Raw genomic sequence first — 111356 nt, 5'->3', positions numbered from 1 at the left:
GCCGGCTCCGCAGCCGACACCGACTCGGCTGCGATCGTGAGCCCGGGTAACACCGGAAACCGCGCCGACACCGTCGCCACCACGAACCCGCCGTCGCGGCGCAACCGCAGCACCGCCCCCGGGGGTGCGATCTGCTGCGCCGCCCGCCCCGCCGCCACTTCGTCCCCGCGGGCGGAGAGCCGCGCCGCCTCACGCGCGGCATCGACGCACCGGAGTTGCATCGATGCGGCGGTCAGGCCCGCCAGGCACAGCGTGAGCATCATGGCCAGCGCCGCGGCGGCGAAGGCGGCCTCCACCGTGACGGTGCCGCCATCTGCTACTGCGCTCGACACCCATCGGCGGACCGCAGCTAGAAGTTGGTGTTGAGCGCGCGGCTGATGATGTTGGTCAGCGCGCTGACGATCGAATCGCCGGTGACGACCGTGTACAGGACGGCGCCGAACGCCGCTGCCGCGACCGTCCCTATTGCGTACTCGACCGTCGACATCCCGGCATCGTCGGCCACCAGCTTCGACATCCGCGCCCGCATCCGCCGAATTGCCTTGCCCACCATCTGCTTTCCTCCTCTGGGATGATCGCGGACCATCCGCGACGGATCTCACAGCACACCCGAGCGCAGGACATCTCCTGCGAGTCCTGCGACGACCGGCACGATGCCGAGGCACAGGAACGCGGGCAGATAGCACAGCCCGAGCGGTCCGGCGATGAGCACCGACGCACGTTCGGCCGCCGCTGTGGCCGCATCACGCGCGTCATGGCGTGCCTGCGCCGCCAGGTCGGTGACGCCCTGGGCGAGCGCCGCACCCGAGGTCGCCGACCGGCGCGCCAGCCGCATCAGACCCTCGGCCTGGCCACCGGCCGGGGGGCCCGAATCGGACCAGGCCGTTGCCGGGTCAGCGCCCAGGGCAAGTAGATGCGCCGCGCGGCGCAGCACCCGCGCCAGCCCGGGCGGCGCATACGGCGCCGTTGCCGCCGCGGCCGCGGGTACCGCCATCCCCGCAGCCAGGCACGCCGCCAGCACGTCGAAGGTCGATGCCATTGCCAGCGGATCATGCTGCACGACGACGGTTTTGGGCTCTCCTGCACGCGTGTCGCCACGTGCTTCCAGCCGCGTACGCGCCGGCTGCCCGGCCGCCAGCAACGCCGCAGCGAGCAGTAGCGGCACCCAACTCATGTCATCACCCCCGCCGTGAGTCGGTCCGACCAGAGCAGCCCGGCGCACGCGAGCAGCACACCGACGACGAGCAGCCCTCCCCCGAGGCCGCCAGACAGCAGGAACCGCAGCGGATGGGCTCCGATGAGCTCCCCCATCCCGATCCCCAACAGCGGCAGCCCGGCCAGCACCGCGGCCGTCGCACGCGCTCCGGACAGTCCCGCACCGACCTGGGCGGTGAACCGCTCACGTTCGACGATGTCGCGGTGCGCCATGCCGATGAGCGTCGCGATTGCCAGGCCGTGGCCCTGGGCGAGCTCCCAGCACGCGGCGACGCGCGCCCAGTGTGCCGAAAGCGGTGATCCCGCCGCGACGCTGCGCAGACCCGACACGACGTCGGCGCCGAGGCGGGCCCTGGCAGCGACCGCGCGCAGGCCCGCCGATACCGGGCCGTCGGTCTCGCCCGCCGCCACGTCGAATGCGGCGACCGGGTGCGCACCGACCCGCAGCTCACCCACCAGGACCTCGAGAGCCGCCTGCAACTGCGCACCCTCGCGCACCCGGCGCATCCGGCGCTGGCGGGCGCAGCGCCGCCGGACGGTGGTTGCCGCCGCGGCAGCCAGCGCGATGACGGCCGTCGGCGGGGCGACGGCGACGATCGCGACGGCCCCCGCACACACACCGAATGCGAGGACGGCCCGCCCGCGCAGGCGAGGATCGGGCCGGGCCGTCGCCAGCCTGCTGCGGGGCGGCGACGGCGCCACCAGCAGCGCGAGGGCCAGCGCCACGGCCGCGCCGCTCATCGTCGACCCCGCAGGGCGATCAGGTCACGCAGGCGCGCCGCCCCGCAACCGGGACCGGTATCGGCATGCCATGCCGTGACGACGCCGACACCCCCGCCGATACCCCCGTCGGCGCCTCCGTCGGCGTTGCGCCGCAGCAGCGCAATCTCGTCGAGTCGGCGGTTGCCCGCACGATCGCGCGCGACGTGAAGCAAGACCTGCACCGCCGCGCCCAGCTGACTGTGCAGGGCGGCGCGGTCCAGGCCGCCCGGCGCCGCGAGAGCTTCCATCCGAGCGGGCACCTCCGCGGGGTTGTTGGCGTGCACGGTGCCCGCACCGCCGTCGTGACCGGTGTTCAGCGCGGCCAGCAGATCGACCACCTCGGCGCCGCGTACCTCGCCGACGACGATCCGGTCGGGCCGCATGCGCAGGGCCTGACGGACCAGGTCTCGCACGGTCACCTCGCCGGCGCCCTCGACGTTGGCGCCCCGTGCGACCAGCCGGATCAGGTGCGGATGGGCAGGCGCGAGTTCGGCGGCATCCTCCACGCAGACGATGCGTTCGGTGGCCGGCACGGCGGCGAGCAACGCGGCAAGCAGCGTGGTCTTCCCGGCGCCGGTGCCACCAGAGATCAGGAAGGCCAGCCGGGCGTCGATGATCGACTGGAGCACGGCTGCCGCCTCGGCGTCCACGGCGCCCGCCGCGACCAGCGCGGTCAGATCCTGTGTCGCGGGCCGCAGCACCCGCAACGACAGGCACGTGCCCGCGGCGGCAATCGGCGGCAACACGGCATGCAGCCGGACGGTGAACTCGCCGCCGCCGACGCCGGTCAGCTGCCCGTCGACCCACGGCTGGGCCTCGTCGAGCCGGCGTCCTGCGCTCAGAGCCAGCCGCTGCGCGAGGCGCCGCACGGCCGCCTCGTCGGCGAAGCGCACGGAACTCCTGCGCAGCCCATTGCCGTCGTCGACCCACACCGCATCGGGTGCGGTAACGAGCACATCGGTGGTCGCCGACCCGCAGAGCAGCGGTTCTAGGATGCCCGCCCCCGTCAGCTCCGTCTGCAACACCCGAAGGTTGCGCAGCACTTCGGTGTCGCCGAGGACCCCGCCGGACTCGGCACGAATCGCGGCCGCGACGACGTTGGGTAGCAGTGGCGACGATTCGGCCGCCAGGCGTTCGCGCACGCGGTCGATCAGCGACGCGCTCACGCCGCCTCCGCCACCGGATGCTGGGCCAGTACCGTCAGGACCCGCCGCGCGGCGACCGCCAGCGGCGACCGCCGCCGCAACCGCAGGCCCTGGTGTTCGAGGACGTCGGCCACGCCGGGTTGCGGGCGCATCCCCGCGAGCAACGGCACCCCGACGATCCGTTCGACATCCGCCGAGCGAAGGCCGCCCGGGGCCGGTCCACGCACCACGAGGCCGACGTTGGGGTTCATCGCCGCCAGCCAAGGCGCCACCGCCGCGGCCGCCGCGCAGGAACGCAGATCCGCCGGCGTCATCAGGACCACGAGATCGGCGGCGTCGAGCGCGGTTTCGACCGCCGCGGCGGCACGCCGGGGTAGGTCGCACACCACCGTCGCGCCGCCGCGCGATCCCGCGTCGACCACCGCGGCCAGCGCTTGCGGGTCGATGTCCGCAGCGGTCCTGCCGGCGGACAACACGCTGATCCCGCGGCACCGCGGCAACGCATCCTGCAGCGCCGGATAGCTCAACCGTCCGCCGCGCAGCGCGAGGTCCGGCCACCGAAGGCCCGGTTCGGCCTCACCGCCGAGCAGCAGATCGATACCTCCGCTCCACGGATCGGAGTCGACCAGCAATGCATTGGGCGCCGTGATCGCCAGCGCGGCCGAGAACAGGGACGCACCGCCACCGCCTCTGCCCGCGATGACCGCCACCACCGCGCCTCTGCGCCGAGCCTCTCGCCGGGATTCCGCCGCGTCGGCCAGTTGACCTACCAGGTCGGCTTCCTGCCCTGGCAGGGCCAGGACTTGTTGGGCCCCAACCGAAATCGCGACCTGCCAGTCGGCTGCGTCGGGCGCGGCGTTGCCCACCAGAATGACCCGCCCGCGGCGGGGTAGCTCCAGGTCCGCGCACCGGCGCGCCGCCGCCGCGTCGAGTAACACCGCGGTGGCCGCCATCCACACCGAGCGACTCGACGGTGTGGGTGCGTACACGACGGGCACGCCCGCGGCCGCGGCCACCCTGTCGACGTCATTGCGAAGCGACTGATCTTCCAGCAGCGCCAGCACCCCGTTGGTTGCGGTCATTGGCCCAGCCTTGCGGCCACGACCGCCACCGCGCCATCACCGAGTGACAGATTGTGGATGAACCGGAGATTGTGGATAACGTCCGGGCAAACGTGCCCGGACTTCGCGCGGCGAGACGGGATCCCCAGATTGCGAAAGCCCCCACAAAAGGGACGACCCCCGCCAGGGGGGGAGGAGGCGGAGGTCGTCGTGTATCAGCCCCGGGGGGTCGGACTGATACACCTCGGCATAAGCCGAGTAATGCTCACTATACACACGTGATGCCCCTGGGGCGCAACACTACTTGCGGGAGGAAAGACACAAAATAATCAAACATTGCAGGCGACGACGGGTGTCGCGAACTGCCAGTTTGTCGGGCGTGGCGGCCGGGGCGCCACGCCGGCACCTATGCTGGCGCTGTGACAGCATCCGACCGTGACTCCGGTACGCCGGTCGTTTCCCCGTCCGGCACACCAAGCGACCAACCGGTGCGGACCGCCGCGTTCTTCGACCTCGACAAAACGGTTATCGCGAAGTCGAGTACGCTCGCTTTCAGCAAACCTTTTTTCAATCAGGGCCTGATCAACAGACGTGCGGTTCTCAAGTCGACGTACGCACAGTTCCTGTTCCTGATGAGCGGCGCCGACCACGACCAGATGGACCGGATGCGCTCCTACGTGACCACGATGTGCACTGGGTGGGACGTCGAACAAGTCAAGTCGATCGTCGGTGAGGCGCTGCACGACATCGTCGATCCGCTGGTGTTCGCCGAGGCGGCGGACCTCATCACCGACCATCGACTGTGCGGTCGCGACATTGTTGTGGTGTCGGCGTCGGGCGAGGAGATCGTCGCGCCGATCGCCCGGGCGCTCGGCGCCACCCATGCGATGGCCACCCGGATGGTCGTCGAGGACGGCAAGTACACCGGCGACATCGCGTTTTATTGCTACGGCGAGGGTAAGGCGGAAGCTATCCGGGCGCTCGCGGCCCGCGAAGGCTATGCGCTGGAGCACTGCTACGCCTATTCGGACTCGTTCACGGATCTGCCGATGCTGGGGGCCGTCGGACATCCCACCGTCGTCAATCCCGACCGTGCGTTGCGCAAGGAGGCCTCCACCCGCGGCTGGCCGGTGCAGACCTTCTCCAGGCCGGTGTCCCTGCGCGACCGCATCCCCGCACCGTCCGGGGCCGCGGTCGCGACCACCGCGGCGGTCGGGGTCAGTGCACTGGCGGCGGGCGCATTGACGTATTCGCTGCTGCGCAGGTTCGCCTTCTGACTTGCTACCGGACAGTAGCCAGCGAACCGCCGTAACGATCGAGACTCGCGCTCAATTTGACACTTGCTGTGACCGTTGTCACGTAGTACAAAGGAACCACGGAAGCCTGGCAGGCCAAGGTATAGCCGGAAGAGAAGGCTAAATCTCCCGATCCAGGCAACCCAGCACGGAACCCGGCACCCACGCGGAGCACATACCGCGGAATAGGTAAAAGTGTTGCGGGCCTGCGTAATTGCGAGAAGCGATCGGAACTGTCAGCCCTTTGGGTGGGGATGCAGCCGAACCGCATCGCAAGGACGCCGAGGCCACCCACGCAACCCACACAGCACGCTTGGTAACCGAGTCCGTGCTAGCGGGCGGCGAGCCGAACACGATTCGGAACGTCGCCCGCTTCGCGTTGGATGCGGTGTTAGCTGGAGGCCGCCGACGCGATCTGCAGCGCTTCCCGCGCACCGGCTTGCAGCGCACGGCAGTTCAATGCCAGCCACGCTGTCAGCCCATCCGGTGTCCCGGCGGCGAAGCCGCGCGCCGCGGCCCGGTACTCCGCGGAGTTCCGCATCCAATGCACCTCGGGAACACCAAGTCCATGGGGATCCAATCCACTGACGATGGTGACCAACCGCGAGGCCGCGCGGGCCACCACGCCGTCGGCTACACCGAACGGCGCCAGCGTCATCAGCTCACCGTGGACGACGCCGGCCAGCACCGGTGCGGGTACCCGAGTTCCACCCGTGACGAGGCCGGCCAAGAGTTCGAGGCGGTGGCCGACGCCGGCGTCACCGCTGGGCCGTCCGAGGCGGTCGTCCTCGACGAGGTCCACGGCGGCCAGGGCATGCAGTCGCGCCAGCGCCTGCAGCGGCGCGCGCCGCCAGGTGCCGACGATGGCCGTCGCACCGCCCGCACCGCCATCACCGCCTTGCATGGCCTGCGCGACCCGCAGCGACCCCGCCAGAATCGGGTCGGGCGCGGCGCCGTCGCGGCCGGTCACTTCGAGATGTTGGCCCGCACCGTCCAGGACGGCCGACGCACGGGCCGCGCGCAGCGACGCCTCCCCCGCATTCCGCGGCCAGCCACGTCGATTGGCCTTGTGCCGGTGGGCGCGCGCGAGCGCCTCAGCCGCCTCGCCGGAAGCCTCTGCGACACCAGGCAGATCGAGCAACGGTGCGAGCGGATCGTTGTGGACAGGCATCGCGGCCACGCTAGCCGACCGTTTGACCACCGGGAAAACACGTCCGGCGCAACTCATACACCGCCCAACGCCGTTCTGTGACTTGCCAACCTTGATGCAACGTTCGGTGACTACGCTCACACACCATGACCGAGACCCATGCCGACGTTCTCCCCTCATTCCCACCGCCGGCCGAGTTCGCGGCCACTGCGAACGCCACCGCGGACCTGTACGAAGAAGCCGAGGCCGACCGCCTCGCCTTCTGGGCCAAGCAGGCCGAACGGCTGCACTGGCAGACTCCGTTCACCGAGGTGCTCGACTGGTCGGACGCCCCGTTCGCGAAGTGGTTCGTGGGCGGCAAGCTCAACGTCGCCTACAACTGCGTCGACCGCCACGTCGAGGCGGGCAACGGCGATCGCGTCGCGATCCACTGGGAGGGCGAGCCGGTCGGCGACGCCCGCAGCATCACTTACGCCGAGCTGAAGGCCGAGGTCTCCAAGGCGGCCAACGCGATCACCGACCTCGGATTGGTGGCCGGCGATCGCGTCGCGATCTACATGCCGATGGTTCCCGAGGCCATCGTCTCCATGCTGGCTTGCGCCCGCCTCGGCCTCATGCACAGCGTCGTTTTCGGCGGGTTCTCCGCGGCCGCCCTGCGTGCCCGCGTCGAGGATGCCGAGGCCAAACTCGTCATCACCACCGACGGCCAGTACCGCCGCGGCGAGGCGGTACCGCTCAAGACCGCCGTCGACGACGCCCTCACCCCCGGCGAGGACGGCACCCCCAGCCCCGTCAAACACGTCCTGGTGGTGCGGCGGACCGGCATCGACATCCCGTGGACCGAGGGTCGCGACAAGTGGTGGGACGACATCGTCGACAGCGCCTCCCCTGAGCACACCCCCGAGGCGTTCGATTCCGAGCAACCGTTGTTCCTGCTCTACACGTCAGGCACAACCGGCAAGCCCAAGGGCATCATCCACACCAGCGGCGGCTTCCTGACGCAGGCGTCCTACACGCATTACGCGGTGTTCGACATCAAACCCGACACCGATGTGTACTGGTGCACCGCCGACATCGGCTGGGTCACCGGGCACACCTACATCGTGTACGGACCGCTGTCCAACGGCGCCACCCAGGTGGTCTACGAGGGCACCCCGGCCTCGCCCACCATGCACCGGCATTTCGAGGTCATCGAGAAGTACGGCGTGACGATCTACTACACCGCGCCGACGCTGATCCGCACGTTCATGAAGTGGGGACGGACGCTGCCCGCTGGACACGATCTGTCCAGCCTGCGTCTGTTGGGCTCGGTGGGCGAGCCGATCAACCACGAAGCCTGGATCTGGTACCGCGACTTCATCGGCGGCGGCAAGGCGCCGATCGTGGACACCTGGTGGCAGACCGAGACCGGCGCGGCGATGATCGCACCGCTGCCCGGCGTCACCGTCGCCAAACCCGGATCGGCGATGAACGCGCTGCCCGGCATCTCCGCCAAGATCGTCGACGACAACGCCAACGTCCTGGAGCAGACCGCCGACTTCGGTGAGCACACGCAGGGCTACCTGGTGCTGGACAAGCCGTGGCCGTCGATGCTGCGCGGCATCTGGGGCGACCCGGAGCGGTTCAAGGAAACCTACTGGTCGCGCTTCGCCGAGCAGGGCTGGTACTTCGCCGGTGACGGCGCCCGCTACGGCAGCGACGGTGAGATCTGGGTGCTGGGCCGCATCGACGACGTGATGAACGTGTCGGGTCACCGCATCTCCACGGCGGAGGTCGAGTCCGCGCTCGTCGGTCACGCGGGCGTCGCCGAAGCGGCGGTCGTCGGCGCCACCGACGCCACCACGGGTCAGGCGATCTGCGCGTTCGTGATCCTCAAGGAACACCACGCCGACATCTCCACCGACGAGATGATCAAGGAGCTGCGGGCCGCGGTGTCCGAGGAGATCTCCCCGATCGCCCGTCCCCGCGAGATCCACGTGGTGCCGGAGCTGCCGAAGACCCGCAGCGGCAAGATCATGCGCCGGCTGCTGCGCGACGTCGCCGAGGGCCGTGAACTCGGTGACACCTCGACCCTGCTGGATCCCAGCGTGTTCGAGGCGATCCGCGCCAACAAATGATTGCTTTCTGACGAACGGGTGTCACTGCGCTGACAACCCGGATGCCGCCCCGGTCCTGCGCCGGGGCGGCTTTCGTCATGCGGTCGAGCCGACGGGGACGAAGCCCGAGCCGGGGCGGTTCTTGGCGGTGATGTCGTCGAGCACCGCGTTGATCGACATCGTGACCGCCGGCGTGTGCAGGGGAATGTACTTCACGACGCAGTTCGGCAGGTCCTGGGTGAATGCGCCGTGGATCATGCCCACCAGGTGGTTGTTGACGGTCACCGGAGCGCCGGAGTCCCCCGGACCGCCGCACACCTGGTTGACAATCGTGCCGGGGTCCTCACCCGGCCCCCATGTCACGCCGCACGAATAACCGGTGGACCGACCCAACTTGCATGCGATCTCGCCAAACGCCGGATCCGGCCCGATGCCGTCGATGAGGAAGCCGTCGACGGTGTTGACCGGCACCACCTTCTGCGGGTCGAATTCGATGACCGCATAATCCAGCGCTTCGTTGCCCGCGACCATGGTGCCGACCACCCCGCTGTCTGGGTCCTCTTCGGCGGCCACCCGCGCTCCCGGTCCGCCGCAGTGCGCCGAGGTGAAGCCGATCAAGCTGCCCCGGTTGTCATTGCCGATCGCCGTCAGGGTGCAGTACGTGTCACCCTCGACCACGATCCCCGAGCCGCCGCCGAGCGTGACCGGGTCGGCGGCGTGGGCGACGGCCCCCGATGCATTCGCGAACGTCAGCGCGAGCGTCGCCGCACCGAGGGCAAGCACGCGCATGCAGTGCCTGTGGTCGGCGCGGGGGTCGTCGCGGTTGAACCCGCCGGTCCTCAAATCCTGGTCCCCTATCGCTGCGCCCCGACCCGACTGCACATGAACTCTAGCCAGTCTAGAGTCGGCCGGAATCGTCCACCGGGTCACAGCATGGCACCATGAACCGACGACTGACGGACGGACCGGGGAGGCAGCACCCGTGAGCACTGGCGACCGCAAGAACGGTGTGCCCACCACCGTGACCTCGATTCCGCTGGTGGATCCCCACGCCCCGAAGCCCGACCCGTCCATCGGCGACCTGGTCAAGGACGCGACCACCCAGGTCTCCACGCTTGTGCGCGCCGAAGTCGAATTGGCCAAGGCCGAGATCACCCGAGATCTCAAGAAGGGACTCACCGGCAGCGTCTTTTTCGTCCTGGCGCTGGTGGTGCTGTTCTACTCCACCTTCTTTTTCTTCTTCTTCCTCGCCGAACTGCTCGACACCTGGCTGTGGCGCTGGGCGGCGTTCCTCATCGTCTTCGGCATCATGGTGGTGGTCACGGCGCTGCTGGCGCTGCTGGGCTTCCTCAAGGTGCGGCGCATCCGCGGGCCGCGGCAGACCATCGAATCGGTCAAGGAGACCCGCGAGGCACTCACCCCCGGTCACGACAAGGCCGCCGGCAAGGCACTGGAGCCCAACGGCCGGCCGGCCACCGATCCGTCGGGCTGGTAGATGCGCCGCCGCCGCGGCGGCGGCGCGACCGCGGGCGGCCGCGGCCGTGACAAGCAGCCACCGCCCGACCCGTCGTTCGCCCGTATCGACGGTCCGTGGCGTCACCTGGACATACACGCCAACGGCATCCGGTTCCACGTCGTGGAAGCCGAGCCCAAGTCGAGCGAGCCTGCGGCCGAGACGGGGGTCGACCGGCCCCTGGTGATCCTGTTGCACGGGTTCGGCAGCTTCTGGTGGTCCTGGCGCCATCAACTTAAAGGTCTGAGCGGGGCCAGGGTGGTCGCCGTCGACCTGCGCGGATACGGGGGCAGCGACAAACCGCCACGCGGGTATGACGGCTGGACGCTGGCCGGCGACACCGCCGGGCTGGTGCGCGCGCTCGGCCACAAGGACGCCACGCTCGTCGGGCACGCCGACGGCGGTCTGGTGTGCTGGGCCACGTCGGTGCTGCACCCGCGGGCGGTCCGCGCGATCGCGGTGGTCAGCTCACCGCACCCGGTCGCACTGCGCGCATCCGCGCTCAGATGCCGCGATCAGGGCCGGGCGTTGTTGCCGTCGATGCTGCGCTACCAGGTGCCGATGTGGCCGGAGCGTGCGCTCACCCGCAACGACGGCGACGAGCTGGAGCGGCTGGTGCGCGGCCGGGCCAGTGAGAAATGGCTTGCCTCAGAGGATTTCTCGGAGACGATCGGCTACATGCGGCGGGCCATTCAGATCCCGTCCGCGGCCCACTCGGCGCTGGAGTACCAACGCTGGGCGGTGCGCAGCCAGCTGCGCGGGGAGGGCCGACGGTTCATGCGGTCGATGAAGAACCCGTTGCACGTCCCCGTTCTGCACCTGCGCGGCGACGCCGATCCCTACGTGCTCGCCGATCCGGTCTATCGCACGCAGCGCTTTGCACCTCACGGCCGGTACGTATCGATCGCCGGTGCCGGCCATTTCGGCCATGAGGAGGCACCGGGCGTGGTCAACGAGCAGATCGCACGCTTCCTGGCGCAGGTCTACATCCGCTGATCGGTCCGGGTGAACGCCTCGGGCGCCGGTCAGGCGACGCAGGCGCCGGTGGGTACCCGGGCGGTGTTGCCGATCTTGGCGAGTTGGCGTGCGACCTCGTCGGCGGTGAGCACGAATCCGGTGTCGGCGTTGTCGACGGCCGCGCCGAACACCACACCGAGCACCTTGCCGCTGCGGTTGATCATCGGGCCACCCGAATTCCCTTGCCGCACCGTCCCTCTGATGGTGTACACCTCGCGGGTCACGGTGGTGCTGCGGTAGATGTCGGGGCCTTGAAGCTCGATGATCTCGCGCACCCGGGCCGGGGTGGCCAGGAAGTCCCCGCCGCCGGGGTAACCCATGACCACGCCGTCGGTGCCGGTGGGCGCGGGAGTGTCGGCGAAGGCCAGCGGCGGCGCGGGGAGGTTGGGGACGTCGAGGATCGAGATGTCCGCGTCGGGGTCGTAGGAGACGACGTAGGCGTCGTAGGTCTGACCGTCGGATTCGACGGTGACGCTGTCCGCCCCGGCGACGACGTGCGCGTTGGACATCACCCGGCTGGGCGCGACGACGAATCCACTTCCCTCGAGCACCTTCTGGCAGCTCGGCGCCACGCCGCGGATCTTGACCACGCTGGGCCGGGCGATCTCGACGGCGGGGTCGGTGGCCAGCGCGGGGTCCGGCGTATCGACGGCGACGATGGGCGTGCGGCCGAAAGGCTGCAGCACTTCGGGCAGCCCCGAGGTGTCCAAAAGTCCGGACAGCCGGGCTGGCACGGACTTGAGCCACGGCGGTGCGACCTGGTCGACCTGCGCGAGCACCCGCGAACCCCGCACCGCCGCGGCCAGGTTCGGCTGATCGGTCGACGTCAGCGGGGACGCCAGCAGCCACGCCACCACCAGCACGGCGACCACCTGAAGGCCCACCCCGATGATCGAGTCCACGGTGCGCATGGCCCGGCTGCGGATGGCCCCACGGACCGCGCGTCCCAGCACCACGCCGGCGATCTCGCCGACCACCACCAGCGCGAGGATGAGGAACATCGTGGCGAACAGCTTGGTCCGCGGTCCGTCGATGTGGCTGACGACGTGCGGGGCCAGCAGGACGCCGGCGGCGGCGCCGAGGATCACCCCGACGAAGGACAGCAGCGAACCCAGCGCGCCGGAGCGCCATCCGGAGATGGCAGCGACGAACGCGATTACGAGGACGGCCAGATCAAGCCACTGCGACCATGTCATTGTTGGCTCTCACCGTAGCCGCTGTCGGCCCCCGGCATGGTCTTCCGCTCGCCGGACGACAGGCGCGCCGGGGGCCTGCCACCGCCAACCAGTGCCATCGCCTCGTCGAGTTCCCACACGTCGTTGGCGTTCCACGGCGTTGCCCAGCCCGCCACGTCCAGCATCGCCGAGATGACCTGCCCGGTGAATCCCCAGACGAGCATTTGGTTGAGGAGGAATGCAGGCCCGGCGTAATGGCGGATACCGCGATGAGCACTTGCGCGAGGCGCAGAAGGCGCAAAAGGCACGGCTGCGCGGTACACCATCATCCGGTTCTCCGGGTTGACGAAGGCGCGCACCGGCACCCGGGCCACGATCGCCGTCTCGGATTCGTCGATGACGGCCACCGGCCCGGGATCCGGGGAGTAGGCCAGCACGGGCACGACGTGAAAGCCGGATGGAGGGATGAACATCCGCTCCATAGTCGCCAGGGGGTGCAGCCGGCCGGTTTCCAGGCCGGTTTCCTCGCGCGCCTCCCGGAACGCGGTCGAGATCGGGCCTGCATCGCCGGGGTCGGTGGCGCCGCCGGGGAACGCCGCTTGACCGGCGTGGTGGCGCAGCGTCGAGGCGCGCACGGTGACCAGCAGGTCGGCGTCGTCGGGCAATCGGCCGGGCGGGGCTTCGGGCGCCCCGGAAAACAGCACGAGCACCGCGGCGTCGCGTCCGCTTCCCGTCTGCGCTGCCCTGGTGTTGGCCGCGGTGAACATCGCGAGCACCTCGGGAGGGACCCGGCGGCGGTAGGCACGCGGCACCGAATCGACGTTCTCGACCAACGGCCTGAGCCAGCCCGGCGCGGCGCCGGGGGCCAGCAGACCCCGTTCGCGCTTGGCGCTCACCCCGGCGCTCCCCTCTGTCGGCGGTGTCCCCTCCTCATGCCGGGTGACTCACCGCTGCGAGGGATCGATCGCCGCCGCGATCTCATCGGCGTTGGCGAACGAGCGCGGAAGGATCTGCGCAACCGTACCGTCTGGACGCAGCACCACCGTGGCTGGCATGACGTTGGGGACCTTCAGCGCCGCGGCGATCAATCGCCGCCCGTCCTGCAGGGTCGGCAACCGCACCCCTAGCTCGGCGAGGCGCAGCAACGCCGCGGTCTCGTTCTCGTCCTGATGGACGGTCACCACGGTCATGCTCGTGCCGACCCGCCGCTGGAACTCTGCCATCGCGGGCAGCTCGTCGGCGCACGGCCCACACCAGTACGCCCACAGGTTCAGCAGCACCGCCCGTCCGGCCAGCGCGGGTGCGACGTCGACCATCGAGCCGTCGCCCGCGCATTCGAGCACGATGCCACGCAGCTCCTGCGGGCCGGGCTCCGTTGCCGGCGCCGGGCACGGCATCAGGTCGGCCTTGGCCCGCGGCCCCGCCAAGGCCTCGGGGGTGTCGGCGTCACGGTGGTCGCGGGCCCGCCCCGGACCCCCTCCGGATGGTGTGTCCCCGTCCGATCCGAGCTGCATCGCCAATGCGACGACGAGGGCCACCACCACGGCCAGCACCGCCACCGTCCAGCGGATCGACGTGCTCATCAGATCGGTCAGAGGCCGGCCAGGGCCAGCAGATGCTCAGTTTCTGGCCCCTTGACCAGCGCGGCGGCCGTCGGCGGGTCGGTGGGGCCGATGCCGAACGACGGGCAGTCCTTGGCCAGCACGCATACGCCGCACGCGGGCTTGCGGGCGTGGCAGACCCGGCGGCCGTGGAAGATCACCCGGTGGCTGAGCAGCGTCCATTCGCTTCGTTCGATGAGGGCGCCGACGGCGTACTCGACCTTGACCGGGTCCTCCTCGGCGGTCCAGCGCCAGCGGCGCACCAGCCGCCCGAAATGGGTGTCGACGGTGATGCCCGGGATGTCGAAGGCGTTGCCGAGGATGACGTTGGCCGTCTTACGGCCCACGCCGGGCAGCGTGACCAGCTCCTCCATGGTGGCGGGTACCTGGCCGCCGAAACGTTCCACGAGTTCCTGGCCCAGCCGGATCAGGGAGTTGGCCTTGGTGCGGTAGAAGCCGGTGGGCCGGACCATCTCCTCGAGTTCAGCCCGGTCGGCGGTGGCGTAGTCCAGGGCGGTGCGGTACTTCCTGAACAGCGTGGGTGTCGTCAGATTGACGCCCTTGTCGGTGCTCTGCGCCGACAGGATGGTCGCCACCGTGAGCTCCAGCGGATTGGTGAAATCGAGTTCGCAGTAGACGTGTGGAAATGCCTGCGATAGGGCGCGATTCATGCGCCGGGCGCGCCGGACCAGACCCAGGTGGGTTTCGGTGTCCCACTTGCGGGCGGCGGCACCGCGCCGGGCCGGTTTCGGATTCGCCGGTTTGCCGGCCGAGGACGCGTCGACGCTCACGCCCGCAAGCCTACTGAGCGGGTACGACAGTGCCGGCCCGAAGGGACGGCGGACCGGGAACAATTCGTGATCGCGATGAGATCTTGGAAGTGTTTACTTCACCCTTGTGTCCTGGTTGCTCGTTGCCTGCATCCCCGGGCTGCTGATGCTGGCAACGTTCGGGCTCGCGCGGATCGAGGCCAGTCTCACCCGCGACACCATCTCACCCGCCGACGTCGCGGAGTTCCTTCACCAGGCAGGTGTCGACGACGTGGGGGCGTTGTCCGAGGAGGGCGCACCCCGGCGGCATCCGGACCGCGACGACGAACCCACCACCGACGCCCTGCCCATCACCGCTGAGGAGACGCTGCTGCCCACGCGGGCATATGTGCAGCACCGGCGAAATCCACAGTTTCAGCCGACTCAACATGCCAATCGTGTGTAGCGTTGGCTAGTCCGCAGCGGGCCTACCTCTACACTTGTCACGCAAATCTGGTAGAGGCTGGTCAGCGCATTTCACACCAGCCGAGAGCTTAAGAGGGGCAACGTGGACGAGATCCTGGCCAGGGCCGGAATCTTCCAGGGGGTCGAACCCAGCGCCGTATCCGCGCTGACCAAACAGCTGCAGCCCGTCGACTTCCCGCGGGGGCATACGGTGTTCGCCGAAGGCGAGCCCGGCGATCGGCTGTACATCATCATCTCGGGCAAGGTGAAGATCGGCCGGCGATCACCGGACGGCCGGGAGAACCTGCTCACGATCATGGGGCCGTCGGACATGTTCGGTGAGCTGTCGATATTCGACCCCGGACCGCGGACGTCGAGCGCCACCACCATCACCGAGGTGCGTGCGGTATCGATGGACCGCGACGCGCTGCGCGCCTGGATCGCGGACCGCCCGGAGATCGCCGAACAGCTCCTTCGGGTGCTGGCCCGCCGGCTGCGCCGCACCAACAACAACCTTGCCGACCTCATCTTCACCGACGTTCCCGGCCGGGTCGCCAAGCAGCTGCTCCAGCTCGCCCAGCGGTTCGGTACGCAGGAGGGCGGCGCGCTTCGCGTCACGCACGACCTGACGCAGGAGGAGATCGCGCAGCTCGTCGGCGCCTCCAGGGAGACCGTCAACAAGGCGCTCGCCGATTTCGCCCACCGCGGCTGGATCCGGTTGGAGGGCAAGAGCGTGCTGATCTCGGACTCCGAGCGATTGGCGCGCCGAGCGAGGTAACGAGCGAGCATCCAGCCGCGAGCGAGGTAACGAGCGAGCATCCAGCCGCGAGCGAGGTAACGAGCACGTCGATCTCGGCGCCAACGCATCGGCCGAGGCTAACGCGTCGGCCGAGAGGGTCAGGTGGACAGCCGAAGGTACTCCAGCTGGGCCTGGACGGACCACTCGGCAGCGCTCCACAGCTTCTCGTCCACGTCGGTGTATACGTGCGAGACGATCTCGCGGGCCGTGGCGTCCTCCCCGAGCGCGGCCAGCGCGTCGCGCACCTGATCGAGCCGTTCCTGGCGGTGGGCGAGGTACATGGACGTCACGTCGTTCAGGTCCGTCAGGTCGGGCCCGTGGCCGGGCAGGACCGCACGCCTGCCCAGGCCCTGCAGCCGCCGCAGGGATTCCAGGTACTGCCCGAGGTTGCCGTCCTCGGTGGCGATGACGGTGGTACCCCGGCCCAGTACCGTGTCCGCGGTCAGGACGGCGTCGTCGAGCACGAACGACACCGAGTCCGCGGTGTGCCCTGGCGTGGCCATGACCGTGATCCGCACGCCCGCAGCGTCGATGACCTCGCCGTCGGTGAGCGGGACGCCCCCGCGGCCGCGAAGGAATCCGCTGCCGACCGACCGCACCGGCGCACCCGTCAACTCGACGATCTTGTCGATGCCGCCGGTGTGATCCTCGTGCCGGTGGCTGATCAGCACCAGCGCAACAGTGCCCAGTTCAGAGATTCTGGCAATATGGCCGTCGTCCGCGGGCCCCGGGTCGACGACGACGATCTCGTCGCTGCGCGGCCCGCGCAACACCCAGGTGTTGGTGCCCTCCAGCGTCATCAGGCCGGGGTTGTCGCACAGCAGCACCGACGCGGTATCGGTGACCGGCCGCAGCACGCCGTACGCGGGGTGCTGCGGGCCGCCCGGCCGGCTACCCGACTTCTGCCCGATCATCGCTCACGCGACCTCCGCTGAATCGTCGCTCACGCGACCTCCGCTGAATCGTCGCTCACGCGACCTCCGCTGAATCGTCGCTCACGCGACCTCGACAATGATTTCGACCTCCACCGGAGCGTCCAGCGGCAACTCGGCGACACCTACGGCAGACCGCGCGTGTCTACCCGCGTCACCGAAGACCTCACCGAACAGCTCCGACGCGCCGTTGACGACCCCTGGCTGACCATGAAACCCGGGCGCCGACGCCACGAATCCGACCACCTTCACAACACGCGTGATGGAATCGATTCCGGCCAGCGCGTGCACGGCGGCCAGCGCGTTGAGCGCAGACACCCGTGCCAGTGACTTACCCTGCTCAGGGGAAATCTCGCCGCCGACCTTTCCTGTCGCGGGCAGGCTGCCTGCCACCATCGGCAGCTGCCCCGAGGTGTAGACGAGGTTGCCCGTGCGCACCGCCGGGATGTAGGCCGCCAGGGGTGCGACGACGTCGGGCAGTTCGATTCCCAGCTCCGCCAACCGCTCCGAGGCGGTCACTTCACGCGCTTCAGGTAGGCGACGTGCTGTTCACCGGTCGGACCCGGCAGCACCGACACCAGCTCCCAGCCGTCCTCCCCCCACTGATCGAGAATCTGTTTGGTCACATGGGTCAGCAACGGAACTGTGGCGTACTCCCACCGGGTCGGTTCGCTCATAGGCTGAGCTTATCTGGCGGCGGTGAGCACTTGGCTAGCATGCAGGTGTGCCCCCCACACAGAACGGCCCCCAGCGAGTCGGCTGGCCCTCACGCCTGACCAAGGCGCGACTGCACTTCGTGACGGGTAAGGGGGGAACCGGCAAATCCACCATCGCGGCGTCGCTGGCCCTTGCACTTGCCGCGGGCGGACGGAAGGTGCTGCTGGTCGAGGTCGAAGGGCGGCAGGGCATCGCTCAGCTGTTCGACGTGCCCCCGCTGCCCTATCAAGAGGTCAAGATCGCAACGGCGGACGGCGGTGGCCAGGTCAACGCACTGGCGATCGACATCGAGGCGGCGTTCCTCGAGTACCTTGACATGTTCTACAACCTCGGTCTGGCAGGGCGCGCCATGCGCCGCATCGGCGCGGTTGAGTTCGCGACGACGATCGCCCCCGGCCTGCGTGACGTGCTACTCACCGGCAAGATCAAAGAGATCGTCACGCGCAACGACAAGCCCGATAAGGCGGGCAAGCGATCGGTGTACGACGCGGTCGTGGTGGACTCGCCGCCCACGGGACGCATCTCGCGATTCCTCGACGTCACCAAGGCGGTATCGGACCTCGCCAAGGGCGGCCCCGTGCATTCCCAGGCCGAGGGCGTGGTGAAGCTGCTGCATTCCGACCTGACCGCCGTTCATCTGGTGACGCTGCTGGAGGCGCTGCCGATGCAGGAGACGCTGGAAGCGATCGACGAACTGAGCGAATTAGGCCTTCCCATCGGCAGTGTGATCGTGAACCGCAACATCCCGGCGTATCTGTCGCCCAACGACCTGACCAAGGCCGCCGAGGGCGACATCGACGCCGACGCCGTGCGCGCCGAGCTGGCCACCGCGGGAATCACCTTGTCCGACAGTAACTTTGCCGGTCTACTCACCGAAGCCATCCAACACTCCACCCGCATCACGGCGCGCGCGCAGAGCGCCGAGCAACTCGACTCCATCGAAGTGCCCCGCCTCGAGCTACCCGCTCTGCCCGACGGTGTGGACCTGGGCAGCCTGTACGAACTGGCGGAATCGCTGGCCCAGCAGGGCGTGCGATGAGAAAGGGAATCCGATGAGCGCCACCGCACCGGGCCTGGACATGGGTTCGATCCTGGCCGACACCGCCAACCGCGTCATCGTGTGCTGCGGCGCGGGCGGCGTCGGCAAGACCACCACCGCCGCCGCGATGGCCTTGCGTGCCGCCGAGTACGGCCGCACCGTCGTGGTGCTGACCATCGACCCGGCCAAACGGCTCGCGCAGGCGCTGGGCATCAAGGATCTCGGCAACTCACCGCAGCGGGTGCCGCTGGCGCCCGAGGTGTCCGGGGAACTGCACGCGATGATGCTCGATATGCGCCGCACGTTCGACGAGATGGTGGTCCAGTATTCGGGACCCGATCGCGCAGAAGCGATTCTGGACAACCAGTTCTATCAAACCGTGGCAACCTCCCTGGCGGGCACGCAGGAGTACATGGCGATGGAGAAGCTCGGCCAGCTGCTGGCCGAGGACAGGTGGGACCTGGTGGTCGTCGACACTCCTCCGTCGCGCAACGCACTGGACTTTCTCGACGCACCCAAGCGGCTCGGCAGCTTCATGGACAGCAGGCTATGGCGGCTGTTGTTGGCGCCGGGCCGGGGCATCGGCAGGCTGGTGACCGGCGCGGTCGGGCTGGCGATGAAGGCGTTGTCGACGGTCCTCGGTTCGCAGATGCTGGCCGACGCGGCGAGTTTCGTGCAGTCACTGGATGCGACCTTCGGCGGTTTCCGGGAGAAAGCCGACCGCACCTACGAGTTGCTCAAGCGCCGGGGTACCCAGTTCGTGGTGATCTCGGCCGCGGAGCCCGACGCCCTGCGTGAGGCGTCGTTCTTCGTCGACCGGCTCTCCCAGGAGCGGATGCCGATGGCCGGCCTGATCTTCAACCGCACCCACCCCACCCTGTCGAGCCTGAACGCCGACAAGGCCGCCGACGCCGCTGATCAGTTAGCCGCGTCGGATGCGGAGTCCTTGACCGCGGCGGTATTGCGCATTCATGCCGACCGGGCACAGACGGCCAAAAGGGAGGTCCGGCTACTGTCACGATTCACCGGCGCCAACCCGCACGTACCGATTGTCGGGGTGCCGTCGCTTCCGTTCGACGTTTCCGACCTCGAGGCGCTGCGGGCAATCGCCGACCAGATCACCGGCGTCGCCGAACCGGCCTAGCGGGAGCCCCGAAAGGGTTTGCTCAGACTGCGCTGCGATGTTTGCGCTGAGCGCTGAAGAACTCCGCCCAGGAAACGACTTCGGGATGCTGTTTGAGGAGGGCCCGGCGCTGCCGTTCGGTCATCCCGCCCCAGACACCGAACTCCACCCGATTGTCGAGCGCGTCGGCCCCACATTCGAGGATCACCGGGCAGTGGCGGCAGATCACGGCGGCTTTGCGCTGGGCGGCACCGCGGACGAACAACTCGTCGGGATCGGCCTGCCTGCACCGTGCCTGGGACACCCACGCGATCCGGGCTTCGGCTTCGCCGTGTACGACGCTTTGGGTGGCGGGATTCGCGGCAGTCTTCCGGGTGGCGGGCCGAGTAACTGACATCAGCGATCCCTTCGTTCCAACCGTCGCGACGACGGCGAGCCCTCCGGTGTAGAACGCCGATGCGATCTACGCCACATTGCGCCAGAAGTGTTACCTGGATCGCACTGCATGTCCAAGCTAGGTGGTCAGGGGCCATTTACGCAACAGTTTGCGACGCACTATTTTGGGACGACCGTGCCGTCTGATCATCTTGGCGGATAATGGGCGGTTCCGCGCACCGCGGCGGGGGCTGGCGGAGATGTCCTCAGACGCCTGTCCCGGGATTCGCACCCACGGCGTCAGTACTCTATACCCATGCCGGAACGCCCGCCCACAGCCGTCACCGTCATCAAGCTTGCCTGGTGCTGCTTGCTGGCGAGCGTGCTCATGGCAGCGCTGATGTTCCCTGTCGTGGGGGGATTCGGCCTGATGTCCAATCGCGCTTCCGACGTCGTTGCCAATGGTTCGGCCGCGCTCGTCGAGGGCGACATCCCACAGGTGTCGACGATGGTCGACTCGAAGGGCAATACGATCGCGTGGCTGTACTCTCAGCGCCGCTTCGAGGTGTCCAGTGAACAGATCGCGAACACGATGAAGCTCGCGATCGTCTCGATCGAGGACAAGCGGTTTGCCGAACACAACGGCGTCGACTGGCAGGGCACGCTGACCGGGCTCGCTGGCTACCTTCGCGGCGACCTGGACACCCGCGGCGGGTCGACACTCGAACAGCAGTATGTGAAGAACTATCAGCTCCTGGTGATCGCCCAGACCGACTCCGAGAAGCGCGCGGCGATCGAGACCACCCCGGCCCGCAAGCTGCGCGAGATCCGGATGGCGCTCACCCTCGACAAGACGTTCGCCAAGCCGGAGATACTCACCCGCTACCTGAACCTGGTGTCGTTCGGCAACGGCGCGTACGGCATTCAGGACGCCGCGCAAACCTACTTCGGCGTGAATGCCTCGCAGCTGAACTGGCACCAGGCCGCCCTGCTGGCCGGCCTGGTGCAGTCGACGAGCACGCTGAACCCCTACACCAACCCCGACGGCGCACTGGCGCGGCGCAACCTCGTGCTCGACACCATGATGGAGAACCTGCCCGACGAGGTCGACGCGCTGCGTGCGGCCAAGGAACAGCCGCTGGGGATCCTGCCGCAGCCCAACGAATTGCCACGCGGTTGCATCGCGGCCGGCGACCGGGCGTTCTTCTGTGACTACGTGCTGGACTATCTGGCCCGCGCGGGTATCAGTAAGGAACAGGTCGCCAAGGGCGGCTATCTGATCAAGACGACGCTGGACCCGGATGTGCAGGCGACGGTGAAGCAGGCGATCAACGCCTTCGCCAGCCCCGACGCCAACGGCATCGCCAGCGTGATGAACGTGATCAAGCCGGGTAAGGAGTCCCACCCCGTCCTGGCCATGGCGTCCAACCGCACCTATGGTCTCAACGGCGACGCCGAAGAAACCATGCAGCCGCAGCCGTTCTCGCTGGTCGGCGATGGAGCGGGATCGATCTTCAAGATCTTCACCACCGCGGCAGCCCTGGAGATGGGGCTGGGGATCAATGCACAGCTGGATGTTCCCGCGCAGTTCCAGGCGAAGGGGCTCGGCAGCAGCGATACCCCCGGCTGCCCCAAGGAGACCTGGTGCGTCAAGAACGCCGGTGGCGGGTACCGCGGGTCGATGAGCGTCACCGACGCCCTGGCGACGTCGCCGAACACGGCGTTCGCCAAGCTGATTTCGCAGGTCGGCGTGCCGCGCGCGGTCGACATGGCGGTACGGCTGGGTCTGCGGTCCTACGCCCTGCCGGGCACGGCGCGCGACTACGACCCGGAGAGCAACGAAAGCCTGGCCGACTTCGTCAAACGGCAGAACATCGGGTCGTTCACCCTCGGCCCGATCGAGGTCAACGCGCTGGAGTTGTCGAATGTGGCGGCGACGCTGGCCTCCGGCGGCACCTGGTGCCCACCCGATCCCATCGACACGGTCTTCGACCGCGCCGGCAACGAGGTGGCCGTCACCACCGAAACCTGTGATCAGGCGGTACCGGAGGGTTTGGCGAACACCCTGGCCAACGCCATGAGCAAGGATGACGCCGGCGGAGGTACCGCGGCTGGTGCCGCAGGTTCGGTGGGCTGGGATCTGCCGATGTCGGGCAAGACGGGCACCACCGAGGCGCATCGCTCGTCGGGTTTCCTCGGCTTCACCAACCAGTACGCGGCCGCGAACTACATCTATGACGACTCGCCCAACCCCGGTGAGTTGTGTTCATTTCCGCTGCGTCAGTGCGGGGACGGAAACCTGTTCGGAGGCAACGAACCGGCCCGCACCTGGTTCCGCGCGATGAAACCGATCGCGTCGAGCTTCGGCGAGGTGAAGCTGCCACCCACCGACCCGCGTTTCGTCGACGGCGGACCCGGCTCGCAGGTGCCCAGCGTGGCCGGGCTAAGCCAGGACACCGCCAGGCAGCGCCTGAAGGACGCCGGATTCCAGGTCGCCGACCAGGCGACCCCGGTGAGCAGCGGGTCACGGTACGGCACGGTGCTGGGTACCTCGCCCAGCGGGCAGACGATCCCCGGATCGATCATCACGATTCAGATCAGCAACGGAATCCCGCCCGCACCTCCGCCACCGCCGCCTGCGGCCCCGCCGCCGCCGGGCGGGCCGCCGCCACCGCCGGGCCAAACGATCGTCGAGATCCCGGGGCTTCCGCCGATCACCGTGCCGATACTCGGGCCGCCCCCGCCACCTCCGCCACCGCCTCCGCCACCCCCGTGATCGGCGGGTGGGCGATGGCCAGTGGCAGTAGGCTGCGTGGCATGTCCGACACGCCACGATCGTCGACCTCGGTCACGATGCTCAAGAACGCCGCGGCCGTTTCCGTCGGGTCGCTGGTCGCGGGGATCGGCTACGCCTCGCTGATCGAGCGGAACGCATTCGTGGTGCGCGAGGTGACGATGCCGGTGCTCACCCCAGGGTCGTCTCCGCTGCGGGTGCTGCACATCAGCGACATCCACATGCGGCCCGGTCAGCGGCGCAAGCAAAGCTGGCTGCGGGAGCTGGCGCGGTGGGAGCCGGACCTGGTGGTCAACACCGGTGACAATCTGGCGCATCCGCGGGCGGTGCCGGCCGTGGTGCAGACGCTCGGCAATCTGCTATCCGTTCCCGGCGTCTTCGTGTTCGGCAGCAACGACTATTTCGCCCCTCGGCTCAAGAACCCCGCGGCGTATCTGACCAATCCGGAGCAGCGCCGGCACGGGTTGCCGCTGCCGTGGCAGGACCTGCGAGCGGCGTTCACCGAGCGCGGCTGGCTGGATCTGACGCACACCCGCCGCGAAATCGAGGTGGCGGGGCTGCGGATCGCCGCCGCCGGGGTGGACGATCCGCATCTGTCCCGCGACCGCTACGAGACGATCGCCGGGCCGGCCGACGCGACCGCGAACCTGGCTCTGGGCCTGACGCACTCCCCCGAGCCGCGGGTCCTCGACCGGTTCGCGGCCGACGGCTACCAGCTGGTGATGGCGGGCCACACCCACGGCGGGCAGCTGTGCCTGCCGTTCTACGGCGCCATCGTCACGAACTGCGACCTGGACCGGTCACGCGTCAAGGGGGCGTCGCGATGGGGTGCCACCATGGCGTTGCACGTGTCGGCGGGGATCGGCACATCGCCGTTCGCGCCGCTGCGGTTCTGCTGCCGCCCGGAAGCCACGTTGCTGACGCTGGTGGCCGCTCCGATCGGTGGTCACGACGCGGGCGAGCGAGAGGGCCGATCGCATCCGAGCGTCTCGGCGAGATGACGTCGCGCGAGCATCCCCTGAGGGGGTCTCCAGCGCCGCTTCGCCGATGAGCGCGCGGTCTGACGCCGCGCGATACCGCCCGCGTGACTGGGCGGACAACGCCGTCAGGTTGATCGAAGCCGACGCCCGGCGCAGCGCCGACACCCATCTGCTGCGCTATCCGCTGCCGAAGGCGTGGTGCGGCCGGGTGGACCTGCAGCTCTATCTCAAGGACGAATCCACGCACATCACGGGCAGCCTCAAACACCGGCTTGCCCGGTCACTGTTCCTGTACGGGCTGTGCAATGGATGGATCGGCGAGAACACCACGGTGGTCGAGGCGTCGTCGGGGTCCACGGCGGTTTCGGAGGCCTATTTCGCCGCGCTGCTCGGCCTGCCGTTCATCGCGGTGATGCCGTCGTCGACGAGCACCGCGAAGATCGCGCTGATCGAGTCTCAAGGCGGCCGTTGCCATTTCGTCGCCGAATCGTCACAGGTCTACGCCGAGGCGCAGCGCCTGGCCGACGAGACCGGCGGGCATTATCTCGACCAGTTCACCAACGCCGAGCGGGCGACGGACTGGCGCGGCAACAACAACATCGCCGAGTCGATCTTCTACCAGATGCGCGACGAACCCCACCCCGTCCCGCAATGGGTCGTCGTCGGCGCGGGCACCGGCGGCACCAGCGCCACCATCGGACGCTACATCCGCTACCGCAGACACCGCAGCAGGCTGTGTGTCGTCGATCCCGACAATTCGGCGTTCTTCCCCGCCTACGCGCAGGGACGCGGGGACGTTGTCACCGGGAAGTCGTCACGCATCGAGGGGATCGGGCGTCCGCGGGTGGAGCCGTCGTTCCTGCCGAATGTGGTGGACCGGATGATCGCGGTGCCCGACGCCGCGTCGGTGGCGGCTGCCTGGCATGCCAGCGCAGTGCTTGGCCGCCGGGTCGGGCCGTCGACCGGCACCAACCTATGGGGCGCGTTCAGCCTGCTGGCCGAGATGCTCGCTCAGGGTGTCAGCGGCTCCGTGGTCACCTTGCTCGCCGACAGCGGCGATCGCTACGCCGAAACCTACTTCGACGGCGAGTGGCTGGCCAGCCAGGGGCTGGACGCGTCGGCGTCGGCCGAGGTACTCGCGGAGTTCGAGCGCTCCGGACGCTGGCCGTCATGATCGTGGCCTGGGTGCTCCTCGCCCGCGACCGGTCCGTCGGCGGTGACGAACAGCCAGAGTGCCGCGAGGGCAAAGAACCCGCCGTAGAGTGCGGCGCCCAACCCCGTCATCGCGTCCTCGCTTCCTCGTTCACGTGCGTTCAGTGTGTACAACGCCACCGACAAGCCACTTCCATCCCGATGGCCGCCGCGAGATCTGCGTCGGGGTCGTGGCCCGTCTTGCCAGCAGCCCTGGCGCAGACGTCGGCGACAAAGCCATTTGGCTTCACCCCGGCCCCGTGCGATACGCTGTCGTGGCTTCACGCGGGGTGTGGCGCAGCTTGGTAGCGCGCTTCGTTCGGGACGAAGAGGTCGTGGGTTCGAATCCCGCCACCCCGACTCGTGTTTATGCAGGTAAAGGGCTTCGACTGGTCGATCCGGTCGGGGCCCTGTTTCCGTGTAGGTTCGCACTCGTGCCACTGGCACCGTCTACGTCACGGTCGGTATGAGCCCGGTGTAAGCCGGTTCAGCGGATGTAGACCTCGCCGCCGGTGGGGTATCCGCCGCCGGTGGTGGCGATGTGGACGTGGTCGTAGTGCCCGGACGCCGAACCTCGACGCCCCTCGCGGGTGTACAGCGCGCCACGCCAGATCAGGTTCTCCAGCCCGAAGCGGTCCGCGTTCTTCAACGTATACGCGACGATCTGGTTGCCCAGCGCGATGCCGGCGGCGCTGTTGTAGTCGGGGATCATCACGTCGATCGCCAGGCCGTTGGGATGCCACCTCAGCGCATCCGGCCGGACACCGCCGATGTTACGGATCTCGGGGAACACCGCACTGATGCTGCGGGCGGCCTGGATGGTCCTGATCTGCAGGCCCCGCTCCGGCGCCACGCCTGCGGGTACCACGCGCGGAAGGGCCTCACGCTGCGCGACCCGCCATCGCGACGCCACCTGTTGGACAGGGACGGCGCCCGCGACCGAAATGGACGGCATCGATGTCGCGGCGACGATCTCGACGCAGCACGGCCGTGGAGCGTCGGGGGCAAACGTCTTCACGGAGGCCTGCACCGAAGTCTCAAGCGAGGTCTCCACCGAAGTCTCAAGCGAGGCCTCCGCCGGTTTCGCCTGCGGGGCAGGGAGCGGTTTCACGTCGGCTGCTGCAGCCAGAAGGGCAGCGACGGGGGCGGTGATCGCAGCCAGAACAGCCGGCGAGACTCGCCGGTTTCTGGGCATCTCATGCCTACCCACAGAGAGCACCCTAAAAGCAAAACGCGAAATCTACAGAACTGTTCCATGGATTGATCGCAGGCAAGGCGACAACGGCGGCCACAATCACCGGCCTATCCGCCCCAGCGGCAGCGGCAGCATGCACCCACACAGCGGTTGCCTTCACAAACTTCCGCGATGCCAGGGCCTATCGCGCCGGGCGACGTCCGACCAGCTCAAACGACTCTGTCCAACACACAACCCGGCCCACCGGGCGGACGCCGGTGAGTTTGCCCCGACCACCCGGACCGGCGGTCCGAAGACGACGGATCGGCGGGCGGAAGTCGATCTCGTCACATCGGGCCCCGACGACACAGCATTTACCCATTGAACATATGGCCAATTTGCTGGTCATAGGTATAAAATCTTGACCATGCGGCCAGTCGAGGACATCACCTCACGCGCCCGCATCAGGGATGCGGCGATGCGCCTGTTCGCCGAGCGGGGCGCCCAGCCCACCACCATTCGGGCGGTCGCCCAGGAGGCCGGCGTGACGCCGGGCCTGGTGTCCCACCACTTCGGCTCCAAGCAGGGATTGCGGGAGGCGTGTGATGCCTACGTGCTCGACTATCTGCGCGAGCTGCTGCACCAGGCGGTCGACGAGGGCCGGGTCGGTGATCCCGCGTTCATCGGCGCGACGTACCGCAGCGTCGCGCCGGTCTTCGCCTATCTCGCGCACGCCTTCGTCGACGGCTCCGCGACCGCCGAGACCCTGTTCGACCTTATGGTCACGATGACCGAGGACTATCTCGCCGAGCATCCCCCGCAGCCGCCGGCCACCCGGTCGGACACCCGCACCCAGGCCGCCGTCCTGGTCGCCATGCGCCTGGGCATCTGGGTGCTGCACGGCCACCTCGCCCGCGCACTGGGCACCGAAGGCGCGACGCCGCAGTTCTTCTCCCGGGTGGCCATGGCCGAATTGGACATCATCTCAGCCGATTTCGCCGGCGCCGACCTGATGAATCTTGCGCAGGCCGGCATCGACGGCTTTGAAGGGAAGTGAGACAGTGCATCTCGAACAGGTCGACCTGACGGGAGCGCAGCAGACCGCGCTCGCCACGCTGTACGGCAAGGCGATGGACTTCGAGAAGAAGGACTCGGTCTTGCAGGACCGGAAGGCGCATGAGGCGTTTGAGCGCCTCGACTACGACTTCACCAGACTGCGTACCCGCGGCACCGACTACACCGCACTCGGCGTGCGCGCCAAGGCGTATGACACCTGGGCGCAGCAGTATCTCGACGACCATCCGGACTGCACGGTGCTACACCTGGGCTGCGGTCTGGACACCCGCGTCTACCGGATCGACCCGCCGACGTCTGTGCGCTGGTACGACGTCGATATGCCTGACGTCATCGAGCTGCGCAGGCGGCTGTTTCCGCAGCGCAGCGGCACGCACCTGGTCGCGTCCTCCGTCACCGATCCGCACCTGCTCGACGACATCGCAGGCGACACAGCGGTTCTCGTCATCGCCGAGGGACTGACCCCATATCTGCGGGCGGTTGACGGGCTGGCGATGCTGCGCCGGATCACCGAGCACTTTCCCGCCGGCGAGATGCTGCTCGACGGCTACGGCCGCTGGGGTGTGTGGCTTCTGCAACGCTATGGGTGTGTCAAAGCCTCAGGCGCACAGATACATTGGCATATCGATGACCCGGGTGAAGTCGAGCGCGCAGTCCCCGGCCTTCACCTCGACCGCGAACTGTGGTATCCATGCGCCCCCGGGATGGAGCGACACTACTCGCGGCTGTCCCGATGGATGCTGCGCGCGGTCTACCACATCACCCCGCTACGCCGGCTTGGCCGCCCCCTGCGCTTCCGCTTCGGAACGGCCCCTTTGGCATGCTCAGAGCATGACACGCTGGTACCCCCTGGAACCCGCTGACGCAGACTTCCTGCAGTCCGCGCCCCACATCATCCGAATCGAGAAGCATTTCGCGGCCCCACCTCAGCGGGTGTGGGAATCACTCGCGTCCGACGAATCCATCAAAGCGTGGGGATCGTCGGTAACCCACCTGACCTGGCGCACCGCGCGCCCGTTCGGCGTCGGCACCACCCGCGAAGTGGCGCTGGCGCCCGGTGTGCTGCGGGTACGGGAACGCTTCTTCCGCTGGGAGGAGGGCCGTCGCTACTCGTTCAGCGTCTACGAGGCGAACCTGCCCGTCCTGCGCCGGTTCGCCGAGGACTACGCGGTGGACGCCGACGGCGACGGCACCCGATTCACCTGGACCGTCGCGATCGAGCCCAAGGGACCGCTGACACTGCCCTTCCGGCCGCTGGTGCCCGTGCTCAGGAGGGTGTTCGGGCGCACGGCCGCCGACGGTCAGCGCTATTTCGCCAGGCAGGCCTGACACCCGATTAAGGTGAGCGCCCATGACCCCGGCCAACTGTGACAACGCCAGCTGGATGGCGGACCTGCTGGCATTCGAGCGCCACGGTGACACGTTCGTCGCCGCCCAGGCCGCTGGCAGCGGAGACCGCGACCGGCTGTTCGGCGGCCAGATCGCGGCGCAGGCGCTCGGCGCGGCGGGCGCCACCGTCGACCCCGACAAGCGCCCCCAATCGCTGCACGCCTACTTCATCCGCGCCGGACGATTCGCCACCGAAGTCGAATTCCAGGTCGAACGCACCCGGGACGGCCGGTCCTTCGACACCCGCCGGGTGACCGCCGTGCAGGGCGACGCCGCCATCCTGGAAATGATCGCGTCCTTCCACCGGCCCGAACCGGCCGCGGACTGGCAGCCGTCGGATCCGCCGTCGCTCGAATTCTCCGACACCGCCCCGAAAGTCACCGCGTTCAAGGTCGCCGAACGGTTCGAGATCCGCACGGCGGCAGGCGACGACACGGGCGATTTCGCGGTGCCGCCGTACTGGGTGAGGACGCGTGATCCGATCGAGGACGACCCGCTGATCCGGGCGTGCACACTGGCGTTCGTGTCCGATCTCGGGCCGGTGCCGGCGGCGCGGCCACCGGGCACCCGACTGGACATACCGTTCGGTTTTGCCGCCAGCCTCGACCACTCCGTGTGGTTCCACCGCCCGTATCTGCCCGCCCAGTGGCATCGGTACGAAGTGCGCCGGGTGAACAACGGCGACGCCCGCGGGCTCGTCGTCGGATCGCTCTACGACGAGGCCGGTTCGCTGGTGGCCAGCATGGCACAAGAGGCGCTCTGGCGGCCCTAGCGCTCAGGACGCACCACTGCTGGCGCTACGCAGCGTCGTGAGCAGAGGTTCGGCCGCCTCCTTGAGGAACGCGTCCTGGCTGTCGCCGCCGACCTGAACCAGCGCGACATCGGTGAAGCCGGCGGCCCAGTACCTGCTGACCGCCTCGACGATCGCGTCGAGATCCGGACCGCACGGGATCGCGGCCGCGGTGTCCTCCGGCCGTACGAACTGCGTCGCACCGGCGAAACCCGCCGTCGTCGGCAGATCCGAGTTGACCGCCCAGCCACCGGCGAACCACCGGAACTGCTCATGGGCCCGCTCGACGGCGGCGTCCCGGTCGGGATCCCAGCAGATGGGGATCTGCCCGATCACCCGCACCCCGCCCGGCAGTCCGGTCGCACGACGGGCGTCGTGCCAGGCCGCCACCAGCTCCTTGTCGGGTTCGACGGCGATCAGGTGATCGGCCAGCGGTGCGAACGTCCGCACCGAGCGTTCACCGGATACCGCGGCGGCGATGCCCACCGGCACCTCCGGCACATCCCACAGCCGGGCCGAATCGACGGTGAAGTACTCACCCCGCCAGTCGACGATCTCCCCGGTGAACAGTTCCCGGATGATCTGGATCGCCTCGCGCAGCATGTCGTGGCGGCGCCCGACGGTCGGCCAGCCCCCGCCGACCACGTGTTCGTTGAGGTTCTCGCCGCTGCCCAGCCCAAGGGTGAAGCGTCCGTCGGCGAGGAGCTGCAGGGTGGCGGCCTGCTGCGCGACGATCGCCGGGTGGTAACGCATGGTCGGGCACGTCACGTAGCTGAACAGCTCGACCTTGTCCGTCACGTGCGCGACGGCGCCCAGGGTGGTCCACGCGTGGGGCGCGTGGCCCTGCGCCGCCAGCCACGGCGAATAGTGGTCGCTACAGACCTCGAAGTCGAAGCCGGCGCGTTCGGCCCACGCGGCGTGGCGCACCAGGTCCTTGGGGCCGCTCTGTTCGGTCATCAGGGTGTAGCCGAAGCGGGTCATACGCTTCGGGTACCCGGCGCCCCGGCAGCAAAACAGCGGCTACAACCTTTCCCGCACCGCCGCTGAGAGTCGCGCGCCGTCGGCCTTGCCCGCGGCGATCGCGGTCGCGGCCTTCATCACCTGGCCCATCTGCCGCGGGGTGGGCCGCTCCCCGATCTCCTCAGCCACCTGCGCGATCGCGGTGTCCACGACGTCGGCCACCTCCGCATCGGTCAGCGGGGTCGGCAGGTACTCGTCGATGACACGTGCCTCGGCATGCTCGTTGGCGGCGAGCTCACCGCGTCCGTTCTGTGTGTAGATCTCGGCCGACTCGGAACGTTTCCGGCACTCCCGGGTCAGCACCTTGATCACGTCCGCGTCGGACAGCTCACGCGCCTCTTTGCCGGAGACCTCCTCGGTCTGGATCGCGGCGAGCAGCATCCGCAGCGTGGCCGTGCGCAGCTTGTCCTGGGATTTCATCGCGGCCGTCAGGTCGGTGCGCAGCCGGTCTTTGAGTTCCGCCATGTTCCAAAGCTACGCCGGATGGAACCGAGTTCAGGCCTCCCCACAGTTCAGGCCTCCCCAACGACGAAGCGGGCGTCGATCGCGGCCGACACCTCGATGTCCTGCGGGACGAGTTCGACGTCGGCACCGCCGCCGGGTGCCGCCGCGGCGCGCATGAAGGCCGTCCCGTGGCCGCCCCCATCGGGATGCAGACCGTTGCCGAGCATGCCCGCGTCGGCGACTGCCACCGGACGAATCTGGCCGAGGCCCAGCGCATCCGCGTATTGCTGCGCGCGGGTAGCGGCGTCGAGGACGGCCTCGGTGCGCACCTGCCTGCGAAGTTCGTCGCGGTTCTTGACCGTCAGCGCCCACTCCACCCGGGATACGCGGAAACCCTCGGTGCCGCTGATGTGGTCGGCGACCCAGCGGGACAGCGCGGTGAAGTCGAGGAACTTCACCTCGACCCCGACGCTGGCGTGGTGGACCATCGGCAGCAGTTTGCCGTCCTTGTTCCACGGCCGATTCGACCAGGTGTGCAGCTGCTGCGCAGACCACCAGGTGACGGGCCCGCGGGCGCCGTCGTGCAACGGCTCGATGGACGCCTTCACCGCCTCCAGGTCGCGTGCGACCCGGGCATACACCGGCGGCATCGCAGGCCCCTCGTAGGAGATGGTGGCGTGCACGGTCCCGCGTTCGGGTGGCCGGAACGCGGCGAAGGACCCCCGCACCGTGATTTCAGTCGGCATGCCGCAACGGTAGGCGTTCGGTCACCGCCACCGGTAGGCGCGCCAAGCTCGCCAAGGTAGCCAACGCGGCCACCGGGCTCAGCAACCGGGGCATGCCACGTTGTCAATTCTGTCGGCGATCGACAGGATGGTGGCCATGAGCAACGACGCCGACGGGTTCGGTTCGGCCAACCCGCCGCCGCCGGGGCCGCCGCCACCCGGCTATCCAGCCCCGGGCTACCAGAACTACGGACCGCCACCGGGTTACGGGGCCTATCCCCCGCCCGGGTACGCGCCGCCGGGCTACGGCGGATATCCCCCGCCGGGCTATCCCCTTCCCGGTCAGCCCTACGCCTATCCGCCGCCCGGCTATCCGGGCACGGGGGCGTACCCCGGCTACCCGCCCTTCACACCGCCCGCGCTCAAACCCGGGGTCATCCCGCTGCGTCCGCTGACGTTGTCCGACATCTTCAACGGCGCGTTCGCCTACATCAGGGCCAACCCGAAGGCGACGCTCGGCCTGACCACCGTCGTGGTGGTGGCGACGCAGATCATCGCGCTGCTGCTGCAGGTGGGTCCGCTGGCCTTCACCGGCCGGCTCAACCCCCTCGGGGTCGACGAGGACGCCTCGGTCGAGGCGATTCTGGCGTCATCGGCCTCCGGTATCGCCGGTGCGCTGGCCACCGCGCTGTCGGGGATCCTGCTCAGCGGCATGCTCACCGTCGTGATCGGCCGCGCCGTGTTCGGGGCGGGGATCACGATCGGGGAAGCCTGGCAGCGGCTCAAAGGCCGCCTGCTGACGCTGATTCTGTTCGCCATCCTCGAAGGCGTCGGCGTCATCCTGCTGATCGTGGTCGGCGTCCTCGTCATCGCCGTGGTCGCCGCGGCCGCCAACGGTGTGGCGGCGGTCATCGTCGGCATTCCGGTGGTGCTCGGCCTGATCGCCGGGCTGGCGTACCTGCTCACCATGCTGAGTTTCACCCCGCCACTGATCGTGCTCGAGCGCCTCGGCGTCTTCCCTTCCATCGCAAGGTCTTTCGCGCTGGTGAAGAACGACTTCTGGCGGGTGCTCGGCATCCGTCTGCTCGGGGCGCTGGTCGCGGCGGTGATCGCCTCCGCCGTCGCCGTACCGTTCAGCATCGGCGGTCAGCTGATGCTGATCGATGCCGCCTCGACCGCCCTGGTGCTGACCGGGTTGATCGTCGTGGCAATCGGCAGCGCGATCGGCCAAATCATCACCGCGCCGTTCACCGCGGGGGTCGTCGTACTGCTGTACACCGACAGGCGGATCCGGGCTGAAGCGTTCGACCTGGTGTTGCGGACCGGCGCGGCCGGCGGCGCTTACGCGCCACCGAATTCCACCGATCACCTGTGGCTGACCCGACATCCCTGACGTGGCAATAGATATCGACAGCGACGCGGCCCACGACGCCGCCCAGCGCGAACTCGCGAAACCCATCTACCCGGGACCGTCTCTGTTCGAACGGATTTCGGAGTGGTTCGATGACCTGCTGTACCGGATTATCGCGGAGGGCTCGCGGATTCCCGGCGGCTGGTTCACCCTGACCGTGCTGCTGATCCTCGTCCTGGTGGCCGCCGTGGTGGCGGTGCGTATCGCCCGGCGCACGATGCGCACCGACCGTGGCGCCGAAGTCTCGCTGTTCGGCGGTGCGGAGCTCAGCGCGGCCGAACACCGTGCCACCGCCGAACAGTTTGCCGCAGTGGGTAATTGGGCCGCGGCGATTCGCCACCGGCTCAGAGCGGTGGCCCGCCAGCTGGAGGAGTCGGGCGTGCTGGCGCCCGTACCCGGGCGGACTGCGACCGAACTGGCCAGGGACGCGGGAGAGGCCATGCCCCACCTGCGCCCCGAGATGCTGCGGGGCGCCGAGGCGTTCAACGACGTCACCTACGGCGAGCGCCCGGGCACCGAGGCCGGCTACCGGATGGTCGCCGACCTCGACGATCATCTGCGGTTCCGCACCGCGGCGACACCCACCGGCGCCGCCCCGACCGCACGCCACGGCGGTTGGGCGGAAGTCCGATGACACAGGCCCGGCCGGCGGCGCGTCAGCGCTGGCGCACCGGACGCTCGGTGGTGCTCGCGCTGATCGCCATCACCCTGGTGGCCGCGGCGACCACCTACCTGACGGCACCGCGTCCCGGCGGCAGGATGGATCCCGCATCGACCTCACCGGAGGGTGCCCATGCGCTGGTCGCCCTGCTGCACGAGCACGGCGTGGAGGTGACCGTGGCCGACGGTGTCGCCGACGTCGAACGCGCCGCACGCCCCGACACCCTGGTCGTGGTCGCGCAGACGTTCTACCTGGCCGACGACGATCAGCTGCGTCGCCTCAACGAGGTGCCCGGCGACCTGCTGCTCGTCGACCCGGTGCCGCGGATCCGGGAGGCGCTGGCGCCGAAGATCCGCCTCGCCGGCGTGAGTTCGTATGGTGGGCGACTGGATTGTGAACTGCCCGAAGCGATCCGCGCCGGCGAGGTGCAGCTCGGCATCAGCGACACCTACGAGGCGGCAACCGACATCGACCTCACGCGCTGCTACGACGGTGCCGTCGTGCGCTACATCGACGCCGGCCGCACGACGACCGTGGTCGGCAGCGCCGAGTTCATGATGAACGGCGGCCTGCTCAAGCGGGGCAACGCCGCCCTCGCCATGAACCTGGCAGGCGGTCGGCCCCGTGTGATCTGGTATGCGCCCCAGCGCATGGAGGGCCAATCGCCGGGCGGCGCAACGGTATCCGATCTGATACCCGGTCACGTCCGGTGGATTCTTTGGCAGCTGTGCCTGGTCGTCGCACTGCTGGCGATCTGGAAGGCACGCCGGATCGGCCCGCTGGTCGCCGAGCGGTTGCCGGTGGTGGTGCGCGCTTCGGAAACGGTCGAGGGGCGGGGCAGGCTGTATCGGTCGCGGCGGTCCCGCGACCGCGCAGCCGATGCGTTGCGCACCGCGGCGCTGCACCGGCTGGCGCCCCGCCTGGGTCTCGGTGCGGGCGCCTCGCCCGCCGCGGTGGCCGAGGCCGTCGCCGCACGCACCGGCCAGGACCCCACCGCGCTGTCCGCCACGCTGTTCGGCCCGCCCCCCGAGTCCGACGCCGACCTGGTACACCTCGCCCACCGACTCGACGACATCGAAAGGCAGGTCGCGCAGTCGTGACTCAGCCGGCATCACAGACAACCGCAGCGCACCCGGCGACAGCGGATTCCGCGCGAAATGCCTTGCTGGCGCTGCGCGCTGAGATCGCCAAGGTGGTCGTCGGACAGGACGCCGTGGTCAGCGGGCTCGTGATAGCACTGCTGTGCCGCGGCCATGTGCTGCTCGAAGGCGTGCCCGGCGTCGCCAAGACGCTACTCGTGCGCACCATGGCCGCGGCGCTGCAACTGGACTTCAAGCGGGTGCAGTTCACGCCCGACCTGATGCCGGGCGATGTCACCGGTTCACTCGTATACGACGCGCGCACAGCGGAATTCGAGTTCCGAGCCGGGCCGGTGTTCACCAATCTGCTGCTCGCCGACGAGATCAACCGGACCCCGCCGAAGACCCAGGCCGCGCTGCTGGAGGCCATGGAGGAGCGCCAGGTCAGCGTCGACGGCACACCCCGCCCCCTGCCCGACCCGTTCATCGTGGCCGCTACCCAGAACCCGATCGAGTACGAGGGCACCTACCAGCTACCCGAGGCGCAGCTCGACCGATTCCTACTCAAGCTCAACGTCCCTCTGCCACAACGTGATCAGGAGATCGCGATCCTGGACCGGCACGCCCGCGGGTTCGACCCGCGCGACCTGTCCGCCGTCGCGCCCGTGGCGGGCCCCGCCGAGCTGGCCGCCGGACGCGACGCCGTTCGACGGGTACTGGTTGCCGACGAGGTGCTCGGCTACATCGTCGACATCGTCGGGGCCACCCGGCGCTCACCGTCGTTGCAGCTCGGTGCCTCCCCGCGGGGGGCGACGGCGCTGCTGGCCACCGCGCGGTCGTGGGCGTGGCTGTCGGGCCGCAGCTATGTGACGCCCGACGACGTGAAGGCGATGGCGCGGCCGACCCTGCGCCACCGGGTGGCGCTTCGCCCCGAGGCCGAGCTGGAAGGAGCGAACGCTGACGGCGTGCTGGAGGGAATCTTGGCCACCGTTCCGGTGCCGCGCTAGTGGTCCTGACCGGCCGCGCCGGCCTGATCGCACTGCTCGGCGTCCTTCCCATCGCGTTCTCCCCCTGGCCGGCACGGGCTTTCGTGATCCTGCTGGTGGCGATGGCGGCGTCGGTGGCGCTCGACGCCGCGTTGGCGGGCAGCGCGCGTGCGGTGCGATTGGACCGCTCCGGCGACACCGCCGCCAGGCTCGGGCAGTCGGTCGATGCGGTGCTGGCGGTCACCAACACCGGCGGGCGGCGGTTGCGGGGTCAGATCCGCGACGCCTGGCCACCCAGCGCCCGCGCACAGCCCCGCACCCAGCCGCTGAATGTGGCTGCGGGGCAATCCGTTCGGATCGTCACCCACCTGCGGCCGCAGCGGCGCGGCGACCAGGACTCCGCGTTGGTCACGGTGCGTTCGCTGGGCCCGTTGGGGCTTGCCGGGCGCCAGCGGTCGCATCGCGCGCCGTGGCGGATCCGGGTCCTTCCTCCGTTTCTGTCCCGCAAGCATCTGCCCGCACGGCTGGCGCGGCTGCGTGAACTCGACGGCATGATCCCCGTGCTCATTCGCGGTCAGGGCACCGAATTCGACTCTCTACGTGAGTATGTGGGTGGTGACGACGTGCGCTCCATCGACTGGCGTGCCACCGCGCGGCGCGCCGACGTGGTGGTCCGGACCTGGCGGCCCGAACGCGACCGGCGCGTCGTCATCGTGCTGGACACCGGACGCACCTCGGCCGGGCGGGTGGGTGTCGACCCGACCGCGAGCGACCCCGTCGGCTGGCCCCGGCTGGACTGGTCGATGGATGCCGCGCTGCTGCTGGCCGCGCTGGCCTCCCGCGCGGGAGACCACGTCGACTTCCTCGCCCACGATCGGGTCAGCCGGGCCGGGGTGTTCGGGGCATCCCGCACCGAGCTGCTGGCCCGGCTGGTCGACGCGATGGCGCCGCTTCAACCCGCACTGGTCGAATCCGACGCGGCGGCCATGGTGGCCGCGATCCAGCGCCGCGTCCGGCGGCGCGCGCTGGTGGTGCTGTTGACCGATCTGAACGCCACCGCGCTGGACGAGGGGCTGATGGCCGTGCTGCCGCAGCTGACGAGCAAACATCAAGTGGTGCTGGCCGCGGCCACCGATCCGCGGGTGGAGCGCCTCGCCGTCGGCCGAGCCGACGCCGCGCAGGTCTACGACGCGGCGGCCGCCGAACGCGCCCGCAATGACCGCAGCGCGATCGCGACGCGGCTGCGCCGCAGCGGCGTGGAGGTGGTGGACAGCCCACCCGACAACCTTGCGCCCGCGCTGGCCGACCGCTACCTGGCGATGAAGGCCACCGGCCGGCTGTAGCCCGGGTCAGCCGGTCGGCACCACGTCGGGGGCGTCCTCGAGATCGCCGGTTTCCCCGGCCCGCTCGGCCTTTCGGCCGAAGTGAAACACGTACGCCAGGAACGCGACTTCGGCGGCGACGCCGATACCGATCCGCGCCGCCGTCGGCAGCGTCGACGGCGTCACCACCGCCTCGATCAATCCGCAGACGAGCAGCACCGCGACCAGCCCGCCCGCGACCGAGACCACGGCCCTACCCTGCTCGGCGAGCACCTGCCCGCGCGGACGGTCGCCCGGGGACACCACCATCCAGCCCAGCCGCATCCCCGCGGCGGCGGCCAGGAACACCGCCGTCAGCTCGAGCAGTCCGTGCGGGGTGATCAGCCCGAGGAAGATGTCGCCCTTGCCCGCGTCGAACATCAGCCCCGCGGTCAGGCCGAGATTGGCTGCGTTCTGGAACAGCACATACGGGATGGGCAAACCCAGCAGGACGGCGAATGCGATGCACTGCGCGGCAACCCAGGCGTTGTTCACCCACACCTGGAGTCCGAACGACGCAGCCGGATGCTCGCTGTAGTAGGACGCGAAGTCGTGATTGACCAGTTCGTCGATCTCGCTCGGGGTTCCGATCGCGGCCTGCACTTCGGGGTTGCCTGCCACCCACACCGCGATGAGCGCGGTCACGGCGAAGAACGCGATCGCCGAGCCCAGCCACCACCGCCTCGACCGCCACGCGACCACCGGGAAGGAGACCGTCCAGAATCGGATGAGCTCACTCCACAGCGGTGCGTGCGCACCCGTCACCACCGAGCGGGCCCGCGCGACCAGGCCCGACAGCCGGCCTATCAGCACGGCATCGGTGCAGGACGTACGCACGATCGACAGATGGGTGGAGACCCGCTGATAGAGGTCGACGAGTTCGTCCACCTCCGCGCCGGTCAGCCGCCTGCGCCGTTTGACGAGCGCATCGAGCCTGTCCCAGGTCGCCCGGTGCGCCAGCACGAAGGCGTCGACATCCACCCCGTAGATCCTAGCCAGCACCGGCCCCGGCACTCCCGGCGCCAGCTACCGGCGGAGGATTTCAGTAGCGTGTCGGGCATGGTCGCGCAGCCCGAGCCCGTGGTCACCGGGGACGCCGTGATCCTCGATGTCCAGATCGCCCAGTTGCCGGTGCGCGCGCTGTCTGCGTTGATCGACGTCGTCGTCGTGCTCATCCTCTACCTGATCGGTGTGATCCTGTGGGCGACCACCCTGACGCAGTTCGACTCTGCGCTGTCCGGGGCGGTGCTGATCATCTTCACCGTGCTGGCGCTGGTCGGTTATCCGATTGCCCTGGAGACGGCGACACGCGGCAGGTCGCTGGGGAAGATGGCGGTGGGGCTGCGGGTGGTGTCCGACGACGGTGGCCCGGAACGCCTGCGCCAGGCGGTGTTTCGCGCACTGGCCGGATTCGTGGAGCTCTGGATGTTCTTCGGCGGGCCCGCGGTGATCTGCAGCATGGTCTCGCCGAAGGGTAAGCGGATCGGCGACGTGTTCGCGGGAACGTTGGTGATCAGCGAACGCACGCCGAAGCTGTCGGCGCCGCCGACGATGCCACCGGGGCTGGCGTGGTGGGCGTCGTCGCTGCAGCTGTCCGGGCTGTCTCCCGAGCAGGCCGAGGTTGCTCGCCAGTTCCTCTCCCGCGCACCGCAGTTGGATCCGCGTGTGCGCGACGAGATGGCCTACCGGATCGCCGCGGACGTGGCGTCGCGCGTCTCCCCTCCACCCCCGCCCGGTGCGCCACCGCAGTACGTGCTGGCGGCGGTGCTCGCCGAACGCCACCGCAGGGAACTGGCACGGCTTCAGGCCCCCGCCGGGTTCGGCGGACCGCAACCGTACCCGTCGGGTCCGCACTATCCCCCCATGCCCTATCCGCCACCGCCACCGCCCGCGCCACCGCCACCGCTTGCGCCGCCGCCCGGTGGCTTCACACCGCCGGGCTAGGCACATCCGGTCGGTCCGACAGCGTTCGCCAGCGTGCGCCCCGAAATCAACCTTCTGCAGGCAATCGCCGAGTAGAGCCCTGCAAAACGTTGATCTCGCTGTCACCGCCCGGCTGACTCACGACGAAGCGGCCAGGCCCGACAACATGAGCGCGGCGGCTGCCACCCCGGTAACCGTGCGGACGTGGTTCCACGCGGTCCACGCCGAGAGGTAGGTCCGCCATTCGTGCGCCGCTTCGGCCGCCGACAGCGTGGCCGGGTCCACGCCGTCGAGACGATTGTTGAGCGGCACGTTGAACGCGATCGTCACGACGAATGCGAGCAGCCCGACTACGGCCCCGGCGAACAACAGCCAGCCGCCGGGCTGACCGAGCCGGCCGACCGCCACCACACCTACGGCCAGCGCCAGCAGCGTCGAGCCGAGGAAGAACGCAAGGAACGGCGCGTTCGCCTGCGCCTCGGCGTTGATGCCGCGCATCGCGGTGATGGCCTCGGCGGGCTCGGTGCGGTCCAGGCCGCGCATGACGAAAGTGGAGAACGCGTAGAACAGGCCACCGGCGGCGGCGCTGCCGACGGCCGCCGACGCGGTCAGGACGACGGTTGGACTGATGCTCATGACGGCCAGTCAACCGCGGCGACGTGAGACGATCCATCGCTGAGAGTCCTCTCTGCATACTCAAACGTCTACGCTGGGGTCATGGACGCCGTCGCCGGGCTGCTCGAAGGGGTGCGCGCCCGGGGCGCGTTCGTCCTTCGCATGGTGCTGGACCCGCCCTGGTCGATAAGCATCCGCGACGAGGCGCCGCTGACCCTGATCTGCCAGACCAGGGGTGAGGCGGTGATCGTGGGCGACACTGCGGGGACCTTTCGGCTCGGCCCCGGCGACGTCGCGCTGACCCGGGGCACCGAGCACTACGTGTTCGCCGACAATCCCGACACCGCGCCGACGGTGGTGATCCATCCGGGCCAGCGCTGCACCACGTTGTCCGGAGATGACCTGCGCTTCGAGATGTCGCTCGGCGTGCGGACGTGGGGCACCAGCCCCGACGGCTCGACGATGTCGGTGGTGTGCGCCTACGAGGGCCGCAGCGAAGTCAGCGGCCGGCTACTCGACGCACTGCCCGCGGTGCTGGTGTTACGGGCAGGCGCGTGGGACGGCACACTGGTCGATCTGCTGGCCGCCGAGGCGGGCTTCGACGGACCCGGCCAGGAGGCCTACCTGGACCGGCTGCTCGACCTGCTGCTGATCGCGGTGCTGCGCACCTGGTTCGACCGCGACGCCAACGCGCCCACCTGGTGGCACGCCGAGCGCGACCCGATCGTGGGCCCCGCACTCAAACTGATCTACCGCCACCCGGCGCACCCCTGGACCGTGGCCAATCTCGCTGCCGCGGTGGACTGTTCACGCGCCATGTTCGCCCGCAGGTTCACCGAACAGGTCGGTGAGCCGCCGATCGCCTTCCTGACGGCGTGGCGGCTCGCGCTGGCCGCGGATCTGCTGCGCTCCACCCCGGACACCGTCGCAGCCATCGCCAGGCGGGTCGGTTACAGCACCCCGTTCGCGTTGAGCAGCGCATTCAAGCGGGCGTACGGCGTCAGCCCCAACACGCACCGCGCGGCGGCCTACCCGGAGGCCGTCGGGTCGGCGGCGCGCTGACGCCGAGCCGCCAGGGCCGCGGCAACCGAGGTGGACGCCACCGTCACCAACGCACCCAGCATGAGCGCCGCGGCCTCACCGGGGGCCAGCAGATGCTGCTCGGTCCCCAGCGTCGCAGCCGCAACGGGCACACCCAGCTGCGCCGCGGAGAGCACCGCCAATGCGGTGGGCTGACCCGTCAGGCGCCCGGCGGCGTGGGCCAGCAGTGCACCTGCGCCGAGCCCCACTCCGAGCACGATGAAGCCCGGGCGAGCACCGAGTTCGCGGACCTGCAGCGAGGCTCCCAGCCAGACGAAGAACAGCGGCCCGAAAAAGCCCTCCGTGATGCCGAACAGCTGGCGCGCCAGCCGGCGTGGCTCGCCCACCGCGGCGACGACAAGGCCGAGCGCGAACCCCGCCAGCATGATCGACACCCGCGCACCGACGGCAAGCGCGCACAGCGCGAACAGCAGGATCAGGCTCACCCGCAGCTCCAGCGCGAGCCGGTTCCGCTGGGAGTACCGGTGCACCCGCTTGCGCACGCGGCGGCGGTCGACGGCCCGCAGCGCGACGAACACGACGATGGCGCAGCCGGCCACCGCCAGTGCCCCCAGGGCGGTCCGCGGCGCCTGCTGCGGTTCGATCACCAACGGCAACAGGATGATCGAGGCCGTGTCGGCGATCGCGATCTGGGCAGTCACCGCCAGCACAGGGGGTCCGTTCAGGCCCAACTGGTCGATGACGGGAAGGGCGAGCGCCGCCGAGGACGACGCCATCAGCACCGCGTAGAGGGCGGCGTGGCCGGTGCCGAAGAAGCCCGCCAGGGCGGCGCCGAGGGCGGCCGCGACCGCCCCCACCAGGACGGCCCGGATCAGCGCGACCGGGATCGCCGACCGCAGGGTGCTGTCGCGGATCGGCACGTGAGTTCCGACGACGAACATCACCAATGCGAACCCGATGCTGGCGAGCAGCGCGAACGTGGGGTCGGTGGGGTCGACGAGCCCGAGGCCGGTTCTGCCGATCAGCAGCCCCGCGGCGATCTCACCGATGATGACGGGGATCCGCAGCCGGGGCAGCGCTGCCAACAGCGGTCCGGCCAGACCGACGACGGCCAGCAGGGCGAGCGTGTCGAACCCGAAACCCGTCATATCCGCGCAGACGGCAGGTGCGCGACACCGCACTCCTGTGCCGGGTTGACTGCCATGGCCCGTGAGGTTAGCCCACGGTGTGCCCGCAGCATCGCCGCCCACATCATCAGCCTCACGGGGTGGCGAGAACCCGCAACACAAGACCAGCGACCACTTGACTCCGCTTAGGAACTCAAACCCGGGCCTCGTGATCGGATGACCCCGAAATCAGTTGCCGCAGAGCACTATCCAATGACTAATCGCTGATCCAGTTGCCGTGGAAGCCGAAGGGCACCCGGCGCGGCAGCCGGATCCTGGCGACCGGATCGCCCGCGAAGTCGGAAGCGTCGAGGATCACCAGATCGCTTCCGTTGCGGGCGGGGTCATACACATATCCCAGATACCAACCGTTGGATTCGTCGGCGACACCGCGCGCAGGGACGAACACCGCCTCACCGGGCATGCCCGCCGATTCGCCCGCGCCGAACGCGTGCTCGGTGGAGGCGCCCTCGCGCAGGTCGTAGCGCACCAGGCTGGTGGGGCCGACCGACACGGCGTAGCGGGCGGGCAGCCCGGTCAGCCGGTCGTCGATGCGGGGGAACTCCACCCCGCGGTCATCGAGCTGATATTCGCGCACGGTGCCGGCAGCCAGGTCGATAGTCCAGCTCCACAGCACCCCGTCGACATCGAATCCGCCGTTGTTCCTCCATAATTCGGGGTAGCGCACCGCCTGCAGGACGATCGATCCGCCGTCGTCGTACGCGTTGGCGACGTGGAAGACGTAGCAGGGGTCGATGTCGAACCAGCGCACCTGGCCGTAGGGGTCGTCACGGCGCAGCACGCCGAGGCGGGCGCCATAGTTATCGTCCCAGCGGTAGGGCATGTCGCGGTCGCCGCGCATCGCCACCTCGAGGTTGAACACGATCGGCAGGTCCATGAAGATGACGTGGTTCGCGGTCAGCGCGAAGTCGTGCATCATGGTCAGCGCCGGGACCTCGAGCGGCCGGTTGATGATCAGATCGCCATTGGCATCGGCGCGGTGGTAGGTGACGTGCGGCGCGAAGATGCTGCCGTAGCCGAAGAAGTGCAGCTCACCCGTGGTGGGGCAGATCTTCGGGTGCGCGGTCATCGAGTCGACCAGTTTGCCGCCGAAATCGTAGGCCCCGAGGGTCTGCAGGTCGTTGGTGATCTCGTAGGGCAGCGACGATTCGACCAGCGCCAGCGTCTTGCCGGCGTGGTTGACGACGTGTGTGTTGGCGATGCTGGCCCGCAGGTTGCGGGTGCCGTCGGTGTTGTAGAGCGGGAACTGCTTGATGAAGCTGTCCGTCTGCACCCATCGGTTCCGGTACCAGGCGGCGCGGCCGTTTTCGATCCGGACCCCGTGGATCATGCCGTCGCCGGAGAACCAGTGCGCGGTGGCCTGCCGCGGGTTGGGGCCGTTGCGCAGGTACCAGCCGTTCAGCTCCGCGGGGATTGTCCCCTCCACGGGCAAGTCGAACTCCGTCAGCTCATCGGCGACCGGTGCGTAGTTGCCGGTCCGGAAGAACTGCCCGGTGCCGAACATGGCAGCGTCGGTGCCCGTCGGTTCATTGGTATCGGCCCTGGTGTGGGTCCTGCTGTGGGTGTCAGTGTCGGTCATCGAATTCTCCTCGTGGTCCGTTGCCATCCACCCTGACACTCCATCTGTGACATGTCAATAGTGGAATGTTGTCGAGTGGTGCGACGCCGTCGGCCGTAGGACGATCATCCGATGCCCGCGCGCCAGCATTCCGCCCAGCTGTTCAAGCTGGCGGTGCGGCGCACGGGAACGTCGCAACAGACGATCCTCGACGAGTTGCGTCGCGTCATCCTCGACGGCGCGGTCCCGCCGGGGACACCGATCCCGGTCGGCGACGTCGCCGACCTGTTCGGGGTCAGCAACATTCCGGTACGCGAAAGCCTCAAGACGCTCACCGGCGAGGGGCTGGTACAACACCGCCGAAACGCCGGTTATTCAGTCGCGCAACTGACTTCCAGCGAACTCGCAGAGATGTACATCGTGCGGGAAACCTTGGAGTTCGCCGCGCTGGCCGCCGCAGTGGTCAGCGCCACCGAGGACGACCGGAAACACGTCGCAGCCGTGCACGCGCTTCTCGAACGCGCAGTGCGCGAAGACGATCCGCAGGCCTATCACCGGCAGAGCCGACACTTTCACCTCGGGCTGGCCAGGCCCTCACAGATGCACCGCCTGGTGCATATGCTCGAATCCGCCTGGAACATCACCGAACCCGTACAGCTCATGGTGCATGTCGCCAGTGCCGACCGGGCACTGCTGCACGCCGACCACAAGCAGATGCTCACCGCGTTCCTCGCCAGAGATGCCGATACGCTGTTGTCCGTCAGCGCCACCCACCACGAGCGCCTCAATGCGGTGGTGTCCGCCCTGCCGTCCGACACCGGCCTGGTGATCAACGATTCGGAGCCGGCCGGAGGCCCGTAGCGAAAATATACTTTCAGGGCAACGGTGCGGAAATATCGCGCAACTAGCGTTCTGCCATCACGAGATCCCGTGTGTGACGACAGGAACCGCCCATGACCGATACCACCAGAGATCTACCCCCGGGTGCCAAGATCGGCGCCGACGACCTCATCGAAGCCGCCGGGCATCCGGTCGGCGGCGGGCTCATCAAGCCCGGTTACGACCCGCGCTTGACCAACGAGGATCTGGCGCCGCTGAAGAAACAGACCTGGACCTCCTACAACATCTTCGCGTTCTGGATGTCCGACGTGCATAGCGTCGGCGGCTACGTGACCGCGGGCAGCCTGTTCGCGCTGGGACTGGCCAGCTGGCAGGTGCTCATCGCACTGCTGGTCGGCATCGTCATCGTCAACATCTTCTGCAACCTGGTGGCCAAACCGAGCCAGCAGACCGGTGTCCCCTACCCGGTGGTCTGCCGCAGCAGCTTCGGTGTTCTCGGTGCCAACATCCCCGCCATCATCCGCGGCCTGATCGCGGTGGCCTGGTACGGCATCCAGACCTACCTGGCGTCGGCGGCGCTGGATGTCGTGCTGCTCAAGCTGTTTCCCGGCCTCATGCCCTACGCCGACGTCGACAGTTACGGGTTCGCCGGGTTGTCTCTGCTGGGCTGGGGCAGCTTCATCCTGCTGTGGATCCTGCAGGCCTGCGTGTTCTGGCGCGGGATGGAGTCCATCCGCAAGTTCATCGACTTCTGCGGCCCTGCAGTGTATGTCGTCATGTTCATCCTGTGCGGGTACCTGCTGTGGAAGTCCGACTGGCATGTCAGCCTGACCCTGGGCGGGGAGAAGAACGGCAACACCATCGCGATCATGCTCGGTGCGATCGCCCTTGTGGTGTCCTACTTCTCGGGCCCGATGCTCAACTTCGGCGACTTCTCCCGCTACGGCAAGTCGTTCGAGGCGGTCAAGAAGGGTAACTTCCTCGGCCTGCCGGTCAACTTCCTGGTGTTCTCGCTGCTGGTCGTCATCACGGCCGCCGCGACGGTTCCGGTGTTCGGCGAGCTGATCACCGACCCGGTGGAGACCGTGGCGCGCATCGACAGCACCATGGCAATCGTGTTGGGCGCGTTGACCTTCACCATCGCGACCATCGGCATCAACATCGTCGCCAACTTCATCTCCCCGGCGTTCGACTTCTCCAACGTCAACCCGCAACGCATCAGCTGGCGCGCCGGCGGCATGATCGCGGCGGTCGGCTCGGTGCTCATCACCCCGTGGAACCTCTACAGCAATCCTGAGGTCATCCACTACACCTTGGAGACCCTCGGCGCGTTCATCGGCCCGCTGTTCGGTGTGCTGATCGCCGACTTCTACCTGATCCGCAACCAGAAGATCGTGGTCGACGACCTGTTCACCCTCTCGGATAAGGCCAACTACTGGTACAAGAAGGGATACAACCCGGTGGCCGTCGCCGCCACCGTGGTGGGCGCCCTGCTGGCCGTGATCCCGGTGCTGCTCAACGGCACGGTGCCGGGGATGGCCGCCGCCGCGCAGTACAGCTGGTTCATCGGCTGCGGTGTCGGGTTCGGGCTCTACTACCTGCTCGCCACCCGCAGCTCGTGGAAGATGACGCCGCTGCGCGAACCCGCCGCCAGCGTCGACTGACGCCGCTCGACCCATACGGCCCGACATTCCACACCTGGAATGTCGGGCCGTACCATTTGCGGGTGAGTCTGCGAATCGCCACCCTGGGGCTGCTGGCCGAATGCCCGGGCAGTGGATATGACCTGCTCAAGCGCTTCGAGAAGTCGATGGCCAACGTGTGGCCCGCGACGCAGAGCCAGCTCTACGGCGAGCTGAACAAGCTGGCCGACGCCGGCCTCGTCGAAGTGTCCGCGGCGGGGCCCCGGGGCCGCAAGGAATACCGGATCACCCCCGCCGGCCGGGGCGAGCTGGTGCGCTGGGTGACCTCCTCACACGACGACCAACCCGTCCGGCGCCCGGGGCTGTTGCGGGTGTTCCTGCTCGGCGAGATCCCGCCCGCCGAGGCCCGCGCCCATATGGCGGCAGTGGCCGAGCACGCCGAGGCCGAGGTCACCCGTCTCGAGCAGCTACGCGACGGCATCACGTGGCGCGATGACGATTCCGGCTTCTACGGCCGCGCGGCCCTGGAGTACGGCCTCGCGGAGTTCGCCACGAAGGCTCGGTGGGCACGTGCGCTGATCGAGGACATGGACGCACGAAACGGCGACCGGCAAGCCCAGCCCCCGAAATGGTCGCCGGAATAATCGTTGCATCGCGATAGTTTTCGATATATCGTCAACGTATCGAGAACGCTGTCAGGCGTTCCGCCAAGAGAAAGAACCACGACATGAACAACCCATTCACCCCACCCGCAGGGCCGTTCGGCGGTCAGCCGCCGTTCGGTTTCCACCCGGCAGATCGCCGTATCCTGCATCAACAGCGCAGGCAGGCAAGGCGCGATTTCCGTGACCACGTCCGCGAACACCGCGGCGGCGAGTTCGGCCCCGGCTTCGGACCCGGCTTCGGCTTCGGCGCAGGCTTCGGGCCCGGCTTCGGCTTCGGTCCCGGCGGCGCCCGCGGACGCGGTCGCGGACCCGGCGGCAGGGGACGCGGTCGGCGCGGCGACGTCCGCGCTGCCATCCTGACCCTGCTCACCGAGCGCCCGATGCACGGCTACGAGATGATCCAGGAGATCGCCCAGCGCAGTGACGATCTGTGGAAGCCGAGCCCCGGCTCGATCTACCCGACGCTGCAGCTGCTGGAGGACGAGGGCCTCATCACCGCCGCCGAAACCGAGCGCAGCAGAAAGCTTTTCACGCTGACCGACGAGGGCCGCGAAGCCGCCGAGAAGGTCACCACGGCACCGTGGGACGAGATCACCGGCGACGCCGATCCCGCACAGGTCAGTCTGCGCGCGGCGACCAGGCAGCTGTTCGGCGCGGTCGCGCAGTCGGCGCATACGGCGTCGGCCGAACAGCAGGAGCGCATCGTGGCCGTCGTCAACAACGCCCGCAGGGAGATCTACCAGATCCTCGGCGAGGACTGACCCAGCGCGAGCGGTGGCTCCGCACTGCCGGGCGACGGCCCCGTCCCATCGTTCATGATGGCCTACGTGGCTACCGAAACTGTGGGCATTGACCGGATGCCACGCGGCGGATTCGACGCATCGTGCCTGGACCGGCTACTCGAGACGGATCGACTCGAATACCTCGACCGCGATGACGTGGACGACCGGACCAAACGCCAGGTCGTCGCCGCGCTGGACTGGATGGGCAGGGTGTTCGGCAGCCACCAGCGCTTCGCGGGCATCGCGCTCGACCTCGTCGCCGAGGTTCCCGACCCGAAGATCCTGGAGCTGGGCGCCGGGCATGGCGCGGTGTCGCGTGCGCTGCTGGACAACCACCCCACCGCCGAGCTGACCGTCACCGACATCGACCCCGTCTCGGTGGCCGCGATCGCCGCGGGCGACCTGGGCACCCACCCCCGCGCCGTGGTGCGCGAGATGGACGCCACCGCAATCGACGCCCCCGACCACGGCTACGACCTGGTGATCTTCGCCCTGTCATTCCACCATCTGCCGCCGGCGGCCGCGGCGCGGGTATTCGCCGAGGGCACCCGAGTCGGTGATCGGCTGCTGATCATCGACCTGGCGCGCCCGCCCGCGCCGCTGCACCTCATCCGGCTGGCGTCGATGCTGCCCCTGCTGCCCCTGACCTTCCTTCCGGTCGTGCATGACGGCCTGATCAGCTCGCTGCGTTCCTACAGCCCGTCGGCGCTGCGGTCGCTCGCCAAATGCGCGGGCCCCGACATCGCCGTCGAGTTGTCGGGCGGCCCGCTCAGCCCGCAGGTCGCGGTGGCGACCCGCACCGGGTTCGCCGACTCATAAGGCCCCTTCGGCACGCCCGCAGCGTCGAGATCAACGTTTTGCAGGGCCCTACTCGGCGATTGCCTGCAGAAGGTTGATTTCGGCGCGAGCGCCACCGGCCGGTGCAGCGACTGGTCCTTGCCAACGGGTCGGTTACCCGGTTGCATCATCACCGTGGGCGAGGAAGTCAAGCAGGCCGAGTACACCCGCGAGCACAGGCGCGAGTACCGGCGCAAGGTGCAGCTGTGCCTGGACGTCTTCGAAACCATGCTGGCGCGGTCGAGTTTCGAATTCGAGCGCCCATTGACCGGCATGGAGATCGAATGCAACCTGGTCGACGCCGACTACCAGCCGGCGATGAACAACTCCGAGGTGCTGGAGTCGATCGCCGATCCGGCGTACCAGACCGAATTGGGCGCCTACAACATCGAATTCAACGTCCCGCCGCGCCCGTTGCCTGGCCGCACCGGTCTGGAACTGGAGGCCGAGGTACGCGCCAGCCTCAACGCGGCCGAGGCCAAAGCCAACGAAGACGGCTCCCACATCGTGATGGTGGGCATCCTGCCCACGCTGATGCCGGAGCACCTCTCGGGCGGTTGGATGAGCGAGTCGACGCGCTATCAGGCGCTCAACGACTCCATATTCACCGCCCGCGGCGAGGACATCATGATCGACATCGCCGGTCCGGAACGGTTGTCGCTGCAGGCGGCATCGATCGCGCCGGAGTCGGCGTGCACCAGCATGCAGCTGCATCTGCAGGTGTCACCGGCCGACTTCGCCCGCAATTGGAACGCCGCCCAGGTGCTGGCCGGGCCGCAGCTGGCGCTCGGCGCGAATTCGCCGTACTTCTTCGGCCACCAGCTGTGGGCCGAGACCCGCATCGAGCTGTTCACCCAGGCCACCGACACCCGCCCCGACGAACTCAAGACGCAGGGAGTGCGGCCGCGGGTGTGGTTCGGGGAACGCTGGATCACCTCGATCTTCGACCTGTTCGAGGAGAACGTCCGCTACTTCCCGTCGCTGCTGCCGGAGATGTCCGACGAGGATCCGGCCGCCCAGCTGGCCGCGGGCCGCACTCCACGGCTGCAGGAGCTGCGGCTGCACAACGGCACCATCTACCGGTGGAACCGCCCCGTCTACGACGTCGTGGACGGCCGGCCGCATCTGCGGGTGGAGAACAGGGTGCTGCCCGCCGGCCCGACCGTGATCGACATGATGGCGAACTCGGCCTTCTACTACGGCATGCTGCGGACGCTGTCGGAAGAGGACCGTCCGCTGTGGACGAAGATGAGTTTCGCCGCCGCGGAGAACAACTTCCGCGAGGCGGCGCGCCAGGGCATGGACAGCAGGCTGTACTGGCCGGGCTTCGGCGAGGTGACACCCGACGAACTGGTGCTGCGGCGGCTGCTGCCGATGGCCCACGAGGGCCTGCGGCGCTGGGGTGTGGCCGGTGAGGTGCGGGAGCGGTTCCTCGGCGTGATCGAGGGCAGAGCCAAGACGGGCCGCAACGGCGCGCAGTGGCAGGTGGCGACCGTGACCGCCCTACAGGAACGGGGCCTGACGAGGCCGGAGGCGCTGGCAGAGATGCTGCGGCTGTACTGCCAGCGGATGCACAGCAACGAGCCGGTGCACACGTGGGACGGCCCCGCGTAGGTTAGGTGCCATGACATCAGAGGTGATGGATTGGGATAATGCCTACCGCGAGCAGGGCGAATTCGCCGGCCCGCCGCCGTGGAACATCGGTGAGCCGCAGCCGGAATTGGCGGCACTGCACAGGGCGGGAAAGTTTCGCGGCGACGTGCTGGACGCGGGCTGCGGCCATGCCGAACTCTCGCTCGCGTTGGCCGCCGACGGCTTCACCGTGGTCGGCATCGACCTGAGCCCGACGGCGGTCGCGGCGGCCACCGCCGCGGCGGCCGAACGGGGGTTGTCCAGCGCGGAGTTCGTGCAGGCCGACATCACGGCGTTCACCGGCTACGACGGCAGGTTCGACACCGTCATCGACAGCACCCTGTTCCACTCGCTGCCAGTGGAGGGCCGGTCCGGCTACCTGCGCTCGGCGCATCGGGCGGCCGCACCGGGCGCCGGCTTCTACGTGCTGGTGTTCGCCAAGGGCGCCTTCCCCGCCGGGATGGAGGGAGGGCCCAACCCGGTCGACGAGGACGAGCTTCGCTCCGCTGTCGCCGAGTACTGGACGGTCGAGGACATCCGTCCCGCGTTCATCCACGCGAACGCCGAGGCGATGCGCAGCCTGCCTATCGAGTTGCCGCCGCACGACCACGACGACAAGGGCCGGATCAAGTTTCCTGCATTCCTGCTCACCGCACACAAGTCCTAGCGATTTCGGCGCGCTTTCGTACGCTCAGCGTCGATAAGCGCGCCGAAATCGCCAGGACTTGAGGGCCGGGGCCCACCCACGGGGGTCATTGGCGGGATGGGGTCTCCACCGCGGGTAGGGGCCCCGGCATTCAGATGGCTCTAGATGCCGGACCAGACGCGAGGCTTACACACCGAGGTCGCGGCGGAAGCCGTCCGGGATGACCAGATCGGCCGGGCTCAGGTCGTGCACCGACGAGTGCCCGAGACCCAGCAGCGCCGAATCGATGCCGCCGCGCAGGATGTCCAGCACGTTCTCCACGCCGGTCTGTCCACCCGCGGCGAGGCCCCACAGGTAGGCGCGCCCGATCATGACCGCCTTGGCTCCAAGCGCGAGCGCCTTGACGACATCGCTGCCGCGGCGGATGCCACCGTCGAGCACCACCTCGACCTGCTCGCCGACCGCCTCGGCGATCGCGGGCAGCGCACGGATGGGCGCCGGGGTGCCGTCGAGGTTGTTGCCGCCGTGGTTGGACACCGAGATCGCGGTGACACCCGCGTCGACCGCGCGCTTGGCGTCGTCGACCCGCATGACGCCCTTGAGCAGGAACGGCCCGCCCCACTGCTCGCGCAGCCAGGCAATGTCCTCCCAGGTGGGCAGCGGGGTCTGCATCCACTCGTAGTAGGCGCCGAAGAACGTCGGGGCGTCGCCGCCGTCGGCGAGGTTGGGTGCGGTCAGGTCCGGCACCTTGCCGGTCTTGGCGAAGTCGATCAGCCAGCTCGGGCGGCGGATGCCCTCCGGCGCGAAGCGGATCATCGCCTTGAGGTCCATCTTCTCGGGGATGGCCGGGCTGCCCCAGTCGCGGCCGGACGAGAAGCTCCAGTCGGTGGTGACGATCAGACCGACCGCACCCGCGGCGCGGGCCCGCTCCATCCGCGCGACGAGCTTGTCGCGGCCGCCCGTCCAGTACATCTGGAAGAAGGTCTGCGGGTTGGCCGCGGTGACCTCCTCCACCGACTTCGAAGCGAACGACGACAGGCTGATCGCGGTGCCGCGGGCCGCTGCCGCGCGGGCGACGGCGACCTCACCGTCGGGGTGGACGGCCTGCACACCGGTCGGCGAGATGAACACCGGCAGCGAGATCGGCTGTCCCATGATCGTCGTCGCCAGGTCGCGCTTGCCCGACAGCCCGACGACGTGCGGGGCGAACCCCAGTTCGGTGAACGCGCTGAGGTTGTCCTCGACGGTGATGCCGCGTTCCGAACCCGCCACCAGCGCGCTGTAAACGCTTGGTGGAAGCCGCTTTTTGGCGCGCCGCTGCGCCTCTGCGACGGTTTCGAACCATCCTGTTTTGGCCATGACTGAACTCCTTACAACTGCTCTTGGGGAAATAGCCCGCTAAATCAGCCCGCTGAGCGGGTTTTCGTCGCATGCCCGCTTCGGCGGGCGGCTCACTCGATTCACGACGGTCAAGGGGATCGACCGGGAGTGGTCGACAGAAGGCTTGGGCACCTCACGCGCGCCGGCCAGCGCCGGTTCGCCGTAGCCCTGTACGCATTCGGGATCCGGCCCGTCCATCGGCAGGCCGGTGAAGAACTTCGCCGCCATGCAGCCGCCCCGGCACGAATCGAAGTGCGCACACTTGGCGCACGCTCCGCCGGTGCTCGGTTCACGCAGCTCACGAAACAGCTCGGAATGCTTCCACACGGTATCGAAACCGCCGTCGGACAACACGTTTCCGGCCAGGAACTTCTCGTGGATGGCGAACGGGCAGGCGTACACGTCGCCCACCGGATCGATGAGGCAGACCACCCGGCCGGCACCGCACAGGTTCAGCCCGGGCAGTGCCTGTCCGTAGGCGGACAGGTGGAAGAACGAGTCACCGGTCAGCACGCCGTCGCCGCGGGCGACCAGCCAGTCGTAGAGCTGCCGCTGCTGAGCCGCCGTGGGATGCAACTCATCCCACACGTCGGCTCCGCGTCCGGATGGGCGCAGCCGGGTGATGCGCAGCGTCGCACCGTAGCGGTCCGCGAGCGCCTTGAACTCGTCGAGCTGACCGACGTTGTGGCGGGTCACCACCACCGAGATCTTGGCGTCGGCGAATCCGGCGGCGGCCAGGTTCTCCAGGGCGCGGATCGCCATCGCGAACGATCCCTTGCCCCGCACGGCGTCGTTGACCTCGGCGGTGGCGCCGTCCAGCGAGATCTGCACGTCGACGTAATCCGACGCGGCAAGTTTGGCCGCCACCGCCGGGGTGATGCGCACGCCGTTGGTCGAGAACTTCACGCCCACATGGTGTTCGGTCGCGTAGTCGACCAGCTCCCAGAAGTCCGACCGGACGGTCGGCTCGCCGCCGCCGATGTTCACGTAGAACACCTGCATCCGCTCGAGCTCGTCGATCACCGCCTTGCACTGCTCGGTCGACAGCTCCCGCGGATCACGCCGGCCCGACGAGGACAGGCAGTGCACGCAGGACAGGTTGCAGGCGTAGGTCAGCTCCCAGGTCAGGCAGATCGGGGCGTCCAGTCCGAGTTCGAACTGGTCGATCAAGCGGCCGGGGGCCACGGTGGAGGAGGTCATGCGCGCACCAACATCTTCGAATCGGCCAGCACGGCCAGCGCCCTGGCATAGGGCGCAGGGTCGTCGACACCGGCCGCGGCCAGTGCGTGCCTTGCGCTGGGTTGATCGGGAAGCGAACGGATCACCTCGACCACGGTGACGTTCTTGAGGAATGACAGCTTGCGGGTCCCGAAGTGATAGAGCAGGGCTCCGAAAGGTTCGGGCCGCACCGCCACCTGCGGGTGCAGGCGCCACCGCGCGTCGAGGTCGAACATTTCAGTAGACCCCGCACATCCCGTCGATCGACACCTCTTCGACGAGGCTCTCGGTGACGAGTTCTTCAGTGGTGCTGGTCTCGGGTTCGGTGTGTTCAGGCATGACGTCCTCCCGGTTGTGTGATGTGCCTCACCGAAGCTATGGCACCCAGTGCCGAAAGGCAACCCGCCGACTGGACAGTTACCCGCCCACCCGGACGGGTCCGCGATCGTGTCCATTCGGTGCGCGCATTTGCGGTGGGGGTGCCAATACTCTTGACTCGCATGACACCAGCGGCGGTCAGCGGCGACATGCAACGCGACGTCAGCAGCGCCATCCAAAGCGACATCCAAAGCGATGTGCAACCGGCCATCCTCGATCCGCTGGCACCGGCACCGCGGGGCACCTGGTTCGGCCCCGGCGTCAGCGTGAGCAGGCGCATCGGGCCGCACCGCCCCCATCCCGACACCAGTTGGGTGTGCACCCGCCACTTCTGTGCGCGTCGCCGCGGCGGATTGCTGTCCGTGGTGCACGATCTGACGCCCGACGACCTCGACGACGAACTGGCAACCCGGCTGGTCGACGAGTTCGCCGGCACGGCGGTGCTGCGCGGTCGCGGTGACTTCGAGATGGTGTTCACCGGCGTGGTGCGCTCGACCGTCGATGGCGGCGTGCCCGCGTGGCTACGGTTCTACCGCAACTCCATGGCCAGACTCGAGGGCGGCACCACGCCGTTCGCCCCGATCCACGAGCGTGCGGCCGCGCTGATCACCGGGACCCGGCTGGTCGATCTGGGCTCGTGCTTCGGCTTTTTCGCGCTCAGGGCCGCGGCGGCGGAAATCGACGTCGTGGCCACCGATCTGAGCGAGCCCACGATGGGTCTGCTCAGCGCGGTCAGCGACCGGTTGCACAGGCCGCTGCGGACGATCAGCTGCGACGCCGCCCACGTCCCGCTGCCCGACGGCCATGCCACCACGGTGACTGTGCTGCACCTGCTCGAACATCTGACGCCGGCCGCCGCCGACGCCGTGCTCGAGGAATCGCTGCGGCTGGCCAGTCACCGGGTGGTGGTGGCCGTCCCCTTCGAGGAGGAGCCCAGCGCCTGCTTTGGACACGTGCAGACGTTCGACCTGGATTCTCTGCGCGCGCTCGGCGCGCGGTTCAATCGCGCCCATCCCAACGTGCGGGTCAGCGTGCACGAATTCCACGGCGGCTGGCTGATATTCGACCGCTGAGCCGATCGTCAGGGGATGTCCGGCCCCACTCGCGCGGTGCGCGGCGTCTCCTCCAATCCGATGCGCCGGTGCAGGCGGACCAGGGGCGCGGGCGCCCACCAGTTCAACCTGCCGAGCACGTGCATGAGCGCGGGCAGCAGCAAGGTGCGCACGACCGTCGCGCCCACCAGCACCGCGATGATCAGCCCGACGCCGAACATCTTCATGAACGACACCTGCGCCGTCAGCAGGGCAGCGAACGAGATCGACATCAACAGCGCGGCCGCCGTCACCACCCGTCCGGTGCAGGCGATACCCAGCGCGACGCTCTCGTCGTTGTCGTCGCGGGTGCGCCCGGACGCCAGCCAGTACTCACGAATGCGGGACAGCACGAACACCTCGTAGTCGAGAAACCGCGCCACAACTCGCCGTGGGTTCACACTGGGCGTGAGCGGGGCTAGATCAGACCGCGCTTGCTGGCGGCGTACACCGCCTCGGCCCGGCGGCTCACCTCGAGTTTGCGCATGATGTTGCTGACGTGGAACTTCGCCGTCGTGGCGGAGATGTACAGCTTCTCGCCGATCTTGTTGTTGGACAGGCCCGCCGCGAGCAACCGCAGCACCTCGATCTCGCGGTCGGTCAGCTGTTGACGCGGCTCGGTGCGGCCGGAAAGCGACCGCACCACCGCCGCCGCGCTGCGCGAGTCGAAGGCGCTGTCGCCCGCCGACACCGCCCTGATCGCCCGGACCAGCTCGGTGGTGTCGACGTCCTTGACCACGTAGCCACGCGCCCCGGCGTGCACGGCACGGACGACGATCTCGTCGTCCAGAAAGGTCGTCAGCACCAGCAGGCCGAGATCGGGGTGCGCGGCGGACAGCTTGGCGCACAGGGAAAGACCTTCGAAGTCCGAGCCCGCCGACAGCTTCAGGTCGAGCAGCACCACGTCGGGGTCCATCGCCGCCACGACCGCCTCGGCCTCGGCCTCCGAGGAGGCCTCGCCCACGACAACCAGGTCGCGTTCCCGCTCGAGCACCGAACGCAGACCCTGGCGCAGGATGGCGTGATCGTCGACGAGGACCAGGCGGATCGTTCGAACCGGTTGCGACACAGGCATATTCATGACGACTCAGCTTCCGTTTCTGGGCCCGCTGACTTCCTCGGGATCCTGGCGACCACCCGCACCCCGCCGATCCGCGAGCGCTGCACATCGAACGAGCCGCCAAGCTCCTTGGCCCTGGCCATCATGTTGGCCAGACCGCGGTGGTGACCGTCGACGTCGGCGGCCTCGGTCAGTCGCAACATCATCCGCATTTTCGCCGGGTCCCCGGTGCCGTCGTCGGAGATGGACATCGCCACCGCCGAGGGGCGGTAGGTGAGCCGCACGATCGCCCGCGACGCGTTGCCGTGCACGGCCGTGTTGAACAGCGCCTCGCCGGCGATGCGCAGCAGGGCGTGCTCGACGTCGCTCGGCAGTTCGTCGGGCGTTCCCTCCACCCGCAACGTGACCCGCAGATCCTCGGGCATATGCACAGTCGCCAGCTGTTCGAGCATCTCGGGCAGGCTGGACCGCCGCGCATCACCGGGGTGGTTGAGCGCGTAGATCGCCGACCGTAGCTGCTCGACCGCCGAACGGGTCAGGTTCTTGGCCGTATCCAGGCGATCCGTGAGTTCCCTTGCCGCTGAGAGTGATTCGATCTCGCTACGGCAGACTTCGATCTGCATGCCCGCGGACAGGACGGTCTGGGCCACGCTGTCGTGCAGTTCGCGGGCGATCCGGTGACGTTCGGAGTCGAGCACTTGATGGCGCTGGGCGGCCCCGAGTTCACGCTGCGTCGCGACCAGTTCCGCATTGCGCGCGGCGAGATCGGACGCGTGGCGGCTGGCTTCGCCGTAGGCCTCCTCGGCCCTGGCGAGGGAGGCCTGCGACTTCTGGAACAGTGCGCAGTTCTGCAGCGCCACCGCGGTCTGGCTGGACAGGATGCGCATCACCGCCTCGTCGGTGCCGTCCAGCGTGCGGATGGTGGGCGTCCACGCGGCGAAGGCACCGATGACGCCGCCGTTGAGCTCGATGGGCACATGCGCGTGGTGGCTCTCGATCAGCGGAACCCTGAACTGGCCGAGCTGACCCCGCAGGATGTCGTTGAGGCGGTTGAGCACCGCGTCGGGCAGGTGCGGTCCCGGATCGCGGGCGCCGGAAAGACCCTCGAACGCGTACGCCACGCCGTCGGCGTCGAGGATGAGATGCCTGGGCCGGGCCTCCGGCAGCGCGCCGTCGGCCAGGGCGATCAGCACCCACTCCGCGCCCAGATGGATCCGGGCGGCGTCCGCGACCGCCCTGACCAGGTTCTCGGGGCCGTGCACCGTCTGCACCAGCGCTCGCGAGATGGCGTCGAGGGCGGCCACGACGCGGTGCAGCCGCTGGGCGGTGACCCGGAACTCGGGGTAGAACGTGCTCTTGCCGGAACGAACTCCGGTGAGCCGCTCCAGATCCGGTGTGCTGACGCGAGGCCGATGGGTCGGGAATGTCGTCACATCGCCGCCCGGAACAGGGCCTGCATCTGTACCTCGTCGGCAGTGCGCGGATTGGTCGTCATGCAGGCGTCCCGCAGCGCGGTCGACGCGAGCCGCGGCACGTCCTCGTCGCGAACCCCGAGCTGCCCCAGCCCTCGCGGGACACCGACGTCGGCGGCCAGCAGCTGGATCCGGTCGGCCAGCGCCAGCGCCGCCTCGTCAGCGGGGGTGCCGCGCTCGGCCACCCCGAGGCAGGAGGCGATGATCGCGTACGGCTCCGGGTCGGTCTCGGCGTTGAAGCGGATGACGTGGGGCAGCAACACCCCGTTGATGACGCCGTGCGGCAGGTCGAGCAGCCCGCCGACCTGATGGCTCATGGCGTGCGCGGCGCCGAGGATGGCGTTGGTGAACGCCAGGCCCGCCTCGAGGGCCGCCTGGGCCATCATCGAACGTGCCCACATGTCGTCGGGCCGGTGCATGGTCTGCACCAGGTTGTCGGTCACCAGCCGAACCGCCCGCAGCGCGTGGTGGTCGGTGAGCTGGTTGTGCGCCAGCGAGACGAATGCCTCGATGCCGTGCGTCAGCGCATCCAAACCGGTTGCCGCATTGAGCCATTCGGGCATCGTGGTGAGCAGCCGCGGGTCGATGACGGTGATGTCGGGCACCAGCGCCCGGCCCAGGATGGTGACCTTGGTGTTGCGGGTGGTGTCGGTGACGATGCAGAACTGGGAGACGTCGGCACCGGTGCCCGACGTCGACGGCACCACCACCAGGGGTGGGATGGGCATCGTCGCCTTGTCGACGCCCTCGTAGTCGAGGATGCCGCCGCCGTTGGCCGCCAGGATCGCCACACCTTTCGCGGCGTCGATCACCGATCCGCCGCCGACCGCGACCAGGACATCGCACCCTTCGGCGGCGTAGTGCTCGAAACCCGCGGCGATCTCGTGGTCTTTGGGATTGGGGGTCAGCGCGCTCCACACCCTGGCGTCGACGCACTGGTCCTTGAGGTGGGCGGTCATCTCGTCGGCCCAGCCCGCCTCGATGAGCCCGGGGTCGGTGACCAAAAGCGGTCGAAGGGCGCCGAGCCGTGCCGCGGCGTGTGCGGCCTCGACCATCGAATCCATGCCGAACACGATCTCGGGCGCGTGGAACTTCAGTACCCTGCTATGCGCGCCGATCGGCTCACCGCGTTCGTACTCCGGGACCAGGGTAGGTTCCGCGGTCGGGTAACGCGTCCTCATCGTCCCCATCGTGTCCAGCCTCGCCATACCCCGCCTTGCACCCACCGCGGGGCACCGGATGTGACCCGCACAACAGGATTCCCGACCCAGCCTACGGGGTCGGCATGGGTGATCCAACAGGACAATGGTCAGGTCGCAGCGGACCAACCCCTATCCGATCGGGTAGGTCGGCCGAGGTTGGGAGATTCGGATGGGGCGGCGGGTGCACTACCCGCGGATGGGTTACCGCCCGACCGCCTCGGCCGCGAAGTCGTGCGCCGCGCGTTCCAGCCCCGTCAGGTCCCGCACCACCCGCACCCGGTCGCAGTACTCGGCGTAGGCGGGCAGATCGCAACTGCCAAGCCCCCATGAGTAGCGCGGCTCGGGCGTCAGCCAGATCGTCTCGCGGGCCCGGCGGGTGATCTCCTCGAATGCCTGCAGATTGGGGTCGTTGCCGTTGTTGCGGCCGTCGCCGAGCACCAGCACGGTGGTGCGCCTGCTGACCGCGGAGACGTGCTCGGCGATGAACTCACCGAACACCGCGCCATAGTCGGAGTTCGCATCGACATCAATGACGTCGCCGCCGAAGATCAGCCCGAGCGCCCGCTCCGGCGGGTGATCGCGGAACAGTTCGGTGGTCTCGGCGATGTCGGCGACGAACGCGAACGACCGCACCTGGGTAAACATGTCCTGCAGCCCGTGCACCAGGCTGAGGGTGAACCGCGAGGTGGCGCGCACCGACAGGCTGACGTCGGCAAGCACCACCAGCCGCGGCCGGTCCTCGGCGCGCTGAACGGTGACCGGGACAAACGGGATGCCGTCGGTGCGCATGTTGCGCCGCATGGTCTGGCCCGAGTCGACGCGGCCTGCCGCCGCGATCCGGCGCCGGTGAGTCAGCGCGCCGTGCAGGGTGCGGGCGAGCCGGCGCAGGGATTCTTCCAGTTCGGCGCGTTCGGTCTCCGCAACGCGGCCGACCTTGACTTCGCGCTTCTCGCGCTCCTCGATCACCTTGGTTTCCAGCGCCATCAGCGCTTCGAGGTGGCGTTTGAGCGCGGCGGGCAGGTTCTCCAGCACCCCGGCCAGCCGGCGGCGCAGCACGGCTGCGTCGCCCTCGTCACCGGTGTCGTCGCCGAGTTCGTCGGCCAGCCAGCCCAGCAGGAGATCCTGCTCGGCCAGCGACAGCTGCGCGTCGATCTTGGTTCCCGACGCGGTGGATAGCTTGCCCGCGGACCCGGCGCCGTGCAGCCGGGTGGTCTCCAGCTGCACTCGATAGGCGTCCTCGCGCGGGTCGCCGGATTCCTTGGAGAACACGATCTCGTCGGTCAGCGCCGCCAGATCGATCCGGTTGGCCTCCTGGTGCAGGTTGTACTGCTGAGCCAGGTCCTCCTGCTTGAAGTAGTCACGAATGCTGGCGGGTTTGCCGTGCTCGTGACCCTCCTGCGGCGTGTCACTGGGTTCCTCCGACAGGGTGAACGATTCGAGTTCGCCGGTGTCGACGAGGTCGTCATGGGCGTGTGTGTGGCCATGCCCATCCTCGTCGGGACCAACCCTTACCAACGCGAAGAACGCGTCGAAGATCTCGTTGAAGATCGGCTCGTCACGGTGGTCCTTGACCAGCGCGACGCGCAGCGCGGTGCGCAGCAGCGGCCTGTCCGACAGCATCCCCGGCTGGCTGGCGCACCGCATCGCGTCGATGGCCTCGGGGATCGAGACACGGATGCCGCCGAGGCGCAGCAGCCTGACGAACCGGTGCATGGTCGCTTCCATTGATGGGCCCTGTGACTCCCTCGGACAGCTGGAGGACGGCTAGAAGGCTCTGCGCCGGCCGAGGGAACTGGACGGGGTCTTCTTGGGGGTTCCGTAATAGCCGTTGGTGAACCGCCCCGGCGTGTCCTTGGCCGCCCGGACCGCCTTGCCGTCGGGCCCGTTCTCGTCGTCATGGGAGTGCAAGCTGTGCGAGTGCGGCTGGTCCCCGTGGGAGTGCGGCTCATCCCCATGGTCGTGGGAGTGCGAGTCGTGGGAATGCGGGCCGTGTCCATGGTCGTGGGAATGGCCGTGCGAATGCAGCGATTTCGGCACCGTGGCGTTCGGGTCGACGAGCTTGGGCAGCGCGTCGAGTGCCTTGCGGACGTCCTTGTCGTACTTGACCACCACCGACACGGTGTCGGACAGGATCTGCGATGTCAGCTCGTCCACCCCGAGCACCGCCAGGGTCCGCGCCCAGTCGATGGTCTCCGAGATGCTCGGCGACTTGCGCAGATCCAGCTCCCGCAGCCCGCGCACGATGTCCACGAGCTGGGCGGCGAGCGCCTCCTTGAGCCCGGTCTCCTTGGACCGCACGATCTCGAGTTCGCGATCGGCGGCCGGGTAGTCCAGGAACAGGTGCAGGCACCGGCGCTTGAGGGCAGCCGCCAGATCCCGGGTGTTGTTGGACGTCAGGATCACGTACGGCGGATGCTTGGCGCGGAACGTGCCGATCTCGGGGACCGAGACCTGGTACTCGCCGAGCAGTTCCAGCAGCACCGCCTCCAATGCCTCGTCGGCACGGTCGATCTCGTCGACCAGCAGCACCACCGGCTCCTCGGAGCGCACCGCTTCCAGCAGCGGCCGCGGCGCCAGGAACCGGTCGGAGAAGAACACGCTCTCCTGCTTGCCGATCCGCTCGACGGCCTCGGTCAGATCGGCGGTGTCGGCGACGAGCTGACCGATCTTCTCGCGCAGGATCTGGGTGTACAGCAGCTGTTTGCCGTAATCCCACTCGTAGAGGGCCTTGGTCTCGTCCTGCCCCTCGTAGCACTGCAGCCGCAGGAGCCGGCGGCCGGTAGCGGCCGCCAGCACCTTCGCCAGCTCGGTCTTGCCGACACCGGCCGGCCCCTCGATGAGGAGGGGTTTGTCCAGCCGGGTCAACAAGAACACCGTTGTGGCAAGCCGCTCGTCGGCGATGTATCCCTCGCCGGCGAGCGCCGTGCGCACAGCTTCCACGGACTCGAACGTCTCGCTCCGGTCACCCGAGGTGACGGTCGGGCTCGGTTCAACGGTGGAGATCATGCTCTCCAGCATCCTCTTCGTAGGTGAACAGGTCTTCTCAGGTGAGCAGGTCGTCGAGATCGCCGGTCATGCAGTGCTCGACAACGGGACGGACCAGGTCGAAGGTGCACTCCTTGGCGTTGCCCGGGGTGCAGGCGTCGCCCAGCACGTGGTTGGTGATGCGGTCCACGTCGGCCTTGTCGCCCTTGATCTCCTTGGCCTTCTCGTAGAACGGGGTCGGGCCCTGGCCGAGCCGGTTCTTGGAGTAGCTGTCCTGCTTGACGTCCACGAAGCGCTCGATGATGTTGACGTCGCGCAGCAACCGGATGGCGGCGGCCAGGGCGGCGTCGGCGGCCTGGACGTCGGTCATGCCGTAGGTGTCCACCCCCATCGCCTGGGCGATGTCGGCGAAGCGCTTGTAGGCCACCGGCATGTTGAACGCCCACACCCGCGGCAGCGCGATGGCGTTGTTCAGGCCGTGGTGGGTGTCGTAGAAGGCGCTCACCGCGTGGCTGATGGAGTGGATGATGCCAAGACCACCGGAGTTGAACGCCTGCGCGGCGATGTACTGCGCGTACATCATGCCCTCGCGGCCCTTGAGGTCGGTGCCGTTCCAGGTGGCCTCACGCAGGTTCTCTGCGGTCAGCTTGATGGCCCGGATGGCGTTGCCCAGCGACGGCTCGAAGTTCAGCCGCGACACGTAGGGCTCGGAGGCGTGGGCGAGCACGTCGAAGCCGCACTGTGCGGTGTAGTCGACCGGGCATTCGTAGTACAGGGTCGGGTCGTCGACGGCCAGGCTGGTCACCGAGGCGTCGTCGAACGCGACGTACTTGTGCGGGTTGTCGGGATCGGTGGTGGTGTCGGTGATGACGTAGGCCCACGAGGTCTCCGACCCGGTGCCCGCCGTGGTGGAGATGGCGATGTGCGGCGGGTTCTTCGGGTTCTCGCTCTTGTTGAAGCCCTCGAAATCGTTGACGTTGCGGCCGTCGTGGGCGACCGAGATGCGGGCGCCCTTGCAGGCGTCATGGGTGGAGCCGCCGCCGATGGAGATGAAGCTGTCGCAGTCGTTCTCCTGGTACAGCTTTACCGAGTCCATGACGTTGTAGTCCTTGGGGTTGGACTCCACCTTGTCGTACAGCACGACCTCGAGACCGTGCCACTTCAGCGACTCGACGAGGTTGTGCACGATGTTCGTGCCGCGCAGGCCCGAGGTCATCACGAGGGTCTTCTTGAAGCCCATCTTCAACGCCTCGGGACCGACCATCTCGCCAGCGCCGGGGCCTATCATGGCCCGGGGGAACGGATGGAACTCCTTGATGGGGAACGGCTTGAGTAACTCCTCGACCTTCATTGCCCGTTGATCCTCTCTGCGGTTGATCGGGTGCCGGGCACCAAAGTAAGCCGGTGTTGTGATGCAGGGAACAGCTTCGGGGATAAGACCCATCGAAGGACAGCACAATTCGGCACAGTCAGACAGCCGGGCGCCTGCCCGCTTGGAGGGGAGGCCCGTCGCCCGGGCGCGGTAGTCGACCGTCGAGTTGTGACACGCCTGCGGCCCCGTCGCGTGTGAAAACTCCACGCACGGGGGGCGTGGCGGGCTCGGGGCTTGGGGCTAGCGCCGCAGGGCCTTGCCGGACAACCAGTTCCCGAAGAACTGGGCGGCCTGCACCAGCACGATGATGGTCAGCACGGCGATCCAGGTGACCCACCAGTTGAACCGCTGGTAGCCGTACACGATCGCGAAGTTGCCCAGCCCGCCGCCGCCGACCGACCCGGCCACGGCCGTCATGTCCACGACGGCGATGAAGACGAAGGTGTAGCCCAGGATCAGCGGGCCGAGCGCCTCGGGCAGCAGCACCCGGGTGATGATCCGCAGCGGACCGGCGCCCATGGCCTGTGCGGCCTCGATCACCCCGGGGTCGATGGACACCAGGTTCTGTTCGACGATGCGCGAGATCCCGAACGTGGCCGCGATGACGAGGGCGAAGATCGCCGCCTTGGTGCCGATGGTGGTGCCGACGACGGACAGCGTCAGCGGGCCGATCGCGACGATGAAGATGATGAACGGGATGGGCCGGACGAAGTTCACCACCACATTCAGAATCGTGTAGAACCACCGGTTTTCGAGGATTCCGCCCTTGCGGGTGGTGTACAGCAGCACGCCGAGCACCAGACCGAACAGGCCACCGAGGACCAAGGTGGTGATGACCATCTGCAGGGTCTGCCAGATCGACTCCCAGAAGATCGGCCGCAGCACTTCCCAGTTGGTGTTCATCGCAACTCCTGCACGGTGGTCTGCGAGCCGAGCCGCGCCACCACCTGGTCGACCGCGTCGTCGGGCCCGGTGAGGGCCAGGGTGATGTTGCCGACCGATTTGCCCTGCAGGGCCGAGATGCCACCGTAGACGAACTCGAACCCGACATCGGCGGTGCGCACCGCCTCGGCCAGAACCCGGCCTACCCGATCCTGGTCGGAGACGCTGACCGCGACGAGCCGGCCCGGGTAGCGCTCGGCCAGGTCCGCGGCGTCGGCGGCAGACGGCTTGTCGTGCAGGCTGTTCGCCACGATGTTCCTCGTCAGGTCGGCGCGGGGTTCGGAGAAGATGCGGTATACATCGCCCTCCTCGACCAACTCGCCGCGGTCGAGCACGGCGACCCGGTCGGCGATCTTGCGGACCACATCCATTTCGTGGGTGATGACGATGACGGTGATGCCCAGCTCGGAGTTGACCCTCTTGAGCAGCTTGAGCACGTCGTTGGTGGTCTGCGGGTCCAGGGCCGACGTCGATTCGTCGGCGAGCAGGATGGTCGGGTTTGCGGCCAGGGCGCGGGCGATGCCGACGCGCTGCTTCTGGCCGCCGGACAGCTGTCGCGGGTAGGCCCACGCCTTCTCGGCCAGGCCGACGAAGTGGAGCAGCTCGGCGATGCGGTCGCGGTGCCGTTCCTTCGGCACGCCCGCGGATTCCAGCGCGAATGCGATGTTGCCGTAAACGGTGCGCGAGTTGAGCAGGTTGAACTGCTGGAACACCATGCCGATCCGGGTCCGCAGCTGGCGGATCTGCTTGGCGTTCAACTCGGTGATGACGGTGCCTTCGATGATCACCTGTCCGGAGGTGGGATGCTCCAGCGCGTTGATCATCCGCACCAGCGTGCTCTTACCCGCGCCCGAACCGCCGATGATGGCGTAGATGGTGCCGCCCTCGATCGCCAGGTTGATCGACTTGAGGGCATCGAAGGTGTCCTTGGACCCTTCGACCGGATAGGTCTTGGTGAGGTTGACGAACTCGACGATGGCGGTCATGCGGTGTCCCCTGCCCGGTGGTCAATTGGCACGGATCTGGTCCTCGAGGTCTCGGGTGATGCGCTGCAAATCCGCGGCAGGCTTGTCGACGATCACCGCGGTGTCGCGGGAGGCGTCGACCACCGCCTTGGTCACCTCGGGATCGTGGTACAGCTCGACGATCTTCAGGTAGGTGGGGTTGTCCTTGTCCTCCTCCCGCGACACGAACGCGTTGATGTAGGGCTCGGCCGCGGGGCTGTTCGGATCGTCGTTGTAGATCGCCGAGGACGGGTCGAGGTCGGCGTCGAGGGCGAAGCCGTTGTTGATCACCGCCGCGGCCACCGACGGCAGAGACGTGACCGTCTGCTGGGCGCTGATCGGGACGACGGCAATGCGGGTCCCGACGGTGTCGACGTCCGCAGGTGTGGACAGGATGTTGCCGCCGCCCCGCAGTCGCACCAGCCCGGCCTGTTGCAGGACCAGCAGCGCACGCGCCTGATTGGTCGGGTCGTTGGGGATCGCTACCTGCGCACCGTCGGGGATGTCGGCGACCGAGGTGTAGCGCTGCGAGTACAGCCCGAGCGGGACGACGACGGTCGAGCCGATCGGGGTCAGCGTCTCCCCCGCGGCCACGTTGTAGCTGGCCAGGAACTGCAGGTGCTGAAACAGGTTCAGGTTGGTCTGGCCTTGCGCCAGCGCCGGGTTGGGCTGGGCATAGTCGGCGAAGTTGACGACGCGGATCGTGATGCCCTCATCGGCGGCCAGGCGCTGCAGGATCGGCCAGAAGTCGGCGCTGCCCTCGGTGGTGCCGATGGTGACGACGTCGCCTCCTCCGCTGCGCAGGATGGCGTTGCTGCCGCCGAACAGCGAGAAGACCAACCCGACCACCAGGGCCACCGCGACGACTACCCCGGCGACGACCAGGCTGCGGTCGCGTTTGGGTTTGGGCGGCAACCAGAGCGGATCGTGCGGCTGCGAGGTCACGTCAGGCTCAGTCAACCGACCGCCTCACTTCCCGTCCCCTTAGTATCCCCGTCGAATCCCCGCCGACGGTTGCGGCGGCGCGCCGGTATCCTCCCCCAACGCGCCGGCCGTCGCATCCGCGGTGCCGGCCCGAGAATCGGCAAACCAGATGCTCAGCCGGGTTATCCGCAGGCTGCGCGGAAAGCGCCCGCCGCGTCGCCGTTGCGGGCCGTCAGCGGCGCGGTTCGGCCGTCAGCTGGCCGCGGTCGCCGTGATCAGTGCGTCGCGGAAGATCACCAGCTCGGACTCGCCGGTGTCGACGTGGGGTGACAGCCGCAGTACGGGGCCGGCCATCTCGAACGGGGCGCGGGCCACTTCGGCGGCGGTGGTTACCACGCCGTGCTCGGCGATCAGCCGCGCGCGCACCGCGGCAGGCGCGACACCGTCGGGCGGCTCAAGGGTGGTGATCGCACTGGGTTCGTCGGCGGCCTCGATCACCCGCCACCCGCCTGCGCCGTCCATCGCCGCGCGCGTCAGGCGGCCGACCTCGGCCAGCCCGGCCCGCACCGCTGCGGGTCCGGCCGCCAGGTGTTCGCCGACCGCGACCGAGAACGCCACCCAGGACGCAACATTCGCCTCGCCGAGTTCGAGCTTGCGCAGGGTGTCCATCGGGACAACCCAGTCCGGGGGTGGCAGGCGCGGGCGCAGGCGCGCTGCCAGCTCCGGACCGATGGCCATGGCGCCGACGCCGCGCGGGCCCGACAGCCACTTGCGCGACGACGTGTAGGTCACGTCGGCGCCGACGGCGCAGTCGATATGGCCCAGCGCCTGGGCGGCATCCACCACCAGCGGGACGCCCAGCTCCCGGCAGGCGGCGGTCATCGCGGCCAGCGGCTGCACGACGCCGCGGTGACTGGCCAGCGCCGTGAGGTGGACCAGGGCGGGCGGGTCGGCCGCCAACGCGGCCGTCGCCTCCTCCACCAGCAGCCTGCCGTCACCGTCGACCGGGAGCGGCCGCACCGCGAAACCGTTGGCGGCCATCACCGCCAGGTTGGGTCCGAACTCACCGGGCAGACAGGCCAGTGTCCTGTCGTCCGGCCAGCTACTCAGCAGCAGATCCAGCGCATGGCCCGAACTCGAGGTGAACACCACGTTGTCGGCGGTGTGCCCGGTCAGCGCGGCGACCGCGGCACGGCCGGCGGCCAGCGCAGGCGCCGCGGCCTCCATCGCCACATAGCCGCCGACCTCGGCTTCGTGACGGGCGTGGCGGGCCGCGGCGTCGACTACGGCGAAGCTCTGCCGCGAACAGGCCGCGCTGTCGAAGTGCAGGCCGGCGACCTCGGGCCGGGCCTCGCGCCACCGTAGCCGGAGCGCCGTCATGTGACCGACGCCGTCATTTCACCGAGAGGGACAGGCCGAAGTCGCCCGCCGGGTCGGTCCACCAGTGGGTGAGCGACAGCCCCGCCGCGGCCAGTTCGGCGGCGACACCGTCGGGCCGGAACTTGCACGACACCTCGGTCAGCATTTCCTCACCCGCGTCGAAATCGACGGTCAGTCCCAGGTCGGGGATGCTCACCCGCTGGGCGCTGATCGCCCGCAGCCACATCTCGATGCGCTGGTCGTCCTCGTTGTAGCGGGCGACATGGTTGAAGGCCGCGAGATCGAAGTCGGCGCCGAGTTCGCGGTTGACCACGGCCAGCACGTTGCGGTTGAATGCCGCCGTCACCCCGGCGCTGTCGTCGTACGCGCGCACCAGCCGGCCGACGTCCTTGACCAGGTCGGTGCCGAGCAGCACGGCGTCGCCGTCCTGCATGCCGTCGGCGAGGGTGGCCAGGAACTCCGCCCTCGGTTCCCGGGTCAGGTTGCCGATGGTCGAACCGAGGAAGGCCACCAGCCGCCGTCCCACCCGAGGGATCTTGCCGAGGTGCTCCTCGAAGTCGCCGCAGACGGCCTCGACCTCGACACCCGGATACTCGCGCCGGATCGCGGTCCCCGCCGCCCGCAGCACCCCGGCGTCCACGTCGAACGGGATGAACCGGCGCAACGATCCGCCGTCGCGCATCGCGTCGAGCAGCATGCGGGTCTTCTCCGAGGTGCCGCTTCCCAGCTCCACCAGGGTGTCTGCCCCGGCGGCGGCGACGATCTCGGCCGAGCGGTCGCGCAGGATCTGCGCTTCGGCGCGGGTGGGGTAGTACTCGGGCAACCGGGTGATCCGGTCGAACAGGTCGCTACCCACCGAGTCGTAGAACCATTTGGGCGGCAACGACTTCGGTGTACGGGTCAGTCCCTGCCGCACGTCGCGGCGAAGCGCCATCGCGGCGGAGTCGGCGGCCAGGTAGTTGGCCATCGTGAAGGTCATGCCGGTCCTTTCAGCCCGATGAACTCGATCTCCGAGCCTTGGACGCGCACCAGACGGCGGTCGGGGATCTCCTGCCAGCCGGGGTCGTCGTCGTAGGGCTCGCTGGCCAGCACCACCCCGTCGTCGGTGCGAAGCAGCGACAGTGTGTCGCCCCAGGTGGTGGCGACCAATTGGGTTCCGTTGCCCGCCAGGATGTTCAGCCGCGCGTTCGGATCGGCAGCGCCCACCTCGGCGATGACCTCACCGAGCCGGTGCACACCGCGGTCGAAGATCAGCGCCGCCAGCAGGGCACTGTCCACCGTGGATTCGGCGCGCGGCGAGGGCGGCAGCACGCTGCGGTCGACCAGACCGTTGTGGGAAAGCAGCCAGCGCCCGTCGGTGAACGGGGCCGCCGCCGACGCCTCGATCGGCATGCCGACCGTCGCCGAGCGCACCGCCGCCACCACGCATTGGCTGCGCAACGCGGGAGCCATCGACGCGAACGACGCGTCACCCCACAGCGGCGACGCGCTGCGCCACCTGCGCACCACACCCGCTTCCTCACCGCCGGAGCCGCCGGACTCGCCCGCGTCGACGAAGCCGACGCCCCAGCCGTCGGCGTTGATCAGGCCGTGTTTCTGCCTGCGCGGCGCATACGACTGCACCAACAGGCTGTACGGCGGGTCGAGCATCAGCGCCGCCAACGACCGCGGTTCGCCCAGCCAGCCCAGGTGCCTGCACATCAGGATCGCTCCCCGGCGGCGTGGTTGGAGTCGTCGGCGTCCCAGGCCAGGCGCACGCCCGCGAAGATCTGCCTGCGGATCGGATGGTCCCAGTTGCGGAAGCTGGGCCGCAGGATGCCCGGCGCCACCGCCCAGGACCCGCCGCGCAGCACCCGGTACTCGCCGGCCGCGGCCCCGTCGAAGAACGGCTGTGAATACCGCTCGTAGATCATCGGCACGAACCCGGGCCACGGCCGCAGCGGCGACGTGGTCCACTCCCACACATCGCCGAGCATCTGTTCGGCGCCGTATGCCGACGCGCCCGCCGGATAGGCCCCGACCGGGGCGGGCCGCAGCGCCGCGCCGCCCAGGTTCGCCAGGTGTGCGGTGGGTTCGGTTGCGCCCCAGGGGAATCGACGCCGCCGGTCCGTCACCGGATCCCAGGCGCATGCCTTCTCCCATTCCGCCTCGCTGGGCAGGCGCGCGCCTGCCCACGCCGCGTACGCTTCGGCCTCGAAATAGGTGACGTGCTGCACCGGCTCTTCGCCGGGGATCTCTTCAAGGTGGCCGAACCGGGTGCGGGTGCCCGTCAGCGCGCCGGAGTTCCAGAACTGCGGCGCGGTCAGGTCCGCGTCGGTGCGATGGGCCCAGCCCCGGTCGGACCACCACTGCCTGCGGTGATAGCCGCCGTCGTCGATGAACTCCCGCCACTCGGCGTTGGTCACCGGCACCCGGCCGATCCGGAAGCTCGGCAGGTCGACTTGGTGGGCGGGCCGCTCGTTGTCCAGCGAATGCGGCTCGCTCACCGGGTCCACGCCCAGCAGGAACGGCCCGCCGGGAACGAGTACCGAGGTGCCCGCCACCCCCGGGCGCCCGGATGGCAGCGGCGCTCCGGCGTCCAGCAGCGGGGAGCCGGAGCGCAGGTTCAGTGCCTGCAGCATCGTCTCGTCGTGCTGATTCTCGTGGCTGATGACCAGGCCGTACGCGAATGCCGGATCGCTTCCGCCCTGCGCCGGGTCGTCGGGGCGTTCGTCGGGCAGCGCATCGAGGGTGTCCAGCGCGCGGTTGCGTACGGTCGCGCAGTACGCCCTGGCGTCGGCCGGTGGCAGGAGCGGAAGCGCGGCCCGGCTGGCCCGGCTGTGCACAAACGCGTCGTACAGGCGATCGACGGCGGGCGGCAGCAGTCCGGGCGCGTTGAGGTCGCCCCCCCGCAGCAGCCACAGCTCCTCCTGCTGCCCGATGTGCGCGAGGTCCCACACCAGCGGGCTCATCAACGGGTCGAACTGGCGGTGCAGTTCGGCGTCGTCGAAGTCCACCAGCCGCAGCGTGCGCTCCCGCGCCAGGGTCAGCTCCCGCGCCAGCGTTTCTCGTGACGTCACAGCGCACCCTTCGCGAGCTCGGCCACCGCGGTGGCGATTCCGTGCTTCACCGCGCGGTCGGCGAAGTCGTCGCCCGGCGAGCGGCCCCGTTCCACCGAACGCACGAGGTGTCCCATCGATTCCGCCAGCGCGTCGGGTGCGCGTTCGGCGGCGGCGTGCACACAGCGGATGGCTGCGGTGTGCAGCCGCCGGTTGCCGAGTCCGACCCGCGCGGCGGGATCCCACGCGGTGGCGACCGGTTCGGTGGCCTGCGTCGCGATCTCCGCCGCCGACGGGTCGTCGAGCAGCGTCGTCATCGTGAACACCACCGCGGGCCAGACGGCGTCGGGGACGCTGTCGAGGTAGCGGATCTCCAGGAATCCCCGCGGGCGCACCGGCGGGAACAACGTGGTCAGGTGGTAGTCCAGATCCGCTTCGGTGGGTCTGCGGCCGCCGAGCACGGCGCGGCCGTCGGCCCAGTCGGCGAACGGCACCCAGTTCGTCACCGGCAGCGCACCGGAATGCGACGTCGCCGAGTCCGCGGCATCGGCGCTGCGCACCAGCATCACCGGCGCCCGCAGTGCGTAGCGCGCCCAGTCGCTGGCCGGATCATCGCTGCCGGCGCCGAGGACAGGTCCGCAGCGTGCCGAGTCCAGCTCTCCCCACACCCGCTGGCGGGTGCTGCGCCAGCCCGTGAACCGGCCGTCCAGAAGCGGTGAGTTCGCCGTGATCGCGATCATCGTCGGCCCGAGGGCATGTGCAAGCCGCACCCGGGCAGCCCACTCTTCGCGCGGTCCCGCGTCGAGGTTGACCTGCACCGACGCCGTCGACGTCATCATCGCCGCACCCGCGGCACCGGTGCCGCTGGCCGCGAAGAACCGCTCCATCGCCCGGTACCTTGCCCCGGGGTTGACCCGGGCGGGTGGTCGCAGCGGATCCGCCCCGAGCAGCACCAAGCCGAAGCCGGCGCGGGCGAAGGTCTCGCGCAGCACCGCACGGTCAGCGGCCATCGCGGCGATGGCGGGCAGCGCACCGTCGGCGGGCGGTCCGGACAGTTCCACGGCGCCGCCGGGTTCGACGGTGATCCTGCCGCCCCCGGGAAGGTCGGGAACCGTCGCGATGACCGTGGTTATCTCGTCCCAACCCGGTCTGCGGCCGGGTGCGGAGAGGTCGAAGCAGTGCGCCTCGACCTCGAGGCCGACCCGGCCCCGCGGACCGTCGCGCAGGCAGCTTGCACCGATGTGCGCGGCGGCGTCATAGGCGTTGGTGAATGGCCTGAGGCGCCGCGCGTGAAAATCGCTGCGCTCGGGCCGGCGCGCGGCGGGCCCGATGGGCCTGACGGGCAGAGTCATCGACAACCATCCCTCCTATCCCGTCCCGTGTCCCGTCGTATCCCGTCCGGTACCGGAACAAGACCGCTGGTAGGCAGCGGCGGGATCGGTCGATCGCCGCCACCTTCTCCATCTTCCAGAGGTGACCGACAAATTCCGATCGCGTTGTGTGACACGTCGATGACGTGTAGCCGAATACCGCGGCCGTTACCGCTACTGCCCGAGCGTGTTCTGGATGGCGCCGGCGAGCACGTTCACCGCGGGACCCCCGTTGCCGGACTGGCACACCTTGGCCTGGAGCAGCACGTTCTCGCGGGCGCGGGTGGTGACGAAGCAGCGCCGGTCGAGCGGCCCGCCGCCCGGTCCGATCTCCTGCTTGACCCAGTCCTGCTCGGTCGCGCTCCCAGGTCCGCCCGTGAAGCTCCACACCTGGGTGGTGAAGTTGTCCAGGTGCATCGCGGTCGTCTGGCCCGAGCAGCCCACCGTCCGGTCGACCACCCGGTGAAAGGCGCGCTGCGCCGCGTCGACGGTGGCGAACACCCCGACGGCCTGCTTCACGAAGTGCGTCACATCGGTCGCCGACGTCTGCGTCACCGCGCCGCTGAACGACGCCAGATCCGGATCGTCGAACACCTCGGGAAGCCCGATATCGGCCCAGTTGTTGCAGGCCGGGAGGTCGACGTAATAGGCCTGGAAGGGGGTGCTGAACACCGACTCCCACCCCATCGGCGCCCCGACGACGTTGCCGACCGAACCCTTGCCGAGCACCGCGTAGGACACCACGCCCGGATCGGACGGCCGGGCCCCTGCGGGCCCGGCCGGTGCCGAAAGGACCGTCGCGGCACTCGCGACAGCGACGCCGAGGGCCGCTGCGGCGACCCGCACGGGCTAGACCTTCGCCGACAGCGAAACGTCGATGTTGCCGCGGGTGGCCTTGGAGTACGGGCAGAACTGATGCGCCTTCTCCATCAGGTCGTCGGCAACGCCCTGCTCCAGCCCGGGCAGATAGCCGATCAGGTTGGCCGTGATCCCGAAGCCACCGGCGGAATCCTTACCGAAGCCGACCTGGGCGGTGATGGCGGTGGCGTCGTCGAGATCCACCTTCTCGTTCTTGGCGATCAGCCGCAGCGCGCCCAGGAAGCAGGCCGAGTAGCCCGCCGAGAACAGCAGCTCGGGGTTGACGCCCTCACCGCTGCCGCCCATCTCCTTGGGCGGGCGGGCGTCCAGGTCGATCTTGCCGTCCGCGGACTTGATGTGGCCGTCGCGACCTCCACCGGTCGCCGTGGATTCTGCGGTGTAGACAACGTCGATGCTCATAGCAGTGCCACTTCCCTTTCCAAGCTTTCCAAGGTTGTATACAGCCGGTGTATACAACCGTTCTCGATCATGCCAGCCGGACCCAACCAGGCAAGGCCCGGGCCACCGTACCCGCGGCCGATCCACGAGATCCGTGCCAGGGTCGTGTGAGCGCTCGGGAGTACACGACCCTGGCGCAGATCTGGGCGGATGCCCCGAACTACCCGCTGGACTACCCGTCCCCGCCCCGCACGCCCTCCTCGACGGCCTTGCCGAGGTCGGGGTCGACATTGCGCCAGTAGTCGAACACCCGCGACAGCACAGGCTCCCGCACACCCTTGGACACGTGGCCGACGATGTTGTGCGCCAGGCGATCGCGCGCATCGTCGTCGAGGACCTCGCGGACCATGGTGCCTGCCTGACCCCAGTCGTCGTCGTCGGCCCGCAGCGTGTAGGCCTGCCGCACCATGTCGCCGTCGGACATCCAGTGCACTTCGGCGGCGCGGGACGCGTCGGCCATCGGCCCGCCCATCGAATTCGGGGCGTACACCGGGTCGGTGGCGTTGCGGATGCGCATCGCACCGTCCTTGGAGTAGCTGTGCACCTCCACCGCAGGCTCGTTGACCGGGATCTGCTTGTAGTTGACGCCGAGCCGGGCGCGATGCGCGTCGGCATAGGAGAACCCCCGCGCCAGCAACATCTTGTCCGGGCTCAACCCGGTGCCCGGCACGATGTTGTTCGGCTCGAATGCGGCCTGCTCGATCTGGGCGTGGTAGTCGGTGACATTGCGGTCCAGCGTCATGCGGCCCACCTCGTGCAGCGGGTAATCGCCGTGCGGCCACACCTTGGTCAGGTCGAACGGGTTGAACCGGTAGGTCTTGGCGTCCTCGAACGGCATGATCTGCACGTGCAGCGTCCAGCTCGGACGATTGCCCGCCTCGATCGACTCGTAGAGGTCGCGCTGGTGGGCGTCGCCGTCGATGCCCGCCATCTCGTCGCCCTCCTCCTGGGTGAGGAAGTCGACGCCCTGATCGGTCTTGAAGTGGTACTTCACCCAGAACAGCTCCCCGGCGGCGTTGAGCCAGCTGTAGGTGTGGCTGGAGTAGCCGTTCATGTGCCGCCAGTCCTTGGGGATGCCGCGGTCGCCCATCAGCCACGTGACCTGGTGGGCGCTCTCGGGTGAGAGCGTCCAGAAATCCCACTGCATGTGGTGGTCGCGCAGATTGGTGGCCTGCATCCGCTTCTGGCTGCGGATGAAGTTCTGGAACTTCATCGGGTCCCGCACGAAGAACACCGGCGTGTTGTTGCCGACCATGTCGAAGTTGCCTTCGGTGGTGTAGAACTTGAGCGCGAACCCGCGCGGGTCACGCCAGGTGTCTGGGCTGCCCCGCTCGCCCGCGACCGTCGAGAACCGGGCGACCATCTCGGTCGTCACCCCGGGCTGGAACAGCGCCGCCTTCGTGTACGCGCTGACGTCCTGCGTCACCTCGAACCGGCCGAAGGCACCGCCGCCCTTGGCGTGGGGCTGGCGCTCCGGGATCCGCTCCCGGTTGAAGTTGGCCATCTGTTCGATCAGGTAGTGATCGTGCAGCAGGATCGGGCCGTCCGGCCCGACCGTCAGCGAATGCTCGACGCTCGGTACGGGGGCGCCGCCATCCGTCGTCGCATACTTGTCGGTCATCCTTGATTCATCTCCTCGTGGTTCGGCGGCCGAAGGGGCTGGGGCCGCGATCGAGCCTCATCCGGGCGGGTTCCCCGACGCGGCAGGCGCCACACGTGAACCGGAGGGCGAATTCGGGCCGGGTGTTACGGCTGCGGGCGAGCCGGGGCGCCGGGCGGCTGCGGGGGTTGCGGCACCGTCACGTTGGGCCCACCGGGCAGGACGAACGGCGGTCCTTGGCGTTCCATCGGCATCATCGGCACGCGGTCGCGGTAGTCGGCGAACCGGTGATGTCCGCCGCCGGTCTGCCTGCCGAGGATGAATCCGGTGAAGAAGACGACGGCGACGATGAACACCACACCTGCCACAATCACCACCCACGCCGCCGCCCTGTAGAGCTTGCTGGGCCTGCGCTCCGGGGAAGCCTGGCCGTAGGCGGGGGCCGGCGGCACATGGCGCGGCGGTGGGGGTGTCGCGGTGGCCACCGGTCCGGTCGCCGGTTCTGATGACGCATGCGTTTCGGTCATGCCTGGCATGATGCCCAGCCCAATCACAGTGCCAGCTATGTTGACGCTATGAATCAGCTGTGAAGGCGGCTGCCCGTCCCCTACACTCGGCCGTGATGGGCACCGAATTGCCGGTGCCACAGGAATATTCACGGCCGGAACGAATTCGATGGGGATGGTCCGATGGGCGCTCCGGCGGGTATCGACTGGGACTGGGCCAGGGCGACGGGAGGGGTTCTCAGCGCACAGCAGAAGCGGCAGTTGATGATCCCGCTGATCCGCACCGCGGCGTCGCACACCGCGGGACGGCTGCGGATCGCGCTCGGCCTGCGCGGGGGCGGCGGCATCGACCTCGACACGCTACGCATCCCCGACTCCAGGCTCGCGCGCGATGCAGAACAGCAAGCGGGCGAAGAACTTCCGCCGTATCTCCTGGAGCATTCTTACCGCACCTACCTTTTCGGGTCGGCGCTAGCGGCTCTGGACGGGGTGGCGGTGGACGAGGAACTCGCCTACGTGACCTGCCTGCTGCACGACATCCAGTTGGAGCACCCGACTCCCGGGCGGTGCTTCGCAGTGGTCGGCGGCGAGCGCGCGGAACGCTTCGCGCTGGACCGCGGCGCCGAACCCGCCCGCGCCTCGGCGATCGGGGCGGCCATCGCGGGGCATCTGACCGCGGGCGCCGCCGACGACCTCGCCGACCCCGCCGGCTTCGTCTCGGCGGGCGCGTTCGTCGACGTCGCCGGTGTGCGCATGCACGAACTGCGCCGGGAGTGGGTGGACGAGGTGGTGCGGCGCCATCCGCGCCACCGGTTCGGTCCCCAGGTGCTGGCCGCATTCCGCGCCGAGGCCGCGGCGGTGCCTGCGGGCCGGACGCAGTGGTGCCTGCGCTATGGCGCGTTTCCGCTGCTCATCCGCATCGCGCCGGTCGCCGACCGATATCTGGGCAGCAGCTGAGACGCCCCTGGGTAGGAGCCGAGAATAAAACCGCCGCGCGCCGTGTTATCAATTCCAGTTCGACCCGTTGATTTCATCCCCCGAGCGGCGGGTCGAACTACCTCAACTTAACACACATCACGTGCAGAGCGCTTGTCTTTCAACGGTTTCCAGGTTGGGACACCGTCGGATGGCTGATGCCCGTGTGGCTTATGATCAGGGCTTGAACGGGTTGACCGCGAACTGGATCACCCGATACGGCGCCTGGGCACGTGGGCCGGTGTTCCACTGGCTGACGAACACCCGCACGTCGTCCAACTCCGACCCGGGTGAGATGTACCCGCCGTAGGGCTGCGCCAGCCGGTTGACATCCGGCGGCGGCAGGTGTTCGGCCGGATCGGGCCAGGCACTGGCGAAGACGACGGTGGTGACCGGCGCGGTTCCCAACCCCGTCGGATCGTTGGCCACCCGCATCTCCATGTTGCCGGTGCTGGCATTGAAGTACGACAGCACGGTCTTGCCGTCGATCTGCCGGACGCTCATCTCGCCGATCCGGTCGTCCCACAACGGCGTTGGCGGGCCACCCCATCCGCCGTCAGACCCCGGTGCCGTCGACCAGGGTTGCCAGGCGGACCGGTCGGTAAAGTCGTCCGGCGTCACTCGATAGAGCACGACCGGGCCGCTGCGGTCGAAGTCGTTGGCGACGATGTACACCCAGCCCCGCGGTGAACCCGGCGTCGGGATCGGGTCGTAGTAGCCGCTGACCTGCGACTGCCTGCCGTCGGCATAGTCCGCATCACGCTGTGAGCCCGGTACTGTCGGCCAGTTTCCTTGTGCCGGATCGGCTTTCACCAGCCGCGAGCTCTGCGGCTGCAGGTCCTTGGTGATGGTCACCAGCATGTAGTTGTCGCGGTTGATCTGGACGACGCCGGCGGGGAGCTGCGACGCGCCGGCGGGGGTCGGGTCGGCGAGCAGGGGCTTGTCGATGCCCGTGACCCCGGCATAGCGCACACCGCCGGGGTCGCCGATCGAGTCCGTCTCGACGTGCAGCGCGATCGGCGAATACCAGCCGCCGAATCCGACGCCCTGGCCCGCGAAACTGTCGCCGCAGATCTGCAGGATTCCGGTCGAGAACTCCATGAATTCACAGAGGTCCGTTGCGCCGATACCGTAATCCCTTGTCGGCGTTCCTGTTCCGGCCGTCGGACCGATACGCACTACCTGGCCTGGCGCGAGCGGCGTCCGGTCAGGCGTGGCATGCGCCGCCGGCGCCACGAGCATCGTCGAGATCAACGAAATGCAGGTGCCTACTCGCAAAAGTCCTGCAGAACGTGACTTTCGGCGCACCAGAAGGTCAACGCTGGGCAGCGATCAGCTCTGCGATCTGAATGGTGTTCAGCGCCGCGCCCTTTCGCAGGTTGTCACCGGAAACGAACAGCGCGAGCCCGCGTCCGTCCGGCACACCCGGGTCCTGGCGGATGCGGCCGACCAGGGAATCGTCGGCACCCGCCGCGGCCAGCGGTGTCGGCACGTCGACCAGCGTCACACCGGGTGCCGATGCCAGGATCTCCTTGGCCCGCGCCACCGAAAGCGGACGCTCGAATTCGGCGTTGATCGACAGCGAGTGTCCGGTGAACACCGGCACCCGCACACAAGTCCCGCTCACCAGAAGGTCGGGAATGCCCAGGATCTTGCGGCTCTCGTTGCGCAGCTTCTGATCTTCGTCGGTCTCGCCGGACCCGTCATCCACCAGCGCGCCGGCCAGCGGAACGACGTTGAAGGCAATGGGCGCAACGTATTTCGCAGGCGCCGGGTAATCCAGCGCGGATCCGTCGTGCACCAGTTGCTCAACCCCGTCGATCACCGCGCGGGCCTGCGTGGCCAACTCCTCGACACCTGCCAGACCGCTGCCGGACACCGCCTGATAGCTCGAAGCGATCATCCGGACCAGCCCGGCCTCGTCGTGCAGCGGCTTGAGCACCGGCATCGCGGCCATGGTGGTGCAGTTCGGGTTGGCGATGATGCCCTTGGGCAGCGCGCCCGCCCTCACCACATCGCGTTCGAAGTTGACCTCCGACACCACCAGCGGGACATCCGGGTCCTTGCGCCACGCCGACGAGTTGTCGATGACGGTGACGCCGGCGGCGGCGAACCGCGGCGCCTGCACCCGTGACATGGTGGCACCTGCGGAGAACAGCGCGATGTCCAGGCCGCTTGGATCGGCCGTCGCGGCGTCCTCGACCTCGATCTCCTGACCGCGGAAGCTGAGCTTCTTGCCGGCCGAGCGCGCGGATGCGAAGAACCGCACCTCGCGCGCCGGGAAGTCGCGCGCCTCCAGCAGTGTGCGCATCACCTGGCCGACCTGGCCGGTCGCACCAACTACGCCGATGTTCACCATGCTCTTAGCGCCCCGTTCCCGCGTAGACGACGGCCTCTTCATCGCCGCCGAGGCCGAACGCCTCGTGCAGCGCCGCGACCGCCTTGTCCGTTTCCGTGTCCTTGATCAGCACGGAGATCCTGATCTCGGAGGTGGAGATCAGGTCGATGTTCACCCCGACCTCGGCGAGCGCCTCGCAGAAGGTCGCCGTCACGCCCGGATGCGACCGCATACCCGCACCGATCAGCGACACCTTGCCGATGTGGTCGTCGTAGAGCACCCGGGTGAAGCCGATCTCGTCCTGCTGGGCGGTCAGTTTCTCCACCGCGGTCGGGCCGTTGTCCCGCGCGCACGTGAAGGTGATGTCGGTCTTGCCGTCCTCGACCTTCGAGATGTTCTGCAGCACCATGTCGATGTTGACATCGGCGTCGGCCACGACGCGGAACACCTTGGCGGCGTAACCGGGAACGTCGGGCAGGCCGACGACGGTGACCTTGGCCTCGCTGCGGTCGTGGGCTACTCCGGTCAGGATGGCGTCTTCCATGGGGATGTCCTCGATCGATCCTTTGACGATGGTGCCCGGCTTGTCGGAGTACGACGACCGGACGTGAATCGGCAGGTTGTACCGGCGGGCGTACTCCACACAGCGCAACATCAGCACCTTGGCGCCGCACGCCGCCATCTCGAGCATCTCCTCGAAGCTGACGGTGTCCAGCCGCCGGGCGTTGGGCACGATCCGCGGATCGGCGGTGAACACGCCGTCCACGTCGGTGTAGATCTCGCAGACGTCGGCCTTCAGCGCGGCCGCGACGGCGACGGCGGTGGTGTCCGATCCGCCGCGGCCCAGCGTGGTCACGTCCTTGGTGTCCTGGCTGACCCCCTGGAACCCGGCGACCAGCACGATCTGGCCCTCATCGAGCGCAGAACGCAGCCGGCCGGGCGTGACGTCGATGATCTTGGCGTTGCCGTGGGTGCCGGTGGTGATGACGCCCGCCTGCGAGCCGGTGAACGACCGGGCCTGCGCGCCGAGGGATTCGATCGCCATCGCGACCAGCGCGTTGGAGATGCGCTCGCCCGCGGTGAGCAGCATGTCCAGCTCTCGAGCGGGCGGCGCGGGTGACACCTGTTTGGCCAGGTCCAGCAGGTCGTCGGTGGTGTCGCCCATCGCCGAGACGACCACGACGACGTCGTTGCCCGCCTTCTTGGTCTCGACGATGCGCTCGGCGACGCGGCGAATCCGCTCGGCGTCGGACACCGAGGATCCGCCGTACTTCTGTACGACGAGCGCCACTACCTGGCCTTTCGCGAATGCGCTGAGTTGGTCTCGACTAAGGATAAGGGAGAGACGCACGTGGTTTTCCCGCCCCGGCCGCGCGGCCGACATAACCGCACAGACATAGCCGTAAAGACAAAGCCGTAAAGTTGCGGCCGTGCCGCAAGCCCCTGTCGACCGACTGGCCGACACCCGCGTGCCGATTCAGGACCACATCGCCGCGCGGTGGAGTCCCCGCGCCTTCGACCCCGCCACCGAACTGGATGCCGATGACCTCGTCGGCCTCCTTGAGGCCGCGCGGTGGGCGGCCACCTGGGGCAGGCGCCAGCCCGTGCGATTCGTCGTGGGCCTGCGCGGCGACGACGCCTTCACCACGCTCGGCGGCCTGCTGAGGAGGGGCAACAGCTACGCCCGCGCCGCGGCGGCGCTGATCCTGGTGGTCGCCGACGAAGGTCCCGACGAGACCACCGCGCTGTATTCGGGTGTCGACGCCGGGGCGGCGATGGCCAATCTGTCCATCGAAGCGGTGTCCCGCGGCCTGGTGGCCCATCCGATGGCGGGGTTCGACACCGAGGGCGCACGGGAGAAGTTCGGGCTGGCCGACGGGCTGCGACCGCTGGCGGTCGTCGCGGTCGGCACACTCGCCGACCATGCGAAGGCTGGCGAGGACGGCAGGGACGGCGCCGAGGTGGGCGAGGGCGAGAGGGACATCGCCGGAGCCACCGCCGAGCGCGACCGGCAGCCCCGCACGCGCCTCCCTCTGGAGGAAGTCGTCCTCAACTGGCCGAGCCTCCCGGCCGGCTAGATACGGCGCCATCCAGCGTTAACGCAGTGGAAACGCCCAGAGCCGGTCTACGTAACCGAAACATCGGTCACTATGGGTGGACGGCGGATGCCGTCCCGACCGACACCGAGAGACGAGCGCATGTCAACCGACCTCGCCGACCTGGCCGCACGATCGGGAACGAAGTTCATCCTCGCGCTGTTCGTCGATCTGCGCGGCAAGCCGTGCGCGAAACTGGTGCCCGTGGAGGCCGTCGACATGCTGGCCACCGAGGGCGTCGGGTTCGCCGGCTACGCGGTCGGCGCCATGGGCCAGCAACCCAGCGACCCCGACATGATGGCCATCCCCGATCCGGTCACGTTCACCCCGATCCCGTTCCTCAAGGAGGGCCTGGCGATCGTTCATTGCGACCCGCACGTCGAGGGTGAGCCATGGCCGTACGCACCGCGCGTCATCCTCAAGGCGCTGATCCAGCGCGCCGCCGACGCCGGTTTCGAACCATGGGTGGGCGCGGAGGTCGAGTACTTCCTGCTCACCAGGGCCATCGACGGTTCGCTGAGCACCGCCGACACCGCCGACACCTCCGCGCAGCCCTGCTACGACGCGCGCGGGGTCACCCGCATGTACGAGCACCTGACCGCGATGTCCACGGCGATGAACACCCTCGGCTGGTCCAACTACGCCAACGACCACGAGGACGGCAATGGCCAATTCGAGCAGAACTTCCAGTTCGCCGAGGCGCTGACCACCGCGGATCGCGTCGTGACGCTGCGCTACCTGCTGTCGATGATCGCCGCCGAACGCAACATGATCGCGACGTTCATGCCCAAACCGTTCGCCGACCGCACCGGCAGCGGGCTGCACCTGCACCTGTCGCTGACCAGCGGGGGCAATCCCGTCTTCCCCGCCGAGGAGCCCGACGACCGCGGACTGGGGCTGTCGGCCACCGCGTACTCGTTCATCGGCGGCATCCTCGAGCACGCGTGCGCACTGCAGGCGGTGCTGGCCCCTACGGTCAACTCCTACAAGCGCACCGGCGCGACCGCGACGGCGTCGGGTGCGTCGTGGGCTCCGCGCACCGCGACCTACGGTGGAAACGACCGCACCCACTACGTCCGCGTACCCGACGAGCAGCGCATCGAACTGCGCGGCGGTGACGGTTCGGCTAACCCGTACCTGGCGATCGCCGCGGCGCTGGGCGCCGGCATCGACGGCATCAAGCGCAACGCCGACGCGGGACCGGTCGGCGCGGCCACCGCCGGGCGCCCTGTTCTGCCGCCGACACTGCTGCACGCGGTCGACGAGTTCGTCGGCGATGCCGTGATCACCGGTGTCCTCGACGCGGCCGGCGAGGGTGTCGCCGAGTACTTCGCCGGTCTCAAACGCGAGGAGTTCCTCGCCTACCACAGCGCCGTCTCCCCGTGGGAGATCGATCAGTACCTGACGGCGTTCTGATGCGGGTCGACTCGCAGCCGGCCGTCGAGGAGGCACGGGCATGGGCTCGGGTATGGGAGGGGTGACCCGGTTCGACCTCGCCACCACGCCGCTGCGGCAGGTCAACGCCTTCCTGCACGAGCCCGGACTGACCGGTGACATCGTCATCGACCACCCGGCAGGCGCCCACAACGTGGCCGTGGGCGTCGACGCGCCGGTGACGCTGACCGTCAACGGCCACGTCGGCTACTACGCGGCCGGGATGAACCAGCAGGCCGAGATCACCATCAACGGCAACGCCGGCACCGGCGTCGCGGAGAACATGATGAGCGGCTCCGTGTGGGTCAGGGGCGACGCGTCGCAGTCCGCGGGCGCCACCGCACACGGCGGTCTGCTCGTCATCGACGGCAATGCCGCTGCCCGGTGCGGCATTTCGATGAAGGGCATCGACATCGTGGTCGGCGGCAACATCGGCCACATGAGCGCGTTCATGGCCCAGGCCGGGCGGCTGGTGGTGCGCGGCGACGCCGGAGATGCGCTCGGCGATTCGATCTACGAGGCCCGCATCTACGTGCGCGGCACGGTGGCATCGCTCGGGGCCGACTGCGTCGCCAAGCCGATGCGGCCCGAGCACCTCGAAGAACTCGCCCGGCTGCTGAAGACGGCGGGCTTCGACGACGACGACCCCGCCGCCTACACCCGCTACGGGTCGGCCAGGAACCTCTACCACTTCCACGTCGACCACGCGGACGCCTATTGAGCCCCCTGGCGCGTCGCGGTATCGGATCCTTACAGTAGCGGGAGTGACGTGCAATGATTCCTGCCAGTGAACAATTCGAGTCGAGCAAGCCTGTGACCGATCCCCTGCTTCGCAATCGGTCGGGAACCGCGCGTGAGCGCGACCCGCAGGAGTCGGCCGATGAGCTGGAATTCGAGGCGGCGATCGGCCGCAACGTCCGGCACCTGCGTCAGCAGCAGGGCCTGACCGTCGCCGAAATGGCCTCCCGCATCGGCATTTCCAAGGCGATGATGAGCAAGATCGAGAACGCGCAGACCTCGTGCAGCCTGTCCACACTCGCGCTGCTGGCCAAGGGCTTCGACGTCCCGGTGACCAGTCTGTTCCGCGGCGCCGACGTGGAACGGCCCGCGGCCTTCGTCAAGGCGGGCACCGGTCCGCGCATCGTGCGCAACGGCACCCGCGAGGGCCACGAGTACCAGCTACTCGGCTCGCTGCGCGGCGAACACAGGCGGCTGGAGTGCCTGCACGTGACGCTGTCGGAGAAGAGCCAGACCTATCCGCTGTTCCAGCATCCGGGCACCGAGTTCATCTACATGCTCGAGGGCGTCATGGACTACAGCCACAGCCGTTCGGTGTATCGGCTGCATCCCGGCGATTCGCTGCAACTGGACGGCGAGGGCGCGCACGGGCCGATCGATCTGATCGAGGTGCCCATCAGGTTCCTGTCGGTGATCGCCTTCCCCGACTCCCAGGTGTGATCACTCGACCAGGTCGGATCACTCGACGGGCGACGTTTTGGCGCACGGCCGCGTCGGAGTACAGTGAGCCCATCATGTTCTCGGTGCAGCGGGTGCTCCTTCTCGGACGCCGCGGCGGGGTCTGATCCAGACTGGCCTCCCGTCGCGGGTGTTCGCGATGCGCCGGTCTCGACCCTTGGGGTTCCCCCACCACAAACCGGAGCAAACACCGTGACTACCTTCACCCCCCGTTCTGAACAGCCCTCCCCCGATTCGTTCGCGTCCGTACGCACCATCACCAAACCGGCAGGCGCCCCCAATCCCGGCCAACCCGCCTGGAACACGCAGCGCGGCACCTCGATGCCGGTCAACCGCTACCGCGGCTTCGCCGACGAGGTACCCGGCGGCAGCCCGGTCGGGTTTGACCGCACCTGGCCCGACAAGGTGATCGAGCGCGCTCCGATGTGGTGTGCCGTCGACCTGCGCGACGGCAATCAGGCCCTGATCGACCCGATGAGTCCGGCCCGCAAGCGGCGCATGTTCGACCTGCTGGTCCGCATGGGCTACAAGGAGATCGAGGTCGGCTTCCCGTCGGCGAGCCAGACCGACTTCGACTTCGTCCGCGACATCATCGCTGACGGCGCCATCCCCGACGACGTGACGATCCAGGTACTGACCCAGTGCAGGCCCGAGCTGATCGAGCGCACCTTCGAGGCGTGCCACGGCGCCCCGCGTGCCATCGTGCACTTCTACAACTCGACGTCGATCCTGCAGCGCCGCGTGGTGTTCCGCGCCGACCGCGAGGCCGTCAAGAAGATCGCCACCGACGGCGCGCGGATGTGCGTCGAGGAGGCCGAGAAGCATCCGGGCACGCTGTGGCGGTTCGAGTACTCACCGGAGTCCTACACCGGCACCGAACTGCAGTACGCCGTCGAGGTATGCGACGCGGTGGCCGACGTGATCCAGCCGACGCCCGAGTGGCCGCTGATCGTCAACCTGCCCGCCACCGTCGAGATGGCCACCCCCAACGTGTACGCCGACTCGATCGAGTGGATGAGCCGCAACCTGGCCCGCCGCGACAGCATCATCCTTTCGCTGCACCCGCACAACGACCGCGGAACCGCCGTCGCCGCAGCGGAATTGGGCTATCAGGCCGGCGCCGACCGCATCGAGGGCTGCCTGTTCGGCAACGGTGAGCGCACCGGCAACGTCTGCCTGGTCACGCTGGGGATGAACCTGTTCAGCCGCGGGGTCGACCCGCAGGTCGACTTCTCCAACATCGACGAGATCCGCCGGACCGTCGAGTACTGCAACCAGCTGCCTGTTCCCGAGCGGCACCCCTACGGCGGCGACCTGGTCTATACGGCGTTCTCCGGGAGCCACCAGGACGCCATCAACAAGGGTCTGGACGCGATGAAGATTGCCGCCGATGAGGCCGCCGCCGACGTCGATGACATCCTGTGGCAGGTGCCGTATCTGCCCATCGACCCGCGCGACGTCGGACGCACCTACGAGGCCGTCATCCGGGTGAATTCGCAGTCCGGCAAGGGTGGGGTGGCCTACATCATGAAGGCCGACCACGGGCTGGTGCTGCCGCGGCGGCTGCAGATCGAGTTCAGCCAGGCCATCCAGAAGATCACCGACGGTGAGGGCGGCGAGGTGTCGCCCAAGGAGATGTGGGACGTCTTCGCCGACGAATACCTGGCGCCCATCACCCCGCTGGAACGGATGCGCCAGAAGGTCGACGCCGCAGAGGAGGACGGCGGAACCGACACCATCACCGCGACCGTGAAGATCAACGGGGTCGAGACGGAGATCGTCGGGGCCGGCAACGGCCCGCTGGCGGCGTTCGTCGACGCGCTCGGCGCCGTCGGGTTCGACGTGGACATCCTGGACTACTCCGAGCACGCCATGTCCGCGGGCGAAGAGGCGCAGGCAGCGGCCTACGTGGAGGCGTCGATCGGCGGACGCACGGTGTGGGGCGTCGGGATTGCCACCTCGATCACGACCGCGTCGCTGCGCGCGGTGGTGTCGGCGGTCAACCGCGCCGCCAGGAGCTGACCACCGGAACGGGTGCGACGTCGGTCACGATTCGGCTCGTGGGACTTTCTGCCCTGCGGGAGCCGCTGTCGATCATGATTAACTTGCCCCGCGCAGATAGCGCATCTAATGATTGAGGGGTGAGTTCCCACATGTGGGATTCGTTCTGGGGCTTCCTGTGGTCGACGGTGGTGATCTTCGCGTTCATCGCCTACCTGATGATCCTGTTCAACATCCTGGTGGATCTGTTCTGGCGCGATCACAAGACAAACGGATTCGTCAAGGCGATCTGGGTGATCTTCCTGATCCTGCTGCCGTATCTGACCGCGCTGGTTTACCTCATCGCCCGCGGCAAGGGAATGGCGGAGCGCGGTCAGGCGGCGGCCGCGGCGGCCAAGAAGGACACCGACGACTACATCCGCCAGGCCGCGGGCCGTTCCCCGGCGCAGGAGATCGCCGACGCCAAGGCGCTGCTGGAATCCGGGACCATCTCCCCGGCCGAGTTCGAGTCGCTGAAGGCCAAGGCGCTCGCCTGAGTCTCCGGCTCCCAATCCGGGATCCCGCGATTGCCACGAGCGTTACGATCGCGGATCTCGGGGGTTTGACGCGTCAAGGGGGCGGCGTGGACGAGTTGGTGATCCCGGTCTCGCGCACCGGGTCTCAATCCAGGGCAGCGTTCTCAACGACTGGCACGAATGATCAGGGTGCGTCGAGCACCGCCCGGAGCAGCCGGTCGATGAAGTCCGCCGGGTCCGAACCGGCGGGCCAGTCCGCCGGGATCGTGATGTTGGAGAACGCCACGCCGTTGAGCAGCCTGCTGAGTTCCTCCATCTGATCCGCGCTGGGATCGAAGCCGCCGGCGCGCAGGATGAGGCCGGCGGATTTGACTGCGGCGGACTGGATCTGGTCGAGCGCCGGACGCAGCTCGGGCCTGCGGGTGCCCTCCAGGAACAGCTCGAAGCGGGCGATGTGCCCGCGCCGGGCTTGCTCATCGGGGTCGGCCAGCATGCGCGCCATCAACGCCTTGACCCCCTGTTGGGTCTGCACCGCGCCGATCACCTTCTGCAACTGGGCGACTCGACGCCAGTGCAGATCCGCGACGTGCCCGGCTGCGCCCTCCAGAAGGGCCAGCCGGGTGCGGAAATAGTTCGAGGTGGTGCCGGGCGGCAATCCGGCGCGCTGGTCGACCTGTCGGTGGGTGACTCCCCCGACGCCCGTGTCGGCGAGGATGTCGATCGCGGCGTCCAGGATCTGGGTGCGGCGCTCGGGATTGGCGGGCATCAGCTCTTATACCGCAGCCGCCAGAACATCGTCAGGAACACCGGATACACCAGGCACAACAGCAGATAGCTGAACCACATCGGGAACCAGGTGAACAGCGACACGTCGTTGATGACGTACGAGCAGTAGACGTGCAGGGGGACACTCCCCGCGATGTAGATCACCGAACCGGTGAACAGCGCCCGATGGCGGTGGCTGGTGAAGTCGACGTGGCGCCACACCAGGATCCCGGTGATCGCCGCGTAGGTCATTGGGATGAGCAGAAACTTGTCAGTGGTCGGTGTGACCACGTAATGCAGCGTCATGGCGTCGCCGAAGATCACCCGGTAGAGATGCATCGCCACGCCGAGGCTGATGGTGAGCATCGCGGCTTCGCGGAAGAAGTACCCGTGCCTGCGGTAGGTGGTCCAGAAATCACGGTGTACTACGTCTGTAGTGGTATTCATGTTCGCACCGTACCACTATGGATGTAGTGATTGGAAGAAGTTTGCTCAGAACAGGGCGAACTGTTCGCCGGCCGGGCTGGCCACGGCGAACTCCTCGACGCCGGTGCCCCCCACGACCCGTTCGACGCGGCACAGGAAATCGACGTCGACCAGCAGGGGGATGCCCAGCTCCAGCGCCTGATACCCCTTACCCTGGTCGGGTTCGCGTTCGTTGCAGATGACCAGCGACGTCTCCGGGTCGACGGCGTCGGTGAACGTCAGTCCGGCGTACACGATGCGCTCGATGAGCTCCTCGTGCGTGTGGTCGACCTCGGCGGACAGCGCCACCCGCATGCCCTGGACGAGCGGCCGGCCGGTGACGAACCGGCCGGGATTGACGTACGGGCAGGGCAGCCGCGACGCCAGCGCCTTCAACGGGCGCAGCTCCTCGTGGGTGACCCGGCCGTTGGGCCAGCGCTTGCGCGTCACCGGCCGCACCGGCAGCCACGCCCTGCGCTCCCTGGCCCTGGCAAGCGCGGGCTTGAGGATCTGTGCGAGCACCAGCGCGTCGTCCAGCGCATCGTGCGGTTTCAGCTGGGTGGCACCCCAATGCGCCGCCAGCGTGTCCAACCGGAGGTTCTCGGTGCCCAGATCGAGCCTGCGCGCCAGCTCGACCGTGCACATCACCGAGTCGACGGGCAGTTCGGCGCCGACGAGTTCGGCTTCGGCGGCAAGGAACGCGTAGTCGAACCCGACGTTGTGGGCGACCAGCGTGCGACCGCGCAGCACCTCCGCCAGCTCGCCGACGATGTCCCCGAAGGTGGGCTGCCCGGCCAGCATCTCGGCCGTCAGCCCGTGAACGTGTGTCGGTCCCGGGTCGACGCCCGCGTCGAGCAGAGTCGCCAGCGTGTGCTCGACGTTGCCGTCGTCGGCGACCGCGAGGGCGGCCAGGCTGACGATGCGCGACTGCCCCGGCCGGAAGCCGGAGGTCTCGACGTCGACGACCGCCCAGCCCGTCCCCGGATCGGCCGCCGGCCGGCCCCAGGTCCCGGCTGTCGTTTGGCTCACCCGGTCAGGATGGCACGGCGCTCCGACATCACTCGCCCGGCGGTGCCGCGTGTCGGACACCTAAAATGCCGGGAATGGTGACTCCCCGTGGACGCGCAGCGCTGGCTGCCGGCGCCGCTGCCCGGTGGGCATCGCGGGTCAGCGGCCGCGGCGCGGGCGCGATGATCGGCGGGCTCGTCGCGATGACGCTGGACCGCTCCATCCTGCGTCAGCTCGGTAGGGACCGTCGCACCGTCGTCGTGACCGGCACGAACGGCAAGTCGACCACCACCAGGATGACCGCGGCGGCGCTGGGAACGATGGGTGCCGTGGCGACGAACGCCGAGGGCGCCAACATGGACGCGGGCCTCATCGCCGCCCTTGCCGCGGCCCGCAAGGCGGGTCTTGCCGCCCTCGAGGTCGACGAGATGCACGTCCCGCACGTTGCCGACGCGGTCGAGCCATCCGTCATCGTGCTGCTCAACCTGTCCCGCGACCAGCTCGACCGGGTGGGTGAGATCAACCACATCGAGCGCACCCTGCGCGCCGGCCTGACCCACCACACCGGCGCGGTCGTCGTCGCCAACTGCGACGACGTGTTGATGGCTTCGGCGGCCTACGACCACCCCCGCGTCGTGTGGGTGGCCGCGGGAGGAGGCTGGGCGGGCGACTCGGTGAGCTGTCCGCGGTCCGGCGAGATCATCGTGCGCGACGGGCAACCTGGCGGGGCCTGGTACTCCACGGGGATCGACTTCAAGCGACCCACCCCCCAATGGTGGTTCGACGACGAGAACATCTACGGACCCGACGGGCTGGTCCTGCCGATGCGGCTGGCCCTGCCCGGAACGGTCAACCGCGGCAACGCCACCCAGGCCGTTGCGGCGGCGGTCGCGCTCGGCGCCGATCCGGCGAAGGCGGTGGCGGCGGTAGCCCTCGTCGACGAGGTGGCCGGGCGGTACAGCACGGTGCGCCTCGGCGCCCACACCGTGCGGATGCTGCTCGCCAAGAACCCTGCGGGCTGGCAAGAGGCATTGTCGATGGTGGACACCGATTCCGGATCGGTGGTGATCGCGGTCAACGGGCAGGTGCCCGACGGCGAGGACCTGTCCTGGCTGTGGGACGTGAACTTCGAGCACTTCACCCACAAAGCGGTGGTGGCCGCAGGCGAGCGCGGCACCGACCTGGCGGTGCGGCTCGGCTACGCGGGCGTCGAGCACACGCTGGTGCACGACACCGTCGCGGCCATCACGTCCTGCCCACCCGGGCACGTCGAGGTCGTCGCCAACTACACGGCGTTCCTGCAGCTGAACCGGGTGCTGGGACGGGGTGGACGGGGCGAAGACGGTGCGTGAATCGACGGTGCGGATCGGCCTGGTGCTTCCCGACGTGATGGGCACCTACGGCGACGGCGGCAACTCCGTGGTGTTGCGACAGCGGTTGCGGCTGCGTGGATTCGACGCCGAGATCGTCGAGACCACACTGTCGGAGCCCGTCCCGGAATCGCTGGACCTCTACACGCTCGGCGGCGCCGAGGACTACGCCCAGCGGCTGGCCACCAAGCACCTGATCCGCTATCCCGGCTTGCAGCAAGCGGTTTCGCGCGGCGCGCCAGTGCTGGCGATCTGTGCGGCCATCCAGGTGCTCGGCCACTGGTATGAGACCTCCGCCGGAGAGCGCGTCGACGGTGTGGGCCTGCTGGACGTCACGACCTCGCCGCAGGCCGAGCGCACCATCGGCGAGGTGGCGTCCACGCCGTTGATCGACGGGTTGACCCAACCGCTGACGGGATTCGAAAACCACCGTGGCGGAACGGTTCTCGGTTCCGACGCACGACCACTCGCCGCCGTGACAAAGGGGGCGGGCAACCGGGCGGGCGACGGTATCGACGGCGCCGTGCAGGGCAGCGTCGTCGCCACCTACCTCCACGGCCCGTGCCTGGCCCGCAACCCCGAACTCGCGGACCACCTGTTGTCGCGCGTTGTCGGGCCGCTCGCCCCGTTGGAGGTGCCCGAGGTCGACTCGTTGCGACGCGAACGGCTGGCCGCCCCGCGGCGGGTCTGACTCGCCTTGGCCTCGCGAGATCCACGTTATGCAGCCAAAGTGCGAGTGAGCCTCTGCATTGCGTCGATCTCGATGACGCAGCCCCGGCCTGTCAGCGCTCTCGCTACCCGTGTCAGCCAATCCCGCGGGCGGTCCTCGGCGATCACCCTGATGACGATCCAGCCCATCGCTTCGAGCATGCGCATCCGGTCGATGTCCTTGACGTACTGACGGCGGTCCGTGCGATGGTGATCGCCGTCGTACTCGACCGCGACCATGTACCCGGGCCAGCCCAGGTCCAGGAACGCCACCGGACGGGTGCCGACGCATACCGGGATCTGCGTCGCAGGGCGCGGGAAACCGGTGTCGTGCAGACACAGCCGGATACGGCTCTCCCAAGGGGAGGCGGCACCGCCGTCGATAAGGGGCAGCAGGTCGCGCAGCTGACGCGTCCCGCGGGCCCCTGGGTAGCGCCCGGCGAGCGCCGACACTTCGTCGATCGAGAACCGCTGATTCCACATCAACGCATCCAGCCGCGCGAGGGATTCGGGCCGCTCGAGATGCCGGCCGAGGTCGTAGGCGGTGCGGACCCGCGTCGTGACGGGCAGGCCTGACCGTCGGGTGATCTCGTCGTCGGCGGGCCGCTCCACCCGCCAGATGACGCCCTCCTGCGGACGGCGCTTGAGCCCGATGATCTCCACCGGCGTCGACGAATCCACCCACGGCGCGCCGTGCAGGGCGGCGGCGGCCACCCCGGCGACCACGCCCTTTCTCCCCGATGCCAGCCACGCCGCAATGGCGCGGTCGCGCAGCGACAACGTGGCACCCTTGCGGACGAACACACCCCGGTAGATGGTGGTGTATCCGCGGGCCAGTTCGTGCCTGGTCACCACACCCGCCCTGACCGCCTCACCGCCGAGAATCACCTGTGCCATGGCTGCATCATGCGCGGGCGGACCGACATCCCTGCCACGAAACCCACGTTTTGCAGGCAACATGCGAGAACTGACCTGCGAAAAGTCGATCTCGGCGCGGCCGGGGTCGGCGCGGCCGGGGCGGGCGCCAGAGTAGGCGGGCGCAACGAAGGCTCAGTGGCAGTGCACGTGCGTCTCGGCCGTGCCCGCGCTGACGGGGTCGACGCTGAGGGGCGCGCCGACCGCATCAGCGACCGCCCCCGCGGAGTGGACGATCCGGCCGCCGACGACGGTCACCTCGGCGTGCTGGTCGAGCAGCCCCGCCGGATCGTTCTCGTGGGCGTAGAGGTCGTCGGACCACACCACGAGATCGGCCAGCATGCCGGGGATGATCCGGCCGCGGTCGTGCTCGGCATGCCAGGCGCGGGCTCCGTGCACGGTGTAGGCCTCCAGCGCCTTGTCGAGGCCGACCCGCTCATCCGGGGTCCACGGATCCGATCCGTCGAGCCCGGCGCGAGTCGCCGCGGAGTACAGCCCGACGAGAGGATCCATCTCGCCGACCTGCCAGTCGCTGGAGAACGCCACCGTCGCACCGGAATCCAGCAGGCTGCGGAACCGCCAGGCCCGGCTCCACCGTTGCTCGCCGACGTTCTCCATCCAGGTGCCGGCGACGAGATCGGGTGAGCAGTGCCTGGGTTGCATGGCCGCGGTGACGCCGAGCGCGGCGAACCGCGGCAGGTCGTCGGGATGCAGGCATTCGACGTGCACGATGCCGTGCCTGCGGTCGCGGGTGCCGTTCGTGCGGGCGGCCTGTTCGATCGCGTCGAGGGTCAGCCGGATCCCGGCGTCGCCGGTGGCATGGGTGTGGGTCTGGAAGCCCATCCGATCCAGTTCGCCGAGCACGTCGACGAGTTCGCGGCCCGGGTAGCTGGGCCGTCCCCGGACCCCTGGCCTGTTCGCGTAGTCCTCCAGCATCAGCGCGGTGTGGGGTTCGATGACGTCGTCGGCGTAGAGCTTGACCGGGCCCAGGCGCAGCAGCGGATCGTCGGCCGCACCGTCGACGGCGTCGCGCAGCCGCTGCCGGAACGCCCCGTCCGCCCCGACCGGATGGAACAACGCGGCGATCACCCGCGAAGTCAGCACGCCCTCGGCCAGCGCACGCTCGAACAGCGGCAGCTCGGCCAGCGGCACCTGCGGTTCCACCACGGTGGTGATGCCCAGCGCCGTGGCCATCCGCATGCTCGACTGAACCTTGCGGTAGCGGCGCTGCGGGGAGTACATCGGGATGTCGGCCTGCAGCGCAGCCAGCCCGGCCTCCGTCATTGCACTGGTGTAGAAGTCGGTGACCCACCCGGTGGGATCGCCGGTCACCGGGTCGCGCTCGGGGCGTCCCCAAGCGATGTCGGTGCCGCCCGCGATGCCGAGCACCGCCAGCGCGGCCCGGTTCAGCCACACCGAATGCTGGTCGTAGGTGGTGACGAAGATCGGCTTGTCGGTCAGCCCGCCGAGGTCGGCGGCGTTGGGTCTGCGGCCCTCGACGATGGAGTACACCGCGTTCTCTGCGCAGATCCAGTCGAGGTCGCCGCGGCGCTGCGCGAACTCGGCGATGCGGCGGCGCACCTCGGCGAGGTCGTGGGCACCCTCCAGCGACACGGCGTCCTCGTCGAAGCCGAGCAGCAGGTGGTTGTGGCTGTCGATCACGCCGGGGGTGAGCAGCCGGCCGCCCGCGTCGATGCGGCGGTCCGCGGCGGGCGCATCGGTGGCCGCGCCGACGTAGGCGATGCGTCCGTCGCGGATGCCGACGGCCTCGGCCCGCGGCGCGGCGGAATCGAAGGTGCGCACCCGTGCCCCGGTGATGAGTATGTCCATGGTCAGACCTCCGCGGTCTCGTCGTCGGCTACCTCGAGAAGTAGCAGGTGGTGCCCGCCCGCGCGCGCAGATAGCAGAAGTAGTAGAGGAATCCCGCCGCGACGATGCCGACGGTGATGCCTAGGCTCAGCCACTGTGCGGGCCTGACGACGCGCTGATGACGGTGGATCGGGACGCCGCGGCGATGCGTGCGGTGGCCGCGGAGCTGGGTTGCCCTGTTACCGCTGGAAGTTAGCCGGCGCGTCAGGCCATCTGGCGTCGGCCCGTCAGTGCGCGGCCCAGCGTCAGCTCGTCGGCGAACTCCAGGTCGCCGCCCATGGGGAGACCGGAGGCAATCCGCGTCACCGTCAGCCCGGGGATGTCGCGCAACATCCGCACCAGGTAGGTCGCGGTGGCCTCGCCCTCGGTGTTGGGGTCGGTGGCGATGATCACCTCGGCGACGTCGACGCCGTCGACGCGTTCACCGATCCGGTTGAGCAGCTCACGAATCCGCAGCTGCTCGGGCCCGATCCCCGACAGCGGGTCAAGCGCCCCGCCGAGCACGTGGTAGCGGCCGCGGAACTCCCGCGTGCGCTCGACGGCCTGCACATCCTTGGGCTCCTCGACCACGCACACCAGCGACGCGTCCCGGCGGGGGTCACTGCAGATGCGGCAGCGCTCGTCGTCGGAGACGTTGCCGCACACCGCGCAGAAGGTCACCCCGTCGCGGATCCTGGCCAGCGCGGCGGTCAGCCGGTCGATGTCGGGTGGTTCGACCGACAACAGGTGAAACGCGATCCGTTGTGCGCTCTTCGGACCGATGCCGGGCAGTTTGCCCAGTTCATCGATCAGATCCTGGACGGGGCCCTCAAACATTGCGCTGCAATATCACAACCCGGGTCACAGCCCCGGCAGCCCGAGACCGCCCATGCCGCCCGCCAGCGGTCCGAGGCGGTCGTGGGCCAGGATGGTGACCTGCGCGGACGCGTCGGCGATGGCGCCCACGATCAGATCCTGCAGCGTCTCGACATCGTCGGGGTCGACGACCTTACGGTCGATGGCCACCCCCACCACCTCGCCGCTGCCCTTCATCGTGACCTGGACCAGGCCGCCGCCGGCCTGTCCGTGCACCTCGGCGTTGGCCAGCGCCTCCTGCGCCTCCATCAGCTGCTGCTGCACCTGCTGCGCCTGCGCGAGCAGCGCCGACATGTCGGGCTGGCCACCTGGTTGCATGACTGGTCCCCTTGCGTGTTGATTTCGTGTTGGTCTCGACTTGGTTGCTCTCGCCGACAGACGACGGTTTGGACTTTCAGCGTAGTCGCCGCCGGGCTACCGTGACGCGGTGCCAGTACCCGCAATTCTGCGTGTCGGCGCCATCGCGGCCAGCGTGGTTGTCGCCGCGTCCGCGTTGACCAGTCCTGTCGCCACCGCGGCGCCGGCCAACATCGCGGGCATGATCGTCTTCCTCGACCCGGGCCACAACGGGGCGAACGACGCCTCCATCTCCAGGCAGGTGCCGACCGGTCGCGGGGGCACCAAGGACTGCCAGGCCAGCGGAACGTCGACGGACGACGGCTATCCCGAGCACACGTTCACCTGGGACACCACGCTGCGCATCCGGCTGGCCCTGACGGCCCTCGGCGTGCGGACGGCGATGTCGCGCGGCAACGACAACGCGCTGGGCCCGTGCGTGGACGAACGAGCCGCGATGGCCAACGCGCTGCGCCCGAACGCGGTCGTATCGATCCACGCCGACGGCGGCCCACCCACCGGGCGCGGCTTCCACGTGCTGTACTCGTCGCCGCCGCTGAATCAGGCCCAGGCCGGACCGTCCGTAAAGTTCGCGCAGGTCATGCGCGACCAGCTGCAGGGCTCGGGCATCCCGCCCGCGAACTACATCGGTGAGGGTGGGCTGGATCCGCGGGCGGATATCGCGGGGCTGAACCTGGCGCAGTACCCGTCGATCCTCGTCGAGCTCGGCAACATGAAGAACCCCGTCGACTCCGGCCTGATGAAGACGCCGGACGGTCGCCAGAAGTACGCCGACGCGGTGGTGCGCGGGCTCGCGACGTTCCTGGGGCAGCAGAGCACATAACGCTCGCCGGCCTCGCGCCACCCTTTCGCGCACCGTCCGTTCGCGCACCGAGATCTGCGGGAGGGCAGTGCCCCCAGCGGTTTTGCGACCACCCCGCAGAAATCGGCGCAAGCGGCGAGCCGTTACCGGCCCTCGCCTGGCCCCTTTCGTGCGGCTAGCGGGCCTCGGTTTCCTTCTTCAGGTTCTCGAGCACCTCGGCCTGGATCTTGCGCAGCCCCAGCGGCGCGAAGGTCTTCTCGAAGAAGCCCTTGACCCCACCGGCGCCGGTCCAGCTGGTCTTGACGGTGACCGACGAACCCTCCCCCGCGGGGGTGACGGTCCAGTTGGTGACCATCGACGAGTTGACGTCCTTCTCGATGACGGTGTGCCCGGCGACGTCGACGGACGCCTTTACGTCACGCACCCGCGACTTGGTGGCCTGCAGCTTCCAGGTGGCAACGGTGCCCGCCCCCTGTCCACCCTCCAGGACCTGGTAGCCGCTGTAATGCGGGGAAAGAATCTTCGGCCGGACCGTCTGATAGTCCGCGACCGCGGCGAGCACCGCCGCGGGGTCTGCGTTGATCACGACGGTGCTGGCCGCACTGACCTGTCCCATAAAGTGAGAACTCCTCGATAGATAGCTGACCCGGTGTGATACCGGTTCGTGCGGTCGCACCTACTGCAACCGCCGACTAGCGTATATGTGTGTCTGTTGTTCCGACCGACGCACAGGCAGCCCACGCCGCGGGCGTGGAACGGCTGCTTGCCAGCTATCGTGCTCTGTCCGCAACGGCGACGGTACGACTCGCCAAGCCCACGTCCAATCTTTTCCGGGTGCGCGCCAAGTCCACCGGCAAGGGATTGGACACGTCGGGGCTGACCAACGTCATCAGCATCGATGCGGATGCTCGCACGGCCGATGTCGCGGGCATGTGCACCTACGAGGACATCGTCGCGGCGACCCTGCCCTACGGACTGGCCCCGCTGGTTGTGCCGCAACTGAAAACGATCACCCTGGGCGGTGCGGTGACCGGGCTCGGCATCGAATCGGCGTCATTTCGCAACGGTTTACCGCATGAGTCCGTGCTGGAGATGGACGTGCTCACCGGCGCGGGCGAGGTGCTCACGCTGTCACCCGACCGGCATGCCGACCTCTTCAGGGCTTTTCCCAATTCTTATGGGACGCTGGGCTATTCGGTACGGCTTCGCATCGAGCTGGAACCCGTCAAACCGTTTGTCGCACTCCGCCACCTGCGGTTCAGGTCGGTGTCCGACCTCATTGCCGGCATGGACCGCATCATCGAGACCGGCGGCCTCGACGGCGTACCGGTCGACTATCTCGACGGTGTGGTGTTCAGCTCACATGAAAGCTATCTGTGCGTCGGTTTCAAGACGTCCACACCGGGTCCGGTCAGCGACTACACAGGAAAGCGCATCTACTACCGGTCGATTCAGCACGATCAGGGTGTAAAGGACGATCGCCTGACCATCCACGACTACCTGTGGCGCTGGGACACCGACTGGTTCTGGTGCTCACGGGCTTTCGGCGCGCAGCATCCGCAACTCCGCCGGTTCTGGCCGCGCCGCTACCGGCGAAGCAGCTTCTATTGGAAACTCATCGGAATCGACCAGCGGTTCGCCATCGCCGACCGGATCGAGAGGCGTAAAGGACTGCCGCCGCGGGAACGTGTGGTGCAGGATATCGAGGTTCCCCTCCAACGGGCTGCGGAGTTTCTGGATTGGTTCCTCGCGACCGTACCCATCGAACCAATCTGGCTGTGCCCGCTGCGGTTACGTGACCAGACGGGTTGGCCGCTCTATCCGATCAGGCCGCACCGCAGCTATGTCAACGTCGGCTTCTGGTCGTCGGTGCCCGCGGGAGATGTCGACGGCGAGACGAACAGGCTCATCGAGGCGAGGGTCAGCGAGCTCGAGGGGCACAAGTCGCTCTATTCGGAATCATTTTATTCGCTCGACACGTTCAACGAGTTGTACGGCGGGGAAACCTACAAGACAGTGAAGAAGGCCTACGATCCCGACTCACGTCTGCTCGACCTGTATGCGAAGGCGGTGCGGCACCAATGACGACGTTCAAGGACCGGGCGGCAGAGTCGCCTGACAGAGCGGGCAGGCTGTCCCTGGCCGAGGTACTGGCGATCTTTGCCGCCGCCAAGCTGCCGCTGAGGTTCACGGCGTACGACGGCAGCGAATCGGGGGCCGAGGAGGCAACGCTGGGCCTGGACCTGAGAACCCCGCGTGGCACGACGTATCTGGCCACCGCACCAGGCGATCTGGGCCTGGCCCGTGCCTACGTGTCGGGTGACATCGAACTGCGCGGCGTGCATCCGGGCGACCCGTATGACCTGCTGAAGGCCCTCGCCCACAAGATGGATTTCCGGCGGCCCCGGGCTCGGGTGCTCGCGAACATCATCCGTTCGATCGGCTTCGAGCATCTCCGGCCGATCGCACCGCCTCCGCAGGAGGCACTGCCCCGCTGGCGCCGGATCGCCGAAGGCTTGCGGCACAGCCGGACCCGCGATGCCGAAGCGATCCACCACCACTACGACGTGTCCAACACGTTCTACGAATGGGTGCTCGGGCCGTCGATGACCTACACCTGCGCGTGCTATCCCCGGCCGGATGCGACGCTGGAGGAGGCCCAGGACAACAAGTACCGCCTCGTCTTCGAGAAACTGCGGCTCAAGCCGGGTGACCGCCTGCTCGACGTGGGCTGCGGCTGGGGCAGCATGGTGCGCTACGCGGCCCGCCACGGGGTGAAGGCGATCGGTGTGACCCTCTCGAAGGAGCAGGCCGCTTGGGCGCAGCGGGCGATCGCCGACGAGGGTCTCGGTGATCTGGCCGAGGTCAGGCTCTGCGACTACCGCGACGTGCGCGAGACCGGATTCGACGCCGTGTCGTCGATCGGTCTGACCGAGCACATCGGCGTGCAGAACTATCCGGCCTACTTCGAGTTCCTGCAGAACAGGATGCGTACCGGCGCGCTGCTGCTCAACCATTGCATCACGCGTCCCGACAACCGGGCCGGTGCCACCGCGGGCGGATTCATCGATCGTTACGTCTTCCCCGACGGTGAACTGACGGGTTCGGGCCGCATCATCACCGAGATGCAGAACACCGGCCTCGAAGTCGTCCACGAGGAGAACCTGCGCCATCACTACGCGATGACGCTGCGCGACTGGTGCGCCAACCTGGTCGAGCACTGGGACGAGGCCGTCGCCGAGGTGGGTCTGCCCACCGCCAAGGTGTGGGGCCTCTACATGGCCGGTTCGCGGCTGGGCTTCGAGACGAATGTCGTTCAGCTGCACCAGGTTCTGGCGGTCAAGCTGGGCGAAGACGGATCCGGCGGCGGGCTGCCGCTGCGTCCGTGGTGGGACGCGTAGCGTCGGTCGGCGGTCACCCGCCGTCGATGCGGCGGGCCCCCAGCTCGTTCTGCAGGAGTTCGAGCGCGGCTTCCTCGGGATCGCGGCGCGGGGCCGCGATGTCACTGGTCGCCTCCGCCATCATGTCGTCCTCTTCGGCGCGCTGAGCCCGCTGACGCGCGAGGTCGACCTCCGGCTCCGGCGGGCCTTGCGGGGGTGGGGGCGCTCCACCCGCCTCGCACCGGATCTTCCAGTCCACCCCGAGCACATCCTTGAGCGCTTCCCGGATCACGTCGGAATTGCGTTGCTCGACAAGACGTTTGGCCAGCGGTGCGGACGGATGGCTGAGCACCAGGGTATCCCCGTCGACGGTCAGCACGGTCGCGCCGTCGAGCATGACGTCGGTGGGCCGCCGCAGCTGCCGGACCTTGTCCCGGATCGTGCTCCACTGTCTGCGCACCGCCGCCGCGTCCGGGGCCGCCGGGGCGACCGGCGGGGCGGACGCAGCCGGCGCGGGGGCCGGCTGAGGTGCGGGGGCCCGCTCGGGCGAGGGGGGCGCCGCGGCGGGGGTCGGCTCGGGCACCGGCGGCCGCGCCACCGGCTGCGCCGCGGGTGGGGTCGGGTCGGCGGCCCGGCTCTTGCGGGCGTATTGCCTGGACGGCGCGGCGGGCGGCTGGGCGGGGGCGCCACCGAGGGCGTTAGCGGTGGCATTGGCAGTGCCGAGGGCATTGCCGATGGCGTTTCCGGAGTCGTGACCGGCGGCGGCCTCCGCGGCCGGAATCGACATCGCCAGCCGGTTCTCGATGCGCTCGACGCGGTGCAGCAGCGCGGACTCGGTGTCGCTGGCCGACGGCAGCAGCAGCCGCGCACACACCACCTCGAGCAACAGCCGCGGCGCGGTGGCGCCGCGCATCTCGCCGAGCCCGGCGTGCACCACCTCGGCGTACCGCGTCAACGTCGCGGGCCCGATGCGGGCGGCCTGCTCGCGCATGCGATCCAGCACATCGTCGGGGGCGTCCACCACGCCGCGTGCCGCGGCATCGGGCACCGCCTGCAGCACGATGAGGTCGCGGAACCGTTCGAGCAGGTCGATGGCGAACCGGCGGGGATCGTGGCCGGCGTCGATCACCGACTCGACCGCACCGAACAGCGCGGCCGCATCACCGGCGGCCAGCGCGTCGACGGCGTCGTCGATGAGCGCGATATCCGTGGCGCCCAGCAGCGCCAGCGCGCGCTGGTATTGGACGTGACCGCCCTCCGAGCCGGCCAGCAACTGGTCGAGGACCGACAACGTGTCGCGGGGCGAACCCCCGCCCGCCCGGATGACCAGCGGATACACCGCCTCGTCGACGGTGACACCCTCGTCGGCGCAGATCCGTTCCAGCAGGGACCGCATGGTGCGCGGGGCGAGCAGCCGGAACGGATAGTGATGGGTCCGCGACCGGATGGTGGGCAGCACCTTCTCCGGCTCGGTGGTGGCGAAGACGAAGATCAGATGTTCCGGTGGTTCCTCGACGATCTTGAGCAGCGCATTGAAGCCCGCGTTGGTGACCATGTGCGCTTCGTCGATGATGAAGATGCGATACCGGGACTGTGCCGGGGCGTAGAAGGCACGGTCACGCAGTTCCCGGGTGTCGTCGACACCGCCGTGGCTGGCCGCGTCGAGTTCGACGACGTCCACGTTGCCTGGCCCGTTGGGCGCCAGCGCGACACACGAGTCACATACCCCGCACGGCGTGGCCGTCGGGCCCTGCTCGCAGTTCAGTGAGCGCGCCAGAATACGCGCCGACGACGTCTTGCCGCAGCCGCGCGGACCGGAGAACAGGTAGGCGTGGTTGATCCGGCCGGCCGTGAGCGCCGTGGACAGCGGCTCGGTGACGTGCTCCTGGCCGACGACGTCGGCGAAGGAGGCTGGTCGGTACTTGCGGTAGAGAGCCACGGAAGCAGGCTACCCAGACACTCCGACCGAGCCGGATCCGAACTCAGTCCTTCAGCAGCACCTCGGTGGCCGAGAGCAGCGCGCACGTGGCGAGACCGTCGATCGCGTCACGCAACTCCGGCTCGGACGGGAACGACGGCGCGATGCGGATGTTCTTGTCCTCCGGGTCTTTCCGATAGGGGTACGACGCACCCGCCTCGGTGACCGCGATGCCGGCGTCCTTGGCGAGCGCCACCGTCCGCCGCGCGGTGCCGGGCAGCACGTCCAGGCTGATGAAGTACCCGCCCTTGGGGTCGGTCCACGACGCGATCTTCGACTCGCGCAGGCGGTCCTCGAGGATCTGCAGGACCAGCGCGAACTTCGGCGCCAGCAGCTGCTGATGCCGCTGCATGTGCAGCAGCACCCCGTCCGCGTCGCCGAAGAACCGCAGGTGCCGCAGCTGGTTGAGCTTGTCCGGGCCGATCGATTTCTTCCCCGCGTACTGCAGATACCACGCGATATTGCCCAGCGAACCGCCGAAGAAGCTCACCCCCGCGCCCGCGAAGGTGATCTTGCTGGTGGACGCGAACACCAGCGGCCGGTTCGGGTTTCCTGCCGCCTCTGCCAGACCCAGCACGTCGACCTGCCGGACGAATTCGTGGGTGAGCGTGTGCACCGCATACGCGTTATCCCAGAACAACCGGAAATCGTTTGCCGCCGTGCGCATTTGGACCAGGCGACGAACGTTTTCCCAGGAGTAGGTGGCGCCGGTCGGATTCGAGTAGACCGGAACGCACCACATGCCCTTGATGGCCGGGTCGGCGGCGACGAGCTCCTCGATCAGGTCGACGTCCGGTCCGTCCTCGTGCATCGGCACCGGGATCATCTCGATGTCGAGCGCCTCGGAGATCGCGAAGTGCCTGTCGTACCCCGGAGAAGGGCACAGAAACGCCACCCTGGGTTCCTGGATCCACGGCCGCGCCGAATCCGAGCCGCCGTGCAGCATCGAGAAGGTCACGACGTCGTGCATCAATTCCAGGCTGGCGTTGTTGCCCGCGATGAGATTCGGCACGGGGATACCGAGCAATTCGCCGAAGATCGCCCGCAGCTCGGGCAGCCCGTGCAGTCCACCGTAGTTGCGGGTGTCGGTGCCGTCGGCGTCGCGGTAGGCGTCGCGGCCGGCACCCGGCAGCGTGAGCAGCGCATTGGAGAGGTCCAGCTGCGGCGGGGACGGCTTACCCCTGGTCAGGTCCAGGCTGAGCCCTTTGGCCTGCAGGTCGGCGTAGTTGCGCAGCTGAACGTCGTGGTGTGCGCGCAGCTCATCACGGCCGAGAGACTGAAACGACACGGTGGGCCTTCACCTTCGGGTAGCCGCGGATCCTCAGATTGGGGGACCCCGCGCACCCGCCAGAGCCCGTTGACCCTTGCTGCCTTCCGGCCCTGGGGGAGTTCACAGGATGGACGCCGCGCGGGGTCCACGCCGAGTGTAATACCGGCGCGCGTCGGGCAACCCGACGGGCATGCCAACACGGTCAGCTACCATGGCCGCGGAGGATTCGCCTAGTGGCCTATGGCGCTCGCCTGGAACGCGGGTTGGGTTAACAGCCCTCGCGGGTTCAAATCCCGCATCCTCCGCGCGAGGCCCGTGGATGGTCCGGTCCGGTCGAACCGGCCGGATCTCCACCGGCCGACGAGTTCGAGGAGGGGTATGGGCCGCACCGCCGCGGTGGTCTGGCACGCGCCACTTTCGATCGTCGCCGCAGGCCTGTACTTCTTCTTCGTGCTGCCGCGCTGGCCGGAACTGATGGGTCAGACCTCCCACACGCTTGGCACGGTCCTGCGCATCATCACCGGCGCGCTCATCGGGCTGGCCGCGCTTCCCGTGGTCTTCACCCTGGTGCGTACGCGCCGACCCGAGTACCGCACCCCCACGCTGGCGCTGCGGCTACGGGTGTCGTCGATCGTGCTGCATGTGCTCGCGGCGGTGTTGATCGTCGGCACCGCGATCGGCGAGATCTGGTTGAGCCTCGACGCCGCCGGCCCATGGCTGTTCGGCGTTTACGGCGCCGCGGCAGCGATCGCGCTGCTGGGCATGTTCGCCTTCTACCTGGCTTTCGTCGCGGAGTTGCCACCACCGGCGCCCAAGCCGCTGAAGGTCAGGGAGCCGCGCGGCCGCGGCAGGACGGCCCCCGAAGACACCGAAGCCCCCGAAGCCGCGGACGAGGTCGATGTCGATGTCGATGTCGAGGACGCTAACGCCGCCGGCTCCGATTCCGATGAGGCCACTGAGAACGCCGAGTCGACTGAGAACGACGGCGAGGATGCGGGAACCGCAGCCTCCGTCACCGCTCGGCAGGCCGACGACGGGGACGTGGATGCAAGTGACGACATCTCAGGACCGGCGGAGCCGGAGCCTGACAGCCTCGACGCCGACCAACCGGTATCCGGCGGTCTGCGGAATCGTCGGCCGGCAGGAAAAGCACTGCTGTCGCGGCGCCGCAAACGGCCGCGAGGCGCCGTCGCCATCGAGGATCGAGCCGATTGACCAGGTCGGCGGGGCATCCGTCGACAGCCATCGAACTCCCAGACAAGATGAGGACATGGGCAGACATCTCGCGCGTCGCCGTTCGGCGACGTTGCTGACGGTCTTCATCTCGCTGCTGGCGTTGCTGGCCGGGGTCAATCCGGCAGTTTCGGCGGCATTGCCGGGCGATCCCGTCGCCGCGGCGGCGGGCGTCGAGCAGGCAGTGGCACGCATCGACACGACGATCGAGTACCAGAACGCCTACGGCATCGGCACCGGCATCGTGATCGACCCGGGCGGTCAGGTGCTGACCAACTACCACGTCGTCCAGGGCGCCGACCGGATCGATGTCACCGTCGCGGGGCGCACCTACACCGCCGACCTGGTCGGGTACGACCGCAGGCGCGATGTCGCGGTGCTGCAGTTGCTCGGCGCAGGCGGGCTGCCGACGGCGCCGATCGGCGACTCCGCGCAACTGGCACCCGGTGAGCCGGTGGTCGCGCTGGGTAACGCCGAGGGCTCCGGCGCGCCGTTGACCTACGAGGTGGGCACGGTGACCGGGTTCGGCCGGACCGTCAACGCCGAGGACTCGCTGACCGGCACCTCCGACGAACTGGGCGGGCTGATCGAATTCGCCGCCCCGGTCCGTGCCGGCGACTCCGGGGGCCCGGTCGTCAACGGCGCAGGACAGGTGGTCGGGATCACCACGGCGGCATCGGTGAACTTCCGCATGGGCCCCGGCGGGAAAGGCTTCGCGATCCCGATCAACGACGCCATGGGGGTGGCCAACCAGATCCGTGCCCGGGTGCCGTCCGACACGGTGCATATCGGGCCGCCGACGCTGCTGGGCGTAGGGGTGCGCACTGCCCCGCTGCGGGATGGTCACGGCGTGCTGATCCAGGAGGTGTTCCGCGGCGGACCGGCGGATGCGGCCGGCCTGCGCGACGGCGATGTGCTGACGTCCATCGACGGCGTACCGCTGGATTCGTCGTCCACGCTGACCTCCGTGCTGGACCGCCATTACCCCGGCGACGTCATCGACCTCACCTGGATCGACGTCACCGGCCAGGAACGCACCGGGAAGGCCGCGCTGACCTCCGGCCTCTGACTCCGCCTGGTGATGGCGCTGGTCGTAGCCGGCCGCCGGGCGAGCGCGCCGGGACTCGCGTAGCTTCTATCCGGTCATGCTGGCTCTTCTACTTGCGATGTCGGGATTCGCGTTCCTCGACTCCCTCAACGTGCTGAATGTCGGGGTGACCTCGGCGGTCGTGTATGACAGCCGGCTGGGCCGCCGCTCCCCCGTCCCCGGGGGGCTGAGCTTCATCGCGGGCGTGTTCACCGTAACCACGACGTTCGGCATCGGCATGGTGCTCGGCCTGAGTTTCCTCACCGATGTGATGAACTTCGAGCTGACGCCGACGCTGCGCTACCGCGGTGAGCTGGCGCTGGGCATCGTGCTGATCTGCCTGGCCTTCTTCCCGCTGGTGGCGCAGACCACCGCGCCGGGGTGGGCGATGACGGCCATGCGGCAGCGGCCGTGGCTGCTCGGGTTCGTCGGGATCGCGGTGGGGCTCGGACAGGCCCCGACGGCGGTGCCCTATTTGACCGCCCTTGCGATGCTCTCGGCCCGCAATCCGCTGCCGCAGTTCTGGCCGCTGATCGTGGTCGTCTACTGCGCGATCGCGCTGACGCCGTCACTGGTGGTGCTGACGCTGGCAACCAGACGCACCGTGCGGGCGCAGCGCATGCAGCGCAGGATCGTGCGCACCCTCACCCGCTACGGTCCGATGTCGGTGCGGGTGTTGTTTCTGGTCGTGGGCATCGCCCTGGTGTCCGACGCCCTGATCCACCACCACGCGATCTGGTGAGGCTGGCGATCGGGTGAGGCTCAGCCCACCACCCGCGTTGCGGCGGCCTGCAGCCGGGCATCCGGCGGGCCATGCACGCTGACGTCCTTCATGATCTCGGCCGTGCCGTCGTGCACGACGAACTTGCCCTGCTGGGGTTCATGCCCGCCCTCCACCTTGTATTCGACGGTGAACGGGGTCTCCGGCAAGGGGTGCAGGCCGATGTATTTCGGGTTGATCGTGTAGACGTACACACACGCGCCCGCCGGGTCGCAGTCGTGCGCGGTGACGTCGACGCCGATGCTGAACTCGAAGGGCAGCGGAACCGACGGCGGCGGCGCGGCCCGCGGGGGTGCCGGTTGCGGCGAGTGGTCGGCGAACACCATGTACACCGTGATGGAGATACCGGTGACGACCATCGCGATGATTGCCAGTGCAGCGGTGACTTTGCGGATGTTCATCGGCTCCCCGGGTTCCTCCTGTCAGTATCCCCGGCTCGCTCGACTCCGACCTGCCAACCGCTGGCGTCGTGGCGGCCAGCGCTGTCGCCTCGCACGTCACCGATGCTAGTGCGCAGTGCCTCCAGGGGCCCGCTCCGGCCTGCCCGGCCCACGCCCCCGTGGCCCCGATCAGCTCCGGCGGTTACCCTCCTCATCCCAGTGCTCCGCCACCTTCTTGCTCGGTTGCACCCTCGGAGGCTCGCCTGGCATCTTCGGATAGTTCGGCGGGTAGGGCAGGTCACCCAGCCCGCGCTCCTCATCGGCCTTGACCATCTCAAGCAAGGGTTCCAGCGACTGTTTGTCGTCGTCGATGGCCGCCCACGGATCGTCGCGCCCGGCGACCAGGTCGGGCACCGTGGCCATGGTGTAGTCGTCGGGGTCTGCGCCGCGCAGCTCCTCCCACGTCAGCGGCGTCGACACCGTCGCGATGGGGGTCTTGCGCACCGAATACGCCGACGCGAAGGTGCGGTCGCGGGCGTTCTGGTTGTAGTCCACAAAGACCCTCGCGCCTCTTTCTTCCTTCCACCACGAGGTGGTCACCGCGTCGGGTGCGCGGCGCTCCACCTCGCGGGCCAGCGCGATCCCGGCGCGGCGCACCGCCAGGAAATCCCAGTCGGTGCGGATCCGCAGGAAGACGTGCACGCCGCGACCCCCGGAGGTCTTGGGATAGCCGACCAGGCCGAGCTCATCGAGCAGCGGTTTGAGGATGTCCACCGCGATAGTGCTGGCCTCGGCGAACCCGGTGCCCGGCTGCGGGTCCAAGTCGATGCGCAGTTCGTCGGGATGCTCGGTGTCCGGACAGCGCACCTGCCACGGATGCAGCGTGATGGTGCCCATCTGCGCCGCCCACAGGATCGACGACGGGTGGGTCACCTTCAGCGCGTCGGCGGTGCGGCCCGACGGGAAGGTCACGGTGCACGTCTCGAGGTAGTCGGGGTGCTTCTGCGGCACCCGCTTCTGGTAGATCTCCTCGCCGTCGATGCCCTCGGGGAACCGCTGCAGATGCGTCGGGCGGTCCTTCAGCAGCGCCACCATGCGATCGGCGACGGCACGGTAGTACTCGAACAGCGTGCCCTTGGTGCCGTCGGCACCCAGCTTCGGGAAGTACACCTTGTCCCGGTTGGTCAGCCGGACGGCCACCCCGTCGACGTCGATCTCCTCAGCAGCGGTTGCCATGTCAGGACTCCAGCACGTCGAACAGGTCGTAGTTGACGGGCACATCGAGCTGAGCGAAGGTGCAACTCGTGGGGTCGCGGTCCGGCCGCCACCGGACGAACTTCACCGCGTGGCGAAACCGCTTGCCGTGCACGATGTTTCCTTCCATCTGATCGTAGGCGACCTCGCACACCCGGTCGGGCTCGATCGGGATCCAGCGTTTGTCGGCCGCCGAGTTCCACCGGCTGGGTTCACCGTCCTGCACGATGTCTTCGCCCTTGCGCAGCGGTTCGAGGTCGGCGAGCAGCTTGAGCCGGTCCTTGACGGTGAACGACGCGGCGCCGCCGACCATCTGGAGCTCACCGTCGTCGCGGTACAGGCCGAGCAGGATCGACCCGACCCCTTCGCCGCTCTTGTGTACGCGGTAGCCGATGGCGACGCAGTCCGCGTCGCGGGCGTGTTTGACCTTGACCATCTCGCGTTTACCCGGCAGATAGGGGCCGTCGAGCCGTTTGGCGATCACACCGTCGAGCCCGGCACCCTCGAACGTGTCGAGCCACTGCGCACCCAGCTGCGGATCCTCGGTGGTGCGGGTGACGTGGCACCACTCATGGTCGTCGTCGACGGCTTCCGCAAGCGCCTGTCTGCGGACGCGAAACGGCTCACCCATCAACGAGGTATCGCCGGTGGCCAGCGCGTCGAAACCGATGAAGTGCGCCGGGGTCTGTTCCGCGAGCATCGTGACCCGGCTGGCGGCGGGGTGAATGCGCTGGGACAGCGAATCCCAGTCCAGCCGCATCCGGCCGTCGATCTCGCGCGGCACCACCACCTCGCCATCGAGCACGCAGCGGTCGGCGAGCCCGTCACGCAGGGCGTCGAGGAGTTCAGGAAAGTACCGGCCGAGTTCCTTGCCGTTGCGCGACTGCAGCACGACGTTGTCGCCGTCGCGGAACACCAGGGCTCGGAAGCCGTCCCACTTCGGTTCGTAGGACCACACCCCCGCTTCGGGCGGAACCTTCACCTGGGCCTTGGCCAGCATCGGCTCCAGCGGTGGCAACACGGGTAGGTCCACGGTCTCCATACTCACGTAGACCGGCGCACCCGGGCAATGTCATCGATTCGGCCCGAGAGAATGGTCGTGTGCAGCTGCCCGTCATGCCCCCGGTGTCGCCCATGCTGGCCAAACCGGTGCGGTCGATCCCACCCGGGGCGTCCTACGAGCCGAAATGGGACGGATTCAGGACGATCTGCTTCCGAGACGGCGACGAGGTCGAGCTGGGCAGCCGCAACGAACGCCCGATGACGCGCTACTTCCCCGAACTCGTCGCGGCGATCACCGCCGAACTGCCGCGACGCTGCGTGATCGACGGTGAGATCGTGATCGCCACCAAGCACGGCCTCGATTTCGAGGCGCTGCAGCTGCGGCTGCACCCCGCCGCGTCGCGGGTGCGCATGCTCGCCGAGCAGACACCCGCGTCGTTCATCGCGTTCGACCTGCTTGCCCTCGGCGACGACGACTACACCGCGCGGCCGTTCGGCGAGCGCCGCGCCGCCCTGGTCGATGCGTTGGGTCGAAGTGGTGGCCCGTCGGTCCACCTCACACCCGCGACCACCGAGCTGGCCACCGCGCAGCGGTGGTTCCACACCTTCGAGGGCGCCGGCCTGGACGGGTTGATCGCCAAGCCGCTATCGATCACCTACCAGCCCGACAAACGCGTGATGTTCAAGATCAAGCACGAGCGCACCGCCGACTGCGTGCTGGCCGGCTACCGAATACACAAGTCCGGCGCCGACGCGATCGGTTCGCTGCTGCTGGGGCTTTACGCCGACGACGGCACGCTGGCCTCGGTCGGGGTGGTCGGCGCCTTCCCCATGGCGACGCGCCGCGAACTGTTCACCGAGCTGCAGCCGCTGGTCACCACCTTCGACGCCCACCCGTGGAACTGGGCCTCCCACATCGCCGGTGACCGCACCCCGCGCCGCAACGAAGGCTCGCGCTGGAACGCGGGCAAGGACCTGTCCTTCGTGCCGCTGCGACCCGAACGCGTGGTCGAGGTCCGCTACGACCACATGGAGGGCCGACGCTTCCGCCACACCGCCCAGTTCAACCGTTGGCGACCCGACCGCGATCCGCGCTCGTGCACCTACGACCAGCTCGACCAGCCACTGACCTTCAGCCTGGGCGACATCATCCCCGGCCTGGGTTCACACCCGTGACTCAGCGCCCGCTGACCGACAGCTCGACCCGCCCGTCGGTGCCGCGGCGCTCGCGCTCGGCGGGAGTCGAGGTGGTGGCGGTCAGCCGCACTCGATCGGCCCGGAACAGGTCAAGGGAGTATTCGAACGGGCCACGGGCCGCGTCGCTGGCGATGCGGGTGATGGCCAGCAGCGGTCGCCGGACCGGCACTCCGAGCAGGTCGGCCTCCTCGACGTTGGCGCTGACCACCTCGATGGTTTCCGTCGACGACACCGGCACCAACCCGTAGTGCGCCTCGATGAGTTCGTACAGCGACCCGTCCAGCGGCCGGTCGAGCAGATCAGGCACCGCCGCCGCGGCGAACCGTGCCAGATCCAGCGAGAGCGGGACACCGTCGGCGTGACGCAGGCGCCGGACGGCGATCACCTCCGCGCATCCGAGCACCGCCGCCTCATTCGGGCTGGCCAACCGGCGTTCGGCGGCCAGCACCGTGGTCGCGCTGGTGTGCCCGCCGCTGTGCAGCCGGGCAGGTAACCCGGCCAGCTCGGCCGCGTTGCGCTGCACCAGATCCGATTTCACGAAAGTGCCGCCACCGCGCCCGGTGCGGCGCTCGAGAACGCCCGCCTGACTCAGCGGCAGCAGCGCGCTGCGCAGCGTGGTTCGCGACACCGCGAAGTGTTCCGCCATATCCCGTTCCGAGCCGAGCCGGGCGCCCGGCCGCAGCGCCCCCGTCGCCAGCATCGACAGGATCCGCCGCCGCACATCCTCGGCGACCGGCCCGCCCGCGGATTCGTCCATCGGCTCACCCCTGTGACGAGGCGACCGCGTCGGCCAGCCAGTCCGGATCCGACAGGTACCGCTGCGCCAGCTGGGTTGTGCCGGAGGCGAACCCGTCGGTGAAGGCGATCGCGTGGTCGGCGTCGGAGTGCGAGGCCACCCACGCGGTGAGCATCAGCCTCCGCAGCATGACGAATGTCGGGATCATGTCGAGGTGTTCGGCGGGCAGGTCGCGACGTTCCCGGTAGCCGCGTAGCCAGTCGGCGATCATCCGCTCGGCTTCCGGGGTGTCCTCGATGAACGACACCACCGCGCCCAGGTCGGCCAGGTACCACGACCACCCGCAGTCGTCGAAGTCGATGACCGTGATCGGACCGCCCTTGCCGTCGACCATCAGATTGGCCATCCGCAGGTCGGCGTGGATCAGACCGAAACGGTCTGGGCCGCAGCCGAACCCGGCAAGGCGGCGAGCCACCTCCGTTGCTGCTCTTTCGACCAGTACGGTGTCGCGTTCCGACAGGCCGGGTGCGTGGCGCCAGTTCCCCCACCGCGCCCCTGCGCCCAGGGTGGCCTCGACGTCCCAGCTGAACCGGGTGAAGAACTCCGGCGCCCGCCAGCGTTGCACGTGCTCGTGCATGACGGCCGTCATCCGGCCGAGCTCGTCGAAGCCGACGGCGTCGGGTTGTTCTTCGGCCGTGCAGCCCGGGACAAAGGTGACCGCGTCGACGTGCAATGTGTTGCCGCCGACCTCGGCGGGCAGCACGTCGGTTCCATCGGCCGCGTGGATCAGCTCCGGGGTGACGACGGTCGTCTCGGCGCGCAGCGCGGCCATCCACCTCAGCTCGGACCGGATCGCGGGCAGCGAATGGTAGCCGGGACGGTGTACTCGCAGGACGATCGGATCGTCGTCGTCGACCAGATAGGTGGCGTTCTCCGACAGGCTCAGCAGCCGTAACGGGCTGTCCGGGTCGCGGCCGAAGGCGGGCAGCACCGCCCTGGCGTAGGCGTCATGGTCGGGCGGCAGTCCTGACATGGTCACAGTGTTCCCCATTTGGCGCGATCGAGCAGACCAAAAAATCTACTTGCCTTGGCAAGAACCTCATCGTGTGCCGTTTGACCTGGCGTTTCACGGAAGTAAGAATGACAGCGTCATCGTGGATACCGTGGCCGACCCCGAAACCAGACCAAAGAACCGAGGAGCGGGCGTGGGTTTCTCCAACATCATGGACTCGAACAGCTACTCACCCGCGACTGATGACCCGGCCGAGGACCCGTTGATCATCGCCCGCGAGCGGATGCTCGGACCCGCATACCGGCTGTTCTACGACCGCCCCGTGCACCTGGTGCGCGGGGTGGGCAGCCACCTGTTCGATGCCGACGGGGTGCGTTACCTGGACGCCTACAACAACGTGGCCAGCGTCGGGCACTGCCACCCGCGGGTGGTGGACGCGGTGACCCGCCAGATGTCGACGCTCAACACCCACACCCGCTATCTGCACGACGGCATCGTCGACTATTCACGGCGTTTGCTGGCGACGCTGCCGGCCGAGATCGACCAGGCGATGTATGCCTGCACCGGTTCGGAGGTGAACGACCTCGCGCTGCGGGTGGCCGAAATGCACACGGGCGCAAGGGGAATCATCATCACCAGGGACGCCTACCACGGCAACACGGCCGCCGTGACGGCGATCTCGCCGTCGCTGGGCGGGGCGGCGACCGTCGGCCCCCACGTGCGGTTGGTAGATCCTCCGGACAGCTATCGGGTGCCGGAAGCTGAACGCGCCCAGTGGTTCTCCGAGGAGGTCGCGCAGGCCGCCGACGACCTGCAGGCGGCGGGATCCGGGGTGAGCTGCCTGATCGTCGACACCATCTTCTCCTCGGACGGCATCTACCCGGATCCCTCGGTGCTCGCTCCGGCCGTGGGTCTGGTGCGCGCCCGTGGCGGGGTGTTCATCGCCGACGAGGTGCAACCCGGATTCGCCCGCACCGGCGACGCGATGTGGGGCTTCCGCAGACACGGCGTCGTTCCCGATCTGGTGACGATGGGTAAGCCGATGGGCAACGGGATGCCGGTGGCGGCGCTGGCCGCTCGCGCCGAGGTCCTGCGAACCTTTGCCGAAAAGGTGCCGTACTTCAACACATTCGGCGGCAATCCGGTGTCGATGGCCGCGGCCGCGGCGGTGCTCGACGTGA

Annotated in this window: 111 protein-coding genes, 2 tRNA genes, 1 other RNA gene and 1 pseudogene (2 of these 115 cut by a window edge); 49 read left to right on the top strand and 66 right to left on the bottom strand. The window is 68.7% G+C overall.

The features are described from left to right. The 6 genes in view from ADBZ6K_RS04955 to ssd are tightly spaced (at most 53 nt apart) and all read right to left on the bottom strand, a layout consistent with a single transcriptional unit that may run on beyond the window. Positions 1–296, bottom strand: the 5' portion of a protein-coding gene (locus tag ADBZ6K_RS04955) for a TadE family type IV pilus minor pilin (protein WP_526344888.1). Its footprint begins 10 nt before the window's first position; only the first 296 of its 306 coding nucleotides appear in the window; the start codon lies at positions 294–296; its stop codon lies beyond the left edge, outside the window. A gap of 53 nt (positions 297–349) precedes the next feature. Next, positions 350–553 carry a DUF4244 domain-containing protein gene (locus tag ADBZ6K_RS04950; RefSeq protein ID WP_526344729.1) on the bottom strand — a complete coding sequence of 68 codons (204 nt, stop codon included), beginning with the start codon at positions 551–553 and terminating at the stop codon, positions 350–352. A gap of 45 nt (positions 554–598) precedes the next feature. Further along, entirely contained in the window at positions 599–1174 is a 576-nt protein-coding gene (locus ADBZ6K_RS04945; protein WP_526344728.1) for a type II secretion system F family protein, read from the bottom strand. Beyond that, positions 1171–1956, bottom strand: a complete 786-nt coding sequence (locus ADBZ6K_RS04940) for a type II secretion system F family protein (protein WP_526344727.1) — start codon at positions 1954–1956, stop codon at positions 1171–1173. Before ADBZ6K_RS04940 ends, ADBZ6K_RS04945 begins: the two co-directional genes overlap by 4 nt. Continuing rightward, positions 1953–3143 (bottom strand): TadA family conjugal transfer-associated ATPase, encoded by a 1191-nt coding sequence (locus tag ADBZ6K_RS04935; RefSeq protein WP_526344726.1) that lies wholly within the window; start codon positions 3141–3143, stop codon positions 1953–1955. Before ADBZ6K_RS04935 ends, ADBZ6K_RS04940 begins: the two co-directional genes overlap by 4 nt. Next, positions 3140–4204 (bottom strand): septum site-determining protein Ssd, encoded by a 1065-nt coding sequence (gene ssd, locus ADBZ6K_RS04930; protein ID WP_526344725.1) that lies wholly within the window; start codon positions 4202–4204, stop codon positions 3140–3142. The genes ADBZ6K_RS04935 and ssd overlap by 4 nt, the downstream gene beginning before the upstream one ends. Positions 4205–4602: 398 nt before the next feature. Here ssd and ADBZ6K_RS04925 point away from each other — a divergent pair, with 398 nt between their 5' ends. Next, a complete protein-coding gene (locus ADBZ6K_RS04925; protein ID WP_526344724.1) occupies positions 4603–5460 on the top strand; it encodes an HAD-IB family hydrolase in 858 nt (285 codons plus the stop codon). A gap of 409 nt (positions 5461–5869) precedes the next feature. Here ADBZ6K_RS04925 and ADBZ6K_RS04920 read toward each other — a convergent pair whose 3' ends face one another. Continuing rightward, entirely contained in the window at positions 5870–6649 is a 780-nt protein-coding gene (locus ADBZ6K_RS04920) for an oxidoreductase (RefSeq protein ID WP_526344723.1), read from the bottom strand. Between the two features lie 125 nt (positions 6650–6774). Here ADBZ6K_RS04920 and acs point away from each other — a divergent pair, with 125 nt between their 5' ends. After that, entirely contained in the window at positions 6775–8745 is a 1971-nt protein-coding gene (gene acs, locus ADBZ6K_RS04915; protein WP_526344722.1) for an acetate--CoA ligase, read from the top strand. Between the two features lie 75 nt (positions 8746–8820). Here acs and ADBZ6K_RS04910 read toward each other — a convergent pair whose 3' ends face one another. Next, on the bottom strand, positions 8821–9513 hold the full coding sequence (locus ADBZ6K_RS04910; protein WP_526344887.1) for a chymotrypsin family serine protease: 693 nt from the start codon (positions 9511–9513) through the stop codon (positions 8821–8823). A 193-nt stretch (positions 9514–9706) separates the two neighbouring features. On the opposite strand from ADBZ6K_RS04910, the gene ADBZ6K_RS04905 reads away from it, so the two are divergent. Together ADBZ6K_RS04905 and ADBZ6K_RS04900 are read left to right on the top strand one after the other, a co-directional pair. Next, on the top strand, positions 9707–10219 hold the full coding sequence (locus ADBZ6K_RS04905; RefSeq protein WP_526344721.1) for a phage holin family protein: 513 nt from the start codon (positions 9707–9709) through the stop codon (positions 10217–10219). Further along, a complete protein-coding gene (locus ADBZ6K_RS04900; RefSeq protein WP_526344720.1) occupies positions 10220–11233 on the top strand; it encodes an alpha/beta fold hydrolase in 1014 nt (337 codons plus the stop codon). Positions 11234–11262: 29 nt separating this feature from the next. Here ADBZ6K_RS04900 and marP read toward each other — a convergent pair whose 3' ends face one another. The 4 genes from marP to nth are packed head-to-tail and all read right to left on the bottom strand — an operon-like array spanning position 11263 to position 14701. Beyond that, positions 11263–12450 carry an acid resistance serine protease MarP gene (marP, locus tag ADBZ6K_RS04895; RefSeq protein ID WP_526344719.1) on the bottom strand — a complete coding sequence of 396 codons (1188 nt, stop codon included), beginning with the start codon at positions 12448–12450 and terminating at the stop codon, positions 11263–11265. Beyond that, on the bottom strand, positions 12447–13325 hold the full coding sequence (locus ADBZ6K_RS04890) for an NUDIX hydrolase (RefSeq protein WP_526344718.1): 879 nt from the start codon (positions 13323–13325) through the stop codon (positions 12447–12449). Before ADBZ6K_RS04890 ends, marP begins: the two co-directional genes overlap by 4 nt. Positions 13326–13373: 48 nt before the next feature. Continuing rightward, positions 13374–14012, bottom strand: a complete 639-nt coding sequence (locus ADBZ6K_RS04885) for a TlpA family protein disulfide reductase (protein WP_526344717.1) — start codon at positions 14010–14012, stop codon at positions 13374–13376. An 8-nt stretch (positions 14013–14020) separates the two neighbouring features. After that, positions 14021–14701 carry an endonuclease III gene (gene nth / locus ADBZ6K_RS04880; RefSeq protein WP_526344886.1) on the bottom strand — a complete coding sequence of 227 codons (681 nt, stop codon included), beginning with the start codon at positions 14699–14701 and terminating at the stop codon, positions 14021–14023. 226 nt (positions 14702–14927) lie between these two features. Here nth and ADBZ6K_RS04875 point away from each other — a divergent pair, with 226 nt between their 5' ends. Continuing rightward, complete coding sequence (locus ADBZ6K_RS04875) at positions 14928–15245, top strand: hypothetical protein (protein WP_526344716.1); 318 nt, start codon at positions 14928–14930, stop codon at positions 15243–15245. Between the two features lie 102 nt (positions 15246–15347). Continuing rightward, entirely contained in the window at positions 15348–16022 is a 675-nt protein-coding gene (gene crp / locus ADBZ6K_RS04870; protein WP_005138643.1) for a cAMP-activated global transcriptional regulator CRP, read from the top strand. Between the two features lie 119 nt (positions 16023–16141). On the opposite strand, the gene ADBZ6K_RS04865 is transcribed toward crp, so the two are convergent. The 3 genes from ADBZ6K_RS04865 to sp36 all read right to left on the bottom strand — a co-directional run bounded on the left by ADBZ6K_RS04865 (position 16142) and on the right by sp36 (position 17652). Then, the gene (locus tag ADBZ6K_RS04865; protein WP_526344715.1) at positions 16142–16957 is read right to left on the bottom strand and encodes an MBL fold metallo-hydrolase; all 816 of its coding nucleotides are present in this window, start codon (positions 16955–16957) and stop codon (positions 16142–16144) included. A gap of 81 nt (positions 16958–17038) precedes the next feature. After that, positions 17039–17494 carry a RidA family protein gene (locus tag ADBZ6K_RS04860; RefSeq protein ID WP_526344714.1) on the bottom strand — a complete coding sequence of 152 codons (456 nt, stop codon included), beginning with the start codon at positions 17492–17494 and terminating at the stop codon, positions 17039–17041. Next, positions 17491–17652 carry a Sp36 family protein gene (gene sp36, locus ADBZ6K_RS04855; RefSeq protein WP_526344713.1) on the bottom strand — a complete coding sequence of 54 codons (162 nt, stop codon included), beginning with the start codon at positions 17650–17652 and terminating at the stop codon, positions 17491–17493. Before sp36 ends, ADBZ6K_RS04860 begins: the two co-directional genes overlap by 4 nt. A 47-nt stretch (positions 17653–17699) precedes the next feature. Between sp36 and bagA the strand changes: the two genes are divergently transcribed. Both bagA and bagB read left to right on the top strand, forming a co-directional pair. Then, the gene (bagA, locus tag ADBZ6K_RS04850) at positions 17700–18731 is read left to right on the top strand and encodes an ATPase BagA (protein WP_526344712.1); all 1032 of its coding nucleotides are present in this window, start codon (positions 17700–17702) and stop codon (positions 18729–18731) included. A 13-nt stretch (positions 18732–18744) separates the two neighbouring features. Continuing rightward, a complete protein-coding gene (bagB, locus tag ADBZ6K_RS04845) occupies positions 18745–19875 on the top strand; it encodes an ATPase BagB (RefSeq protein ID WP_526344711.1) in 1131 nt (376 codons plus the stop codon). A 22-nt stretch (positions 19876–19897) separates the two neighbouring features. Here bagB and ADBZ6K_RS04840 read toward each other — a convergent pair whose 3' ends face one another. After that, on the bottom strand, positions 19898–20251 hold the full coding sequence (locus ADBZ6K_RS04840) for a WhiB family transcriptional regulator (protein ID WP_526344710.1): 354 nt from the start codon (positions 20249–20251) through the stop codon (positions 19898–19900). 294 nt (positions 20252–20545) lie between these two features. On the opposite strand from ADBZ6K_RS04840, the gene ponA2 reads away from it, so the two are divergent. From ponA2 to ADBZ6K_RS04820, 4 genes are all read left to right on the top strand, one after another. After that, the gene (ponA2, locus tag ADBZ6K_RS04835) at positions 20546–23005 is read left to right on the top strand and encodes a transglycosylase/D,D-transpeptidase PonA2 (protein ID WP_526344709.1); all 2460 of its coding nucleotides are present in this window, start codon (positions 20546–20548) and stop codon (positions 23003–23005) included. A 77-nt stretch (positions 23006–23082) separates the two neighbouring features. After that, positions 23083–24024 carry a metallophosphoesterase gene (locus ADBZ6K_RS04830; RefSeq protein WP_526344885.1) on the top strand — a complete coding sequence of 314 codons (942 nt, stop codon included), beginning with the start codon at positions 23083–23085 and terminating at the stop codon, positions 24022–24024. A gap of 46 nt (positions 24025–24070) precedes the next feature. Further along, entirely contained in the window at positions 24071–25177 is a 1107-nt protein-coding gene (cds1, locus tag ADBZ6K_RS04825; RefSeq protein ID WP_526344708.1) for an L-cysteine desulfhydrase Cds1, read from the top strand. A 303-nt stretch (positions 25178–25480) separates the two neighbouring features. Beyond that, a tRNA-Pro gene (locus tag ADBZ6K_RS04820) sits at positions 25481–25554 on the top strand. A 127-nt stretch (positions 25555–25681) separates the two neighbouring features. Here ADBZ6K_RS04820 and ADBZ6K_RS04815 read toward each other — a convergent pair. Further along, on the bottom strand, positions 25682–26404 hold the full coding sequence (locus ADBZ6K_RS04815) for a VldE C-terminal domain-containing protein (protein WP_526344707.1): 723 nt from the start codon (positions 26402–26404) through the stop codon (positions 25682–25684). A gap of 391 nt (positions 26405–26795) precedes the next feature. On the opposite strand from ADBZ6K_RS04815, the gene ADBZ6K_RS04810 reads away from it, so the two are divergent. The 4 genes from ADBZ6K_RS04810 to ADBZ6K_RS04795 are packed head-to-tail and all read left to right on the top strand — an operon-like array spanning position 26796 to position 29603. Further along, entirely contained in the window at positions 26796–27425 is a 630-nt protein-coding gene (locus ADBZ6K_RS04810) for a TetR/AcrR family transcriptional regulator (protein WP_526344706.1), read from the top strand. A 4-nt stretch (positions 27426–27429) separates the two neighbouring features. Continuing rightward, entirely contained in the window at positions 27430–28305 is an 876-nt protein-coding gene (locus tag ADBZ6K_RS04805) for a class I SAM-dependent methyltransferase (RefSeq protein ID WP_526344705.1), read from the top strand. Further along, a complete protein-coding gene (locus ADBZ6K_RS04800) occupies positions 28274–28771 on the top strand; it encodes an SRPBCC family protein (protein ID WP_526344704.1) in 498 nt (165 codons plus the stop codon). The genes ADBZ6K_RS04805 and ADBZ6K_RS04800 overlap by 32 nt, the downstream gene beginning before the upstream one ends. A 22-nt stretch (positions 28772–28793) precedes the next feature. Continuing rightward, on the top strand, positions 28794–29603 hold the full coding sequence (locus ADBZ6K_RS04795) for an acyl-CoA thioesterase (RefSeq protein WP_526344703.1): 810 nt from the start codon (positions 28794–28796) through the stop codon (positions 29601–29603). 3 nt (positions 29604–29606) lie between these two features. Here the strand turns inward: ADBZ6K_RS04795 and ADBZ6K_RS04790 are convergent, their stop codons facing one another. From ADBZ6K_RS04790 to ADBZ6K_RS04780, 3 genes are read right to left on the bottom strand one after another with little or no spacing between them, the layout of a single operon-like run. Then, complete coding sequence (locus ADBZ6K_RS04790) at positions 29607–30602, bottom strand: LLM class F420-dependent oxidoreductase (protein ID WP_526344702.1); 996 nt, start codon at positions 30600–30602, stop codon at positions 29607–29609. A 39-nt stretch (positions 30603–30641) separates the two neighbouring features. Beyond that, positions 30642–31106: a GatB/YqeY domain-containing protein gene (locus ADBZ6K_RS04785; RefSeq protein WP_526344701.1), complete on the bottom strand. Its 465-nt coding sequence runs from the start codon at positions 31104–31106 to the stop codon at positions 30642–30644. Between the two features lie 47 nt (positions 31107–31153). Beyond that, positions 31154–31831 (bottom strand): SIMPL domain-containing protein, encoded by a 678-nt coding sequence (locus tag ADBZ6K_RS04780; RefSeq protein ID WP_526344700.1) that lies wholly within the window; start codon positions 31829–31831, stop codon positions 31154–31156. A 136-nt stretch (positions 31832–31967) separates the two neighbouring features. Here ADBZ6K_RS04780 and ADBZ6K_RS04775 point away from each other — a divergent pair, with 136 nt between their 5' ends. Genes ADBZ6K_RS04775 through ADBZ6K_RS04755 form a run of 5 tightly spaced genes read left to right on the top strand, consistent with a single transcriptional unit; the run spans position 31968 to position 37290 of the window. Further along, on the top strand, positions 31968–33203 hold the full coding sequence (locus tag ADBZ6K_RS04775; RefSeq protein ID WP_526344699.1) for a DUF7847 domain-containing protein: 1236 nt from the start codon (positions 31968–31970) through the stop codon (positions 33201–33203). 1 nt (position 33204) lies between these two features. Then, complete coding sequence (locus tag ADBZ6K_RS04770; protein ID WP_526344698.1) at positions 33205–33855, top strand: DUF4129 domain-containing protein; 651 nt, start codon at positions 33205–33207, stop codon at positions 33853–33855. Then, positions 33852–34982: a DUF4350 domain-containing protein gene (locus tag ADBZ6K_RS04765; protein WP_526344697.1), complete on the top strand. Its 1131-nt coding sequence runs from the start codon at positions 33852–33854 to the stop codon at positions 34980–34982. Before ADBZ6K_RS04770 ends, ADBZ6K_RS04765 begins: the two co-directional genes overlap by 4 nt. After that, complete coding sequence (locus tag ADBZ6K_RS04760; protein ID WP_526344696.1) at positions 34979–35968, top strand: AAA family ATPase; 990 nt, start codon at positions 34979–34981, stop codon at positions 35966–35968. The genes ADBZ6K_RS04765 and ADBZ6K_RS04760 overlap by 4 nt, the downstream gene beginning before the upstream one ends. Beyond that, complete coding sequence (locus ADBZ6K_RS04755) at positions 35968–37290, top strand: DUF58 domain-containing protein (RefSeq protein WP_526344695.1); 1323 nt, start codon at positions 35968–35970, stop codon at positions 37288–37290. Before ADBZ6K_RS04760 ends, ADBZ6K_RS04755 begins: the two co-directional genes overlap by 1 nt. 6 nt (positions 37291–37296) lie before the next feature. On the opposite strand, the gene ADBZ6K_RS04750 is transcribed toward ADBZ6K_RS04755, so the two are convergent. Beyond that, positions 37297–38289 (bottom strand): stage II sporulation protein M, encoded by a 993-nt coding sequence (locus ADBZ6K_RS04750; RefSeq protein WP_526344694.1) that lies wholly within the window; start codon positions 38287–38289, stop codon positions 37297–37299. 78 nt (positions 38290–38367) lie between these two features. On the opposite strand from ADBZ6K_RS04750, the gene ADBZ6K_RS04745 reads away from it, so the two are divergent. Further along, a complete protein-coding gene (locus ADBZ6K_RS04745) occupies positions 38368–39252 on the top strand; it encodes an RDD family protein (RefSeq protein WP_526344693.1) in 885 nt (294 codons plus the stop codon). A 117-nt stretch (positions 39253–39369) separates the two neighbouring features. On the opposite strand, the gene ADBZ6K_RS04740 is transcribed toward ADBZ6K_RS04745, so the two are convergent. Further along, positions 39370–39867: an anthrone oxygenase family protein gene (locus ADBZ6K_RS04740; protein WP_526344692.1), complete on the bottom strand. Its 498-nt coding sequence runs from the start codon at positions 39865–39867 to the stop codon at positions 39370–39372. An 81-nt stretch (positions 39868–39948) separates the two neighbouring features. Between ADBZ6K_RS04740 and ADBZ6K_RS04735 the strand changes: the two genes are divergently transcribed. Beyond that, on the top strand, positions 39949–40908 hold the full coding sequence (locus ADBZ6K_RS04735) for an AraC family transcriptional regulator (RefSeq protein ID WP_526344691.1): 960 nt from the start codon (positions 39949–39951) through the stop codon (positions 40906–40908). On the opposite strand, the gene ADBZ6K_RS04730 is transcribed toward ADBZ6K_RS04735, so the two are convergent. Further along, positions 40875–42035: a cation:proton antiporter gene (locus ADBZ6K_RS04730; protein ID WP_526344690.1), complete on the bottom strand. Its 1161-nt coding sequence runs from the start codon at positions 42033–42035 to the stop codon at positions 40875–40877. The two genes, ADBZ6K_RS04735 and ADBZ6K_RS04730, sit on opposite strands and share 34 nt — an antisense overlap. A gap of 235 nt (positions 42036–42270) precedes the next feature. After that, entirely contained in the window at positions 42271–43578 is a 1308-nt protein-coding gene (locus ADBZ6K_RS04725; RefSeq protein WP_526344884.1) for a carotenoid oxygenase family protein, read from the bottom strand. 186 nt (positions 43579–43764) lie between these two features. On the opposite strand from ADBZ6K_RS04725, the gene ADBZ6K_RS04720 reads away from it, so the two are divergent. The 7 genes from ADBZ6K_RS04720 (at position 43765) to ADBZ6K_RS04690 (ending at position 50698) form a co-directional block, all read left to right on the top strand. After that, complete coding sequence (locus ADBZ6K_RS04720; RefSeq protein ID WP_526344689.1) at positions 43765–44493, top strand: GntR family transcriptional regulator; 729 nt, start codon at positions 43765–43767, stop codon at positions 44491–44493. 92 nt (positions 44494–44585) lie between these two features. Further along, complete coding sequence (locus ADBZ6K_RS04715) at positions 44586–46136, top strand: NCS1 family nucleobase:cation symporter-1 (protein ID WP_526344688.1); 1551 nt, start codon at positions 44586–44588, stop codon at positions 46134–46136. Between the two features lie 62 nt (positions 46137–46198). Continuing rightward, positions 46199–46759 carry a PadR family transcriptional regulator gene (locus tag ADBZ6K_RS04710; protein WP_526344687.1) on the top strand — a complete coding sequence of 187 codons (561 nt, stop codon included), beginning with the start codon at positions 46199–46201 and terminating at the stop codon, positions 46757–46759. A gap of 83 nt (positions 46760–46842) precedes the next feature. Further along, a complete protein-coding gene (locus ADBZ6K_RS04705; protein WP_526344686.1) occupies positions 46843–47541 on the top strand; it encodes a PadR family transcriptional regulator in 699 nt (232 codons plus the stop codon). A gap of 57 nt (positions 47542–47598) precedes the next feature. Further along, positions 47599–48381, top strand: a complete 783-nt coding sequence (locus ADBZ6K_RS04700; protein WP_526344685.1) for a class I SAM-dependent methyltransferase — start codon at positions 47599–47601, stop codon at positions 48379–48381. Between the two features lie 153 nt (positions 48382–48534). Next, positions 48535–50013, top strand: coding sequence for a glutamate-cysteine ligase family protein (locus ADBZ6K_RS04695; protein ID WP_526344684.1), 1479 nt, complete (start codon positions 48535–48537; stop codon positions 50011–50013). Positions 50014–50023: 10 nt separating this feature from the next. Beyond that, entirely contained in the window at positions 50024–50698 is a 675-nt protein-coding gene (locus ADBZ6K_RS04690; RefSeq protein ID WP_526344683.1) for a class I SAM-dependent methyltransferase, read from the top strand. Between the two features lie 165 nt (positions 50699–50863). On the opposite strand, the gene mftD is transcribed toward ADBZ6K_RS04690, so the two are convergent. The 4 genes from mftD to mftA are packed head-to-tail and all read right to left on the bottom strand — an operon-like array spanning position 50864 to position 53614. Next, positions 50864–52036 carry a pre-mycofactocin synthase MftD gene (gene mftD, locus ADBZ6K_RS04685; RefSeq protein WP_526344682.1) on the bottom strand — a complete coding sequence of 391 codons (1173 nt, stop codon included), beginning with the start codon at positions 52034–52036 and terminating at the stop codon, positions 50864–50866. Between the two features lie 39 nt (positions 52037–52075). Next, entirely contained in the window at positions 52076–53257 is a 1182-nt protein-coding gene (gene mftC, locus ADBZ6K_RS04680; RefSeq protein WP_526344681.1) for a mycofactocin radical SAM maturase, read from the bottom strand. Continuing rightward, positions 53254–53511, bottom strand: a complete 258-nt coding sequence (gene mftB, locus ADBZ6K_RS04675; RefSeq protein ID WP_526344680.1) for a mycofactocin biosynthesis chaperone MftB — start codon at positions 53509–53511, stop codon at positions 53254–53256. Before mftB ends, mftC begins: the two co-directional genes overlap by 4 nt. A 1-nt stretch (position 53512) precedes the next feature. Then, complete coding sequence (gene mftA / locus ADBZ6K_RS04670; protein ID WP_526344679.1) at positions 53513–53614, bottom strand: mycofactocin precursor MftA; 102 nt, start codon at positions 53612–53614, stop codon at positions 53513–53515. A 161-nt stretch (positions 53615–53775) separates the two neighbouring features. Between mftA and mftM the strand changes: the two genes are divergently transcribed. Continuing rightward, positions 53776–54726, top strand: a complete 951-nt coding sequence (mftM, locus tag ADBZ6K_RS04665; RefSeq protein ID WP_526344678.1) for a mycofactocin oligosaccharide methyltransferase MftM — start codon at positions 53776–53778, stop codon at positions 54724–54726. Positions 54727–54734: 8 nt separating this feature from the next. Here mftM and ADBZ6K_RS04660 read toward each other — a convergent pair. The 19 genes and pseudogenes from ADBZ6K_RS04660 to ADBZ6K_RS04570 all read right to left on the bottom strand — a co-directional run. Further along, positions 54735–55115 (bottom strand): annotated as a pseudogene (locus ADBZ6K_RS04660) (MMPL family transporter); the annotation flags it as partial. A gap of 47 nt (positions 55116–55162) precedes the next feature. After that, positions 55163–55813, bottom strand: a complete 651-nt coding sequence (locus tag ADBZ6K_RS04655) for a MadR family response regulator transcription factor (protein WP_526344677.1) — start codon at positions 55811–55813, stop codon at positions 55163–55165. Between the two features lie 8 nt (positions 55814–55821). Further along, positions 55822–57237: a MadS family sensor histidine kinase gene (locus ADBZ6K_RS04650; protein ID WP_526344676.1), complete on the bottom strand. Its 1416-nt coding sequence runs from the start codon at positions 57235–57237 to the stop codon at positions 55822–55824. Further along, positions 57234–58457: an iron-containing alcohol dehydrogenase gene (locus tag ADBZ6K_RS04645; RefSeq protein ID WP_526344675.1), complete on the bottom strand. Its 1224-nt coding sequence runs from the start codon at positions 58455–58457 to the stop codon at positions 57234–57236. Before ADBZ6K_RS04645 ends, ADBZ6K_RS04650 begins: the two co-directional genes overlap by 4 nt. A 222-nt stretch (positions 58458–58679) precedes the next feature. Beyond that, complete coding sequence (locus tag ADBZ6K_RS04640) at positions 58680–60203, bottom strand: VWA domain-containing protein (protein WP_526344674.1); 1524 nt, start codon at positions 60201–60203, stop codon at positions 58680–58682. A gap of 39 nt (positions 60204–60242) precedes the next feature. Further along, positions 60243–61484 (bottom strand): ATP-binding protein, encoded by a 1242-nt coding sequence (locus ADBZ6K_RS04635; protein ID WP_526344673.1) that lies wholly within the window; start codon positions 61482–61484, stop codon positions 60243–60245. 37 nt (positions 61485–61521) lie between these two features. Beyond that, on the bottom strand, positions 61522–62814 hold the full coding sequence (mdo, locus tag ADBZ6K_RS04630) for an NDMA-dependent methanol dehydrogenase (protein WP_526344672.1): 1293 nt from the start codon (positions 62812–62814) through the stop codon (positions 61522–61524). 261 nt (positions 62815–63075) lie between these two features. Continuing rightward, on the bottom strand, positions 63076–63738 hold the full coding sequence (locus tag ADBZ6K_RS04625; RefSeq protein WP_526344671.1) for a methionine ABC transporter permease: 663 nt from the start codon (positions 63736–63738) through the stop codon (positions 63076–63078). Beyond that, positions 63735–64763 carry a methionine ABC transporter ATP-binding protein gene (locus ADBZ6K_RS04620; protein ID WP_526344670.1) on the bottom strand — a complete coding sequence of 343 codons (1029 nt, stop codon included), beginning with the start codon at positions 64761–64763 and terminating at the stop codon, positions 63735–63737. Before ADBZ6K_RS04620 ends, ADBZ6K_RS04625 begins: the two co-directional genes overlap by 4 nt. Positions 64764–64784: 21 nt before the next feature. Next, positions 64785–65741, bottom strand: coding sequence for a MetQ/NlpA family ABC transporter substrate-binding protein (locus tag ADBZ6K_RS04615; RefSeq protein ID WP_526344669.1), 957 nt, complete (start codon positions 65739–65741; stop codon positions 64785–64787). A 216-nt stretch (positions 65742–65957) separates the two neighbouring features. After that, positions 65958–67085 (bottom strand): ergothioneine biosynthesis PLP-dependent enzyme EgtE, encoded by a 1128-nt coding sequence (gene egtE / locus ADBZ6K_RS04610; protein ID WP_526344668.1) that lies wholly within the window; start codon positions 67083–67085, stop codon positions 65958–65960. Positions 67086–67098: 13 nt separating this feature from the next. Continuing rightward, a complete protein-coding gene (egtD, locus tag ADBZ6K_RS04605; RefSeq protein ID WP_526344667.1) occupies positions 67099–68064 on the bottom strand; it encodes an L-histidine N(alpha)-methyltransferase in 966 nt (321 codons plus the stop codon). Continuing rightward, a complete protein-coding gene (gene egtC / locus ADBZ6K_RS04600) occupies positions 68061–68786 on the bottom strand; it encodes an ergothioneine biosynthesis protein EgtC (protein ID WP_526344666.1) in 726 nt (241 codons plus the stop codon). Before egtC ends, egtD begins: the two co-directional genes overlap by 4 nt. Continuing rightward, complete coding sequence (gene egtB, locus ADBZ6K_RS04595; protein WP_526344665.1) at positions 68786–70144, bottom strand: ergothioneine biosynthesis protein EgtB; 1359 nt, start codon at positions 70142–70144, stop codon at positions 68786–68788. Before egtB ends, egtC begins: the two co-directional genes overlap by 1 nt. Further along, positions 70141–71469 carry an ergothioneine biosynthesis glutamate--cysteine ligase EgtA gene (egtA, locus tag ADBZ6K_RS04590; protein ID WP_526344883.1) on the bottom strand — a complete coding sequence of 443 codons (1329 nt, stop codon included), beginning with the start codon at positions 71467–71469 and terminating at the stop codon, positions 70141–70143. Before egtA ends, egtB begins: the two co-directional genes overlap by 4 nt. A gap of 198 nt (positions 71470–71667) precedes the next feature. Beyond that, positions 71668–72339, bottom strand: a complete 672-nt coding sequence (locus tag ADBZ6K_RS04585; RefSeq protein ID WP_526344664.1) for a sensor domain-containing protein — start codon at positions 72337–72339, stop codon at positions 71668–71670. 3 nt (positions 72340–72342) lie between these two features. Further along, positions 72343–72771, bottom strand: a complete 429-nt coding sequence (locus ADBZ6K_RS04580; protein WP_526344663.1) for an organic hydroperoxide resistance protein — start codon at positions 72769–72771, stop codon at positions 72343–72345. A gap of 211 nt (positions 72772–72982) precedes the next feature. Beyond that, a complete protein-coding gene (locus ADBZ6K_RS04575; protein ID WP_526344662.1) occupies positions 72983–74431 on the bottom strand; it encodes a catalase in 1449 nt (482 codons plus the stop codon). Between the two features lie 125 nt (positions 74432–74556). Beyond that, positions 74557–74937, bottom strand: coding sequence for a hypothetical protein (locus ADBZ6K_RS04570; RefSeq protein WP_526344661.1), 381 nt, complete (start codon positions 74935–74937; stop codon positions 74557–74559). Between the two features lie 162 nt (positions 74938–75099). Between ADBZ6K_RS04570 and ADBZ6K_RS04565 the strand changes: the two genes are divergently transcribed. Continuing rightward, complete coding sequence (locus ADBZ6K_RS04565; protein WP_526344660.1) at positions 75100–75873, top strand: HD domain-containing protein; 774 nt, start codon at positions 75100–75102, stop codon at positions 75871–75873. Positions 75874–76068: 195 nt separating this feature from the next. On the opposite strand, the gene ADBZ6K_RS04560 is transcribed toward ADBZ6K_RS04565, so the two are convergent. The 3 genes from ADBZ6K_RS04560 to ADBZ6K_RS04550 all read right to left on the bottom strand — a co-directional run bounded on the left by ADBZ6K_RS04560 (position 76069) and on the right by ADBZ6K_RS04550 (position 79520). Beyond that, complete coding sequence (locus ADBZ6K_RS04560; protein WP_526344659.1) at positions 76069–77133, bottom strand: DUF4185 domain-containing protein; 1065 nt, start codon at positions 77131–77133, stop codon at positions 76069–76071. A gap of 73 nt (positions 77134–77206) precedes the next feature. Then, positions 77207–78250 (bottom strand): aspartate-semialdehyde dehydrogenase, encoded by a 1044-nt coding sequence (locus tag ADBZ6K_RS04555; RefSeq protein WP_526344658.1) that lies wholly within the window; start codon positions 78248–78250, stop codon positions 77207–77209. 4 nt (positions 78251–78254) lie between these two features. After that, positions 78255–79520 carry an aspartate kinase gene (locus ADBZ6K_RS04550; RefSeq protein ID WP_526344657.1) on the bottom strand — a complete coding sequence of 422 codons (1266 nt, stop codon included), beginning with the start codon at positions 79518–79520 and terminating at the stop codon, positions 78255–78257. Between the two features lie 139 nt (positions 79521–79659). Here ADBZ6K_RS04550 and ADBZ6K_RS04545 point away from each other — a divergent pair, with 139 nt between their 5' ends. The 6 genes from ADBZ6K_RS04545 to ADBZ6K_RS04520 all read left to right on the top strand — a co-directional run bounded on the left by ADBZ6K_RS04545 (position 79660) and on the right by ADBZ6K_RS04520 (position 85772). Continuing rightward, the gene (locus ADBZ6K_RS04545; RefSeq protein WP_526344656.1) at positions 79660–80307 is read left to right on the top strand and encodes a nitroreductase family protein; all 648 of its coding nucleotides are present in this window, start codon (positions 79660–79662) and stop codon (positions 80305–80307) included. 120 nt (positions 80308–80427) lie between these two features. Then, the gene (gene glnT, locus ADBZ6K_RS04540; RefSeq protein ID WP_526344655.1) at positions 80428–81741 is read left to right on the top strand and encodes a type III glutamate--ammonia ligase; all 1314 of its coding nucleotides are present in this window, start codon (positions 80428–80430) and stop codon (positions 81739–81741) included. A 40-nt stretch (positions 81742–81781) separates the two neighbouring features. Beyond that, positions 81782–82480 carry a protein glxC gene (locus tag ADBZ6K_RS04535; protein ID WP_526344654.1) on the top strand — a complete coding sequence of 233 codons (699 nt, stop codon included), beginning with the start codon at positions 81782–81784 and terminating at the stop codon, positions 82478–82480. Between the two features lie 92 nt (positions 82481–82572). Beyond that, on the top strand, positions 82573–83217 hold the full coding sequence (gene relB, locus ADBZ6K_RS04530) for a type II toxin-antitoxin system RelB family anti-toxin (protein WP_526344653.1): 645 nt from the start codon (positions 82573–82575) through the stop codon (positions 83215–83217). Positions 83218–83427: 210 nt separating this feature from the next. Beyond that, positions 83428–85257 carry a 2-isopropylmalate synthase gene (leuA, locus tag ADBZ6K_RS04525; protein ID WP_526344652.1) on the top strand — a complete coding sequence of 610 codons (1830 nt, stop codon included), beginning with the start codon at positions 83428–83430 and terminating at the stop codon, positions 85255–85257. Between the two features lie 131 nt (positions 85258–85388). Then, positions 85389–85772: a PLDc N-terminal domain-containing protein gene (locus ADBZ6K_RS04520; RefSeq protein WP_526344882.1), complete on the top strand. Its 384-nt coding sequence runs from the start codon at positions 85389–85391 to the stop codon at positions 85770–85772. 163 nt (positions 85773–85935) lie between these two features. Here ADBZ6K_RS04520 and ADBZ6K_RS04515 read toward each other — a convergent pair whose 3' ends face one another. The 3 genes from ADBZ6K_RS04515 to ADBZ6K_RS04505 are packed head-to-tail and all read right to left on the bottom strand — an operon-like array spanning position 85936 to position 88010. Next, positions 85936–86517 carry a TetR/AcrR family transcriptional regulator gene (locus ADBZ6K_RS04515; protein ID WP_526344651.1) on the bottom strand — a complete coding sequence of 194 codons (582 nt, stop codon included), beginning with the start codon at positions 86515–86517 and terminating at the stop codon, positions 85936–85938. After that, positions 86517–86963: a hypothetical protein gene (locus ADBZ6K_RS04510; RefSeq protein WP_526344650.1), complete on the bottom strand. Its 447-nt coding sequence runs from the start codon at positions 86961–86963 to the stop codon at positions 86517–86519. The genes ADBZ6K_RS04515 and ADBZ6K_RS04510 overlap by 1 nt, the downstream gene beginning before the upstream one ends. A gap of 45 nt (positions 86964–87008) precedes the next feature. After that, positions 87009–88010, bottom strand: coding sequence for a DEDDh family exonuclease (locus ADBZ6K_RS04505; RefSeq protein ID WP_526344649.1), 1002 nt, complete (start codon positions 88008–88010; stop codon positions 87009–87011). Positions 88011–88084: 74 nt separating this feature from the next. Here ADBZ6K_RS04505 and ADBZ6K_RS04500 point away from each other — a divergent pair, with 74 nt between their 5' ends. Both ADBZ6K_RS04500 and ADBZ6K_RS04495 read left to right on the top strand, forming a co-directional pair. Next, complete coding sequence (locus tag ADBZ6K_RS04500; RefSeq protein WP_526344648.1) at positions 88085–89341, top strand: MurT ligase domain-containing protein; 1257 nt, start codon at positions 88085–88087, stop codon at positions 89339–89341. Next, the gene (locus ADBZ6K_RS04495; protein ID WP_526344647.1) at positions 89334–90050 is read left to right on the top strand and encodes a type 1 glutamine amidotransferase; all 717 of its coding nucleotides are present in this window, start codon (positions 89334–89336) and stop codon (positions 90048–90050) included. The genes ADBZ6K_RS04500 and ADBZ6K_RS04495 overlap by 8 nt, the downstream gene beginning before the upstream one ends. Before the next feature lie 26 nt (positions 90051–90076). Here the strand turns inward: ADBZ6K_RS04495 and ADBZ6K_RS04490 are convergent, their stop codons facing one another. From ADBZ6K_RS04490 to ADBZ6K_RS04475, 4 genes are all read right to left on the bottom strand, one after another. Further along, a complete protein-coding gene (locus tag ADBZ6K_RS04490) occupies positions 90077–90964 on the bottom strand; it encodes a type IV toxin-antitoxin system AbiEi family antitoxin (RefSeq protein ID WP_526344646.1) in 888 nt (295 codons plus the stop codon). Between the two features lie 153 nt (positions 90965–91117). Then, the gene (locus ADBZ6K_RS04485; RefSeq protein WP_526344645.1) at positions 91118–92812 is read right to left on the bottom strand and encodes an amidohydrolase; all 1695 of its coding nucleotides are present in this window, start codon (positions 92810–92812) and stop codon (positions 91118–91120) included. Between the two features lie 243 nt (positions 92813–93055). After that, on the bottom strand, positions 93056–93667 hold the full coding sequence (gene recR / locus ADBZ6K_RS04480) for a recombination mediator RecR (RefSeq protein WP_526344644.1): 612 nt from the start codon (positions 93665–93667) through the stop codon (positions 93056–93058). A 24-nt stretch (positions 93668–93691) separates the two neighbouring features. Beyond that, complete coding sequence (locus ADBZ6K_RS04475; RefSeq protein WP_526344643.1) at positions 93692–94024, bottom strand: YbaB/EbfC family nucleoid-associated protein; 333 nt, start codon at positions 94022–94024, stop codon at positions 93692–93694. Positions 94025–94133: 109 nt separating this feature from the next. Here ADBZ6K_RS04475 and ADBZ6K_RS04470 point away from each other — a divergent pair, with 109 nt between their 5' ends. After that, positions 94134–94886 carry an Rv3717 family N-acetylmuramoyl-L-alanine amidase gene (locus ADBZ6K_RS04470; RefSeq protein WP_526344642.1) on the top strand — a complete coding sequence of 251 codons (753 nt, stop codon included), beginning with the start codon at positions 94134–94136 and terminating at the stop codon, positions 94884–94886. 154 nt (positions 94887–95040) lie between these two features. Here ADBZ6K_RS04470 and ADBZ6K_RS04465 read toward each other — a convergent pair whose 3' ends face one another. Continuing rightward, positions 95041–95481 (bottom strand): SRPBCC family protein, encoded by a 441-nt coding sequence (locus ADBZ6K_RS04465; RefSeq protein WP_526344641.1) that lies wholly within the window; start codon positions 95479–95481, stop codon positions 95041–95043. An 89-nt stretch (positions 95482–95570) separates the two neighbouring features. Between ADBZ6K_RS04465 and ADBZ6K_RS04460 the strand changes: the two genes are divergently transcribed. Further along, positions 95571–96950 carry an FAD-binding oxidoreductase gene (locus ADBZ6K_RS04460; protein WP_526344640.1) on the top strand — a complete coding sequence of 460 codons (1380 nt, stop codon included), beginning with the start codon at positions 95571–95573 and terminating at the stop codon, positions 96948–96950. Continuing rightward, positions 96947–98266 (top strand): SAM-dependent methyltransferase, encoded by a 1320-nt coding sequence (locus ADBZ6K_RS04455; protein ID WP_526344639.1) that lies wholly within the window; start codon positions 96947–96949, stop codon positions 98264–98266. Before ADBZ6K_RS04460 ends, ADBZ6K_RS04455 begins: the two co-directional genes overlap by 4 nt. Positions 98267–98279: 13 nt before the next feature. Here the strand turns inward: ADBZ6K_RS04455 and ADBZ6K_RS04450 are convergent, their stop codons facing one another. The 3 genes from ADBZ6K_RS04450 to ffs all read right to left on the bottom strand — a co-directional run bounded on the left by ADBZ6K_RS04450 (position 98280) and on the right by ffs (position 101643). Beyond that, positions 98280–100184 carry a DNA polymerase III subunits gamma/tau gene (locus ADBZ6K_RS04450; RefSeq protein ID WP_526344638.1) on the bottom strand — a complete coding sequence of 635 codons (1905 nt, stop codon included), beginning with the start codon at positions 100182–100184 and terminating at the stop codon, positions 98280–98282. 43 nt (positions 100185–100227) lie between these two features. Then, positions 100228–101511 (bottom strand): aspartate aminotransferase type Ic, encoded by a 1284-nt coding sequence (locus ADBZ6K_RS04445; protein WP_526344637.1) that lies wholly within the window; start codon positions 101509–101511, stop codon positions 100228–100230. Between the two features lie 37 nt (positions 101512–101548). Beyond that, positions 101549–101643, bottom strand: an RNA gene (gene ffs, locus ADBZ6K_RS04440) — signal recognition particle sRNA small type. Between the two features lie 69 nt (positions 101644–101712). On the opposite strand from ffs, the gene ADBZ6K_RS04435 reads away from it, so the two are divergent. From ADBZ6K_RS04435 to ADBZ6K_RS04420, 4 genes are all read left to right on the top strand, one after another. Further along, positions 101713–101798 (top strand) — tRNA-Ser (locus ADBZ6K_RS04435). A gap of 73 nt (positions 101799–101871) precedes the next feature. Beyond that, the gene (lucA, locus tag ADBZ6K_RS04430; protein WP_526344636.1) at positions 101872–102708 is read left to right on the top strand and encodes a lipid uptake coordinator LucA; all 837 of its coding nucleotides are present in this window, start codon (positions 101872–101874) and stop codon (positions 102706–102708) included. Between the two features lie 55 nt (positions 102709–102763). After that, positions 102764–103795, top strand: coding sequence for a S1C family serine protease (locus ADBZ6K_RS04425; protein ID WP_526344635.1), 1032 nt, complete (start codon positions 102764–102766; stop codon positions 103793–103795). 76 nt (positions 103796–103871) lie between these two features. Beyond that, positions 103872–104555, top strand: coding sequence for a GAP family protein (locus ADBZ6K_RS04420; RefSeq protein ID WP_526344634.1), 684 nt, complete (start codon positions 103872–103874; stop codon positions 104553–104555). Between the two features lie 20 nt (positions 104556–104575). Here the strand turns inward: ADBZ6K_RS04420 and ADBZ6K_RS04415 are convergent, their stop codons facing one another. The 3 genes from ADBZ6K_RS04415 to ADBZ6K_RS04405 all read right to left on the bottom strand — a co-directional run bounded on the left by ADBZ6K_RS04415 (position 104576) and on the right by ADBZ6K_RS04405 (position 107270). Continuing rightward, complete coding sequence (locus ADBZ6K_RS04415) at positions 104576–104995, bottom strand: hypothetical protein (RefSeq protein WP_526344633.1); 420 nt, start codon at positions 104993–104995, stop codon at positions 104576–104578. 168 nt (positions 104996–105163) lie between these two features. Then, positions 105164–106210, bottom strand: a complete 1047-nt coding sequence (gene ligD, locus ADBZ6K_RS04410; protein WP_526344632.1) for a non-homologous end-joining DNA ligase — start codon at positions 106208–106210, stop codon at positions 105164–105166. A gap of 1 nt (position 106211) precedes the next feature. After that, positions 106212–107270, bottom strand: coding sequence for an ATP-dependent DNA ligase (locus tag ADBZ6K_RS04405; protein WP_526344881.1), 1059 nt, complete (start codon positions 107268–107270; stop codon positions 106212–106214). Positions 107271–107329: 59 nt separating this feature from the next. On the opposite strand from ADBZ6K_RS04405, the gene ADBZ6K_RS04400 reads away from it, so the two are divergent. After that, on the top strand, positions 107330–108406 hold the full coding sequence (locus ADBZ6K_RS04400) for an ATP-dependent DNA ligase (protein WP_526344631.1): 1077 nt from the start codon (positions 107330–107332) through the stop codon (positions 108404–108406). Between the two features lies 1 nt (position 108407). On the opposite strand, the gene ADBZ6K_RS04395 is transcribed toward ADBZ6K_RS04400, so the two are convergent. After that, positions 108408–109184, bottom strand: coding sequence for a GntR family transcriptional regulator (locus ADBZ6K_RS04395; protein ID WP_526344630.1), 777 nt, complete (start codon positions 109182–109184; stop codon positions 108408–108410). Positions 109185–109188: 4 nt separating this feature from the next. Further along, positions 109189–110196, bottom strand: coding sequence for a phosphotransferase enzyme family protein (locus ADBZ6K_RS04390; RefSeq protein ID WP_526344629.1), 1008 nt, complete (start codon positions 110194–110196; stop codon positions 109189–109191). Positions 110197–110368: 172 nt separating this feature from the next. On the opposite strand from ADBZ6K_RS04390, the gene ADBZ6K_RS04385 reads away from it, so the two are divergent. Next, a protein-coding gene (locus ADBZ6K_RS04385; protein ID WP_526344628.1) for a class-III pyridoxal-phosphate-dependent aminotransferase crosses the window boundary here: on the top strand, positions 110369–111356 show its 5' portion. Its footprint extends 332 nt past the window's final position; 988 of the gene's 1320 nt are visible here — the first part of the coding sequence; its start codon is at positions 110369–110371; its stop codon lies beyond the right edge, outside the window.

This window comes from Mycobacterium sp., from assembly GCF_044223235.1.
Lineage (GTDB): Bacteria > Actinomycetota > Actinomycetes > Mycobacteriales > Mycobacteriaceae > Mycobacterium.
Note: the sequence above shows the minus strand (reverse complement) of the source record. Positions and strands in the feature narration are given on the sequence as shown.

Coding starts and splice junctions, on each gene's coding strand:
- ADBZ6K_RS04950 (WP_526344729.1), bottom strand. CDS start 553: ATGGTGGGCAAGGCAATTCGGCGGATGCGGGCGCGGATGTCGAAGCTG.
- ADBZ6K_RS04945 (WP_526344728.1), bottom strand. CDS start 1,174: ATGAGTTGGGTGCCGCTACTGCTCGCTGCGGCGTTGCTGGCGGCCGGG.
- ADBZ6K_RS04940 (WP_526344727.1), bottom strand. CDS start 1,956: ATGAGCGGCGCGGCCGTGGCGCTGGCCCTCGCGCTGCTGGTGGCGCCG.
- ssd (WP_526344725.1), bottom strand. CDS start 4,204: ATGACCGCAACCAACGGGGTGCTGGCGCTGCTGGAAGATCAGTCGCTT.
- ADBZ6K_RS04920 (WP_526344723.1), bottom strand. CDS start 6,649: ATGCCTGTCCACAACGATCCGCTCGCACCGTTGCTCGATCTGCCTGGT.
- acs (WP_526344722.1), top strand. CDS start 6,775: ATGACCGAGACCCATGCCGACGTTCTCCCCTCATTCCCACCGCCGGCC.
- ADBZ6K_RS04910 (WP_526344887.1), bottom strand. CDS start 9,513: ATGCGCGTGCTTGCCCTCGGTGCGGCGACGCTCGCGCTGACGTTCGCG.
- ADBZ6K_RS04900 (WP_526344720.1), top strand. CDS start 10,220: ATGCGCCGCCGCCGCGGCGGCGGCGCGACCGCGGGCGGCCGCGGCCGT.
- marP (WP_526344719.1), bottom strand. CDS start 12,450: ATGACATGGTCGCAGTGGCTTGATCTGGCCGTCCTCGTAATCGCGTTC.
- ADBZ6K_RS04885 (WP_526344717.1), bottom strand. CDS start 14,012: ATGAGCACGTCGATCCGCTGGACGGTGGCGGTGCTGGCCGTGGTGGTG.
- nth (WP_526344886.1), bottom strand. CDS start 14,701: ATGAATCGCGCCCTATCGCAGGCATTTCCACACGTCTACTGCGAACTC.
- ADBZ6K_RS04865 (WP_526344715.1), bottom strand. CDS start 16,957: ATGATCGGGCAGAAGTCGGGTAGCCGGCCGGGCGGCCCGCAGCACCCC.
- sp36 (WP_526344713.1), bottom strand. CDS start 17,652: ATGAGCGAACCGACCCGGTGGGAGTACGCCACAGTTCCGTTGCTGACC.
- bagB (WP_526344711.1), top strand. CDS start 18,745: ATGAGCGCCACCGCACCGGGCCTGGACATGGGTTCGATCCTGGCCGAC.
- ADBZ6K_RS04840 (WP_526344710.1), bottom strand. CDS start 20,251: ATGTCAGTTACTCGGCCCGCCACCCGGAAGACTGCCGCGAATCCCGCC.
- ponA2 (WP_526344709.1), top strand. CDS start 20,546: ATGCCGGAACGCCCGCCCACAGCCGTCACCGTCATCAAGCTTGCCTGG.
- ADBZ6K_RS04830 (WP_526344885.1), top strand. CDS start 23,083: ATGCTCAAGAACGCCGCGGCCGTTTCCGTCGGGTCGCTGGTCGCGGGG.
- cds1 (WP_526344708.1), top strand. CDS start 24,071: ATGAGCGCGCGGTCTGACGCCGCGCGATACCGCCCGCGTGACTGGGCG.
- ADBZ6K_RS04810 (WP_526344706.1), top strand. CDS start 26,796: ATGCGGCCAGTCGAGGACATCACCTCACGCGCCCGCATCAGGGATGCG.
- ADBZ6K_RS04800 (WP_526344704.1), top strand. CDS start 28,274: ATGACACGCTGGTACCCCCTGGAACCCGCTGACGCAGACTTCCTGCAG.
- ADBZ6K_RS04795 (WP_526344703.1), top strand. CDS start 28,794: ATGACCCCGGCCAACTGTGACAACGCCAGCTGGATGGCGGACCTGCTG.
- ADBZ6K_RS04790 (WP_526344702.1), bottom strand. CDS start 30,602: ATGACCCGCTTCGGCTACACCCTGATGACCGAACAGAGCGGCCCCAAG.
- ADBZ6K_RS04785 (WP_526344701.1), bottom strand. CDS start 31,106: ATGGCGGAACTCAAAGACCGGCTGCGCACCGACCTGACGGCCGCGATG.
- ADBZ6K_RS04780 (WP_526344700.1), bottom strand. CDS start 31,831: ATGCCGACTGAAATCACGGTGCGGGGGTCCTTCGCCGCGTTCCGGCCA.
- ADBZ6K_RS04775 (WP_526344699.1), top strand. CDS start 31,968: ATGAGCAACGACGCCGACGGGTTCGGTTCGGCCAACCCGCCGCCGCCG.
- ADBZ6K_RS04765 (WP_526344697.1), top strand. CDS start 33,852: ATGACACAGGCCCGGCCGGCGGCGCGTCAGCGCTGGCGCACCGGACGC.
- ADBZ6K_RS04745 (WP_526344693.1), top strand. CDS start 38,368: ATGGTCGCGCAGCCCGAGCCCGTGGTCACCGGGGACGCCGTGATCCTC.
- ADBZ6K_RS04740 (WP_526344692.1), bottom strand. CDS start 39,867: ATGAGCATCAGTCCAACCGTCGTCCTGACCGCGTCGGCGGCCGTCGGC.
- ADBZ6K_RS04735 (WP_526344691.1), top strand. CDS start 39,949: ATGGACGCCGTCGCCGGGCTGCTCGAAGGGGTGCGCGCCCGGGGCGCG.
- ADBZ6K_RS04730 (WP_526344690.1), bottom strand. CDS start 42,035: ATGACGGGTTTCGGGTTCGACACGCTCGCCCTGCTGGCCGTCGTCGGT.
- ADBZ6K_RS04725 (WP_526344884.1), bottom strand. CDS start 43,578: ATGTTCGGCACCGGGCAGTTCTTCCGGACCGGCAACTACGCACCGGTC.
- ADBZ6K_RS04720 (WP_526344689.1), top strand. CDS start 43,765: ATGCCCGCGCGCCAGCATTCCGCCCAGCTGTTCAAGCTGGCGGTGCGG.
- ADBZ6K_RS04715 (WP_526344688.1), top strand. CDS start 44,586: ATGACCGATACCACCAGAGATCTACCCCCGGGTGCCAAGATCGGCGCC.
- ADBZ6K_RS04705 (WP_526344686.1), top strand. CDS start 46,843: ATGAACAACCCATTCACCCCACCCGCAGGGCCGTTCGGCGGTCAGCCG.
- ADBZ6K_RS04700 (WP_526344685.1), top strand. CDS start 47,599: ATGGCCTACGTGGCTACCGAAACTGTGGGCATTGACCGGATGCCACGC.
- ADBZ6K_RS04690 (WP_526344683.1), top strand. CDS start 50,024: ATGACATCAGAGGTGATGGATTGGGATAATGCCTACCGCGAGCAGGGC.
- mftD (WP_526344682.1), bottom strand. CDS start 52,036: ATGGCCAAAACAGGATGGTTCGAAACCGTCGCAGAGGCGCAGCGGCGC.
- mftC (WP_526344681.1), bottom strand. CDS start 53,257: ATGACCTCCTCCACCGTGGCCCCCGGCCGCTTGATCGACCAGTTCGAA.
- mftB (WP_526344680.1), bottom strand. CDS start 53,511: ATGTTCGACCTCGACGCGCGGTGGCGCCTGCACCCGCAGGTGGCGGTG.
- mftA (WP_526344679.1), bottom strand. CDS start 53,614: ATGCCTGAACACACCGAACCCGAGACCAGCACCACTGAAGAACTCGTC.
- mftM (WP_526344678.1), top strand. CDS start 53,776: ATGACACCAGCGGCGGTCAGCGGCGACATGCAACGCGACGTCAGCAGC.
- ADBZ6K_RS04645 (WP_526344675.1), bottom strand. CDS start 58,457: ATGAGGACGCGTTACCCGACCGCGGAACCTACCCTGGTCCCGGAGTAC.
- ADBZ6K_RS04640 (WP_526344674.1), bottom strand. CDS start 60,203: ATGGAAGCGACCATGCACCGGTTCGTCAGGCTGCTGCGCCTCGGCGGC.
- ADBZ6K_RS04635 (WP_526344673.1), bottom strand. CDS start 61,484: ATGATCTCCACCGTTGAACCGAGCCCGACCGTCACCTCGGGTGACCGG.
- mdo (WP_526344672.1), bottom strand. CDS start 62,814: ATGAAGGTCGAGGAGTTACTCAAGCCGTTCCCCATCAAGGAGTTCCAT.
- ADBZ6K_RS04625 (WP_526344671.1), bottom strand. CDS start 63,738: ATGAACACCAACTGGGAAGTGCTGCGGCCGATCTTCTGGGAGTCGATC.
- ADBZ6K_RS04620 (WP_526344670.1), bottom strand. CDS start 64,763: ATGACCGCCATCGTCGAGTTCGTCAACCTCACCAAGACCTATCCGGTC.
- egtE (WP_526344668.1), bottom strand. CDS start 67,085: ATGACGGCGCTCCGGCTACGGTGGCGCGAGGCCCGGCCCGAGGTCGCC.
- egtD (WP_526344667.1), bottom strand. CDS start 68,064: ATGACCTTCACGATGGCCAACTACCTGGCCGCCGACTCCGCCGCGATG.
- egtC (WP_526344666.1), bottom strand. CDS start 68,786: ATGTGCAGGCACCTGGGCTGGCTGGGCGAACCGCGGTCGTTGGCGGCG.
- ADBZ6K_RS04580 (WP_526344663.1), bottom strand. CDS start 72,771: ATGAGCATCGACGTTGTCTACACCGCAGAATCCACGGCGACCGGTGGA.
- ADBZ6K_RS04575 (WP_526344662.1), bottom strand. CDS start 74,431: ATGACCGACAAGTATGCGACGACGGATGGCGGCGCCCCCGTACCGAGC.
- ADBZ6K_RS04570 (WP_526344661.1), bottom strand. CDS start 74,937: ATGACCGAAACGCATGCGTCATCAGAACCGGCGACCGGACCGGTGGCC.
- ADBZ6K_RS04565 (WP_526344660.1), top strand. CDS start 75,100: ATGGGCGCTCCGGCGGGTATCGACTGGGACTGGGCCAGGGCGACGGGA.
- ADBZ6K_RS04560 (WP_526344659.1), bottom strand. CDS start 77,133: ATGCTCGTGGCGCCGGCGGCGCATGCCACGCCTGACCGGACGCCGCTC.
- ADBZ6K_RS04555 (WP_526344658.1), bottom strand. CDS start 78,250: ATGGTGAACATCGGCGTAGTTGGTGCGACCGGCCAGGTCGGCCAGGTG.
- glnT (WP_526344655.1), top strand. CDS start 80,428: ATGTCAACCGACCTCGCCGACCTGGCCGCACGATCGGGAACGAAGTTC.
- ADBZ6K_RS04535 (WP_526344654.1), top strand. CDS start 81,782: ATGGGCTCGGGTATGGGAGGGGTGACCCGGTTCGACCTCGCCACCACG.
- ADBZ6K_RS04520 (WP_526344882.1), top strand. CDS start 85,389: ATGTGGGATTCGTTCTGGGGCTTCCTGTGGTCGACGGTGGTGATCTTC.
- ADBZ6K_RS04515 (WP_526344651.1), bottom strand. CDS start 86,517: ATGCCCGCCAATCCCGAGCGCCGCACCCAGATCCTGGACGCCGCGATC.
- ADBZ6K_RS04510 (WP_526344650.1), bottom strand. CDS start 86,963: ATGAATACCACTACAGACGTAGTACACCGTGATTTCTGGACCACCTAC.
- ADBZ6K_RS04500 (WP_526344648.1), top strand. CDS start 88,085: ATGGTGACTCCCCGTGGACGCGCAGCGCTGGCTGCCGGCGCCGCTGCC.
- ADBZ6K_RS04490 (WP_526344646.1), bottom strand. CDS start 90,964: ATGGCACAGGTGATTCTCGGCGGTGAGGCGGTCAGGGCGGGTGTGGTG.
- ADBZ6K_RS04485 (WP_526344645.1), bottom strand. CDS start 92,812: ATGGACATACTCATCACCGGGGCACGGGTGCGCACCTTCGATTCCGCC.
- recR (WP_526344644.1), bottom strand. CDS start 93,667: ATGTTTGAGGGCCCCGTCCAGGATCTGATCGATGAACTGGGCAAACTG.
- ADBZ6K_RS04475 (WP_526344643.1), bottom strand. CDS start 94,024: ATGCAACCAGGTGGCCAGCCCGACATGTCGGCGCTGCTCGCGCAGGCG.
- ADBZ6K_RS04465 (WP_526344641.1), bottom strand. CDS start 95,481: ATGGGACAGGTCAGTGCGGCCAGCACCGTCGTGATCAACGCAGACCCC.
- ADBZ6K_RS04455 (WP_526344639.1), top strand. CDS start 96,947: ATGACGACGTTCAAGGACCGGGCGGCAGAGTCGCCTGACAGAGCGGGC.
- lucA (WP_526344636.1), top strand. CDS start 101,872: ATGGGCCGCACCGCCGCGGTGGTCTGGCACGCGCCACTTTCGATCGTC.
- ADBZ6K_RS04425 (WP_526344635.1), top strand. CDS start 102,764: ATGGGCAGACATCTCGCGCGTCGCCGTTCGGCGACGTTGCTGACGGTC.
- ADBZ6K_RS04420 (WP_526344634.1), top strand. CDS start 103,872: ATGCTGGCTCTTCTACTTGCGATGTCGGGATTCGCGTTCCTCGACTCC.
- ADBZ6K_RS04415 (WP_526344633.1), bottom strand. CDS start 104,995: ATGAACATCCGCAAAGTCACCGCTGCACTGGCAATCATCGCGATGGTC.
- ligD (WP_526344632.1), bottom strand. CDS start 106,210: ATGGCAACCGCTGCTGAGGAGATCGACGTCGACGGGGTGGCCGTCCGG.
- ADBZ6K_RS04405 (WP_526344881.1), bottom strand. CDS start 107,270: ATGGAGACCGTGGACCTACCCGTGTTGCCACCGCTGGAGCCGATGCTG.
- ADBZ6K_RS04395 (WP_526344630.1), bottom strand. CDS start 109,184: ATGGACGAATCCGCGGGCGGGCCGGTCGCCGAGGATGTGCGGCGGCGG.
- ADBZ6K_RS04390 (WP_526344629.1), bottom strand. CDS start 110,196: ATGTCAGGACTGCCGCCCGACCATGACGCCTACGCCAGGGCGGTGCTG.